The following is a 115,343-nucleotide window of genomic DNA, read 5'->3' as shown; positions in this document are numbered from 1 at the left end:
TTCCTCGGGATTGGCGGTTCGCAGGTCGAATTCGTGCACGGTGCCGCTGAATGATTCTTCGCTCCAGACGCAGAACTCGCCCTTCTGACAGTCGGGTGCGGGCGGCGCGGTGGTGGCGCTCGCGACTCCGGTACTGGTCAGCAGGCCGAGCATGGTCAGCAGGAGTACCTGCGGGAGGCGTGCGCGCAGGTTCGTCAAACGTCGTTGCATGGCTGGGTTCTCCCCCGTGGATCGGCGGCTCGATCGCCGTCGGTGAATGTGTGATTCCACGATGACCCGGCGGGAAGGCTTTGTCAGCCCGCATTTCTACTGTTGTGGATAAGTAGTTGTGCGCCGCTCGATCGGGGCTAGTTGTCCACAGATCACCGAGACCGCATTGCGCTTGCCGAAATCAGCTGCTAGGCGGGCGCGGTCGACTCGCGGACGACCAGTTCGGTGGGGATCTCGGCGGGCGCGGGCGTCTTTTCCCCGCGCAGCAGGGTCAGGACCAGGTCGCCTGCCGCCCGCCCCTTGGCGGCGAGGTCCTGCCGGACCGTCGTCAGCGGTGGTTCGGACCACCGGGCGGGCGGGACGTCGTCGAAACCCACAACGGAAAGATCGCCAGGAACGGACAGCCCGAGGTTTCTCGCCGCCGAGATCGCCGCCAGTGCCAGCAGATCCGACATGCACAACAGCGCGGTCGGACGTGGCTGCCGGTCGAGCAGTCCGAAAGCGCTTGGAAGGGCTTCCTCGACCGAGAGTCCGGACGCCTCCCAGATCGGCACGTCCGCCACCGGGACACCCGCCTCGGCCAGCGTCTCCAGGTAGCCCGCCACCCGCTCGCGGTTGTCGTGGAACCGGCCGTTCCCGGCCTCCGCCGCGCTCAGTTCGCCGCCGCGTGGCGCCGAGAGGCACTGCGCCGAGAAGATCCCGATCCGCCGGTGCCCGAGGTCGAGCAGGTGCCGGGCCGCCGCGGCCGCCCCCGCACGGTCCGCCACCCCGATCCTGGCCGAACCGCGGATATGCGGCTGGTCGATCACCACCAGCGGCATGCCACGGTCACGGACCGCGCTCAGCGCCGGCGCCCCGTCGGCCAGCGAATACGCCACCGCGATGTCGGCTTGCGCGGTCAGGATCCGCTCCGCGCGCGGGCCGCCGCTCTCGCCGTCGCCGGGAAGCAGCAAGAGGGCGTGGCCCTCGGGGTCGACGACGGTCGAGAGCGCGTCGAGGGTGAGCGACAGCGCTGGGTCCGAGAAGGCCGTCGAAAGGTTCGTGTCGAGCAGGACGGCGATCGCGCCGGTGCGGCTCGTCGCCAGGCTGCGCGCCGTCGGGTTCGGGCCCGCGTACCCGATTTTCTTCGCCGCGCGCAGCACCTCTTCGCGCAGTTGGGCGGACAGCTGATCGGGCCGGTTGTAGGCGTTGGAGACGGTCGCCCGCGATACCCCGACGGCGTCGGCGACATCGTCCAACGTCGGCCTACGCCGTCGCGTCGTGGTCACCGCCGCAGTCTAGTCCCGGGCGGAACCGGTAGACTTTCTGAAGCGCTTAAGTCATTCTGGGGAAACAAGGTTCGGAAGGAGACTGGGGTTTATGCGTGACCGTACGGCCGTTTTCGTCGTGTTCGCGCTCAACGGGGCCGCGCTCGGCTCCTGGGCGCCGCGGACTCCGGCGCTGTCGGAAAGAGTGAACGCCTCACCGGGTGTTTTCGGCCTGGCCCTGCTGGGTGCCGCCGTCGGTATGTTGATCGCGGCCTCGGTTTCGGGGCGGCTGATCGAGCGGCACGGTGCCCGCGCGGTGGTCGCGGGCAGCACGATCATCGCCTGCGCCGCGTTGCCGATGATCGGCTTCTCGACGTCGGTCATCCTGCTCGCCGGGGCGCTGTTCGTCCTCGGCGCGAGCGTCGGCGCGCTGGACGTCGCGATGAACGTCGCGGGCGTCGAGGTGGAGCGTCGGTCAGGGCGGGCCATCATGCCGATCCTGCATGCCGGGTTCAGCTTCGGAGCGCTGGCGGGCTCCGTCGCCGCCGGTTTCGCCGCTTCGCACCAGTGGTCGCCGGGTCGCCATCTCACCATTGCCGCGTTGGCGGCGCTGGTGGTGCTCGCCTTCGTCGTCGCGGCCGTGCCTGGCGCGCGGCCCGCACACGCCGGACCCGTCGAGAAGCCGCGGGTACCGCCGATCAAACGTCCCGTCCTCTGGCTGCTCGCCGCCATCGCGCTGTTCTCGGCGATCGCGGAAGGCGCGAGTTCGGACTGGTCCGCCCTGCTGATGACATCCGTGCACGGCGTCGGCGACGGCGCCGCGGCCTTCGCCTACTCCGGTTTCGCCCTGGCCATGGCGCTCGCCAGGCTCGCGGGCGCTTGGCTTCAGCGCCGCTTCGGCGCGACTCGCGCGCTGGCGGTGGGCGCCGGCGTCGCCGCGGCCGGACTCGTGCTCGCCGCGCTGGCTCGCCAGCCTGTGTTCGGATTCGTCGGCTTCGCGTTGGCGGGAGCCGGGCTGGCCGCGGCCTTCCCGATCGCGTTGAGCCTCGCGGGGGCGTCCGGCAAACGCGCCGACGGCACCGGCGGAGAGCGGGAGCTGGCCTTCGTCACCGCGATCGCCTACACCGGCTTCCTCGCCGGGCCGCCGCTGATCGGCGGAATCGCGCAGGTGACGTCGTTTTCGGTGTCGTTCTTGTTCGTCGGCTTGACCGCCGCGCTGATCGTGCCGTCCGCGCTGGCCGCGGCGCGGGCGGCGAAACGAGAGGAGATGTCCGAACCCGTCGCCCGTTGACATCCTCGCCAGGACGCGGGCAAGCTGATTGCTCGTAAACTGAAATGAATGCGACTCGCTCGCTGTTTCAGGATGGCTGATCCGGGGAGGGGCGGCGTGAGGGTGCTGATGCTCGGGGGCGGCGTAGGGGTCCTGACCGGTCGTCACCAGGTTCCCGGGATCCCGGCGCGGCTGGTGCAGACCGCGTTGCCCCGGCTCGTGCTGGTCCCGGTGGTGTTCCGGCTGGTGATGCTCGTGCAGGCGCTGTGGGCGGCGGGCTTCGGCGGTCCGTCGGTGCTGTGGACTTTCGCGGTGCTGTACCTGGTGCCGAACGTCGCCGAAGCCGCCTGGATCTTCCGCTTGTCCGCCCGCGATCCCGCTGGTACGCGCCTCGTACCGGTGGCCGACGCCGGGGTCGCCGTGCTCCTGACCCTGGGTGCCGCGCTGATCGCGCAGGACATCGCGATCACGTCGATCATCTGGACCCATCTGATGGGCACGGTGATGATCTGGACCCTGCTGCGCGGCGCGCTGGCGGGATCGCTGGTCGTCGGCGGCGGAGTGGTTCTGCACGCCGTGCTGGACCCGGCCTCCTCGCTCGGTCTCTTCCTCACTCTCGCGACCGCGCTGGTGGCGTCGCTCGCGATCGTCGGCCTGGTCGGCGCGTCGATGCGGTTCGCGCTCGGGTTCGGGGAGCAGCAGGGCCGGGCGGCGGAACGCGAACGGCACCGCCGCGACGTCCATGACACCGTCCTTCAGGTGATGGAGTCGTTCGCGATCCCCGCGCCTGCCGACGAACTCGACCCGGCGGCCAGCCTCGACCGGGTTCGCCGCACCGCCCGCGCCCAGGCGCTGCGCCTCCGGATCAGTCTCGAGCACGAACCGGCGGAGCCGGTCGGACTGCATCAGCGACTACGGCTGCTCGCCGCCGAAATGGCCCTTGAAGGCCTGCGAGCCGAGGTCGTCATCCAGGACGACTGTGGTCCGGCACTCGCGGAGGAATCCGCCATGGCCCTGCACGACGCGGCGAGGGAAGCCTTGCGCAACACACTGAAGCACTCCGGGACCAGACGGGCCGTCGTCAGCGTCGAAGAGATCGGCGGCGGGGTTTCCCTGACGGTGCGCGATCACGGCGCCGGTTTCGACGTCGGCGACCGGCGGCACGGGTTCGGGCTCGAGAACTCGATCATCGCGCGGATGGCGGAAATCGGTGGCTTCGCGCGGATCGAATCCAGCCCGGGTTTGGGGACGAGAGTGGTGCTCCTCGCTCCATCAATCCTGCGTGTCCCCGTCGGGTGAGTCCCGCCATTGGCGGAACGGCCGGTCCAGCGTCCATTCGTCATCCTTGCGTTCGACGACGCGATATTCGCAGGTCGACGGGTTGGACAGGGACTCGAACAGCTCGATGCTCCAGCCGAAGAGACGGCGGCACAGCAACCGGATCGTCAGGCCGTGCGAGACGACCAGCACGGTCTTGGGGTGATGTTCGCCGCAGGCCGCCAGCTCGCTGAGGAAGGCCGCGACCCGGTCGTCCACGTCCGCGCCGGACTCGCCGAACGGGAGCCGGTAGAAGAAGTGCCCGAACTCGTGACGGCGTTGCTTCTGGACCTCCTGCCCCAGCGGGTCCTGGAGGTTGCCCCAGTCCTGTTCCCGCAGCCTCGGCTCCGGCACGATCCGCTCGCAGACGTCACGGATGTCCAGTAGTCGCAACGTTTCCCGCGTCCGCAGATAGGGGCTGACGTAGACCGCCGGGCGCTCGCCGTCGAGGAGGTCCCTGAGCTCCGGGCCAGCCCGCCGAGCCTGCTCGCGGCCGGCGTCGGTCAGGGGGAGGGAGTGGTCGGGGATCCGGGTGTAAGCGAGTTCGTCGACGTTGCCGAGCGACTCGGCGTGCCTCAACAGGATGATCCGCACGCCGCCATCTTGCCCCTTGCGCGCCCGGCTTACCCTCGTGACGTGCCTTCAGACCCCGAGACGAAACCGGCCCCACCCGCGCGGAAGGCCGGTGTCCTGCCGCTGGTGTCGATCGGGGCGCTCCTGGCCGCGGTGGTGGCCGTCGGCCTGGTCGCGCTGACCGGCGGCGCCGGTTACGTCATCGCAGGCCTGCCGGATCCGGGGCTGGTGACGCGCTACGGCATCACCGTCGTCCGGGTGCTGGCCGAGGCGGCTTCGGTGCTGTGCGTGGGTTCACTGCTGCTCGCCGCGTTCCTCGTCCCGCCGCAGAAGTCCGGCACGCTCGCGGCGGACGGCTACTCGGCCATCCGCGTCGCGGGCGCCGCCGCCTGGGTCTGGTTCTTCGCCGCCGCCGCGTCGATCTTCTTCTCCGCGGCCGACGGCGCGGGTCGCCCGTTCTCCGAGGTGCTTTCGCCGCAGGTGCTGATCGACCTCGTGGACGCCATCGAGCAGCCCAAGGCGTGGCTGTTCACCGCGCTGATCGCGCTGCTGGTCGCACTCGGCTGCCGTCTCGCGCTGACCTGGGGCTGGACGACGGTGGTCTTCTTCCTGTCCGTCGGAGGCCTGATCCCCGTCGCGGTCACCGGGCATTCCGCGAGCGGCGGCTCGCACGACATGGCGACCAACAGCCTGCTGTACCACCTGGTCGCCGCCGCGCTGTGGGTCGGCGGCCTGGTGGCGCTGCTCGCGCTCGGCTGGCGCCGCGGCGAGAACCTCGAGCTCGCCGCGACCCGGTTCTCCAAGCTGGCACTAATCTGCTGGATCGTGATGGCGCTCTCCGGCCTCGTCAACGCGCTGGTGCGGATCAGGATCGCCGACCTGTTCACCACCGACTACGGCCTCCTCGTGGTCGCGAAGATCGTGGCTTTGCTGCTGCTCGGCGTCTTCGGGCATCAGCAACGGCAAAAGGGCGTGGCCGGGCTGGTGAACGGCGCGGGTGGCGGGCAGTTGCTGCGGCTCGCCGCGGTCGAGGTGCTGATCATGTTCATCACGATCGGCATCGCGACCGGGCTCGCGAAAACCCCTCCGCCGCAGGAATCGTTCACCCAGCCATCGACGACGGAACTGCTGATCGGCTACGACCTTTCCGGTCCGCCGACCGTCTTCCGGCTGCTCACGGACTGGCGGTTCGACCTCGTCTACGGCACTCTCGCGATCGTTCTCGCCGGGCTGTACCTCGCCGGCGTCCGGCGGCTGCGGCGCCGCGGCGACACCTGGGCCACCGGCCGGACCGTCGCGTGGCTCGCGGGCTGTTTCGTGCTGCTGATCGCGACGTCGTCCGGCGTCGGGCGGTACGCGCCCGCGATGTTCAGCGTGCACATGGGCAACCACATGCTGCTGTCCATGGTGGCGCCGGTGCTGTTCGTACTCGGCGGACCCGTGACGCTCGCGCTGCGCGCGCTACCCGCAGCCGGTAAGGAAGCCCCGCCCGGACCGCGTGAATGGCTGCTCGCCTTCGTGCACTCGCCGCTTTCGCGGTTCCTGACCCATCCGATCGTCGCGCTGCTGCTGTTTGTCGGTTCTTTCTACGGCCTGTACTTCTCGGGACTGTTCGACTCCGCGCTGAACTACCACTGGGCGCATCTGGCGATGAACGCGCATTTCCTGCTCGCCGGATACGTCTTCTACTGGCCGGTGATCGGTGTCGACCCCGCGCCACGACGGCTCCCGCCGCTGGGACGGCTGGGGATGATGTTCGCCGCCATGCCGTTCCACGCGTTCTTCGGGATCGCGCTGATGAGCATGCAGACCGTGCTCGGCCAGGACTTCTACCGGTCGCTGAAGCTGCCGTGGGTCACCGATCTGCTGACCGACCAGCGGCTCGGGGGCGGGATCGCGTGGGCGTCCGGTGAGGTGCCGGTCCTGCTGGTACTCGTCGCGCTGCTGGTGCAGTGGGCGCGGCAGGACGAGCGGGAGGCTCGACGCCGGGACCGCCGCGAGGACGCCTCGGGGGACGCGGATCTGAACGCCTACAACGCGATGCTGAAGAACCTCGCGGATCGGGGCCAGGGGCCGGGGCAGGGCTCTTGACCGGTGAAGTCCGTGAAGGACTCCTTAAGGGACCCAGAGTCCCTCGAAGTTCCCCTCACCCGTCCAGGAACGTCGCTTCAGGTCTCAGCCATCCCGCCAACCACCTCGGCTCAGCCGAGGAAACTCGCCCTTCACGTGCAGGGCGTCGGTACCAAGTCGGTCGGGACTGGTGACTTGGAGTCTGAGAAGTAGGCGACGGTGGCGTGTTCGTGGGCGGGCCGGTTGCGGGTGAAGGCTCCCTTCGCCGCGTCTGAGGCAGTGAAGGGAGCCTTCACCCAGGCGTCGGGACGGCGACCCCCGGGTATCGCACACTGCGGGCCGATGTCCCAATGCGGCAATGGGGACACTGAGCGTCTCCAATGTGGCATTGGGGGCAGCGGCCGCGAACAGCGCGGTAATGCTCCCCTCGGCCCCCAAGCGCGGCCTATCACAAGTCCCCGCCCAGTCGGCGACTTCCGCCCGAGTTGTCCACAGGAAGCCCGCCCTGCCCGGAGTTGTCCACAGATCCCGTTCACGCCCTTTGCCGGTCCTTGATTCGAGGCAGTCTGTGATCAAGGGAAACACCGAGGAGAAAGGCGAGTGTGATGGCGATGGGCGAAACGTGGGTGACCATGATCGGCAACCTGACCAGCGAACCGGTCCACCATCCGGAACGGATTCACGGGCACGATGTCGTGTCGTTCGGCTTGCGGAGTGTCGAACGCCGGTACGACAAGGAAAGGGGGGAGTGGGGTGAGGGACGGCAGCTCGCGGTCAAGGTCACCTGCTGGCGGAAGCTGGCGATGGCGGCCTTTTCCTGCCTGAGCAAAGGTGATCCGGTGATCGTGGCCGGACGGCTGCGTGGTGCCGAGACCGCGGAGGAGATCCCGGCACCTCTCGGTCTACCTGAGCTTGAGGCCTTCTCCATCGGCCCCAACCTCGCGCGCTGCTCGGCCGAGATCCGGCGGATCGGGCGTGACCGGCCCAGGGCGATCCCGCTACCGCCGCCGCCAGCCGGGAATCCCATGGTCACCGCGCTGGAGGACGCACCCGTGGCTTGAGAATTCCGATGCTCACTCAGTGATATCGGGCTGACTGTCGGTAGTTCGGTGGTGACCGCCGTCAAGGCCGCGATCGGCTCGCTCTACGATCGCTTATATGGCCGAGTTCATCTACACCATGAAGAAGGTGCGCAAGACCGTCGGGGACAAGGTCATCCTCGACGACGTCAGCACCGCGTTCTACCCCGGCGCCAAGATCGGCGTGGTGGGGCCGAACGGCGCGGGTAAGTCCACCGTTCTGAAGATCATGGCGGGGATCGAGCAGGCCAGCAACGGCGAAGCCTTCCTCCAGCCTGGCGCCAGCGTCGGCATCCTCATGCAGGAGCCGGAGCTCAACGAGGAAAAGACCGTCCGCGAGAACGTCGAAGAGGGCCTTGGTGACATCAAGGTCAAGCTCAACCGCTTCAACGAGGTCGCCGAGCTGATGGCGACCGACTACAGCGACGAGCTGATGGAGGAGATGGGCAAGCTCCAGGAGGACCTCGACCACGCCGACGCGTGGGAGATCGACTCCGCGGTGGAGCAGGCGATGGACGCTCTGCGCTGCCCGCCGCCGGAAGAGCCGGTCACGCACCTCTCCGGTGGTGAGCGCCGCCGGGTCGCGCTGTGCAAGCTGCTCCTGTCCGCGCCCGACCTGCTGCTCCTCGACGAGCCAACCAACCATCTGGACGCCGAAAGCGTGCTGTGGCTGGAACAGTTCCTCGCGAACTACGCCGGTGCCGTCCTCGCCGTCACCCACGACCGGTACTTCCTGGACAACGTCGCGCAGTGGATCATGGAGCTCGACCGTGGCCACGTCGTCGGCTACGAGGGCAACTACTCGACGTACCTGGAGAAGAAGGGCGAGCGTCTCGCCATCCAGGGCAAGAAGGACGCCAAGCTCGCCAAGCGACTGAAGTCCGAGCTCGAATGGGTCCGGTCGAACGCCAAGGCGCGCCAGACCAAGTCGCGGTCCCGGCTCGACCGCTACGAGGAGATGGCCGCGGAGGCGGACAAGTACCGCAAGCTTGACTTCGAGGAGATCCAGATCCCGCCGGGGCCCCGGTTGGGCAGCGTGGTCGTCGAGGTCGAGAAGCTGCGCAAGGGTTTCGACGACCGTGTGCTGATCGACGGCCTGTCGTTCGACCTGCCGCGTAACGGCATCGTCGGCGTGATCGGGCCGAACGGTGTCGGCAAGACGACCCTGTTCAAGACGATCGTCGGGCTCGAGGAGCCGGACGACGGCCAGGTCAAGATCGGCGAGACGGTCAAACTGTCCTATGTGGACCAGAACCGTGGCGGGATCGACCCGAAGAAGACGGTATGGGAGGTGGTTTCGGACAAGCTGGACTACATCCACGTCGGGCAGACCGAAATGCCCTCGCGTGCCTACGTCAGCGCGTTCGGCTTCAAGGGCCCGGACCAGCAGAAACCGGCGGGAGTGCTCTCCGGCGGTGAGCGCAACCGGCTGAACCTGGCGCTGACCCTCAAGCAGGGCGGGAACCTGATCCTGCTCGACGAGCCGACGAACGACCTGGACGTCGAGACCCTTGGCTCGCTGGAGAACGCCCTCGAACAGTTCCCCGGCTGCGCCGTGGTCATCTCGCACGACCGGTGGTTCCTCGACCGGGTCGCGACGCACATTCTCGCCTGGGAAGGCACCGACGAGAACCCCTCGCAATGGTTCTGGTTCGAAGGTAACTTCGAGGGCTACGAGAAGAACAAGATCGAACGTCTCGGTGCCGAGGCGGCTCGGCCGCACCGCGTCACCCATCGCAAGCTGACCCGCGACTGAGGGCCGGGGGTTCCCCGTGGAAGCCAGCAAGCGCCAACGGCCGGGCTCGCCCACCACCATGGTGGGTGGGCGGACGGCTGTCACCGGGGGAACCCTGTCCGCTGTCGGCAGGCTGATCGAACGAGCGGACGCCCTGCACCTGAGGGCGCCCGAACTCGCCCTGGTCCTCGGGGAGCGCGCGGCCGCGCTCGCCGAGGCGGCCGGTGCCGACGAGCAGTGGATCCGCGCGGAGAGCCTGGTCGTGACCGCTCGGGTGCGGCTCGGTGGCCGTCCTCGGACGGTCGGCCGGGCGGTGGCCGCCCTGCGCGCCGCCGAGCACGCGGGTTACGGCGACATCGCCGCTCGGCTGAGGATCGACCTCGCGGTCTGCGCGCGCAGCGTGGGCATCCCGCTGACCGGGCTGGCCGCGCTGCGTCCGCTGCTGGTGGATCCGTCGGTCTCACCGGCGCACCGGGCCGAAGCGATGTGTCACCTCGTCGGCTGCCTGGCGCAGTTCGGCCGCAAGGCGGAACTCGACCGGGTGCTTGCCGAGGCGGACAAACTCGTGCTCGGCGACGGCTCGATAACGGCGGATTCACAGCTGCTGACCCGCGCGTTGCTGCGGGTCGGGGTGTCGGCGCACCGTCGTCGTCACGGAGATCTGACGTCGGCGGCCGACGCCGCGCGGACCGGACTGGGCATGCTCGAAAAGCTCGGAAACCCCGACGACGACGGAGGTCTCGTCCGGATCCGGCTGATCCTGCAACTCGTCTGCACGTTGCTGGACCGGGGCGACACGGAGATGGCGATGGAGGCCGCGCAGCCGATCCTCGCCGCGCCCGTTCGCGCAGCCGGGGTCTCGCCTGCCGCATGGCTGCGGCTGGCGGTGGCCACCCGTGTCCTGCTGCCAGCGGGATCCGGGGAAGCCGCGGGCACGCTCGTGCGCGAAGCGGTCGCCGGGGCCGAGGACCACAACCTGCACGCCGTCACGGCACGGCTGTGGCTGGAACTCGCGCAGATCGAGGAACGGCTCGGCCGGGCCGAGGAGGCCATCGGCTGCCTGCACCGTTCGCGTGCCGCCGAGCATCTGCACGCCCGCGCGCGCAGGCAGGCGTGCAACGTCCTGCTCGGCGAGTTCGGCGCGGCCGAGAACGCCGCGGTCGACCTCGACGACGTCCTGCGGGCCGTCGCCGCGCGGCCGTCCGTCGCCGCGGCACCCGCGCCGGTTCCGGCGGAGGTGACCGCGGTGATGGCGCCGATCGACGTCGCGCCCTCGAAACGGGCCGCGGCCGAGCCTCCGGTTCGTCGTGAACCGCCGCGGCCGGTGCGGCAGCACAGGCAGCCGGAGCCCGCGCCGGTGCGGAACACGCCGGTCGAGCCTCCGCGTCCTGCCGTACCTCCGCGTCCGGCGGAACCTTCCGTGGCGCCTGCCGCCGAAAAGACGGAAGCGCCAGTGTTGAAGCCGCCGCCGCGCCCTGAGACGTCTCGTGAATCTGCGGCGTCAGCCAGCGACTGGCGTCGCCGGGTGCCGAAGAAGCCTCAGCAACCCAAGGCGGCGATCAGGTTCGAGCCCAAGATCGAACCCGTCGTACCGAAACTGATGCCGCCGCCCCCGGAACCGGCGCCACGCCCTGAGCCGGTATCGCGTCCCGAGCCGGAGCCCGGGCGCCGCAGCCGTCCGGAGGTGCCCGCCGCTCGTGAGACCGTCGCCCGCGAGACGGTCGCTGCCGATCCCACGGTCGCCTGGCCCGAGACACCGGTCCCGGCCGCGCGGCGGCGGCGATCCGAGGTACCCGTCCGGTACGAGGAACCGGAACCCGTGGTCCCGGAACTGCTTCTGGCTCCCGAACCCGCCGCCGAACCCCGGCCGCGGATCGCGGCGGAGGCCGAACCGCCGCGTCCGCCGGGGACCGCCGCCCCGTTGTGGGAGAGCGACGAATGGGCCGCCGAGGAGCGTGTCCGCCGGTCCGCCGCGCCCGTTTCGCGCACGACCAGGCACGACGCCGAACACGGTTCCGTGGCGGCGAGATCGGTGCTGGACCGACTCGGGATCTCCAGCACCGGCGGGCACGGTGGTGGCCGTCGCCGCGCGGACAGCGGCGCGGATCCCGTGCACCCCGAGCCCGTCGCCGAGGAACCCGCCGATACCGGACGCGGCCGCCGGGAGCAGCCTCCGGTGGAGTACGCCGAACCCGCCGTCCCGCTCGCGCCGCCGCCCCGGGAGGACCCGGCGCCGTCGTTCGGCGGTGCGCCTCCGGAAGACACCCGGGAAAGCACTCGGCAGGGTGCCAAGGACGAGGTCGCGGATCCGTGGCTGCCACGCCTGCGGATGCCGCCGGCGCTGGACCCCTTGACCGACACCGGTTCTTGGCGGCCCATCACGCCGTTCCCGGAAAGCTACGCCCGCGCGATCGCGGAGGACGAGCCTCCGCCGGACGCCGGTCTCGCCGACCTGCTAGCCCGCGCGCTCGCCGAGCATCAGGCGGGGACCGCGAGTGCCGCCGCGCTCGTGAAACAACTCGGGTCCCAGGACTCGGGAAAGCGTCCGGTCAACGGCCGCGACCGGCACCGCGCCAACGGGAGCGACTGACCGCGCGAGAGCAAAGGTCCCCTGCTGCGGGGCTGGAAGAAGCCCGAGCCCGGCTTAAACGATTCAGTCGACCGGATGAGGCCGCCTGTCGTTCGTCCGATCGGCAAGGGGTGCTGGTCACCCCCGGTGCGGCAGGACTTGGGCAGGGCCGGACAGACCGCTTATGTGACCCGTCAGTAGCTGAACCGATCACGGCGATTCCGGTATCTGAGCAGGGAAATCTTCGCCGGGCGGGAATGACCCGGCCTTGTGGAGCCGACTGTCCGGAGCTGTAGGTTGGGTCTGGTCCGGTACGCCAGGCGTGCCGGTCGCGGTGTCAATCTCGCTACAGTGGAGAGTTGCCTCAAATGAGCTCGACGGGAGTCTCGTCCCCGCCCGGAAAAGATGTCGGCACCGAAGAGGGCGCCCGGCGCCGGTCGGCGAACCCGGAGCAGATCCGGGACGACCTGATCGACGCCGCCGCGGCGTATGCCCCGGAGATCGGCGACCTGATCCGCCTGTACTACCGGCACATCCCCGCTGAAGAGATCCTCGGTGACGACCCGGTCGACCTCGTCGGCGCCGTTCGTTCGCACCTGCAGCTGGCCAAGGACCGGATGCCCGGCCGTCCAGCGGTGCGCCTGCTGAACCCGACGGGCCCGGAAGACGGCTGGACGCGTGAGGCCACCGTCGTGCAGGTCGTCACGGACGACATGCCTTACCTCGTGGATTCCGTCGCGGCCGAGTTCGCCCGTGACGGGGTGCAGGTGCAGCGCATCGTGCACCCGATCGTCGTGGTCAGCCGCGATCTGACCGGCGAGTTGCTGGCGGTCCACCCGGACGCCGATCCGGCGGAGCCGCCGCCGAATTCGGCGGCCGAGTCGTGGATGTACATCGAGATCGACCTGGTGACGGACCCGAACCGCGCCCGCGAGCTGGACAACCGGCTCTCGTCGGTGCTGGGCGACGTGCGCGAGGTGGTCGAGGACACCGACAAGATGGCGGAGACGGCACGTCGTCTCGCCGACCAGCTGGACGCGGACCCGCCGAAGCTGTCCACGCGTGAGGTCGCCGAGGGCGCGCGGCTGTTGCGCTGGCTCGCCGACGGTCACTTCACCTTCCTCGGCTACCGCCGCTACGAACTGATCGACAGCCCTCATCCGGACAGCGACGAGCCCGCCCTGCGCGCGGTGCTCGCGACCGGACTGGGCGTGCTGCGCCAGGACAGCCTGGCCGCGCGCAGCCTCACCGCCGGTCCCGACACGGCGGCGTCCGCGCTCGCGCCGACGCTGCTGGTGCTGACACAGGCGAGCGCGCCGTCCACCGTGCACCGCCCGGTGTACCCGTACTACGTCGGCGTGAAAACGTTCGACGACAAGGGAAACGTCACCGGCGAACACCGCTTCCTCGGCATGTTCACCACCACCGCCCTGCACGAGAACGTGCTGGACATCCCGGTGGTGTGCAACCGGGTCCGCGAGGTCATCCACCGCGCGGGCTTCCCGATGGAGTCCTTCTCCGGCCAGCGGATGCTCGAGGTGTTGCAGAACTGGCCGCGCGCGGACCTGTTCTCGGCCGACACCGACTCGCTGTACTCCACGACGACCGGCGCGATCACGCTGTCGGATCGCCGACGGCTGCGATTGTTCCTGCGCCGTGACCCGTACGGCCGTTTCTACTCCTGCCTCGTGTACCTCCCGCGCGACCGCTACACGACCCGTTCGCGGCTCGCGATGCAGGAGGTCCTGCTCGACGAACTCGAAGGCACGCAACTGGAATACAGCGCGCGCATCGGGGAGACCGTGCTCGCGCAGGTGCATTTCATCGTGCACACCGACCCCTCGCAGCGGTCCGAGCCGGACACCCTGCGCATCCAGGAACGGCTCAACGAAGCCGTCCGCGGCTGGGACGACAGGATGGTCGAGGCGATCCTCGCCGAGCGTCGAGAGCGCGCCGGAGACAGCGGCGTCGCGATCGGCCTGCTGGGCGAGGAGTCCGCGGGCGAACAAGGCCAGCGGTTCGCCGCGGTGTTCCCCGAGGGCTACAAGGAGGACTTCTCCGCACTCGAAGCGCTCGCGGACCTCCGTGCCCTGGAGTCGCTGACCGATGAGGGCGACCTCTCGATGTCGTTCTACCTGCCCGCCGACGCCGAGCCGGGGGAGCGGCGCTTCAAGCTGTACCTGCGCGGCGAGGGTGTCACGCTCTCGCAGGTGCTCCCGGTCCTGCAGCGGATGGGCGTCGAGGTCGTCGACGAACGGCCGTACGAACTGCGCCGCGAGGACGGCGGCCGGTCCTGGATCTACGACTTCGGCCTGCGCATCGACCCGCAGGTGCTCGACCACGCCGACCACGACCTCCGGACCCGCTTCCAGGACGCGTTCCACGCCGCCTGGCGTGGCGACTGCGAGGTCGACGGCTTCAACGGTCTCGTCCTGCGCGCCGGGCTCACCTGGCGCCAGGCGGTCATCCTGCGGGCCTACTCGCGGTATCTGCGCCAGACGAAGATCCCGTTCTCGCAGGAGTACATCGAGGACACCGTCCTCGCGCACACCGACATCGCCACCGCGCTGGTGCGGCTGTTCGAGTCCCGCTTCGACCTTTCGCTCGGCACCGAGGTCCGCGCGTCGCAAACCGACCAGCTCACCGCCGAGATCGGCAAGCTGGTCGACGAGGTGACCAGCCTCGACGAGGACCGGATCCTGCGGCGGCTGATGGCGGTCATCCTCGCCACGCTGCGCACGAACTACCACGTGACCGACGGGGAGGGGAACTCCCGGCAGTACCTGGCGCTCAAGCTCGACCCGAGCGCGGTGCCCGAACTGCCCGAACCGCGGCCGAAGTACGAGATCTTCGTGTACTCGCCCCGGATCGAGGGTGTGCACCTGCGCTTCGGTGACGTCGCGCGCGGTGGCCTGCGGTGGTCCGACCGCCGGGAGGACTTCCGTACGGAGATCCTCGGCCTGGTCAAGGCACAGGCGGTCAAGAACGCGGTCATCGTGCCTGTCGGCGCGAAGGGTGGCTTCGTCGTGAAGCGGCCGCCGACGGCCACCGGTGACCCGGGCCTGGACCGCGACGCCCAGCTGAACGAGGGCATCGCCTGCTACCGGATGTTCATCTCCGGCTTGCTGGACGTGACCGACAACCGCGTCGAGGGCAAGACCGTGCCGGCGCCGGGCGTGGTCCGCCACGATGGCGACGACAGCTACCTCGTCGTCGCGGCGGACAAGGGCACCGCGAAGTTCTCCGACATCGCGAACGAGGTCTCGGCGAACTACGGGTTCTGGCTCGGCGACGCCTTCGCCTCCGGTGGCTCGGTCGGCTACGACCACAAGGCCATGGGCATCACCGCGAAGGGTGCTTGGGAAAGCGTCAAGCGCAACTTCCGTGAGCTGGGCAAGGACACCCAGACCGAGGACTTCACCGTCGTCGGCATCGGCGACATGATGGGCGACGTCTTCGGCAACGGAATGCTGCTCTCGGAGCACATCCGGCTGGTGGCCGCCTTCAACCACCTGCACATCTTCCTCGACCCGAACCCGGATTCGGCGACCTCGTTCGCCGAGCGCCGCAGGTTGTTCGACCTGCCGCGTTCGTCGTGGGAGGACTACGACCGCTCGCTGATCAGTGAGGGCGGCGGAATCTACTCGCGGTCGGCGAAGACGATCCCGGTCAGCCCCCAGGTCCGCGAAGCGCTCGGGCTCGGTGAGGACGTCACGAAGCTGGCCCCGCACGACCTCATGCAGGCGATCCTGCTGTCGCCGGTCGAACTGCTGTGGAACGGCGGCATCGGCACCTACGTCAAGGCCGAGAACGAGACCCACGCGGACGCGGGCGACAAGGCCAACGACGCCTTGCGGGTCAACGGGAACCAGCTCCGCGTCAAGGTCGTCGGCGAGGGCGGGAACCTGGGACTGACGCAGCTAGGCCGGATCGAGTTCGCCCGCACCGGCGGGAAGATCAACACCGACGCGCTCGACAACTCGGCGGGCGTCGACTGCTCCGACCACGAGGTCAACATCAAGATCCTGCTGGACCACCTGGTCTCGACCGGATCGCTGGGGGCCGAGCAGCGCAACGAGCTGCTGGAGCAGATGACCGACGAGGTCGGCGAGCTGGTGCTGGCCGACAACTACCGGCAGAACGCCGTGCTCGGCGTCAGCAAGGCGCACGCCGGGCCGATGGTCTCGGTGCACCAAAGGCTTGTCGCGGCCCTGGTCGCGAAGGGCGCCTTCGACCGCAAGCTCGAAGCGTTCCCGAGTTCGGCGGAGTTCCGCGCGCTGGAGAAGGCGAACGAGGGCCTCACCTCGCCGGAGCTGGCGACGCTGCTCGCGCACGTCAAGCTCGATCTCAAAGAGGAGTTGCTGGCGAGCGAACTGCCGGACTCGGAGGTGTTCTCGCGCCGTCTGCCCGAGTACTTCCCGAAGCCGCTTCGGGAGCGTTTCGGCGACGCGATCTTCCAGCACCCGCTGAAGCGCGAGATCATCACGACGATGGTGGCCAACGAGGTGGTCGACGGCGCTGGGATCTCCTACGTCTTCCGCCTGATGGAGGAGATGAACGCGACGGCGACCGACGCCGTCCGCGCGTACGCCGTGGTCACCCACGTGTACGACCTGCCCTCGCTGTGGGCCCAGATCGACACGCTGGACAACATCGTGCCGACCGAGGTCGCGGACGAGATGATGCTGGAGACCCGCAGGCTGCTCGACCGCGCCGCCCGCTGGTTCCTCACCAACCGGCCACAGCCGCTGGCCCCGCTCGCCGAGATCAACCGGTTCGGCCGGGTCGTCGGTGAGCTGGCCCCGCGGGCGCACGAGTTGCTTCGCGGTGTCGAGTGCGAGTCGGTGGACGCGAACACCGAGCGACTGGTGGGGAAGGGTGTCCCGGCGGAACTGGCGGGGCGCGTGGCACTCCTGCTGCACACCTTCGGCCTGCTCGACATCACCGATGTCGCGGAGATGGCCGAGCAGCAGGCGGGGATCGACGCGGTGCACACCCCGTCGGAAACCGCGAGCCTGTACTACGCGCTCTCCGACCACCTCGGCGTCGACAAGATGCTGACGTCGATCAGCGGCTTGGAACGCGGCAACCGCTGGCACGCCCTCGCGCGGCTCGCGCTGCGGGACGACGTGTACGGCTCGCTGCGGGCGATCACCCTGGACGCGTTGAAGCACAGCGATTCGGGCACCGGCCCGGACGAGAAGATCGCGCACTGGGAAAAGGCGAACGCTTCGCGGTTGCAGCGGGCCCGCGTCGCCCTGGACGAAATCAGCCAGTTCGGCAAACTCGACCTGGCGACGCTGTCGGTGGCGGCGAGGCAGATCCGGAGCACGGTGAGGTAGTGAGCTACATTTCCCTGATCCGGCCGCGCTGGTCGGATATGGACGTCTACGGGCACGTCAACCACGCGAACATGGTGACCCTGCTCGAAGAGGCGCGGATCCCCCTGTTGTTCGGGGACGCCGTCCGGGCCGGGCTCACCGAACTGCCCAAGGGTATCGTGGTGGTGAAGCTGGCCGTCCATTACCGTTCGCCGATCGTGGTGTCCGATCAGGACATCCGGGTGGAGATCTCGTTGAAGGACTTGAAGCACGCCAGCTTCACCCTCGGCTACCAGGTGCACGCCGGGCCCGCCGAGGTCGACAAGGTCGCGGTCACCGCGGAGACGGTGCTCGCGCCGTTCGACACCGGGTCGGAGCGGCCCCGTCGCCTGACCGAGGACGAACGCGCCTTCCTGGAGAAGGGGTTCGCGGATGCCTGAGCTCGTCATCCCGGACGCGGGCGACCGCGAAACGCTCGGAGCGTTCGTGGCCAGGGCCGTCCGGCTCGACCAGAACACGCTGGTGCGGCTGCGGCAGCGTGGTGACGGCGTCGTCGAGGCGTGGAGCACGACCCCGTTCGAGGTGCTCGCCACCAGGGCCGTCGCCGGTGACGTCACGCCGTCGGACGTCACGGTGTCCGGGAACGAGTTGCTCGCCGCGCTGACCATCGCCGGCGGCGAACGGATGGATCCGGGCCCGGCCCGCGACCTGATGTGGCACTCCGAACTGCCCGCCGCCGGACGCTGGCAGCTGGTGGACGAACTGCCGGCGACGGTGCTCTCCGAACTGGCCGACCGCGGTGTCACGCTGGCCCGTGACAACGTCGGCCCGCACGGCAACCCGCCCGCTTCGCTGATGGACCAGGCGGTGCTCACCGTCACCGGTGGCGAGGTGGAGATCAAGGTCCAGATGCGGTGCCTGTTCGCGTTGTCCGGGATGGGCTTCCTGGACTCGTCGATCGCCGACGACGTCGTCCGGGTCACCGCGACGGATTCGTGGATGCGCATCGACGCCCGGTACGGCGCCGTCCTCAAGCGCCGCCACGCGCTCCTGCCGCTGCTGTTCTGACAGGGTTCTTACCGCTTCGCACCGCGGGTGGCTTCCGGCCGCCCGCGGTGTCAGGCTGTCCCCATGAGCGACAAGGACGCCGGTAAGGACGGGGAGGACCCGACCGCGGACTTCCTCGCCGAGGTCAGGCAGGAGGAGACCCCGTGGCGGACCGAGCGGCCGCCTGGTGAGGAGGCACCGGAACGCGCCGAACGCCCGGAGAAGTGGGGCCGCGCCAAAGCTGCCGGACGGACCGCGGCGAAGGCGGCGCCCTACGTCCAGGCCGCCGCGCTGGCGACCTGGATCGTCTCGGGCACCCTCGACGACTCCGGCGATCCCGGCTACGGAGACATGGGCGCCTCCGGCGACGCCTGACCCCCGCAATTAGTCCTCTAGTTGCGGTAGTTCGTGCTGCCAACTACCGCAACTAGAGGACTAATTGCGGAGGGGTCAGAGCTTTGCGCGCATCGTCTTCATGCGCTCGATCTCGGCGGACTGGCCGGTGATCACCTCCTGCGCCATTTCCTGCGCCTTGATCTCCACCCCCTTGCCGAGCTGGGTCTCGGCCATGGTCAGCGCGCCCGTGTGGTGCGCGATCATCAGGTCGAGGAACAGCTTCTCGAACGCCACACCGCTCGCCGCGCGCAGATCCGCCAGCTGGGCGTCGGTCGCCATTCCCGGCATCAGCGCGTGATCGTGATGGCCGCCGTGGCCCTCGCCGGGCACAGGCTTGCCGCGGTCGGCCAGCCACGTCTTCATCATCGCGACTTCGCCGTCCTGCGCGACCGAGATCCGGCCCGCGATCGCCCGGATCTGCTCGTTCGCCGTCTTGGCCGGCACCAGGTCGGTCATCACCTTCGCCTGCTGGTGGTGGGGGATCATCATCGTCATGTACTCGACGTCGGCCTCGCCCGCCTTATCGCGATTCACCGGGCCAGGGGTGCCGGTGCCCGCCTGCTCACCCGGCTTCCCGGGGACGATCACCGGTGCGCTCTGGGCCGGTGAGGCGGGAAGTTCGTCGGCGGAGCAGCCAGAGACGGCGAAAGCGGCAGCGAGCAGTGCCGATGTCAAACTTTTTCTCATCCCGGAATTCCTCCGTTGGTCGGTATCTGCTGAGCCTAAATAAGTAATAAGGTCCGCGTAAAGCTGGGTGGAAGGAGAGCCATATCGTGCTGCAGCCTGGGCTGAAACGCCGCTTGACCAGGGTCCTCGTATCGGCGGCAGCGGTCGCCGCCCTCGGGGCCTCCAGTGCGCTCGCCGCGCCGGCCGTCGTCGCGGAGCCGTCGGCGACCACGATTCCGGGGGTGGACGAGATCGTCCACAGCCCGAATCTCCGGTCGATCGCGAACATTCCGCAGCAGGGACCGTTCACCGAGGACTCGACCGGTACCGACATCGCGTTCACCAAGGGTCACGCGATCATCGGCACGTACGACGGCTTCAACGTCTTCGACGTCCGCAACCCCTACCGCCCGAAGATCGTCAGCCAGGTCCTCTGCCCCGGCGGGCAGAACGACGTGTCGATCTCCGGTGACCTGCTCTTCCTGTCGACCGACGCCTCGCGCAGCGACGACTCGTGCAACAGCGTCGCGAAGCCCGCGTCGGACAAGACGGCGTGGGAGGGCATCAAGATCTTCGACATCTCGAACCTCGCCGCGCCGAAGTACGTCGCGGCGGTCGAGACCGACTGTGGTTCGCACACCAACACCCTGGTGCCGGACAAGCGCGGCAAGGACGTGTACATCTACGTCTCGTCGTACGCGCCGGCGGCGAACCTGCCCGACTGCCAGCCGCCGCACGACAAGCTGTCGATCATCAAGGTCCCGGTGAAGGATCCGGCGACGGCTTCACTCGTCGCGACCCCGGTGCTGTTCCCGATCGACGGCGGCAACCCCGGCGGCCCCAACCCCGACGGCACCCGCCGGTCGGCGACCACCGGCTGCCACGACCTGACGGCGCTGCCGGAGAAGGACCTCATGGCCGGTGCCTGCATGGGTGACGGCGTCCTGATCGACATCTCCGACCGGCTCAAGCCGCGGGTCATCAACCGTGTCCAGGACAACGTGAACTTCGCGTTCTGGCACAGCGCCACCTTCAACAACGACGCCACCAAGGTCGTTTTCACCGACGAGCTCGGCGGCGGCGGCATGGCGACCTGCCTGGAGAAGTTCGGCCCCACCCGCGGCGCCAACGGCATCTACGAGATCACCGGCCGCGGCGACAACCGCAAGCTGGAGTTCCGCAGCTACTACAAGATCCCGCGTCTCCAGTCCGAGACCGAGAACTGCGTGGCGCACAACGGTTCGCTGGTTCCGGTGCCGGGCAAGGACATCATGGTCCAGTCCTGGTACCAGGGCGGTGTCTCGGTGTGGGACTTCACCGACTCGAAGAAGCCGAAGGAGATCGCGTACTGGGAGCGGGGCCCGCTCTCGAACGAGAAGCTCGTCGGCGGTGGAACCTGGTCGGCGTACTGGTACAACGGCTACATCTTCTCGTCCGACATCGTGAAGGGCCTGGACGTCCTGGACCTCAACGACTGGCGGACCTTCCCGGCGAAGCTCGTCCGGCAGAACCAGTTCAACGCCCAGACGCAGTACAAGCTGCACCCGGGCTCCAACTGATCCACTGATCCACCTGTGAAATGAACGGACCTTTCATCACACATCCTGTGATGAAAGGTCCGTTCATCACATCCGGGGCCGGGCGCTCAGACCAGCCAGACAGCCGCGTCCGGCGGCAGTTTCCCGTCCACCAGCGGCACGCTCGACAGCAGCACCTCACCCGGCGGCAGCGCGATCGGGCTCGCCGACGTGTTCAGTGCGCAGATCAGCCCGCCGCCTCGCCGCCGGAACGCGAAACACCCGGCCGGGGCGCCGTACCACTCGAGGTCTTCGCCGCTGAAAGCCCTGTGCGACTTACGGGTCTCGATCGCCCGCCGGTACAGCGACAGCGTCGACGCGGGATCCTCCAGCTGAGCTTCCACGGTCACCGACGCCCACGAAGCGGGCATGGGCAGCCACGTCCGCGGATTCCGCGAGAAGCCGAACGGCGGCCGGTCGCCTTCCCACGGTATCGGCACACGCGACGCGTCCCGGCCGAATTCGGCGCCGGAGATCTTGGCGCGCGGGTCCGCGAGCGCGTCGGGCGGGAGGTCGACGTTGCCGAGTCCCAGTTCCTCACCGTTGTACAGATAGATCGTCCCTGGCAGCGCGAGTTCGACGAGCGCCATCGCCCGCGCCCGCCGCACGCCTCGTTCACCGTCGCCGTACCGGCTGACCTGCCGCCAGACGTCGTGGTTGCTCAGCGTCCAGGTGGCAGGGGCCCCGGCCGACTTCGGCACCGCCAAGGAACGCTCGATGGCGGTCCGCAACGCGTCCGCGTCGAAATGCGTGAGCACGAGCCGGAAGTTGAACGCCAGGTGCAGTTCGTCCGGCCGCAGATAGCGCGCGAGCCGTTCCTCGTCGGTCAACCAGATCTCGCCGACGGCCATCGCGTCCGGGTACTCGTCGAGCACCTTGCGGATCATCTGGTGGATCTCGTGGACGCGGTCGTTGTCGAACCGCGGGTCGTAGAACTCGCTCGGCCCGATCGGGTTCACCCTCGGGTCCATGTCCGGCAGGCCCGGCGGTTTCGCCATGCCGTGCGCGACGTCGACGCGGAAACCGTCCACCCCGTGGTCCAGCCAGAACCGCAGGGTGCGCTCCAGATCGGCGGCGACCTCGTGGTTGGCCCAGTTCAGATCCGGTTGCCGCGGCGAGAACAGGTGCAGGTACCACTGGCCGTCCGGGATCCGGGTCCACGCCGGCCCGCCGAACGCGCTGACCCAGTTGTTCGGCGGCCGCTCGCCGCGCGGGCCGAGCCCGTCACGGAAGATGTAGCGGTCCCGTTCCGGGCTACCCGGCGGCGCCGCCATCGCCGATTTGAACCAGGCGTGGGTGTTGCTGGTGTGGTTGGGGACGACGTCGATGGTGACCTTGATGCCGCGTTTGTGCGCCTCGGTCAGCAGCACGTCGAAGTCGCCGAGGGTGCCGAACATCGGGTCGACGTCGCGCGGGTCGGCGATGTCGTACCCGTGGTCGGCCATGGGCGAGCGGTAGAACGGCGTCAGCCACAGCGCGTCGACCCCGAGCAGCTCCAGGTACCCGAGCTTGCCTCGGATGCCTTCGAGGTCACCGACGCCGTCCCCGTCGGAATCGGCGAACGAGCGCACGTAGACCTGGTAGAAGACCGCCTGGTCCCACCAAGTCACGCCGCGCTCCATCACACGAAACTGTTCATCATGCTGTTGGCGGCCATCTCCAGGTACGCCCACAGCTGCCCGCGGTAGGGCTCCTCGATGTTCTCCTCGTCGACCGCGATCTTGATGCAGCGCAGCCAGGCGTCGCGTTCGATCGGGCCGATCTTGAACGGACCGTGCCGCATCCGCAGCCGAGGGTGGCCGCGCTGATCCGAGTAGGTGTGCGGGCCGCCCCAGTACTGCATGAGGAACAGCCGGAAGCGCTCCTCGGCCGGGCCGAGGTCCTCCTCGGGGTACAGCGGCCGAAGCACTTCGTCGACCGCCACCTCGGCGTAGAACCGCGCGACGATCCGGGTGAACACCGGTTCACCGCCGATCGCCTCGTACAAGGTCGTGGGGTCTGGTTCGCTCACGGACACAGCTCCATTCTGCCCTTGTCCTACTGGGCCGCGGGGCCGGACGACATAAAGCGCCCCAGAGGTGGTTCGAATCCCGCTTCGTCGAGCGCGGCGAGCAGGTGCGCCCGCAGCGCGCGCTGTACCGCCCACTGCTTGCCAGGCCGGACCTTCACGGTCAGGCGGACCTTGATGCCCTCCGGTGTCACGGTCTCCACACCGAGCATCTCGGGCGGCTCCAGCACGTTGGGTGCCAGCACCTCGTTCTCCAGGAGTGACTTCGACTTCGCGGCCATCAGCGCGGTGGCCTTCTCGACGTCGGCGGAGTAGCTGAGCGGGACGTCGACGACGGCCACGGCGAAGCCCTGGCTCGAGTTGCCGACCCGCAGCACCTCACCGTTGCGGACGTACCAGACGGTACCGTTGATGTCACGCAGGGTGGTGATCCGCAGGCCGACGGCCTCGACGGTGCCGGAGGCCTCACCGACGTCGACGACGTCGCCGACGCCGTACTGGTCCTCGATCATCATGAAGATGCCGGAGAGGAAGTCCTTGACGAGATTCTGCGCGCCGAAACCGAGCGCGACACCGACGATGCTGAAGGAGGCGATGATCGGCGCCAGGTTGATGCCCAATTCACCCAGCACGAGGATGAACGCGATGCCGTAGATCAGTAACGTCGCCATCGACTTGAGCACCGAGCCGATCGTGGCGGCGCGCTGACGGCGTCGTTCCATCACCGCCGACCCGAGCACCTCGGGAGCTTTCTCCCGCAGCGGTCTCAACAGGGCGGGCAGTTTCTTGGAGCCGCTCGGCATCCGCGTCACGCGGTTGATCACGCGCCAGACCAGGTACCGCAGCAGGAACGCCACGGCCATGATCATCAGGATCCTGATCGGCTTCGTCAGCACCCAGCCCGCCGACGCGGAGAGCCATTCGTTTTTTGTGACCTGGAACACCTGGTAGCACAGGCTGCCGACTTCTCGTGTGCAAGCCGGGGGTTCGGTAGGCAGCAGGTTCACGAAGAAGAAATGTCCTTTCGTGCTCGGCGGGGTTCGGTCGCGCTGTTCGGCTCGGCGGGATTCGAAATACCCGATTTCGGATGGCCGCCGGGTCGCGCGCATGTGACACGTCCAGTAACACACGTGCACTTTGGGGCTGATCTGTGGTCGACTATGCCTGCACCGGTGGAGGTGGTCGAGTGCCAGACCGACAACCCATCCCCCTCGGCGTCCCGAGCCAAGCCTTGGCCGGACAGGCGCCGGAGGTCGTGCTGCGCGCCCATCCGGGAGGTGCCCCCTCGCACGGGGCCCCGCCGGCAGGGCCGGGAACGCGACCAGGGGGTGTTGCCCGCCCGCCCGGACAGCGTAGAGGGCGGGATCCGTCGACTTCGGCGGCACCCACTACGACTACGGCGTCGTCCTGGGGTCGCAGACGGGTATTGCTGTTGAACGCCACGTTCGAGCCGCTCACGGCGCTGCCGTTGCGGCGCGCGGTGGTCCTCGTGATGTGCGGCAAGGCAGAGGTGGTGCACGGCGACCCCGCGGGGCACGAACTGCACGCCGCTTCGGTCTCGCTGCCTGTGCCCTCGGTGATCCGGCTGAGCACCTACGTACGCGTGCCTTACCGCGCGCAGGTGCCGCTGACCCGGGCCGGGCTCATGCATCGCGACCGGTACCGCTGCGCCTACTGCGGAGGGCGGGCCGAGACGATCGACCACGTCATCCCGCGCAGCCGTGGCGGTCCCCACGGCTGGACGAACTGCGTGGCCTGCTGCGCCAAGTGCAACCATCGGAAGGCGGACAAGCTGCTCTCCGAGATCGGCTGGCGCCTGCGCGTCGTGCCGAGGGCCCCGCACGGGCCGCACTGGCGGCTGCTCGCCCATTCCAAGGAGGCCGACCCGTTGTGGCGGCCGTACCTGGGAACCGCGGCTTGACCCTGTCCTGAACACGTCGGCGCCCCGGCTGCCTTTCGGCGGCCGGGGCGAGCCGATGATGCCGTGGTGAAGCTCTGCACCGCTACAGGTACGCCGGTCTTGCTCCTGCTCAGGCGGCCAGGGAGAAGTCGCTCTGGCAGGTGACGCGCGTGCCACGGGTGACGCGGGTGCCACGAGTGACCCGGGTTCCGCTGGTGACACGAGTGCCGGCGGTGCCGCGAGTGACGCGCGTGCCACGGGTGACGCGAGTTCCGGCGGTGACCCGCGTGCCCCGTGTCACGCGGGTGCCACGGGTGACCCGGGTTCCGGCGGTGACCCGCGTACCGCGAGTGACACGAGTACCGCGCGTAACCCGTGTGCCCGCCGTCACACGCGTTCCGGGGATGAATCCAGTTTCGAAGAGTGACGAAATGGTGTCGATGATCGCCTGGCCGGGTGTCTGGGTGCTCTGCATGACATGTCCTCCTGCGACCGGTGCGTTACCTGCTGGGGTGAGAGAGCTGGGCGCAAGGCCCGTACAGGTGAAAAAGCTACGAGGATTTCAAGGTCGCTACAAGACGACAGCGCCGGGTGCGGCCGCCCGTACGTTGAGTTGCAACCTTTCGGCCTTGAGGGCTTCGGCCCAATGTGGGAGCGCTTTCGCGGCAAGCGGCGGACGGCCCCCTCCGGACGACGAGTGGTACGTGCCGGGCCGCACGCCCGTGCGACCGGGTGCGGCCCTTCGGTATCGGATACGCTCACGCGCGTGAACCTTGTCGAGACGATCCTGGTCTTCGCGGTGATCCCCTTGGCCATCTACGCGATTTGCGGGGTGGCCACGCTGCGGTCGAAGGGCGCGGGCGTCGCCCGGTACCGGCCGGGGCAGCCGTGGGAGTACCCGGCCATGTGGTGGAGCGCCAACCCCGACGGTGTCGGCGCCAGGCATTCGCACGCGAACGTGGGCGGCGCGACCGCCGTCGGCGCGTCGGACGGAACTACGGTGACGGGAGGCGCTCGTGGCAACTGGTGAACTGACCCATTCGTCCACCGCTGTTGACGAAGAGCCCGGTTACGGCGCCGCCGTTACCTCGAGCGGCCGGGTTTCCGCCGCCAAGATGTACGAACCGGCTGGGCCGATCAGTCCATTCACGATCCAGCAGCTTGCCCGGCTGGACGAGGCACTGACGCTGGCCAGCCGCGAAACCGGCCTCGACTTCAGTGTGTACCTCGGCGAGCTCGGCGAAGACACCCGCGCGACCGCCGAAGGCCTCCTGGCCTCGACCGACGCCCCGGCCGACTCCGTGGTCGTCGCCGTGTCACCCGGCCAGCGCGCCATCGAGATCGTGACGGGTTCGCAGGCCCGGCACCGCCTGCCCGACCGCGGCGCGAAGCTCGCCGTGGCCAGCATGGTGGCCTCCTTCAAGGAAGGCGACCTCGTCGGCGGCCTCGTGAACGCCCTGCGGATGCTGAGCGACCAGGCCGGCAGCCCCAGGGGCTGAAGGGGACTTTCCCCGCATAAGTCCAGGCGTGGGCGCGGAGCGCCTCCGTTGAGGGTGGTGGCGGGGGCATGGATGGAGTAAGGAAGGGGCCCTTCGCCGCATCACATGCGGTGAAGGGCCCCTTCAGCTCGTTCTAGACCCCGGCCTGCGAGTCGAACTCACGGGCGGCCAGCGCCCGCACGATCCCGGCCCGGCCTTCCGACACGAGACGGCGCAGCGCGGCGGGGTGGTCTTCCCCGGCCAGCCACACGTCCGACGCCTCGACGGTCGGCGCTTCGACCGCCCAAGACGGGTACAGCCCGACCACGGTCGGCTGGGCCCGCTCGCTGGAGCGCCGCTGCCACACCTCGTCGATGACGTCGAAGTAGCGCGTCACGTAGTCGCCGAGCAGGTGCTTCTGGCCCGGGTGGGAGAAGCCGGTGATGAGCGAGTCGCTGACCGCGTTGGGCAGCTCGTCGTCGTACACCGCCCGCTCCCACGCGTCGGCCTTCGCCTCGTCGGTCGGCCGCAGCGCCCGTGAGCGCTCCGCCTGACGCCGTCCGGCGGCGGTGTCGTCCTTGGCGAGTTCCGCGTCGATCTCGGGGTTCTCCGCCTTGCCATGCGCGACCAGTGCCTGCAGCAGCCGCCAGCGCAGGTCGGTGTCGACGGTCAGGCCCGCCAAAGGCGCCGTGCCGTCGAGCCAGCCCGCGATGATCTGCAGCGTCTTCTCGTCGAGCACGCAACCCGCGAGCGAATTCACGAAGGCGAGCTGGTGGTCCGAACCGGCCTCCGCGCCCTGCGCCAGCTCCAGCAGCCGCGAGCTGAACTCCGGCCAGCCCTTGTCCGCCGCCCACGCCTTGTTCGCGTACGAGTTCAGCGCCGTCTGCGCCTGCAGCAGCAGCCGCTGCACCACACCGACCTCGGTCTCGGTGTGCACGCCGCGCTGGACCAGCGTGACGAAGTCGCGGGCCTTGAGCTCGGCCTCGCGCGTCATCTCCCACGCCGCCGACCAGCACAGCGTGCGGGGGAGCGGGTCGGTGATGTCGGCGATGCGGTCGATCAGCGTGGTCAGCGACGCCGGGTCGAGCCGCATCGTGCAGTAGGTCAGGTCGTCGTCGTTGACCAGCACGAGCTTGCCCGCGGGGAGACCGACCAGCTCCGGCACCTCGGTGCGCTCGCCGTCGACGTCGAGTTCGACGCGGTGCTTGCGGACGATCTTGCCGTTCTCGTCCTCGTCGTAGACACCGACCGCGACGCGGTGCGTACGCAGCTCACCGGCGCCCGGCTTGGCACCGGTCTGGGTGACGGCGAAGGCGGTGTACGCGCCATCGGCGCCGATCTCGTAGCGCGGGCTCAGCGAGTTGAGACCGGTGGTCTCCAGCCACTGCGCGCTCCACCACGACAGGTCGCGGCCGGACGCCTCTTCCAGTGCGCCCAGCAGGTCCGCGAGGGTCGCGTTGCCCCAGGCGTGCTTGCCGAAGTAGACCTTCAGGCCTTCGAGGAAGTGGTCGAGCCCGACGTAGGCGACGAGCTGCTTCAGGACACTCGCGCCCTTGGCGTAGGTGATGCCGTCGAAGTTCACCTCGACCGCGTGCAGGTCGACGATGTCGGCGGCGATCGGGTGCGTCGAGGGCAGCTGGTCCTGCCGGTACGCCCACGACTTTTCGATGTTCGCGAAGCTGGTCCACGCGTTCTTGTACTCGGTGGCCTCGGCCTGGGCCAGCACGCTCGCGAAGGTCGCGAACGACTCGTTCAGCCACAGGTCGTCCCACCAGCGCATGGTGACCAGGTCGCCGAACCACATGTGCGCCATCTCGTGCAGCAGCGTCTCGGCGCGGCGCTCGTAGGCGTAGCGCGTGACGCGGCTCCGGAAGACGTAGTCCTCCAGGAAGGTGACGGCACCGGCGTTCTCCATCGCGCCCGCGTTGAACTCGGGCACGAACAGCTGGTCGTACTTGGAGAACGGGTACGGGGTCGCGAACTTCTCGTGGTAGAAGGCGAAACCCTGCTTGGTCTCGGTGAACAGCTTGTCCGCGTCCATGTGCTCGGCGAGCGAGGAGCGGCAGTAGATGCCGAGCGGGATCGTGCCAAGCTCGTCGGAGTGCTCGTCGCGCCACTCGCTGTACGGGCCCGCGATCAGCGCGACCAGGTAGGTCGAGATCCGCTCGGAGACGGCGAAGACGGTGCGAACGGCCCCTTCCGGGGTCTCGTCGGCCGACTCCACCAGCGCGTTCGAAATGACCTTCCAGTCCTTCGGCGCGATCACGGTGAGCCGGTAGACCGACTTGAGGTCAGGCTGGTCGAAGCAGGCGAACATGCGCTTGGCGTCGGCGGTCTCGAACTGGGTGTAGAGGTAGACGCCGTCGTCGACCGGGTCGACGAACCGGTGCAGGCCTTCGCCGGTGTTCATGTACCGGCAGACCGCGTCCACGACGAGTTCGTTCGACTCGGCGAGGCCAGGGAGCTCGACGCCCTTGTCCTCGACGTACCCGCTGACGTCGAGGTCCGCCCCGTTGAGGACGGCCGACTCGATCCCCTCGGCGACGATGTCGATCCACGACGCTTCGCCGCTTCTGGCGCTCGCGAACTTGATCTTCGTCTTCGACGTGAAGGTCTTCTCACCGGGACCGCCGCGGCCGTCGGTCAGGTCGAGCGCGATGTCGTAGGACTCGACGTCGAGCAGGTCCGCGCGCAGCTTGGCTTGGTCTCGGGTCAGGTTGGGGGCGGGCACTGGCACCTCTGGTCATCGGTATCGGTTTTGGTTTCCAACTACAGGCATCCAATCATGCGGAGGCCGGTGCTGACGACGGGAACAACGCCGATGGCCCCGATGTTGGCCGCTGTGTAGCACTCTGTGGCTACCGGCCCACCCCAAGACGATGGCACCGGGAGAACTTGATGACCGCCCCGTCCGAGACGACCAAGGTCGACTTCTACTTCGATCCGATCTGCCCCTTCGCCTGGATCAGCTCGCGCTGGATCCTCGAAGTGGCGAAGCACCGCGACCTCGACCTGAGGTTCCGGATCATGAGCCTGTCCGAGCTCAACAGCGGCCGTGAAGACCTTCCTGAGCAGTACAAGGAGCTTCTCGACCGTGGCTGGGGACCGGTCCGTGTCGCGACCGCGCTGGCACAGAAGAACGGCGAGGAGGCCCTGCGCGACTTCTACACGGAGTTCGGCACCCGCCATCACAACCAGGGTGACAAGGACATTCCGAAGGTCATCACGGAGACCCTCGAGGCCATCGGCGCCCCGGCCGAGCTGGCAGGCGCCGCGGAGTCGACCGAGTACGACGAGGCGCTGAAAAAGAGTCACTACGAAGGTATGAATCCGGTCGGAATGGACGTCGGCACCCCGACCATCCACATCGACGGCGTCGCCTTCTTCGGCCCGGTCCTCAGCTCGATCCCGCGCGGCGAGGACGCCGTCAAGGTCTTCGATGGCGCCCGCGCGCTGGCGAGCTACCCGGACTTCTTCGAGCTGAAGCGCACCCGGACCGGGGATCTCAACTTCGACTAAGGGGTCGCGAGTGCGGCCTTGGTGACATCGCCGGGGTAGGAGGACCTCGCGACGGCTTCGTCCGTCGTGAGGTCGCCCGAGGCGATCTGTGTCTTGAGCGCGACGAGTTCCCGCAACCCCTCACGGTGTTTCTCGATGAAGGCGATGTCGACCGGGTCTCCGTGTCCGGCCACGATGACCTTGGGTTCCAGCGCGAGGATCGCGTCCATCACGCCGACCCACTCCGTAAGGGAGCTGTCCTCGGTGAAGGAGAACGCGCTGAAGCCCGCTTCGGCGTTCTCGACGGCGTCGCCCGCGTAGATGATCCCGGCGTCAGGTACGTGCACGAACAAATCGTGATCGGTGTGAGCGCGGCCGAGGAAGCGCAGCACGACAACGCGGCCGCCGAGGTCGATCTCGGCGGTGTCGACGACCGGACGATCCGGCATGGTGAGTTCGGTGCGTTCCAGCGCCTCCGCCATTTCGGGGCGGTTTTGGGCTAGGTAGTACGCGATCCACTTGCGCCGCGCGCCCTCACCGTAGGTGGTCAGCTCGGCCAGGCACCCTTCGTGTGCCCAGACGTCACAGGGCAGGAACGCCGTCGTGCCGAAGGCGTGATCGAAATGCGCGTGGGTGTAGACGACCGACCACGGCAGCGGCGTGATCTCCCGCACCGCCGCGGCGAGTTCGGCGCCCTGCTCGACGTCGCCGCGGACGTCGACGACCAGGCAGCGGTCAGTGCCGACGACCAGGCCGACGGTCAGGTCCAGCTCCTCGTGACGGCGGGCGTACACGCCGTCCGCGAGTTCGAGCCAAGTCACGAATCCTCCAGTATTCCCTTGCGCAGCACCGGAACCGTGCTGCTCGTGTCGAGCCGTGCGGCGAGGGTCACGTCGTTCCCGTGTCCGGCCGCAGCGAGCTCACGCCCTGAGGAGCACTCTGCCAGTGCTTCGCCGACGTCGGTCACTTTCGCTGCGATGGCCGCGAGACGGGCTTCGGCGGACAGCCGGCCGTAGTCGCTCGGCGCGGCCACGATCGCGCCCGCGCCGAGGTGGTCTTCGACGCAGGGCCGCAGCGGTCCGAAGGTCTTGGTCTCGGTGTGCATGTCGATGCCCCAGCGTTCCCCGGCCGGGATGACGCCGATCGGCCTGCCGTCCGCGAGTCCGGCCGCGTGGGCGGCGACGGCGGAGGCGTTGCGCAGGCAGCCCGCCAGGACTTCGGCGCCGGTCGTGGCGGCGGCGTCGCAGAGCGTGGCGCCGTTGGGGGAGGGGAGCGCGAGGAGCGTGCCGGAAGGGATCTCGATCACAGACGAAGGTCGCAAGGTCCACTCGTTTTCACCCGTGAGGATGGCGCTTCGCTCTTTCGCGGCTTGTTCACCGCGATGGTCGCGCCAGCGGACGGGCAGCACCCGTCCGCCGTTGCCGAGGACTAGATCCGTTGTGGTGCAGAAGGAAAGTACGTCGACGATGATCAGAACGGCGCAGTCTCCGCCGAGGACGCAGACGCCTTCGGGTCCCCATTCGAGTCTGATGTCGGATCCGCGCTGGCCCCAGATGTCCACCCCCAGAGCATGCCCGAGAAGCCTTGTGATGGCAGACTTCGCGCTGTGCGTGTCTACCTTGGCTCTGACCATGCCGGTTTCGAACTGAAGAACCACCTCGTGGCCCACCTCAAGGAACAGGGCCACGACGTCGAGGACGTCGGTCCCTTCGTCTACGACGCGGCGGACGACTACCCCGCCTTCTGCATCGAGGCGGCCCGCCGGGTCGTCGCGGACGAGGGCAGCCTCGGCATCGTCGTCGGCGGTTCCGGCAACGGCGAGCAGATCGCGGCCAACAAGGTCAAGGGTGCTCGCGCCGGCCTCGCGTGGAGCGTCGAGACCGCGAAGCTCACCCGCGAGCACAACCACGCCCAGCTGATCGGCGTCGGCGCGCGGATGCACACCACCGAAGAGGCCACCGAGATCGTCGAGGCGTTCCTCGCGACCCCGCCGAGCCCGGACGAGCGCCACGGCCGCCGCGTCCAGCAGATCCTGGACTACGAGAACACCGGCTGGCCGCCGCCGCTGCCCGAGCACTGACATGCCCGAGGGGCACACGCTCCATCGACTGGCACGTCTGCACAAACGCCGTTTCGCCTGCCACCCTGTCGAAGTGAGCAGCCCGCAGGGACGCTTCGGCACCGAAGCGTCCCGTTTGGACGGCAGGGTACTGGTGAAGGCCGAGGCGTACGGGAAACACCTGTTCCACGACTACGGTCCACACGGGACAGTGCATATCCACCTCGGCCTGTACGGCACGTTCTCCGACGAGCCGCTGCCGGTGGCCGAACCGGTCGGTCAGGTGCGGATGCGCCTGGTCGGCCCGACGCATTCCGCCGACCTGCGCGGACCGAACCAATGCGAACTCCTGGACGCACCGCGCGTCGACGCGATCAAGGCCCGGCTGGGGCCGGACCCACTGCGCCGGGACGCGAAGCCGGACAAGGCGTGGGAGCGGATCACGCGGTCCAAGACGTCCATCGCGGCTTTGCTGATGGACCAGTCCGTACTGGCGGGCGTCGGCAACGTGTACCGCGCCGAGGTGCTGTTCCGGCACGGCGTCGCCCCGCTCCTCCCGGGCCGTGCGCTCGATCGCGGGCTGTGGGACGACATGTGGGCGGATCTCGTGACGCTCATGCGGCACGGTGTCCGGGTGGGACGGATCGACACGGTCGCGCCCGAGCACCTGCCCAAGGCGACCGGCCGCGCGCCGCGGCAGGACCGGCACGGGGGTGAGGTCTACGTGTACCGCCGGGCCGGGGAGCCGTGTCTGGTGTGCGGGACGCCGGTGCTGCGCAGCGACCTGGCCGCGCGGAACCTGTTTTGGTGCCCCACCTGTCAGCCAGCCTGAGGATGCTGGGAACGGGGCCGTTCATAGCATCGAGGCTGTGGGTGGGCCCCACGCCTGGTTCGCGGACTCTGCGCGACAAGGTGACCGGCTCTTTGCCCGCCTGAAGTACATGAAGCCCCCTTTGCTTGCGCCAGGCGCAAGCAAAGGGGCCTTCATTCACTTGGTGGGGGCGCTGGTGATGCTGGGACGCGCCCCGGGTCGGTGAGGGGAACTTCGAGGGACCCAGAGTCCCTTAGGGAGTCCTTCACGGACTTGACCCGGGGCTCCCGACTGGCGGGGGTTCGAAGGCCTCCATCCCTGCCTTGAGAGTGGGGAAGGGGTCTTTCTCGCACCGTTGTTGTGGCTGGTGGGGTGGCTGTGGCCAGGGGTGGCGTTCCGGGCCGGGTGAGGGGAACTTCGAGGGCCCCAGAGTCCCTTAAGGAGTCCTTCACGGACTTGACCCGACCGGCAGCCGAACCCGGCCGACACCGAACGACACAGGAAGAAGGCCTGCTATGAACGGGACTTTCATTGCAAAATTTGCAATGAAGTCCCGTTCTTCTCATCTCTCAGGGCTTAGAAGTCGAACCCGCCACCGTCGAAGCCGCCGCCATCGAACCCGCCACCGTCGAACCCACCGGCGTCCCCGCCCGTGTCTCCACCGGCGTCGCCACCCGCGTCACCGCCGCCGTCGGCCGCCCCGGCGTCTCCCTGGCCCGCGTCGTGGCCCGACTCCCAGGCCGACGCGCTCGCGATCCCTGCCATACCGGAGAACATCGCGCTGAACAGCAGCATCGAACCGAGACCCCAGGCACCGGCGACGAGCGCGGGCTTCCACCACGGCTCGCTGTACCAGCCCTGCGGCACCGGACGGCCGGCCACACGGCCACCGGGGTAGTAGTGCGGCGTCCGCTGGCTCGGGTCCGGCGAAGCCTCGTAGTGCTCGCCCTCGACGTCGACAGAGCGGTGTTCGGTGACCTTGCCGGCACGGTCGCGCTCCTCGCTGCCGGGCAGCTCCGGACCGGGGTCCATGCCCATCGCGAGCCGGGCCGCGCGGACGTAGTAGAGGCCTTCGATGGCCGTCTCGCGCACGAGCCGGGCCTGCTCGATGGTCTGCGCCTGCTCCATCTGGGAGCCTGCCGCGGTGAAGCGTTCGGACGCGTCCGCCATCGCCTGCTGGGAGGCGATGTCCGTGCCGGTGATGTTCATGACCTGACCGCCGAGTCGCTCGACGAGGCGCCGTGCGTCGGCTTTCGCGTCGTCCAGCTGGCGCTTCTTGGCCGCCGCCTGGGATTTCGCGAAGTAGATGCCGCCGCCGACCACCACGACGAGGAGCACGATCAGGAAGATCGCGGTGCCCATGGGTTCACTCCAGGAATCGTTCGGCCTTTTGCCTGGTCAACGCGGCCGGTGCGCCGGCGGTTCCCGCCAGTGCTCTCGGTCACCGCGCACACTGGCGGGCCAAACTAGAACACGTTATAGTTCGCCCTCATGAAGTTCACCCTGTCGATCGCGATGAATCCACTCGATCAGCTGGGCGAGCTCGCCCGTGCCGCCGAAGAGGCGGGGTTCTCCTCGATCGCGCTCCCGGATTCCCTGTTCTATTCCGAAACCGTCTCGGCCGACTATCCGTACACACCGGACGGCAGCCGGTTCTGGACCGAGGAGACGCCGTGGGCCGATCCGCTGGTCGCGGCCGCCTCGATGGGCGCGGTCACCGAACGGCTCACGTTCTACACCTCTGTGCTCAAACTCGGCTCCCGCAATCCGGTCCTGCTGGCACGCCAGGTCAACTCGGTCGCGGCGCTGACCGGCGGCCGCTTCGGCCTCGGGCTCGGCGTCGGCTGGTCGCCGGAGGAGTTCCGCTGGTGCGGCGCCCCGTACGAGAAGCGCGGCAAGCGCGTGGACGAGGCCATCGAGGTGCTGCGGCTGATCCTCGACGGCGGGATGGTCGAGTTTCACGGCGAGTTCTTTGACTTCGACAAGCTCCAGATGAGCCCGACGCCGCCGTCGCGCGTGCCGTTCTACATCGGCGGCCACACCGACGTCGCGCTGCGCCGGGCCGCCAGGGTCGCCGACGGCTGGTCGTCGGCGATGATGAGGTTCGACGACCTCCGCGAAACGATCGCGAAGCTGCGCGGGCTGCTGGCCGAACAGGGCCGCGCCGAAGACCCCTTCGAGTACCAGGCCGTCTGCATCGACAAGTTCGGTCTCGACGGCTACCGCGAGCAGGGCGACCTCGGCGTCACCGACGTCATCACCATGCCGTGGGTGTTCGACGGCCTCGGTTTCGACGCCGAAGTCGGCCCGAAACTCCATTCCATCAAGAAGTTCGGCGACGAGATCATCGCTAAGATCGGAGACTGAGCCATGGGTGTCGACGTCTGCTGGGATCCGGCCGCCACACAGCCGCCCGCGCGCCAGGCCGCGTTCCGCTCGATGACCGCCGTGACCGCCGGCGACAAGGCCGCCTGGCTCGAACTCTTCGCCGGGGACGCCGTCGTCGAGGACCCGATCGGCCCGTCCATGTTCGACGAGGAGGGCAAGGGGCACCACGGGCAAGACGGGATCAGTGCCTTCTGGGACAAGACGATCGCGAACGTCGAGCGCTTCCAGTTCACCATCCGCGATTCCCACGCGGCCGGTGACGAGGTCGCGAACGTCGGGACGATCACGACGTACCTGCCAGGGGGTTATCGCGTCGACACCGACGGCGTGTTCGTCTACCGGGTGCGCGAGGACGGGCTGATCGTGTCGATGCGGGCGTTCTGGGAGACCGAGCGCGCCATGGCCACCGCCAGGAAAGCCGATGAGTGACATACGGGCTTGACCGCTCTTCGTAAAGAACACTTCGGCCACGACGATCAGCACCACCGCGTCGGCGCTGGGCCACGGCGGGGCGCCGTCGTACGACTTGAAAGACGTGTGGTCGAAGGCGACCCGGATGACCGTCGGGAAGATCAGCGGCACGGCACCATCGTCTGCCGCGTCATTCGGTGAGCCGCTCCGCGCGCCGGGACAGGTACTGCTTTTCGGGTTCGCTTGCGGTCTTACCGGCGGCCCGGAGGTAGGCCTCGCGTGCGGCGCCGGTGTCTCCGGCCAGTTCCAGCAGATGCCCGCGGACGGAATCGAGGCGGTGTGTCTGGCTCATCCGGCCGTCGTCGTCGAGGGTGGCGAGCAGTTCGAGGCCCGCCGCCGGGCCGTTGACCTCGGCGACCGCGACGGCACGGTTGAGCGTGACGATCGGGCCGGGCGAGACCTTCTCGAGGACGTCGTAGAGTGCGAGGATCTGTGACCAGTCGGTGCCTGCCGCGGTGGCCGCCTCGTCGTGGACGGCGGCGATCGCGGCCTGCACCTGGTACGGCCCGACCGGGCCCGCTTCCAGCGCCGCGCTCACCAGCGAGACCCCTTCGGCGATGACTTCCGCGTTCCAGAGCGAGCGGTCCTGGTCGGCGAGGGGGATGAGCGAGCCGTCCTCACCGGCACGGGCGGCGCGGCGGGCGTCGGTCAGCAGCATGAGTGCGAGCAGCCCGGTGACCTCGTCCTCGTCGGGCATGAGCCGCCGGAGCAACCTGGTCAGCCGGATCGCCTCGGCGGTCAGATCGGCGCGGTGCAGGTCGGGGCCGCCGCTGGTCGTGTAGCCCTCGTTGAAGATCAGGTACAGCACGTGGAGGACGACGCGGAGCCGTTCGGCGAGTTCGGCGGACGGCGGCAGGACGAACTCCGCGCCCGCCTTCCTGATGGTCTGTTTCGCACGGCTGATCCGCTGGGCCAGCGTCGATTCCGGGACCAGGAAAGCGGTCGCGATCTCGCCGGTGGTCAGGCCGCCGACCGCGCGCAGCGTCAGCGCGAGTTGTGACGACGCGGACAGGGAAGGGTGGCAGCACAGGAAGAGCACGGTGAGCGTGTCGTCCGATGAGGACACTGTGGACGCTTCGCCCGGACCGGCCAGGTCCATCACCGCGGAGTTCTCTTCGCGACGGCGGCGGGCGCTCTCGCTGCGCCACTCGTCGACAAGGCGCCGTGACGCGACCGTCGCGAGCCAGGACTTCGGACTGTCCGGGATGCCTTGCTCCGGCCACTGTTGCGAGGCCGAGAGGAGCGCTTCCTGGACGGCGTCCTCGCAAGCGTCGAACTGCCCGTGCCTGCGCACCAGCAACCCGATGACCTGTGGGGCCAGCTCCCTCAAGAGTGCTTCCACCTGACGATCGTCTTTCACGCCGCCAGTCTTACCGCAATTCGTCCTCTAGTTGCGGTAGTTGCACGCGCAAGGACCGCAACTAGAGGACGAAACGCGGGGGCAGGCGGCGGGGCAGGTCGTCGTAGTTGTCGACGGCGTAATACTGGGTGGGCCTAGCGCTCCCCTCATGCGGGAGCTGGTCAGACGTTCAGCCGTCGCACGAACCGGGCGCTGTCTTCGCAGCGATCCTGGTATCCCCGCGCCCGGTAGAAGGCGTGCGCGCCGGTCCGGTGGCGGGAACTGGTGACCTCCATGGTGTTGCAGCCCAAGCGCAGCGCCTCCGCTTCGGCCGCGGCGACCAGCTCACGTCCGATCCCCGCGCCGCGCTGGGCCCCGTCCACCACCAAGGCCACGATCCGTCCTCCGGAGCCTTCCTTCTCGAGAAAAGGGATCGCGACCACCGCGACCACACCGACCACCGTGCCGTCCGATTCGGCGACGAACGCGGCACCTTCGGGATGACGGGACCAACGCTCGAGGCGGCGGCGCACGCCGGCCTCGCTGTTGTCCGGGTAGCCCAGCTCGGCGAGCAGCGCGGTCACGGCGGGAGCGTCGGTGGTGCGGGCGGGGCGGATCTCCATGATCTTCATCCTGCCCGGATGCGCGGTGGCCGACCAGCGTCGGGGCTCGTGCGGCTCAGGACTTCGCCGAAGCGCTGAGCGGCTCTGTCCTATTCGGTCGCGACGGCAAACTCCGAGCGGGCTGGAGGGTGCGAGGCGGCAGGCGAAAATCCGCAAAGCGGAGTGTCGCTGAGTGCCGCACTAGCTTCCGGGCCGAGTCTTCCGGCCCAAATAAGAGGTACAATCGCAGGTCAAAGACCTATGGTCGGGATGACAGGATTTGAACCTGCGACCCTCCGCTCCCAAAGCGGATGCGCTACCAAGCTGCGCCACATCCCGTGACTCCCCGATCTTCCCGGGGGGTGTACACACAGCCTAGCGGGTCACGCTAAGCTGCTTTCGCACCCGGTACTCCGGGGGCACGCGGGTGTAGCTCAATGGTAGAGCCCTAGTCTTCCAAACTAGCTACGCGGGTTCGATTCCCGTCACCCGCTCCACCGCTTCGAAGGAGACCCGCAGGCTTCTGGCCTGCGGGTTCTTTCGTTTCCGGAGCGAGCTGGAGTGGGCTTCAGGACGGTGCTGCCGACCCGCGCCGGTCAGAATACGGGGGTGTATGGAAATAGGGACACTCAACGTCCCTATTTCCACACACCCCTCCGGACACCGGCCACGCCCACCCGACCGATACCCGGGCGCCACGTACTTCGGACTTCAGTCACCGGCCTCCGAGGGCGACACGGCCTGCGAGAGGCCGCTGGAGGCGGCGTCGGCCTCGAGGTGCACAGCGATCAGGTCCAGCAGCTTGTCGGTGTCGACAGGCTTGGTCACGTAGTCGTCCGCCCCCGAAGCCAGCGTCCGCGCCTTGTCCTCCGCGGTCGCCTTCGCTGTGACAGCGATCACGGGCAGGTCTTCGTGTGCGGCCTCGGCCCGGATCGCGGTGATCGTGGCGTTGCCGTCCAGTTCGGGCATCATCACGTCCATCAGGACCAGTGCGGTGTCCTCGTGCCGTTCCAGGGCCCGGATGCCCGCGACACCGGTCTCGGCGTAGATGACTTCCAGGCCGTTGCGCTCCAGGACGGCGGCCAGCGCGAAGACGTTGCGCAGGTCGTCGTCGACGATCAGGATCTTCTCGCCGTGGAACCGCTGTGAGGGCGCGGGAGGGGCCACCCGCGGCACGGCCATGATCAGCGGGACACCGCCTGCCGCCGCGGTCGGGACGATCAAGTTCGACGCGCTGACCGGCAGGTACAGGGTGAACGTGCTGCCCTTGCCGGGTTCGCTGCGGACGCGCAGTTCGCCGCCGAGCAATTCCGTCAGCTGCTGGCTGATCGACAGGCCCAGCCCGGTGCCGCCGTACTTACGGCTGGTGGTGCCGTCGGCCTGGCGGAACGCGTCGAAGATGATCGCGAGTTTGTCCGGCGCGATGCCGATCCCCGTGTCCTCGACGGCGAACGCGAGGACGCCGGGGGCCTGCCGTAGTGATTCGGCTTCCACTTCACCCGCGTCGGCCATCCGGATGTGCAGGCGCACGCCGCCCTCGTCGGTGAACTTCGCCGCGTTCGACAGCAGGTTCCGCAGCACCTGCTGCAAGCGATGTTCGTCGGTGTGGATCGACGACGGCACCGGTGGGTCGATCAGGACGGCGAACTCCAGGCCCTTGTCCGAGGTGAGCGGACGGCAGATCGATTCGACGTACTCGACCACTTCGGGCAGCGTGACGTCGGACATCTGGAGATCGAGATGCCCGGCCTCGACCTTGGCCATGTCGAGGATGTCGTTGATCAGCTGTTGCAGGTCGCTGCCCGCCGAGTAGATCGTCCGCGCGAACTGGATCTGCTTCTCCGACAGGTTCCCGTCCGGGTTCTCCGAAAGCAGTTTCGCGAGGATCAGCGCACTGTTGAGCGGGGTCCGCAGCTCGTGCGACATATTCGCCATGAACTCGGATTTGTACTGCGACGCCATGGTCAGCTGCCCGGCGCGCTCTTCGAGTTCCTGCCGCGCCTGCTCGATCTCGCTGTTCTTGACCTCGATGTCGCGGTTCTGCTGCGCCAGCAGCGCCGCCTTCTCCGCGAGATCCGTGTTGGACCGGCGCAGTTCTCGTTGCTGCGCCTGCAACTGCTCGGACCGCGCGCGCAGTTCCTGTGCCAGGCGCTGGGATTCGGTCAGCAGCGCCTCGGTGCGCGAGTTCGACTGGATGGTGCTGACGTTGACCGCGATGGTCTCCTTCAGCTGCTCCAGCAGATCGATGTGGACGGTGCTGAACGCGTTGATCGTCGCCAGTTCCAGCACGCCGAGCACCTCGCCCTGGAACAGCACCGGCAGCACGATCACGTTCACCGGCGCGGCCGAGCCGAGGCCCGACGAGATGAGCGCGTACTCCGGCGGCGCTTCGTGGACCAGTATCGTGCGGCGGTCGACGGCTGCCTGGCCGATGAGCGACTCGCCGGGGGAGAAGCGAAGCCCCGCTTGGGATTTCGCCAGCCCGTAGGTGGCGATGCTTTCCAGGACCGTTTCCTCTTGCTCGTCCTCGCGGGCGAGGAAGAACGCGCCCTGCTGCGCGGACACCAGCGGCGTCAGCTCGGACAGAATCAGCGAAGCCACCGAAGCGAGATCGCGGTGCCCCTGCATGAGCGCGGACAGCCGGGCCAGGTTGGTCTTGAGCCAGTCCTGTTCGCGGTTGGCGCGGGTGGTCTCCTTCAGGTTCGCGATCATCTGGTTGATGTTGTCCTTGAGCTCGGCCACCTCCCCGGACGCGTCGACGGTGATGTGCCGGGTCAGGTCGCCCGCGGTCACCGCGGTGGCCACCTGCGCGATCGCCCGCACCTGGGTGGTCAGGTTCCCGGCCAGCTGGTTCACACCCTCGGTCAGCCGCGACCACGTGCCGGCGACGCCGGGCACCTCCGCCTGCCCGCCGAGCGTGCCGTCCGTGCCCACCTCGCGCGCGACACGCGTGACCTCGGAAGCGAACGACGACAGCTGGTCGACCATCGTGTTGATGGTCGTCTTGAGTTCCAGGATCTCGCCGCGGGCGTCGATGTCGATCTTCTTCGACAGATCGCCCTGCGCCACCGCGGTGGTCACGGTCGCGATGCTGCGGACCTGGCCGGTCAGGTTGTCGGCCATGACGTTCACGTTGTCCGTCAACGCCTTCCACGTGCCCGCCACGTTCGGGACGCGGGCCTGACCACCGAGGATGCCTTCGGTGCCCACCTCGCGGGCGACGCGCGTGACCTCGTCGGCGAACGCGCGCAGCGTCTCGACCATGCTGTTGATCGTCTCGGCGAGGACGGCGACCTCGCCCTGCGCGTCGATCGCGATCTTCTTCGACAGGTCCCCGTTCGCCACCGCTGTCGTCACCGTGGCGATGCTCCGCACCTGATCGGTGAGGTTGTCGGCCATGACGTTGACGTTGTCGGTGAGGTCCTTCCAGGTCCCGGCGACGCCGCGCACCTGCGCCTGGCCGCCGAGTTTGCCTTCGGTACCCACCTCACGGGAGACCCGGGTGACTTCGTCGGCGAAGGCCGAGAGCTGGTCGACCATGATGTTGACGGTGTTCTTGAGCTCCAGGATCTCGCCGCGCGCGTCGACGATGATCTTCTGCGTCAGGTCGCCCTTCGCGACGGCGGTGGTGACCTGGGCGATGTTGCGCACCTGGTCGGTCAGGTTGTTCGCCATGAAGTTGACGTTGTCGGTCAGGTCCTTCCACGTCCCGGCCACGCCGGGCACGGTGGCCTGGCCGCCGAGCCGTCCGTCGCTGCCGACCTCGCGGGCGACGCGGGTGACTTCGTCGGCGAAGGCCGACAGCTGGTCGACCATGGTGTTCAGCGTGTTCTTGAGTTCGAGGATCTCGCCCTTGGCGTCGACGGCGATCTTCTGTGACAGGTCGCCCTTGGCCACCGCCGTCGCCACCTGGGCGATGTTGCGGACCTGCGCGGTGAGGTTGTTCGCCATGAAGTTGACCGACCCGGTGAGGTCGCGCCAGGTCCCGGCGACACCGGGCACCTGCGCCTGGCCGCCGAGCTGACCTTCCGTGCCGACCTCGCGCGCCACCCGGGTGACTTCGTCGGCGAACGACGACAGCTGGTCGACCATCGTGTTGACGGTCGTCTTCAGTTCGAGGATCTCGCCGCGCGCGTCGACCGTGATCTTCTGCGTCAGGTCGCCCTTCGCCACTGCCGTGGTGACCTGGGCGATGTTGCGGACCTGGTCGGTCAGGTTGTCGGCCATCTGGTTCACCGAGTCGGTGAGCCCGCGCCAGGTCCCGGCGACGCCCGGCACCGTCGCCTGGCCGCCGAGACGCCCTTCGCTACCCACCTCGCGCGCGACCCGCGTGACTTCGTCGGCGAAGGCCGACAGCTGGTCGACCATGGTGTTCAGCGTGTTCTTGAGTTCGAGGATCTCGCCGCGCGCGTCGACGTTGATCTTCTGTGACAGGTCGCCCTCGGCCACCGCCGTCGCCACCTGGGCGATGTTGCGGACCTGGTCGGTGAGGTTGTCCGCCATCAGGTTCACCGAGTCGGTGAGGTCGCGCCACGTGCCCGCCGCGCCGGGGACCTGCGCCTGGCCGCCGAGACGGCCTTCGCTACCCACCTCACGGGAGACCCGGGTGACTTCGTCGGCGAAGGCCGAGAGCTGGTCGACCATGATGTTGACGGTGTTCTTGAGTTCCAGGATCTCGCCGCGCGCGTCGACGTTGATCTTCTGGGTCAGATCGCCCCGCGCCACCGCGGTGGTCACCTGGGCGATGTTGCGGACCTGGTCGGTCAGGTTGCTGGCCATGACGTTGACGTTGTCGGTCAGGTCACGCCAGGTGCCCGCCACGCCCGGGACCTCGGCCTGGCCGCCGAGACGGCCTTCGGTGGCGATCTCGCGGGCCACTCTGGTGACCTCGGTCGCGAACCGGGAAAGCTGTTTGATCAGGCCGTTCAACGTCTTCGCCACCTCGGCGAACTGACCCTGCAACGGCCGCCCGCCGACCTCCAGCGGCATCGACTCCGACAGGTCGCCCTCGGCGACCGCGCCGAGGACCCGGTTGAGCTCGGCCGTCGGCCTGCTCACGTCCTCGATCAGCCCGTTGACCACGTCGACCGCGGTGGCCCAGCCGCCGGGGCCGATCTCGGCCGCGACGCGCTCGGTCAGCCTGCCTTCCTTGCCGACCGCCTCGCGGACGCGCAGGAGCTCGCTCACCAGCCGCTGGTTGCGTTCGGCGATGTCGTTGAAGGCGACGGCGAGCTGGGCCGTGAGCCCGTCGCCGTGCGCTACGAACCGCCGCCGAAAGTTGCCGTCCCCGAGGTCGCGGGCCGCCGAGAGCAGGCGTTCCAGGGTCGCTTCGTCCACCTGGGCGCCACCACCTTTCACGGGGGTCCGGTCCCTTTGGGAGTGCTGTGTCATCTGTGTCGACCCTCTCCACCACGCATGCCAAGCCATGGTCGTCGCATCAGCGTGCCATGATCCGACCTACACTTCGAGCCAGTCCGCCCGCTCACACTGCGCTACCCGCCAGGCAGGAGGAGGTCCGGGAATGGTGTCACGGCCGGCCCCGGCCTCGACGTCGCTCCCCTCGGAGCCGTCGTCCACGACGAGCGAGGGAGCGCTGCCCGAATCCGGGAGGTTCTGGCGCGAGCTGCTCGAAGACGTGCGTGACGCGGTGCTCGTGCAGGACGTCGGCGGCACGCTGCGCTGGTCGAATCCGGCCGCCCGTGAGCTGTTCGGCGGCGGCCGCCCGGTGCTGACCGCCGAAGGACCCGACGTCGGCCATGTCGAGCACACCGGCCGCCGGTTTCCCGCGCGGATCCGGACGTTGCCCGGAGGCTGGCACGCGTGGACGGTGACCTCAGCGGTCGCGGCCGACGGCCCGCGTGTCGACGGCTTCCTCGCCGCTTCGGCGCCACGGCTGGCCTCCACACGGGGACGGCACGGGACGGCGAAGGTGATCGCCGAGGTCGCGGCGGCCGAACTCGCCGACTGCGTGTTCGTCCTGCTGCCGGCCACCCGCGGCCGGTGGGAGTGGTGGAGCTGCGATCACCGCACCAACCACGGTCACGGCCATATCCGCCGTGTCCCGGCCCAGCTGGCGCCGGTGCTCGCCGGAACCTTCGCCGCCACCGACGAACCCGAGGCCAAGACCGTTCCGGAGGAAGAGGTCGCGGCGCTGCCCGCGGTCGTCGCGGAACGGCTCGCCGTCCATCAGTCGGTCACCGTGGTCTCGCTGGGACTCGACGGTGGTGCCGGGGTCACCGGCGCGGTCGTGCTCGGCAGGCGCGGCACACCCGCGTTCGGCGACGACCACCCGCGCGCGGTGGCCGAGTTCGCCCGTGCGGCCGGGACCGCGCTGGCGAACGCGCACCGCTACGCCCGCCAGGAAGAGGCCACCCGCGGCCTGGAGACCACGTTGCGCCCGACGCCGCCGCCGGAAGTCCCCGGCGCCAAGTTCGATGTCTGGTACGAGCCGTCGGCCGGGCTGCTCGACGTCGGCGGTGACTTCTACGACGTCCTTCCACGCGAGGACGGCGGCGCGATGTTCGTCCTCGGCGACGTCTGCGGCAAGGGCGCCGAGGCGGCCGCGCTCACCGGCCGGGTCCGGCAGACCCTCGCCGCACTCAACCTCGTCGAGCGCGACAACACGACGTTGCTGAGCCTGCTTAACTCCCTGCTCATCACCGGCGGCAGCGGCCGGTTCGCCACGCTGGTGCTCGGTTCGGTGCTGGCGGGCGAAGACGGTCTCGGTGTCACCTTGGCTTCCGGCGGACATCCCGCGCCGCTGGTGGTGCGCCGCCGCGGTGGGGTCGACGAGATCACCTTGCCCGGCACCCTGGTCGGGATCTCTCCGCAGGCCCGTTTCGCCGAGACGGCCGTCAAGCTGGCCGAAGGCGACGTCTGCCTGCTTTACACCGACGGGATCACCGAAGCACGCCACCACGAGCGGCCGTCGGACCTGTTCGGCGACGAACGGCTGCGCGAACTGCTGACCCGCTGCCGGGGCCTGTCCGGCCGCGAGGTCGTCGGCCGGGTCCGGTCCGCGGTGCGGGATTGGCTCGGCAGCGGGACACACGACGACATCGCGGTCCTCGCCATCGAGGCCTCAAGACCCACCCAGTAGCCGCACCACCGCCCGCTCCACGATGTCACGGGCCTCAGTGGGATCGGCTGCCTTCTCCGCTCGTCGCGTCGCGCGCTCGATGGTCCGATCCTCGTGGTACGCCGTGATCACGCGAGGGTCCACATAGGACCGACGGGCGACGGCGGGCGTGTTGCCGAGGCCCTCGGCGACTTCGGTCATCACGGTCTTCTCGATCCGATTCAGGCCGCGCCGGCTGGACGGCTTTTCCTGTCCCGCGAAGGCGGCCGCGGCGAGCACGGTGGCGTTCCACGTGCGCAGATCCTTCGCGGTGAAGTCCTCGCCCACGAGTTCCTTGAGCCGTTCGTTGATGTCGTCGGCCCGGACCTCCTGCCACCCGCGGCCGTCGCGATAGGCGAGCAGGCGCACCTCCCCACCACGCGCCCGTCGCAGCGACCGGACCAGCCGCACGAGACCGTCGTCGCGCAGCCGGACCTTCCGCTGGATCCCGCCCTTCGCGGGGTAGTCGCAGAGCAGGCAGCCTTCGCTGACCGAGACGTGTTCGCACAGCAACGTCGCCACCCCGTGTGTGCCGTTCTCGTCGGCGTAGTCCTCCCCGCCGGTCCTGAACACGCCGAGGTCGAGCATGCGCAGCGCACCGGCGAGCACACGTTCGCGGGTGAGCCCACGGGAATCGAGGTCTTCCTGGACCGCCTCACGCAGCTTGGGCAGCTTCCGGGCCAGCCTGAGGACGCGCTCGTGTTTCTCTTCGTCCCGTGCCCGTCGCCAATCCGGGTGATAGAGGTATTGGCGCCGCCCGGCGTCGTCCACACCGACCGCCTGGACGTGCGCGTTGTCGTACGGCGAGATCCACACGCGCCGCCACGCGGGCGGGATCGCCAGCGCGGTGATCCGCTCGACCACTTCCTTGTCCGCCAGCGGCTCGCCGTCCGGGGCGAGGTAGCCGAAGCCACGCCCTCTGCGCCGCCTCCCGATACCGGGGGACCCCAGGTCCGCTCGCCGAAGTCGCATGAGGACTGATACCCGCCGCGACGCCGGTTCATGCCCATGGTTCGGCGACTCCGCTCCGGGGTAATCCCGGGGGCGGAAGACGAGCTCAGGAGGAACCCATGGCGACATCGCTGAAGGGACGCCGCGTGGCCATCCTCGCGGCCGACGGCGTGGAACAGGTCGAACTGGTCGAACCGCGCAAAGCGGTCACCGAAGCCGGGGCCACGGCCGAGGTCGTCTCGCTGGAATCCGGCGAGATCCAAGCCATGAACGGCGACATCGACAAGGCGGACAAGTTCACCGTGGACCGGGTCGTCAAGGACGTCACGGTCGACGACTTCGACGCGCTGGTGCTCCCCGGCGGCACGATGAATCCGGACAATCTGCGCGCTGACGAGAACGCTGTCCGCTTCGTCCGCGATTTCGTGAACAGCGGCAAACCGGTCGGGGTCATCTGCCACGGGCCGTGGACGCTGGTCGAGGCCGACGTCGTCCGTGGCCGCACGCTCACGTCGTATCCCAGCGTGCGCACCGACATCCGCAACGCCGGCGGCACCGTCGTGGACCAGGAGGTCGTCAACGACAACGGCCTGATCTCCAGCCGGAATCCCGACGACCTGCCCGCCTTCTGTGCCGCGATCGTGACGGAATTCGGCAAATGAGCCCGGGTGAACGAGTGGCGCGCGTCACATGATTGAGGGATCGTGGTCGGTAGAGAAGGAGGTGCCACGATGACCGTGCATTCGAGACGCTACGGCCGTCGGTGCCGTCAGCATTTCGACACCGAGCCGGAAACCGGGCAGCGGCGACCCGCCGCTCAGGCCGTGGAGGTCAGGGCGGATGCCACCGACGCCCCGGCCGAGCAGGCCGAAGGCGCCGGTGACGTCCCGCCGGGGAACCCGGGCTCGCTCAACTGAGTGTTCGCCGGTACCAGACCCTGCGCGGGCCCGGGAGGCCGATCCGCGAGACCAGGTCGGTCACCACACCGCCGATGATCAGCCACAGCAGCGCGGCGAGGCCGTCGTTCAGCAGGGTCCGCAGTTTGGGACTGTCCGGCGTGAACAGGTTGCGCAGGCCGAGAGAGACCCCGCGCGACCACTGGTCGATCAGCTGCGCGAACCCGTTGCCGGGATTGGCCTCGCCGAACACGAGCAGAATGTGCAGGATCAGCACCAGCGCGAAGATCCAGCACACCGCGTGGACGAGGGCGTTGACGATCCTTACAACGCGGATCCTGGTCGGTGTCCGCTCGACGATCTCTTCCTGCGGCTCGCGCGGGTCGTTGATATAGGTCATCGCCGTCTCCCATCATCGTCCACAGTGGACATCACAGCGGAGCGGACGCTCAGCCGGGGCCCCGGGTCTTCGTATTCGATTTGATCCGGGTCTTCGACTTGCCTGGCTTTTCCGAGGTGCTCGGATCGCCGCTGGACGCGGTCGCGCCACTCGGTGTCGACGTGACGCCGACATTTCCCAAGGTGCCGGGTGGATTCGCGGAGACCGGCACCGTCACCACGACCGTGTCATGGGGTGCCTTCGCGCCGCTGGCGGGTATCTCGACGGCCCCCGAGGGCGGTGTCCCCTCCGCCGCCGGGCCGGAGGTGCCGGTCGCCGCCGGAGGGGGCGACCCGCCCGGCTGAACCGGCGGGTTCGGCCCGGTCTGGTTGACCGCCAGCAGTACACCGATGGTGATCGCGGCGGCCGGTGCGCTGATCGCGGCGAGCACCGCCGCGCGCTTGCGGGTAACCGGTGCGAGGTAGGCGACCTTCGTCCCGGTCGAGTCCTCCAGCAGGATCCGCGAGATCGCCGCGGCGGTCGGGCGCTGCGACGGCTTCCGCGCGGTCATCCCGCGTAACAGCGTCGTCATGGTCACCGACAGGCCGGTGGGGATTCGCGGCTGCCGGTGCAGCCTGCCGACCGCGGCCTCGACCGGTGTGCCGATGTACTCCCGTTCCCCGGACAGGCATTCGAGCAGCACCAGCCCGAGCGCGTAGACGTCGGCGGGCGGGCCGATGTTCTCGCCGCGGACCTGTTCGGGCGCCATGTACGCGGCTGTGCCGACCACGCCGCCGGTCTCGGTCACCCTGGTCGCGTCGAAGGCGTGCGCGACCCCGAAATCGCCGATCAGCGGGCCGTCGTCGGCCATCAGGATGTTCGCCGGTTTCAGGTCGCGGTGGGTGATTCCGTGCGCGTGGACGTGCGCGAGCGCGTCGGCCAGCCGGGCCGCCAGGTCGACGACCGCGTCCGGGGAGAGCGTGCCGGAACGCAGGCGCTGGGCCAGGTTCGGCCCGTCGACCAGGCGCATCGTGAGATAGCTGTAGCCGTCATCGGAGCCCGCGTCGTACAACGGGACGAGCCCGGGATGACGGACCACGCTGAGGGTTTGGATCTCCTGGTCACGGCGGCGTTCGTCGCGGGTCATCGTGTCGGCGTGGAACAGTTTCAGCGCGACCTCGCGCTGTTCGAGCAGGTCGTGGGCGCGGAAGACACGCGCGGTCGCGCCGCGGCCGAGCAGATCCCCCACCTCGTACCGGCCGGCGAGTTTGCGCGGCAGGTGATCCGGGTCGTGGACGTTCAGGCTGAACCTTCGTTGAGTGGTTCCGGCATCAAGGTCTCCGTCGTCATCACCGCCAGCACGCGGACCCGCGTCGTCCATCGGTGCTACCTCCGTCTCACCGGCCGAACGCCGTATACCCGGTCCGGCTCCGGGCGAAACAAGGTTCGTGAGCTTACCGGACCTATCCGCGGTTCACCCCGAATGGCGGGCAACCCCCGAGGGGGCCGGACGTCTCGTGACCATGAAGCCGAACCGGTGGGCCGCGCTCACCGCCATCGCGGTGACCGCCCTGGCCGCCCTCACTCCGTCCGCCGCCGCCGATTCGTCGGTACCCCAGGGCTTCGCGCCCGCGTCGACGAGCTGGACCGGGCCGCTGCGCGGGTTCGTCCTCGGCTTCGCCCCGTGCGGGACGCCGGGATGGTGCGCGTCCCTGCTGTCGACGGCCGACGGCGGGAAGCGGTGGCGGCGGGTCGGTGCCCCGCCGATCTCGTTGCCGGACAACCACAACCAGGTCAAGCTCACCGTGATCGACGAGCGCGACGTCTTCCTCTCCGACGGCACCCGGTTGCTCGCCAGTCACGACGGCGGCGGTTCCTGGTCCCGCGTCCGGCTCGCCGGAGTTCGGGAGCCCTTCTATATTTCGAAAATCACCGAATCCGGGGCTCGGGTGTTCGCCATGGTCACTGGTTTCGGCACCCCGTCGACGACGACGCTGTACGCCGGGCTCTCCGGCACCCGGGTCCTCCTGCCGGTCCCGGGGTTCACCGTCACCGGCTCCTCGACCTACGGCGACATCGCCACCAGCGGCGGGGTCCAGGTGTCGATGGGGTCGGACTACCGGGTCCAGAAGTATTGGACGTCGTCCGACGGCCTGACGTTCGCGGCCGCGCCGCCGCCCTGCCCGGCGGACAGTTCGGCTTCGTTAAGCGGAGTCCGGCAAGGGCACGTGCTGGCGCTGTGCAGCGGGGGACCGGGGTCGCCACAGCCGGGGGCGACCGTCCGCCGGTTGTGGCGGGCGCCGAAGCTCGGCGGGCAGTTCACCGGAACGGCGCAAGGGCCCACTCTCGGAATCAACCAGAGTTTCAGCGCCGCGTCGCCCGCGGCGGCGACCGTCGCGGCGGAGGGTGGCGGAACCGGATTCCTGCACCGCACCGGCGACGGCGGGGTGACCTGGACGACGATGGTCCTCAGCGACCGCGGTGTTTGCCTCAACGACCTGGACTTCCCGGACGAGCGCGTCGGGGTCGTGGTCGACGGACAGCCCGACGCCGACGGTGGATCTGCCGTCTACCGCACCACTGACGGCGGTGTCACCTGGAGTGAACTCGCCTTCGGGTAAGGCGACGGTGCCCGCACGGATGATCACCGCAGGTAGGCAAGGCCCTTGGGGAGGTTCACTTTGCTACACGCCATGTCGTAACCTGAGTACTGTCCGTCGATGTCGAGGGAGCCGTGGATCGTGTTCGCCGCGATCCGCATGCGGCTGAAGGGTGGAGCGTGTCCATGACTTCGGACGAGGTCCGGGCTGTGTCGAGGCGCCCGCTACCACCCCTCGACTACAGCAAGCCCAATCTCGCCAGGATGAAGGACGCCCTTCTCGGGGGGCACGATCACTACGAGATCGACAGGCAAGCCGTCGAGGCCTTCCTCACGGTGGCCCCCGACGGCGCCGCGGTGGCCAAGGAGTTCCGGTCCTGGGCGAGCCGGGTGGTCCGGTTCCTCGCCGGCACCCGTGAGGTCGACCAGTTCCTCGATCTGGCCTCCGGCATGCCCTACGTCGAGAACACGCACCAGACGGCGCAGCGGTACAACCCCGACGCGCTGGTCATCTACATCGATGACGACCCGGTGGTCCAGGCACACGGACTGGCGTTGCTGGAAGACCACCTCGTGCACGTCAGCGGCGCGGATCCGCTCGATCCCGAGCGGACGCTGAAAGATCCGGTGGTCGCCGAGCATCTCGAACTCGACCGCCCGGTCGCGGTGCTCCTCAACGCGGTGCTGCACCACATCGAGGACCTCGGCGAGGCGCAGGCCGTCGTCCGCGGCTATGTCGACGCCCTCGCCCCTGGGTCGTATTTGCTGCTCACGCACTACTACACCGACGGCGACGGCCCGCGTGGCGCGTTCGCGCGGAAGCTCGACGGCCTGATGGGCGGTATCGGTTATCCCACGGTGCACCGCGGTCGCAAGGAGATCGAGTCGCTGTTCGACGGGCTGGAGATGCTCGAACCCGGTCTCGTCCACCTGCATGAATGGTGGCCGGAAGGCCCGCGTCTGGCGCCGTTGACCCAGCTCAACTACCTGAGCCTCGGCGGCGTGGGGGTCAAGCCTTCAGCGAGCTGAAGAACGCCTTCAGTTCGTCGTGGGCGGTCCCGAAGTCCTCGGTGTTGCCGGTGATCGCCAGTTCCAGCGCCTCGCCGTCGGAGAGTTCCAGTGTCAGGTAGGCGGTGAGCTTCCGGCGGGGGAAACCGCCCGCGACGATGTCCGTGAACGGGATCCGTCGCGCGCCCGGCTCGGCGCGAAGGTCGTCGAGGCCGCGCTCCCGCAGCTTCCGGATCCGCTTGCGGTCCGACACCCCACGCGCTCCGATGAGCCCGGCGACGCCGCGGCGGAGCAGCACCGAACGCGCCATCGGCAGCAGCACCACTTCGGTGTCGCAGACGATCAGGTCGTAGAGCTTCCGCTTGGCCTTCAGCGCGGTGAACATCCCGAGCATCCGGGCCTCGGCGGGATCAGGCTCCCGTTCGGGCTCCTGTTTGCAGAAGTACCCGGCCGGCACGTTCAGCAGTTGCAGGTTGCGGACCAGTTCGTCGACCGCGCGCGGGCTCGCCACGGCCGGGCCGACCAGGTCCGTGACGTCGAACGGCTCGCCGTCGCCGAGACAAAGTTCCCAGCCGCCGCCCCAGTTCAGGCGGTGCGCGGCGACGCCGTTGTCGATCATCGCGGCGGTGACGGTGTCGGCGAACAACTGGGTCAGCAGTTCGCGGCCCTCTTCGCGGGACGGGGCCCGCAGGGGTTTGGCGAGCGCGTCGGCGTCGCCGTCACGCAGGACCCGCACGACCTCGCCGATCGTGCCGCGCGGCGCCAGCCTGCTCTCGATCCCGGCCGAGGTCAGCAGCTTCGCGCCCTCCGCCACCGATGCCCGGCCGGCGCGTTTGACGACCTCGTCCCAGTCCGCCCGCGGCCCCACGTCGCGGACCAGCACGTCCAGTTCCGCCTCGGGGACGTCGACCTTCGGCGCCCCCAGCAGTGACCAGCCCGGCCGCGCGTCCGGCTTCACCGGGTTGTCCGGCACCCCGGACAGTGCGGCGATCCGCCGCTTCGTGGGGGGATGACTGTCGAACTTCGACAGCTCTTCGCCGTCGAGGATGTCTTCGGCGTACTCAATCACCCAGTCCCGCTGGACCGGGTGATTGAGGTACGAACGGAAGCCCAGGAGCACCGCAGGAGTGCGCCTCGCCGCCACGCCGAGCGAGACGTAGCGCTCGGAGTAGTCCTTCCAGAGCGGGGTCAGCGTCGCGACCTTCCGCAGCGCCGTTGCCGCCGTTCGGCTTCCCGCCGCGAGCACCGACGCCTCGTCCGCCTGCAGTTCCTGCCGCCGGTTCGCCGACCGCGCGACCAGGAGGTACAGCTTCGAATACGCGGAAAGCAAGGCCCTGGCTGGACCGCCGTCCAGCCTGTCGACGGTGAAGGCGAGCGTCTGGGTCCCGCGATAGGTCAGCGCGAGCAGGCGGGTGTGGCCGCCGCTGTAGTGGCCGAGTTCGTGCGCGAGCACCGAACGCAGTTCGCTGACGCTCATCGCGGCCAGCAACGGCAGCCCGATCAGCATCGTGCGGCGGCCCGGCCGCAGGCCGAGGAACCGGGCGTCCTCGGAGACCGCCGCGTTGATCTCGCCGATCAGCACGATCTCGTCCGGCGGCCGCGTCTTCACCTGGGCGGCGAGGTCGTCGATCATCTCCCACAACGCCGGATGGGCGTCGCGGTCCAGCCGCGGCCCCTCGATCGGGGGACGCCGCGCCCGCAGCGCGCTCACCAGCCCGAAACCGAGCGCGATCATCATCGCGAGGCCGGCGAGCAGCACGTAGATGCCGGTCTTGCCAGGGATCCGCAGGCCCGCCAGCACACTGGCGACACCCACCGCGACGACCACCACTGGGAACGCCACGAGCAGAAGTGTCGCGAGGACGGCGCGTCCTCGGGCCTGCATCGTCCGGTTACCTCTTTTCGCACAAGTGCCGTCTGTGCGGCCGAATAGTAACCGGCTACCCAGACGACTCGTGCGAGAAGGAAGAGCTACGCCCGCCAGCTGGGAACGGCCGCCGGTGCCGCGGTTCGGGTCGTGGGAAGTCCGTGAAGGACTCCTTGAAGGACTCTGGGTCCCTCAAGGAGTCCTTCACGGACTCGGGCCACTTGTCGCAGCTTCAGCAACCTCATTAGTCACGACAGCGGCACGTGACGGTCCCTTACGCGGCTCAGCCGGGGAAACTCGGACCTTCATATACTCGCGCCGTGTTCGTGATGGGAGCCTTCGTTGCGTCTGACGTGGTGAAGGACGCCTTCGGCCCTGGCCGCCCGCGGGTCGTGGGTGCCGAGTCGCGGTCTCTCGGCCCCGCGCGGACACTGCGTGGCTGATGTCCCCGATGTGGCGTTGGAGGCGCTCAGCGCCCCCAACGCCACATTGGGGACCTTGACAGCTGCGCGTCGGTTACGCGGCGTTGAAGGTGTCGGGATCCGGCCCGGTCCGCTGCCCCCGATCCAGCACGGACAGCGAGGCGACATCCTCCTCCGACAGACTGAACCCGAAGACGTCGAGGTTCTCCTTGATGCGAGACGGCGTCACGGACTTCGGGATCACGACGTTGCCCAGCTGCAGGTGCCACCGCAGGACGACCTGCGCCGGAGTACGGCCGTGCTTCGACGCCAGCGCCTTGACCGCCTCCTCGCCGAGCAGGTCGCCGCCCTTGGCCAGCGGGCTCCAGGCCTCGGTCGCGATGCCGTGCTTCGCGTCGAATTCGCGCACCTCGGCCTGCTGCAGGTACGGGTGCACCTCGACCTGGTTCACCGCCGGGACGACGGAACCGGCGCCGAGTACCCGTTCGAGGTGGGCGGGCTGGAAGTTGGACACGCCGATCGCGCGTACCCGGCCGTCGGCGTAGAGCTTCTCCAAGGCCTTCCACGTGTCGGTGTAGAGGTCGCGCTCCGGCGTCGGCCAGTGGATGAGGTAGAGGTCCAGCCGGTCGAGACCGAGTTTGACCAGGCTGGCGTCGAACGCCTTCAGTGTGGCGTCGTAACCCTGTTCGCTGTTCCACAGCTTGGTGGTGATGAACAGCTCGTCGCGGGCGATCCCGGATTCGGCGAGGGCCTTGCCGACGCCGGCTTCGTTGCCGTAGATGGCGGCGGTGTCGATGCTGCGGTACCCGGCGTCCAGCGCGGCCTTGACCGCGGCGGTGGTCTCCTCGTCCGGTACCTGGAAGACGCCGAATCCGAGCTGCGGCATCTCCACCCCGTTGTTGAGCTTGACGGTGGGAATGTCGGTCACTTGCTTTCCTTCCGTGGATATTCGCGGTCAGGCGACGGGGGCCGGTTCGGCGCGACGGACCTTCCGCCGCCCGTGGTCGAGCATGCCTGAGATGACCGCGACCAGCAGTCCGGCGAGCGCGAGCGCGGCCCCGATCCAGCTGGGCGCGGTGTAGCCGAGACCGGCGTCGATGGCCTGGCCGCCGAGCCACGCGCCCGCGGCGTTGCCGAGGTTGAACGCGGCGATGTTGGCGGCCGACGCCAGCGCGGGTGCGCCTTCGGCCTTGTCCATGACGCGGGCCTGCAACGGTGCGACGGTCGCGAAACCGGCGGCGCCGAAGACGGCGATGGTGATCGCGGCGGGCAGCTGGGCGTGCGCGGTGAAGACGAACACGACCAGCACGGCCGCGAGCGCGGCGAGGATGACGTACAGACTGGGCATCAGTGCCCGGTCGGCCGCTTTGCCACCGAGCAGGTTGCCGACGAACAGGCCACCGCCGAACAGCACGAGCAACCAGGTCACCGCTCCGGGCGAGAAACCGGCGACCTCGGTCATCATCGGGGCGATGTAGGTGAAGGACGCGAACACCCCGGCGAACCCGAGCGCGGTCATCGCCAGCGCGAGCCACACCTGCGGACGCTTGAAGACGGCGAGTTCGCTGCGCAGTCCCGCGCTTCGCGTCGTCGTCTGGACCGGCACCAGCGCGAGGATCCCGATCAGGCCGATCACGCCGAGGACGCTGACCGCCCAGAACGTCGAACGCCAGCCGAACGCCTGTCCGAGTGCCGTCCCGGCGGGGACACCGAGGACGTTGGCGACGGTCAGGCCGGTGAACATCATCGCGATGGCGCTGGCCTGTTTGGCAGGCGCGACCAGCGAGGCGGCGACCACCGCGCCGACACCGAAGAACGCGCCGTGCGAGAGTGCCGCGACCACGCGGCCGGTCATCAGCAGGCCGTAGGTGGGAGCCACCGCGGAAACCACGTTGCCGGCGATGAACAGGACCATCAGGCCGACCAGGACTGTCTTGCGTGGCACCCGCGACGCGAGCGCGGTCAGCACCGGGGCGCCGACGACGACGCCGAGCGCGTAACCGGAGATCAGCAGCCCCGCGGAGGGAATCGAGACGCCGAAGTCGCCCGCGATCTCGGGCAACAGGCCCATGATCACGAACTCGGTGGTGCCGATACCGAAGGCGCTGATCGCCAGTGCGAGCAGAGCGGCAGGCATGGGAGCTCACTTCTTCCCGTAGAGTGTTGATAACTGGCGTCGGCAACTACGAGCGTCTGAAATAGTTGCACACGCCGTATATTGCACACGCTTGATGATGCACCACGCAACGAAGCTCGGGCAACCGGGGAAGAGGTGAACCGTGTCACTGGCCGACGACGCCGTGGAGGCACGCGCGCAGGGTTGGCGGACCCTCGCCGCACTGCACGCGCGGATAGAGGACGCGCTGGAGCGCGCGCTGGCGCAGCAGCACGAACTGTCCGTCAGCGAGTACACCGTGCTGGACGTGCTCGCCCGGCAGGACGGCTTCCACCTGCGGATGAACCAGCTGTCGAACGCCGTCGTGCTCAGCCAATCGGCGACGACGCGGCTGGTGTCGCGGCTTGAGGACCGAGGGCTGCTGCAGCGGTACCTGTGCCCGGACGACCGGCGGGGGATTTACACGGAGGTCACGCCGTCGGGGCAGGAACTGCTCGCGGCCGCCCGGCCGACGCACGACACCGTCCTCACCGACGCACTCGCCGCCGCCGGAGAACTCCCCGAACTCGCGCCTTTGGTCGCAGCACTCGGAAAACTCACCTTCGCCCGCTCCTGACGCTCCCCGCGTTTCGTCCTCTAGTTGCGGTAGTTGCACAGGCAAGGACCGCAACTAGAGGACGAAACGCGGGCGGGCTGGCAAGGTGAGGACGTGGACGATCTTCTGTTGCGCCGGGTCCGGGTCGGCCTGGCGGGTTCCCTGTCGGACGTGCTGATCAAGGGCGGCCGGATCGCGGCCATCGCGGGCCCGGGTCAAGCGGGTGAAGCGTCGGAGATCCTGGACGGGCACGGCGGCACGCTGCTGCCGGGGCTCGTCGACGCGCACGCGCACACCGCGCAGTGGTCGGCGGCGCGGCGCCGGCTCCCGTTGGGGGAGGCGAGGTCCGCCGCGCACACGGTCGATCTCGTACTCGCCCACCTGCTGGCGAACCCCGTGCCGCCCGGCGATCTCGTGCTCGGCGCCGGGTTCCGCGACGGCCTCTGGCCCGACGTCCCGCACAAGGATCTGTTGCAGAAGGCGCTGCCCGGGCACCCCGTCGCCTTGTTCAGCGCCGACCTCCACACGCTGTGGCTCAGCCCCGCCGCGCTGAAGCTCATCGGCCGCGAGCATCCGACCGGCGTGCTGCTGGAAAACGACTGCATGAGCGCGACGGCCGAACTCCCGGTCGCCCCCGACGACGTCATCGACGGCTGGGTCGCCGACGCGCTCGACGCGGCGGCCGCCCGCGGCGTCACCAAGATCGTCGACTACGAGTACGCCGACACCGTCACCGACTGGCGACGGCGGCTGGCGCGGAAACCCTTGCCTGTCAGGGTTTCCTGCGTGATCGCGAAGTACCTGCTCGACACCACCGTCGAACGTGGCCACCGCACCGGCGACGTCCTCGAGGGCACTGGCGGGCTGCTCACGGTCGGCCCGTTCAAGCTGTTCGTCGACGGTTCGCTGAACACGCGCACCGCGTACTGCGTGGGGCAGTACGCCGGAACCGAGTCCCACGGGCTGCTCGAACTTCCGCCCGAGGAGCTGGAACCGTTGATGCGTAAAGCTTCCGAGTATGGGCTCTTGCCCGCGGTGCACGCGATCGGCGATCACGCCAACAAGATCGCGCTCGACGCTTTCGCCAACGTCGGCTGCGCCGGCCGCGTCGAGCACGCGCAGTTGCTGCGTGCCGAGGACGTCGCGCGGTTCGCCGAACTGGGTGTCGTGGCGAGTGTGCAGCCCGCCCACCAGCCGGACGACCGCGACGTCGCCGACCGGTACTGGCACGGCTGGACCGACCGGGCTTTCCCGTACGGCGCCCTGTATCACGCAGGGGTGACCCTGGAGTTCGGTTCGGACGCCCCGGTCGCGCCGCTGGACCCGTGGGACGCGATCGCGTCGGCGATCAGCCGCACCGACGACGACCGTCCGCCGTGGCATCCCGAGCAGGCGATGCCGCTGGAGGCCGCGCTCGCGGCGGCGTCCGGCGGCCGGTCCTCGGTGGCCGTCGGGGACGTCGCGGACCTGGTCGTCACCGCGGTGGATCCGGCGCGGCTGTCCCCGGCCGGGCTGCGCGACATCCCCATCACCGCCACCGTGCTCGACGGCAAGGTCGCTTTCGTGTCCTGAGTCCTTCCCTTGCCAGGACGCAACGCCCTAATGGGAGGGCATGGATCACCGCCTGCTCGACCGGCTCCGAGACCTCCACGGCTCGCTCGGCAGCGACATCACCTTCGTCACCCGGATGGTCGAGGAGGACACGCCGCGCGCGGACCTCCTCCGAGATCTCGGGGAACGGCTCACCGACCTCGGCGCGGCATTGCTCCGGCGCTCGGACGACGTCGACGCCGACGTGCTCGCGAAACTGCCTGACGACGGCTGGCTTCCCCAAGCCGGCGTGCGTCACCAGGCGCTGGTCGTGGCGCACAACGTCGGTGCGCGGCCGCTGCGGTGCGGGCGCATCTACCTCGGCGTGTGCGGCGCGCCGTGCTTTCCCTTCTACGGCAGGGACCCCTCCGGCCGGACCGGATGGCACGAACGGTGCCGGACCTGTCAAGACCGCCTGTTCCGGTGACGGTGGCTGCGTCCGGCGGCCGGGTGAGGCAGGGTGAGGTGATCGCGGAAGGAGCGCCCATGGGCACCGAGAAGCTGTTCCGGATCGCCATCGCCTTGAAGGGGCTTGACGGCGCCTTGCAGCTGGTGGGCGGGCTCGTCCTGATGATCGTCCCGGCGTCGGTCATCACCGGTTTCGCGCACGCCGTGGTCACTCGTGACCTGCTCGGAGACGCGGAGGGGACGCTGGCCCGGCATCTCGAACTCGCCGCCGGCCACTTCGTCGAAGGCCGGACGTTCGCCGTCGTGTACCTCGTCGCGCACGGGCTCATCAAGCTCGGCCTGGTCTGGGCGCTGGCACGCAAGGTGATGCGCGCTTACCCCGTGGCCGCGGTGGTGCTTTCGGCGTTCGTGGTCTACGAGATCTTCCGCGCGGTCCACACGCACTCGCTCGCGCTGCCGTTCTTCGCCGCCCTCGACGTCGTGATCGTCGTACTGGTGCTGCGCGAGTACCGGCAGCTGAAACGGGATCGCGTCGCGGCCTGACCGCCCGGTTCAGGCCGCGACGCGAAATTTCTCGGTGGTGGGATCCGCGCGGGGCGGATCCACCACGATCGCGGTGGCGTTGTCGGAGCCACCGAGCGAGATCGCCGTCCGCACCAGCTCCGTGGCCGCCCTGTCCGGCATCCCGAGGATGTCGAGCATGGTCGGCCCGCTGAGCGTCTTGTGCACACCGTCGCTGGTGAGCAGAAGCCCACCGGTCGTGCTGGTGGCCGTGCCGATCTCGTGGGTACCGGCCGTGCGGACGCTGGTGGTGACGACGTGTTCCATCCGCGGTGTCACGGGTTGATCGTGGTCGCGGAAGTACTGCGCGAGCGTATGGTCCTTCGTCACCTGCCGCACGGTGTGCCCGTCCCAAGCGTACGCCCGGGCATCCCCGAGCCATGCGATGCCATACCCCTCGCTGGTCCAGACCGCCACGACGAGGACGCAGTCACCGGTCCCGCCGAACCCGAGGACTGCGCGCTGAGCTGCGAGAACAGCCGCGACCGCGCCCTGGTCGACCGGTGTCCGGACCGCCGCCGAGGCGGCCGTCCGCGCCGCGTGTGCCGCGTTCGGGTGATCTCCGACTCCATCGGCCAGTGCGAACACGATCCCCGCCCCGCCCGCGGCCGCGTACGCCCCGATGGCGTCCGCGTTGTGCTTGCGCGGACCCCGCGCGCTCGCCGTGTGCCAGTGTGGAAGCTCCCTCATGGTCTTCTCCTCACCCCTGGGTGATTCTTTCCCCACTTCCAGAGTCCGCCTGTTCCCTGTGTTCCGCCTGAGGGTTTCGGTGTCAGACGGGCCTGAATGTCCGTGAAGGCCTCCTTCGCTGCTTTCAAGGTCAGGGTCTCGGCAAGTGAGCTTGATCTACAGGCGTTCAGGGACATGCCTCCCTCAAGAACCCCGGCACACGCAGGCACTAGCGATGCCCAAGTCGGCAGGAAAGGAGGCCTCCACGACCTTGGGTGCGCCGTGGTGGGCGCGCTGAACGTTTGGGCGGTCCGACACCCGCGGATCATCGCCGCAGCTGGAAGTCCCCTCGCGTGATCTCCATCGCCTGGCCCGCTGCCGGAGCGCAGCGCCGCGTCACCTGTTCCCGCGACCCGAAGGCGACGAGATCCTTCGTCCCGTTGTCCCGCACGGTGAGGCTGACCGGGTCCCCCGCGACCGCGCCTGTGAAGGCCTCCGCGTCGGTCACCACCCCGGTCACGGTCCCCACCGCGCCTTCGACGCGGACGCAGTCGACCCGCGCGACCAGCCAGCTGAGCCCGCCGTGGACGTGATGCGCCATCCACAGCACGCCTTCACCCGCACGTCCGTTCCCCTTCGCGTGGACGGTGAATTCGAACGTCGTCAGCGGGTTCTGGGTGTCGAGTTCGGCCCGGCCCGTCATCGAGACCGTCCGCGCCGGTTCGGCGCCGGCCGCCGCCCCGGTTCCGACCAGGGTGACCACGGCCACCGAAACACCGGCGAGGGCTTTCTTCATCTTGTTCATACGGCGAGCATCTCGGATCCCAGCCGCGGAGAACTCCCTCTGCGGCTGGGGTTCCGTCCTCCTCGAGAGGGAGCCAGGGCTCAGGGGATCAGGTTGTACACCGTCTGCTCGCCGACCGTGGTGGCCGCGAAGTTCGCCGCGACCCAGTCACCGATCTCGTTCGACCCGCCGCCAGGACCGCCGCCGCGGCCACCCTCGACGTAGTAGGTGATCTCGCCGTCGGCCACGTACTGCTGGAACTCCGCCAGTGTCGGCGCCGGGTCCTGGCCGCTCCAGCCGCCGATGCCGATCACCGCCTTGCCGCTCGCGAGTTCCAGGTTCGCCGCCGACTGCGAACTCGCCGTCGCCGCCGCCCACGTCGTCGTGGTCGCGGCGAGAAGGGTCCCCATCTCCGCCGACGAGCCCTCTTCCATGCCCGGACCGCCGCCCAAGCCGCGATCACCGCCGGTGACCGGTCCGGAGAGCGGGATCGACCCGGAATGCGCCTGCGCGGCCGTTTCCACGGCGAAGGCGGTGGTGCCGAGGCCGACGGTCAGCACGGCCGCCGACGCGATCACGGAGACGAGTCCGCGCATCGGCGGGACACCCACCAGCACGACGGTCGCGGTCACCAGGCCGAGACCGGCGACGGTCCAGCGCAGCGCGGGCAGCCAGTCGGCGTCGCGGTCGAGCAGGATGTACGCCCAGACAGCGCTGGCCGCGATCATCAGCGACAGGAACACCCGCGGCGCGAGATGCGCTCGGCCGCGCCACAGCGAGGTCCCGGAGATCGCCACCACGGCGGCGATCGAGGGCGCCAGCGCGACGGCGTAGTACGGGTGCACGATGCCGCTCATGTAGCTGAACACCAGTGAGGTGACGAGCATCCAGCCGCCCCAGACGATCAGCGCGGCCCTGGTCCGGTCGGTGCCGGCGGCCCGCCGGGTGAACCACAGCCCCGCGACCAGGCCGATCAGCGCGGCGGGCAGCAGCCACGACACCTCGCCGCCGAAGCTGGCGCCGAACATCCGGGTCAGGCCGCTCTCGCCGCCGAAGCCGACGTTCCCGCCGCCCATGCCCCCGCTCGTCCCGCCGACCATGGTGCCGCCGCCCCTGCCGAAGATCCGGCCGAGTCCGTTGTAGCCCAGTGCCAGTTCGAGCAGGCTGTTGTCGGTCGAGCCACCGATGTACGGGCGTGAGCCGGCAGGCCACAGGTCGACCAGCGCGATGAACCAGCCGGCGGACATGATGGTCGCGATCAGAGCTCCGAGAAGGTGAAGCAAACGTTTGCCCAGCGAGGTCGGCGCGGCGATCAGGTAGGCGAGCCCGAACGCGGGCAGCACCAGGGACGCCTGCAGCATCTTGGTCAGGAAGCCGAACCCGATGGCGACCCCGGCCAGTGCCAGCCAGCGCGGGCTCGCCTTTTCGATCGCGCGGACCGAGCAGTACGCGCCCGCGATCAGCAGCAGCGTCAGCAGCGCGTCGGGGTTGTTGAACTTGAACATCAGCGTGGCGACCGGGGTGACGGCGAGCGCCGCCCCGGCGAACAGGCCGGCGACCGGTCCGGAAGTCCGCTTCACCGTCAGGTACAGCAAACCGACGGAAGCGACGCCCATCAGCGCCTGCGGCGCCAGCACGGTGAAACTGGAGAAGCCGAAGAGCCGCGCGAACGCCGTCGTGACCCAGAGCGCGGCTGGGGGTTTGTCGACGGTCAGCACGTTCCCGGAGTCGAGGGAGCCGAACAGCCACGCCTTCCAGTCCTGCGTGCCGGACTGCACCGCCGCGGCGTAGAACGAGTTGCCGTAGCCGGAGGCGGTCAGATTCCAGAAGTACAGCAGTGCGGTGGCGGTGAGCAGCCCGAAGACGGCCGGACGAACCCAGCGCCCCGGCGGCTTCGCGACGCTTTCCTCGACCGGACCGGGTTCCACCCGGGAAGCGAGTGCGGTGGTCATGGGTTCAGCTCTCCATCTCGGTGGTGGGCTGACGGCGGGAGCGGAAGACCCAGCCGCGCAGCAACAGGAAACGCACTACGGTGGCCGCGAGGTTCGCGAGCACGAGCGCGGTGATCTCGAGTGGCAGCCCCGGCGTCGTCATCGTGTGCAGCAGTGCCAGCGTGCCGCTGGTGAGCCCGAGCCCGATGCCGAACACGATGAGACCTTGGAACTGGTGCAGTCCGGAGCCTTTCCGGCCGCGGATGCCGAAGGTCAGACGCCGGTTGAGCGCGGTGTTGCCGATCGCCGTCACCAGCAGCGCGACCAGGTTCGCCGCCTGTGCGCCGGTGAACGTCCGCAGCAGCAGGAAAAGCAGGAGATACGCGACGGTGCTGGCGACGCCGACGGCGGCGAACCGGACCAGTTGCCGCACGAGGCTCGGTGCCACCCCTGGCGCCCGCACCTGGATCGGCGCCCGGCCGAGTTGCTCGCGCAGGCCGCTGATCGGGACCCTGCCGGTCAGCGTCGCCTTCGTCAGCCGCACGATGCCTCTGAGGTCAGCGGTCGCGGTGGCGACGATGTCCACCGACGAGTCCGGGTCGTCGATCCAGTCGACCGGGACTTCGTGGATCCGCAGCCGAGCCTTTTGCGCCAGCACGAGCAGTTCGGTGTCGAAGAACCAGCCGGTGTCGTGGATATGCGGGAGCAGCCGCTCGGCGACGTCGGCGCGGATCGCCTTGAACCCGCATTGCGCGTCGCTGAACCTCGCCGCCAGCGTGCCGCGCAGGATCAGGTTGTAGCAGCGGGAAATGAGTTCCCGTTTCGGTCCGCGCACCACTCGCGCGCCACGGGCGAGCCTGCTGCCGATGGCGAGATCGGAATGTCCGGACAGCAACGGCGCGACGAGGGGGCCGAGTGCGGCCAGATCGGTCGAGAGGTCGACGTCCATGTAGGCGAGCACCGGAGCGTCCGAAGTGGACCAAACGGCGCGAAGCGCGCGGCCGCGGCCTTTCTCCTCGAGGTGGCGGACTTCGACGTCGTCGAACTCGCGGCTCAGTCGTTCGGCCACGCGCAGGGTGTCGTCCGTGCTGGCATTGTCCGCGACGGTGATCCGGAACGGATACGGGAACTGCTCCACCAGGTGTGCGTGCAGTCGTCGGATGCACGGTTCGAGGTCGGCTTCCTCGTTGTGGACCGGGATGACGACGTCGAGAACGGGGGAGCCGGTCGGGGCGATGGCTGGACGGCGGCCGGGGTCGGCGCCGGAGATGATCGCGGCTGTCATGTCGTCAATCTCGGCCATCGCGCTGAGGCCGGCTTGTGTCCCGCCTGTGCCGTCGCTGTGTTCCGTCACGGGTTTCACCGGCTCAGGTCGTAGACGGTGACACCGTCCACAGTGGTCGATGTGTAGGTCTTCGCGACCCAGGCGGCGATGCGTTCGGCGGCGTCGCTGCCGGTCTCGCCGCGCATCGTCATCCCGTCGCCGAGGAAGTAATGGATCTGTCCACTTCGGACGTGTTCCTGAAACTGTGCCAAGGTGGGAGCCGGATCCGTGCCGTTGAACCCGCCCACGGCCAGCACCGGCGCCCCGCCGCCCAGCTGGTAGCCCGCCGCGTTGTTGGAGCCGACCGTCGCGGCCGTCCACGTGTAGTTCGCACTGTCCTGCCGTAGGAGGGCGGCGAGGTTCTCGCCGGGCAGGCTCGTCCCGAGCAGACCGCCGGGGCCGCCCATGCGTATTCCCCGGCTCGTCTCGGGGCCCGCCGACGGGAGCGCGCCCGAGTGCGGCGTGGCCGCTGTCGCGACCGTGTACACGCCGGTGCCGGTGAGAACGGTGATCAGCGCGCCGACGGCGACCATGCGCCTCGCGACACCGGGTAACCGTGAAGCGAAGAAGACCAGGATCGCGCACAGGAACCCGGCCACGAGAATCGCGATCGCCAACCCCGGGAGCCAGGTGGATTGCCGTGACAGCAGGAGATACGCGGTCAGGGCGGTCAGGCCGATCCCCGCGCTCAAGGTGCCCGCCGCGGCCGGATTCCCGCGGGCGCGCCACAACTGCGTCCCGGCGATCCCGACGAGTGCGGCGATCGACGGGGCGAGCGCGATCGTGTAGTACGCGTGGATGATGCCGCTCATGTAGCTGAACACCCCGGCGGTCACCAGGAACCAGCCGCCCCACAGGATCAGCGCCGCGCGCCCGCGGTCGGTGTGCCGGGCGTGGCGGGTGAACCACAGCCCGGCGGCCAGCGCGCCGACGGCGGCCGGGAGCAGCCAGGCGATCCCGCCCGCCATCTCGGTGCCGAACAACCGGTCCCAGCCGGTGCCGCCCCAGCCGCCGTTGCCACCCCCGCCGACGCTGCCGACCTCGTCGCCGGTGATACGGCCGAAACCGTTGTAGCCGAAGGCGAGTTCCCACAGGCTGTTCTCCTGCGAGCCGCCGATGTACGGCCGGTCGGTGGCGGGCCACGACGCGACGACGGCGAGATACCAGCCGGCGGAGACGATGGTCGCGATCAAAGCTCCGAGCAGATGCAGCAGGCGTTTGCCCCATGACGTCGGCGCGGCGATCAGGTAGGCGAGCCCGAACGCGGGCAGCACCAGGAACGCCTGCAGCATCTTGGCGAGGAAGCCGAACCCGACGGCGGCCCCGGCCAGCGCCAGCCAGCGCGGACTCGCCTTCTCCAGCGCGCGGACGACGCAGTACGCGCCCGCGACCAAGAGCAGGACGAGCAGGGCATCGGGGTTGTTGAACCGGAACATCAGCGCGGCGGCGGGGGTGAGGGCGAGGACGGCGCCCGCCAGCAGACCCGCTGGCGGGCCGGACGTCCGTCGCACCGCGGCGTACAGCAGGGCCACCGAGCCGACACCCATCAGCGCCTGCGGAACGAGAATGCTCCCGGCGTTGACGCCGAACAGGCGGGTGGAAAGGCTCATCACCCACAACGCGGCCGGTGTCTTGTCGACCGTGATCGCGTTCGCGGCGTCGCTCGATCCGAAGAACAGCGCCTTCCAGCTCAGCGATCCGGCCTGCGCCGCCGCCGAGTAGAAGGCGTTGGCCCAGCCGGATTCGCCGAGGTTCCAGAGGTACAGGACAGCGGTCGCGAGCAGGAGCGCGGCGACGGAAGGCCGGACCCAGCGTGGATCTGCCGGTTGTTTCGCCGTCGCGGCGTCTTCGGCGTCTTCGGCGGCGTCGCGAGAGGCGAGAAGGATCATGGGCTTCAGGGTCGAGTGCCGACCTGGGGCGTGGTTGTGCCGAAGCTGTGCACCCGCTGTGAGGAACCGATCACCGGCAGGCGCACGGCGAATTCGGTACGCCCGGGACGGCTGTGCACCTCGATGGTCCCGTGGTGGGCCACCACGATCGCCGACGCGATGGCCATCCCGAGCCCGGTGCTGCCCGCGGTCCGGGAACGCGAAGAGTTCCCGCGGGCGAAGCGTTCGAAGACGCTCGGAAGCAGTTCCGGCGCGATGCCGGGGCCGTTGTCGGTCACCGTCAGCACCGCGGCCCCGGCGTGGGAGCGGCCCAGCGCGGTGATCACCGTGGTGCCCGGCGGGGTGTGCGTGCGCGCGTTGGACAGCAGGTTCGCCAGGACCTGGTGCAGGCGCTGGACGTCGCCGTGGACGGTCAGCGGCCCGTCCGGCAGCCGCAGTTCCCAGCGGTGGCCCGGGCCCGCGACGTGCGCGTCGCCGACGGCGTCCGCGGTCAGCCGGGTGAGGTCGGCGGCGCCCGCTTCGAGCGGGCGTCCGGCGTCGAGCCTCGCCAGCAGCAGGAGATCCTCGACCAGCGTCGTCATGCGGGCGGCCTCGGACTGGATGCGGGACATCGAACGCGCGACGTCCGGCGGCACCAGCGCGCTGCCGCGGCCGGCGAGTTCGGCGTACCCGCGGATCGCCGCGAGCGGGGTGCGGAGTTCGTGGCTCGCGTCGGCGACGAACCGGCGGACGCGGGTTTCACTGGCGTGCCGGGCTTCCAGCGCCCGCGCGATGTGGCCGAGCATCAGGTTCAGCGCCGAACCGACCTGGCCGACCTCGGTACGCGGATCGGTGTCGGCCGCGGGCACCCGCACGGAAAGCGCGACCTGGCCGCGGTCGAGCCGCATCGCCGACACCCGGCCCGCGGTCGCCGCGACCCGGTCGAGTGGCCGCAGGGTCCGCCGGACCGCGAACGCGCCGAGGAACCCCGCGCCCGCGACGCCCGCCGCCGCGACCCCGAACAGGATCCACCCGACCGTCGTCAGCGTGTCCTGCATCGGCTCGAGGGGAAGACCCGTGACGACGACCCCGCCGGGGACCGAGACGGCCTGCACCCGGTAGTCGCCGAGCCCGGCGAGCAGCACGGTCGTCGGCGTCCGGTCGACCGGAACCGAGAGCAGCCCGGACTCCTGCCCGGCCGAGAGGCCTTGCGGAAGTCCTTGCGCCGACAGCACTCCGGCGTAGAGCACGCGATCGCCGGTGAAGCGCACGCTCAGCGTCCCCGACGCCTGGCCCGGCGCGTTGAGCGGATTGGGACCGGGGCCGGGCGAGTCGTCCGGCGGCCGGTTCGCGTAGTCGTGGGCACGGGCCGACGCGGCCGAGAGCTGACCGTCGACCTGGTCGGCGAGGAACGACCGCAGCGCGATCTCACTGGCGACGCCGATCACCAGGCAGACGAAGGTGAGCAGCAGCACCATCGAGCCGGTCAGCTTGGTGCGCAGGGAAAGCCGCCCTGGCCGGGACCACCGGCGCGGGCCGGTGGTCGGGACCGATCCGGATGCCATGCCCTCGAGCGTGCGCCGCGGTCGTATGCGCGCGGTGTGTCCCGCCTGTGAGCCGGCTGTGCGCGTGGGTCACAGGAAGGTTTGACGCGCGGCACAGGCCGGGCACAGCCGCGACGCGGGCAGTGGGGTCGACGACGAAGCTACAGGAAAACCGATCATGAACGAGAACACACCGCCCGCTCCGTCCACATCGGACTGGGAAACCCTTGCGCCCGCACGCGGCGGCAAACGCAAGCCGTCGTCGCGGGCGCGGCCGCCGCGGTGCGCGCCGTCGGAGCCGACGGGGGAGGGCCAAGGGCCTCCGCAGGACGTTCCGGAGGGACGCCGCCGGCCAATGAGCCGTGGGTGCCGCCCGAAGGTCCGTGAAGGACTCCTTGAGGGACCCAGGGTCCCTCAAAGTTCCCCTCACTAGGCTTGCTGTGTCACTTTCGCCCCAGCGACACCACCCCCCACAGGAAGGGGGCCTTTCTGTACTGGGGAACGGCAAGTGCGCCCACGGATGACCATCCCGGGGCGGCGATTCACCAGCGACGCCCCGAACCGCGTCAGCACGCGAACGGCCGTCCGCCTCAGCGGTCGTAGTCCACCGACAGTTCGGCCGAAGCCGCCACCGCCCGGCAGGTCAGGATCTGCCCCGCCGCGACTGCTTCGTCCCCGAGCGCGTAGTTCACATCCATCCGCGCGCTGCCTCGCACCACTGTCGCCCGGCACGTCCCGCAAGCCCCGCCGACGCACGCGTACGGCGCGTCGACGCCGCGCCGCAGTGCAGCGCTGAGCACGGTTTCGCCCACCGTCGCGGGGAATTCGGCGGTCTTGCCGCCGGCGGTCACCGTCAGCACCGGGCCCGGTCGTCGCGAGGGGCGGACGGGAAGCGCGCCCTGGAACAGTTCGAAGTGGACGTTCTCCTCGGGGACGTCCTTGTCCGCGAGCGTCCGGCGGACCATGTCGACCAGTTCGCGCGGGCCGCACAGGAACCAGTCGTCCACCTTCGCCGGGTGCAGTCGTGCCTGCAGCAGCGCGCGGAGGCGGGTGCCGTCGAGACGGCCGCGCTGGTAGCGCTCGTACGAGATCGCCAGCGCCTCACCGACGGTGTCGAACGGCTTCTCGAACCGCTGTGTGCGCAGGTCCGGGTCGCGTTCGTCGGTGCGGTAATGCACGACGTGCAGCCGTCCGCCCAATTTCGCCGCGAGGGCGCCGAGTTCGGCGGCGAACATCGTGCTGGCGCCGGAGGTGTTGATGTACAGCAGGGTCGCCTTGCTGTTCGGTTCGTTCAGCAGCGTCGTGGTCAGTATCGACAGGATCGGCGTGATCCCGCTGCCCGCGGCGAGCGCGACGTACCGGCCGGTGCGGCCGTGCGCGGGGGTCAGCGTGAACGCGCCGTCGGGAGGCAGTACTTCCAGTAGGTCGCCCGCCGCCAGTTCGGTGGTGGCGAACGTCGAGAACGCGCCGCCGATCTGGTGCTTGATCGCGATCCGCAGCTCCCCGGAGTCCGGCGTCGAGCAGATCGAGTAGGCCCGCCGTACCTCTTCACCGTCGACTTCGGCGCGGACCACGATGTGCTGGCCCGGAGTGAACAGGAAGGTCTCCCGCAGCCGCTCCGGCACGTCGAACGTCACGGTGACGGCGCCTTCGCACAGCGGCCGGACTTCGGCGACCCGCAGCGGGTGGAACAGGCTCGGCGGCCGGGGCTGGGGAGCGGGCGGCTCTTCGTCGAACGAACCGGTGAGCTGGCGCCATTCGCGGTACTCCGACGACGTCAGTTCGCGGCCCCAAGCGGTCGCGATCGGGACGTCCCTGGCCAGGTAGGCGTCGCGGTTGTCCTTCCACGCGCGCAGGTACCGGTAGAACGGGATCGCCGGGTGGAGATGGTGCACCAGGTGGTAGTTCTGGCACAGCATGATCGGCGTCATCAGCCATTCGAGCCCGACGCGGACGCGGGTGGCGCCGAACCGGTTCTGCCGCTGCGCGCCGAGGTCGTGATGCGGGAGCCAGTCGAACCACCAGGCCAGCACGGCGAGGCCGAGGCGCTGCGGGAGCAAATAGACCACCAGCAGTTCCCAGCCGTGGCCGGACGCGATCAGCCAGGCGAACGCGGCGAGGCTCAGCGCGACCACGGCCGCGGTCTCGATCCGTTCCGACGGCGGCCGCGTGCGCTGCCGCGCCACGTAGAAGCGGGCGTACCAGAAGTCGATGGTCAGCCACCGCAGCGGCAACTGCCACCAGGGGCCGTGCGCGGTCCAGGCGTCGGGATCGGTGTAGGCGTCCTCGTTGGTGTTGCGGTGGTGCTCCAGATGGATGTAGCGCACCAGGGGAAAGGAGCCGTAGCCCGCCACGAACGGCATCGCGAGCCTGCCGAGCAGTTCGTTGACCCAGGTGAGCTGCCCCGCCGCGTGATGCGTCGACTCGTGCAGCACGGTGAACATCGTGAAAGTGACCAGCGCGTGCAGCGGGATGGTCACCCACGACGACCCCGCGTCGTTGACGACCAGCCAGGTGGCGCCCACCCAGACCATGGCCCCGCCGAGGAACAGGAGAACGGTCGGCACCGAGACCACCGGAAGCGGGATCCTCGGGTTGGGCAGACCACGTCTCGCCGGTCTTGCGGTCAGGTCCCCCGTGTCCTCGGACCGGGTGGCGGCGACGGTCATCGATCGGTCCCTCCGTCGATGGCTACCGGGACAAGCTGTCACACCGTAGACAACTGGTACTGGTTTGTAAACTTCGGCTACCTGCTGAAAGGCCTGGTCGCGGCGCCCGATGGTGGAGCGCGGCCCGCATCCGTGTCCAGGACTGGACGGCTTCGTAACAGAGAAGAACTGAAAGCTGGTCCAATCGGGTGGTCCACGCCCTGTTCGCCGGACGGGGCCCGAAAGCTGTGATCCGCCAGTGAGGGCGGGCACGACGCGGCCGTGTCGGACTAGACCCGGACCGGTGTGCCCGGTCCTGTGAGTCCGTACGCGGGCTTCGCACCCAGGCGGTCCCCGGCGGCACGGGCGCCACCTGGATCACGAACCCCACCGAAGAGACTCACAGGACACGGCCTAGACTCGGACGGCCCGGTCTGCAAGCTGGCCAGGGCACATCCGCTGTCGACCGCATGCGGATGCCCATCACATCGTTTACCGCTCGAGGAGAATACGTTGAAGAGCACCGTCGAGCAGCTCAGCCCGACGCGAGTCAAGATCAATGTCGAGGTGCCGTTCGACGAGCTCAAGCCGAACTTCGACCGCGCCTACCGCAAGATCGCCCAGCAGGTGCGCATCCCCGGCTTCCGCCCGGGCAAGGCGCCGGCTCGCGTGCTGGAAAGCCGGATCGGGCGCGCCCCGGTGCTCGACGAGGTCGTCAACGAGGTCATCCCGGCCAAGTACATGGAGGCCGTGCGCGCGGGCGAGGTCCGCACGCTGGGCCAGCCCGAGTTCGAGGTGACCAAGCTCGAGGACCGTGAGGTCCTGGAGTTCACCGCCGAAGTCGACATCCGCCCGGAGATCTCGCTGCCCGACCTCGAGGGCTTCGCGGTGAGCGTCGACGACGTCGAACTGACCGACGCCGAGATCGACGAGCAGCTCGACGAGCTGCGTGCCCGCTTCGGCACCCTGACCGGTGTCGAGCGCGCGGCTGAGAACGGCGACTTCGTCTCGATCGACCTCGCGGCCACCGTCGACGGCCAGGAGGTCGAGGAGGCCTCGACCACCGGCCTGTCCTACGAGATCGGCTCCGGCCAGCTCGTCGACGGTATCGACGAGGCGATCATCGGCGCGAACGCGGGCGAGACCAAGACCTTCACCACGAAGCTGGTCGCCGGCGAGCACGCGGGCAAGGACGCCGACGTCACCGTCACCGTGCAGACCATCAAGCAGCGCGAGTTGCCCGAGGCGGACGACGAGTTCGCCCAGCTGGCGAGCGAGTTCGACACGATCGACGAGCTGAAGAGCGACCTTCGCGAGCGCCTCGGCCGCGTCAAGAAGATGCAGCAGGGCGTCCAGGCACGGGACAAGGTCCTCGAGGAACTGCTCGAGCGCACCGAGGTCGCGATCCCGGAGAAGGTCCTCGAAGCCGAGATCGAGAACCGCAAGCACGACGCGATCCACCCCTTCGATCACGACCAGGCGCAGTTCGCCAAGGCGCTGGAGGCCGAAGGCCGCACGATCGAAGAGTTCGACACCGAGGTCCGCGAGGAGTCGGAGAAGGCGGTTCGTACCCAGCTGCTGCTGGACAGCATCGCCGACGCCGAGCAGACGTCGGTCAACGACGGCGAGCTCACCGAGCGGATCATCTACCAGGCGCAGCGCTTCGGCGTCAGCCCGGACGAGTACGTCCAGCGGGCGCAGCAGTCCGGTCAGCTGACCGCGATCTACGCAGACGTCCGCCGCGGCAAGGCACTGGCCACCGTGGTTCGCAAGACCACCGTGACCGACGCCTCCGGCACCGAGGTCGACCTCGAAGAGCTTTTCGGCCCCGCACCCGAGGAGACGCAGGTCACCGAGGAGACCGCGAAGACTGCGGCCGAGTAGGGAATAAGCGGCCCGCGCGAAGCGGACCGTAAAGCTGTAAGCGAACTTGGGCGGTGTCAGGCATTCTGCACCGCCCAAGTTCGTTAGGGTCGGTTGCAAGATCTTCAGCATCTGGACACACCAGCAACAGCATCTCCGACAGCAGCAGCTAGACACACAGCGGCGGCAGGCCCAAGGCCACGCCGCCGTCGGCGGAAAAGGCAGGCAGACGTGACGCAGCACACGCCCGAGGCGCGGACCGGTACCGCGGGGCTCAACCTCACCGACTCGGTCTTCGAGCGGTTGCTCCAGGAGCGCATCGTCGTCCTCGGCTCCGAGGTCAACGACGAGGTCGCGAACCGGATCACCGCCCAGTTGTTGCTGCTCGACGCAGACGACTCCGAGTCGGACATCCGCTTCTACATCAACTCGCCAGGTGGCTCGGTCACCGCGGGTTTCGCGATCTACGACACCATGCAGCTGATCCGCCCGGACGTCGCGACCTACGCGATGGGCCTGGCCGCGTCGATGGGGCAGTTCCTGCTGTCCTCCGGCACACCCGGCAAGCGGTACGCGCTGCAGCACGCGCGCATCCTCATGCACCAGCCCTCGGCCGGCGTCGGCGGCACGGCCTCCGACATCGCGATCCAGGCCGAAGTGTTCGGCAAGTGGAAGCAGGAGCTCGCCAAGATCACGGCCGAGCAGACCGGCCAGACCGTCGAGCAGATCGTCAAGGACGGCGACCGTGACCGCTGGTTCACCGCGCAGGAGGCGAAGGACTACGGCTTCGTGGACCAGGTCCTCACGCGCGAGAACCCGCTTCCCAACAGCTGATCCGCGCCGGCACACAGGAGAATTCCAATGAGCAACTTCCAGCTTCCGATCGGGTCGCAGGCGCCGGGGATGCAGTCGCGGCTCCAGCTGCCGCAATCGCGGTACGTCCTGCCCTCCTATGTCGAGCGCACGAGCTACGGCATCAAGGAATCGAACCCGTACAACAAGCTCTACGAAGAGCGTCAGATCATGCTCGGCGTGCAGATCGACGACGCGTCGGCGAACGACGTGATGGTCCAGCTGCTGCACCTCGAGCACGAGGACCCGGACCGCGACATCATGATCCTGATCAACTCGCCCGGTGGTTCGTTCACCGCGCTGATGGCGATCTACGACACGATGCAGTACGTCCGCCCCGACATCGTCACCATGTGCATCGGCCAGGCCGCTTCGGCCGCCGCGGTGCTGCTGGCGGCCGGTACCCCCGGCAAGCGGTTCACGCTGCCGAACTCGCGCGTGCTGATCCACCAGCCCGCCACCGAGGGCACCTACGGCCAGGTGTCGGACCTGGAGATCCAGGCCAACGAGATCCAGCGGGTGCGGCGCCAGATGGAGGTCATCCTGGCGAAGCACACGAACAAGGACGCCGACGACGTCAAGAAGGACATCGAGCGCGACAAGATCCTGACGGCCGATGAGGCCAAGGCGTACGGGATCGTCGACGAGGTCCTCGAGTACCGCAAGGCTTCGAGCAGCTGATCGCGACCGGACCGGTGCGTGTCGGGAGACGACACGCACCGGATCCCTGGTCTATGGTCAGCTTCTGGCGTGCTCAGATGTGACGTTGGTTCTCCCGTCGGCGGCATCGGGCGGGTACCGTCAGTGGCAGTGTGTGAGGCTCCGAGCGGTCATCCGTGACCGGGGCGGTAAGACAGTCAGGCGCGACATCGCGCCGGAGGGGACGAGGTCAACGGCCATGGCACGGATCGGTGACGGCGGCGACCTGCTGAAATGTTCTTTCTGCGGCAAGAGCCAAAAGCAGGTGAAGAAGCTCATTGCCGGCCCCGGGGTCTACATCTGCGATGAGTGCATCGATCTCTGCAACGAGATCATCGAGGAAGAACTGGCCGAGGCCGGTGAGGTCAAGCTCGACGAGCTGCCCAAACCCGCCGAGATCCACGAGTTCCTCGAGCAGTACATCATCGGCCAGGACGACGCGAAGCGTTCGCTGGCCGTGGCGGTGTACAACCACTACAAGCGTGTGCAGTCCGACGACAAGGCCGGGCCGAAGGATTCCAAGGACGAGACCGTCGAACTGGCGAAGTCCAACATCCTGATGCTGGGCCCGACCGGCTGCGGCAAGACCTACCTCGCGCAGACCCTGGCGAAGATGCTGAACGTCCCGTTCGCGATCGCGGACGCCACGGCGCTCACCGAGGCCGGGTACGTGGGCGAGGACGTCGAGAACATCCTGCTCAAGCTGATCCAGGCGGCGGATTACGACGTCAAGCGGGCCGAGACGGGCATCATCTACATCGACGAGGTCGACAAGATCGCCCGGAAGTCGGAGAACCCGTCGATCACCCGCGACGTGTCCGGTGAGGGTGTGCAGCAGGCGCTGCTGAAGATCCTCGAAGGCACCACCGCTTCGGTGCCGCCGCAGGGCGGACGCAAGCACCCGCACCAGGAGTTCATCCAGATCGACACGACGAACGTGCTGTTCATCGTGGCCGGCGCTTTCGCCGGGTTGGAGAAGATCATCAACGAGCGGGTCGGCAAGCGCGGCCTCGGTTTCGGCGCGGAGATCCGCACCAAGGCCGAGATCGACGAGAGCGACATCTTCTCCGACACCATGCCGGAGGACCTGATCAAGTTCGGGTTGATCCCGGAGTTCATCGGCCGCCTCCCGGTCGTGGCGACGGTGACCCACCTGGACAAGGAGTCGCTGGTCAGCATCCTGACCACGCCGCGCAACGCGCTGGTGAAGCAGTACAAGAAGCTCTTCGAGATGGACAACGTCGAGCTGGAGTTCACCAAGACCGCGCTCGAGGCCATCGCCGACCAGGCCGTGCTCCGCGGTACCGGCGCCCGCGGCCTGCGCGCGATCATGGAAGAGGTCCTGCAGCCGGTCATGTACGACATCCCCAGCCGCGACGACGTCGCGAAGGTCGTCATCACCGAGCAGACCGTTCGAGAGAACGTGAACCCGACGATCGTGGCGCGTCAGCCGTCACGCCGTCGCAGCAGCGAGCGCGGCGAGAAGTCCGCCTGAGCGACTGATTCGAAAAGCGACGCCCCGGCCGGATCCTTCCGGCCGGGGCGTCGCTTTCTCCGGGCCGAGATAGGATGCGATGGTGCCGCTGACTCCCACGAAGGACGAGAACGAGGCTCCCGAACTGGCGGCCGCGAGTCCACGCGAGGTCAGGGGACTCGTCGAACTCACCGAACGCATCGTCATCGGGGCCTACCGCCGTCATCTGTGGATCCCGCGTGCACTGACGATCGCGCTGGGCGTGCTGGTGGCGACCTGTCTGGTGGCGGGGGTCGTCCGGTTGTCACCGCTGCCGCTGATCCCGTTGCCGTTGTTCGCCGTTTCGGCGTACACGCTCATCCGGGTCAAGGCGGCGCGAAGCGCGGAGGCGAACCGCGCGCTCGTCGCCTGGACCGGGTTGTTCGCCGGTGCGACGCTCATCGGATTCTGGTTGATCTCGATGGTGGGACGCTGGCTCAGCTGATCGGCCCAGGACCGTTTTCGGGCTTTCCTCCGTTAGCAGGGTTTCAGAATCGTCCCGACGGGGTAAGACGGGTCCGTGACAGTCACCGCAGAAGCCTTCTCTCATGTGGGCCTGCTCTACTCCGGTGACTCCGAGTATCTAAACGGTACGGTTCCGTACATCCTGGAGGGCCTGAAGCTCGACGAACCCGTCGCGGTGGCCGTGCCGGGCCGGAACTTGACGCTCATCGAAGAAGCCCTGGGTGATTCGGCCGCCGAGGTCGAGCTCATCGACATGTCCGAAGTAGGCCGCAACCCGGGCCGCATCCTTCCCGGCGTGCTCCTCGCGTTCGCGGACAGTCGTCCGGGGCCGGTCCGGATCATCGGCGAGCCGATCTGGGCGGAGCGGTCGGCCATCGAGTACCCGGCGTGCGCGCAGCACGAGGCGCTGATCAACTTCGCTTTCGGCGACCGCGACCTCAGCATCCTGTGCCCGTACGACCTGATCCGGCTCGACGACGACGTCCTCGCCGACGCCGAGCGGACCCATCCGACCCTCTCTGGCGCCGACGGCGACCGCCGGAGCGAGGGTTACGCTCCCGACGCCGTCGTCGAGAAGTACAACCTGCCGCTACCCGAACCGCGGGCGGCCGACGCGTTCCGTTTCGATCTCTCCAGGCTCGCCGCGGTGCGTCACTTCGCGCGGGAACGGGCCGAGGAGAGCGGGCTCGTCCCGGACCGCGTCGAGGATCTCGTGCTCGCCGTGGCGGAACTGTCCGCCAACAGCGTGCTGCACGGTTCGGGCCACGGTGTCGTCCGCGTCTGGCGCGACGAGGACCACGTGCTTTGCGAGGTCATCGACGAAGGCACGCTGAACGATCCGCTCGCGGGCCGTCGTCCCGCGTCGCTTGGGCAGATCGGCGGACGTGGCCTGGTGCTGGTGAATCAGGTCGCCGATCTGGTCCGGCAGTACCGGAGACCGGGTTCGACCGTCACCAGGATCTACTTCCGCGTCTGAACCCGGTTCGATCCATTCTCGTGCGTGTCAAGGACGGTCGGACAAGGGGCGGCGCCGGGAACGCGAGCGCCAGCACCCGCTCACTCACGCCTGCCTGCCGGGCCGCAAGTAGAGGACTACTTGCTTTGGGGCGGCGGCGGGGAAGAGCGGGACGTGTCCCCAATGTGGCATTGGGGACACCCGCCACGTTTGTCTGGAGAGACCCGGGTCAGGCGTTCTTCGGGACATGTTTGCCGAGGAACGCGATCAGGCTCGGCACGACCGTGCGGTTGAACGTGTCGCCGTGCTTACCCCGCGCGGTGTGCGCGACCGTCGGCCGCGCTTCGGAGATGAACTTCCGCACCCCGCCGATGAACGGGTCTTCGGTACCGCACCAGACCCCGGTCGGCACCCTCTTCGTGACGTCGATGTGGCGCAACGGATCCAGCGAGCCCCAGTCGGTCGCGTCGCGGAACGCGCGCCGCTTGCTCATCTCCGCCCACGACGTGATCAGCGCGGGCGCGAGCGCCGCGACCGCGGCGGGCGGACGGCGGTGTTCCAGACGCCGCCGCGTGTAGAGCAGCGCGCCGAAGCCGCCCATCGAAAGCCCGGTGGCGGCGAACGGAAGCCCGTCCCGGCCGCCGAGGCCGCGGGCGGCCAGCCAGCGAGGGACCTCTTCGAGCAGCATCGCCATCGGGTTGTCGCCGGGCTGGTTCTCGTGCCAGTAGTGGTCGCCGCCGTCGACCGCGACGAATCCGAACGGGGGCACCGCCTTGCGGGCGACGTCGCTGCCGAGTTGCTTGAGCAGTCCGGTGGGGGCGGCGTGCCGCGCGGTGCCGTGGAGGCCGTGCAGCATCAGCGACATCGGCAGGCCTTTGGGCGGCGCCTTGGTCGGCAGCATCAGTACGAGGTCGACCTCGCGGCCACGGGCTTCGGAGTACACGCGTTCGACGCGGGGGCTGCCGAGCTGGGTGGCCGGAGTCGGCGACGCGACGCCGAGTGCCCGCTGGAGCGCTTCGCTGAACGGCAGGGCTCCGGAGGCCGTTCCGGCGGCGAGCCCCGCGACACCGAGACCGGAGGCGCCGGCGATCAGCACGGAACGACGGCTCAGCCAACGGCGGGCGCCACGCACCCCCGGCAGCGTCGCGTGCCCCTGGTCGTCGTCGTTCACCCGTCCCCGTTCCCCGTTCCCCGTTCCCCGTTTGATCTTCTACCAGGTCAGACGCGCGCTCCCGCCCAAAGGTTGCACGATTCACCGACCTGTGACCGGGGTATCGCCGGATCAGGTGCCGACGTTTCCCTCTTTCGCGCGCCATGCCTCGATCGAGACCCGCGCGGACCGCGTCGCGGCCTCGAGAGTGTCGCCCAGGCCGACCCCGAGGGCGGTGGCCAGGGGAACCAGGATGTGGTCCACACCATTCTCGCCGTCGCCGAAATGGCCGGCGACCTCCAGCGTGATGTAGCCGTGCACGGCGCTCCAGAGCTGGGCGGCGACGGCGAACTCCGGGGCAGGGCGGAACCGGCCCGCCTCGATCACCCGCTTCGCGCCGCGGACGAGGTAGCCGAAGGCCTCGATGCCCTCCTCGCTGACGTTCTGGCGGGTCTCTTCGTTGGTCATGTCACCCTGGGCGGCCTTCTGCCCACTGGGCTGGCTCTGACCGAAGGTCACCGCGTAGAGCTCCGGGTTCTCCACCACGGTCCGCCGGTATGCCAGGGCCAAGGTGAGGATGTCGGCCACCGGGTCACCGGTCTCGTCGACCTCGCCCAGATTCGCCGACAACCGCCGGAATCCCTCCCGTGCGACCTCGTCCACCAGTGCGCCCATCCCGCCGAAATGGGTGTAGACGGCCATGGTCGACGCGCCGATCTCGGCCGCCAGCTTGCGGGCTTGCAGCGACTCCGGGCCGCAGGTGGAGAGCAGCCGGATCGCCGCCTCGATCAGTTTGGCCTTGACTTCGGCGGCGGCGGGTTTCGGTGACATGCTTGCCAGTATTCCATAACCCTGTTATAAATGTATCCATAACCACGTTATGGTCGCTGCAGTCATCAGATCCAGGGGGCCTGTGATGGGCAACAAGTTCCTCGAGGGCAACTTCGCCCCGGTCAGCCGTGAGCACACGATCACCGAACTGGATGTCACGGGGCACATTCCGGAGTACCTGGACGGGCGCTATCTGCGGAACGGGCCGAACCCGTTGTCCGAAGTGGATCCGGCGACCTTCCACTGGTTCATGGGCGACGGCATGGTGCACGGCGTCCGGCTGCGCGACGGCCACGCCGAGTGGTACCGCAACCGCTGGGTGCGCAACCCCAGGCTGTCGCGGGAACTCGGTGAGCGCTGGGAAGGCGGATCGGTTGCCGGGACCGCGTCCATGGGGGCCAACACGAACGTCATCGGCCACGCGGGCAAGACGCTCGCCCTGATCGAGGGTGGCGCCTCCAGCTTCGAACTGACCGAGGAACTCGACACCGTCGGCGTCTGTGACTTCGACGGCACCCTGCCCGGCGGCTACACCGCCCACCCGAAGCGTGATCCGGAGACCGGTGAACTGCACGCCGTGTCGTACTTCTTCGGGTGGGGCAACAAGGTGCGGTATTCGGTGCTCGACGCGCAGGGTCACGCGCGGCGCAAGGTCGACATCGAGGTCACCGGTTCGCCGATGATGCACGACTTCTCCCTGACCGAGAAGCACGTGGTCTTCTACGACCTCCCGGTCACGTTCGAGACCGAACAGGCCGTCGCCGCGTCCGTGCCTTCGTTCCTGCGCGCGCCCGCCCGGTTGGTGGTGTCGGCGCTGGTGGGCAGGGTGAAGGTGCCGGATCCCCTCAGCGCGAAGCTGCGTGAACGGATCTCTGGCAACGCGGGCCTGCCGTACCGCTGGAACCCGAAGTACCCGGCGCGGATCGGCGTCATGCCGCGGGAGGGCGGCAATGGCGACGTCCGCTGGTTCGAGGTCGAGCCGTGCTACGTGTTCCACCCGATGAACGCCTATGACGACGGAGACGACGTCGTGCTGGACGTCGTCCGGCACCCGAAGATGTTCGACAGCGAACTGCTCGGGCCGGCCGAGGGGCCGCCGACCCTGGACCGCTGGACCGTCGATCTCGCCGCGGGCAAGGTCATCGAGGAACGCCTCGACGACCAGGGCCAGGAGTTCCCGCGCGTCGACGAGCGGCTGGTCGGGCGACGGCACCGCTTCGGCTACTCGATATCCACAAAGGACGGATCGGCGTCTTCGGGTGTTTTGTACAAACACGACCTCGGGAAGCAGTCGGTGCAGAGCAGGCGGTTCGGCGACGGCGCGCAGGTGGGGGAGTTCGTGTTCGTTCCGTCCTCTGTGGACGCGGCCGAGGACGAGGGCGTGCTGATGGGGTTCGTCTACGACCCCGCGACGCGGAAGAGTGACCTGACCATCCTGGACGCGGAGACGCTGGAGACCGTCGGTGCCGTGCACCTGCCGGACCGGGTGCCGAACGGCTTCCACGGCAACTGGGTGGCGAGCTGAAGGGGACTTTTCCCGCATGGCACGCGGTGAAGGGCGCTTTCCCCGCATGAGACGCGGGGAAGGTCCCCTTCAGCTCCCGAGCCCGAGCACCCGCTGCTCGCCGGTGTAGAGGTTCATGCTGTCGCCCCGCAGGAAGCCGATGAGGGTCATGCCGTTCTCCTCGGCCAGTTCCGCGGACAGCGACGACGGCGCGGAAACCGCCGCCAGCAGGCCGATCCCGGCCATGGCGGCCTTCTGCACCAGTTCGAACGAGGCGCGGCCGGACACCAGGAGACCGGCGTCCGCCGCGGGGATCCGGCCTTCCTGCAGCGCCCAGCCGAGGACCTTGTCGACGGCGTTGTGCCTGCCGATGTCCTCCCGCACGACGGCGAGGTCCCCCTCGGCGTCGAACAGGGCGGCCGCGTGCAGCCCGCCGGTGCTGGAGAAGACCTTCTGATGGGTGCGCAGCGTGTCCGGGAGCTTCGCCAGCACATCCTTGCTCACCGCGAACTCGGACTTCTCCGGTGAAAACCGGCTTCGGAGCTTGACCGCGTCGAGTGCGGCCTTGCCGCAGACGCCGCACGAGGACGTCGTGTAGAAGTTCCGTTCGACGCCCGTCTCCGGCGGCGCGACGCCTTCGGCCAGTGCGATGTCCAGGACGTTGTAGGTGTTGCGGCCCTGGTCGTCGACGCCGTCGCAGTACCGGGCGACCGCGACGTCCTCGCGAGTGGTGAGCACGCCTTCGGACAGCAGGAACCCGTGCGCCAGTTCGACGTCGTTGCCGGGCGTCCGCATGGTGACGGCGAGTGCCTTGCCGCCGACGCGGATCTCCAGCGGCTCTTCGGCCGCCAGCGTGTCGGGCCGTCGCACGTCCCGGGTCGCGGAGATCATCCGTACCGGACGGCGCACCGTCACCCTGCCCACTTGTCCACCCTTCTGGCCGGTCATTCGACAGTCGAATACTGCAACGCCGGGCATTAAGTAATACATTCCCAGTGCCCACCCCCAGAGTACGGAGGCGCCGGATGGCCATCGGCTTCCTGGACCGTTCACGCATTGTCGCCCCGCCGGGCTGGAGCCGCTGGCTGGTGCCGCCCGCCGCGCTGGCCGTCCACCTGTCGATCGGGCAGGCGTACGCGTGGAGTGTCTTCAAACTCCCGCTGGAGAAGACCCTCGGACTCAGCGGCACACAGAGCGCGCTCCCGTTCCAGCTCGGCATCGTGATGCTCGGGCTCTCGGCGGCGTTCGGCGGGACACTGGTCGAGCGCAACGGCCCGCGCTGGGCGATGTTCGTGTCGACGGTCTGCTTCAGTTCGGGCTTCCTGATCTCCGCGCTCGGCGTGGCGACGTCGCAGTACTGGCTCGTCGTCCTCGGCTGGGGCGGGGTCGGCGGCATCGGGCTCGGCATCGGCTACATCTCGCCGGTGTCGACGCTGATCAAATGGTTCCCCGACCGGCCGGGGATGGCCACCGGCATCGCGATCATGGGCTTCGGCGGCGGCGCGCTGATCGCCTCCCCGTGGTCGACGCAGATGCTGGGCGCGTCGCCGTGGACGATCGGGACGGTCGCGACGGCGTTCCTCGTGCACGGCCTGGTCTACGCGGTCTTCATGACTCTCGGCATCCTGCTGATCCGGGTCCCGGCCGACGACTGGAAGCCGAAGGGCTGGGAGCCGAAGACCGACCACGGCAACGCGATGATCACCACCGCGAACGTGTCGGCGCGCAACGCCATCAAGACACCGCAGTTCTGGCTTCTCTGGGTGGTCCTTTGCTTCAACGTGACCGCGGGCATCGGCATCCTGGAGAAGGCGTCGCCGATGATCGCGGACTTCTTCCGCGAGACCTCGACGCCGGTCGGCACCGCCGCCGCGGCCGGGTTCGTCGCACTGCTCTCGCTCACCAACATGCTCGGCCGGTTCGTCTGGTCGTCCACTTCGGACCTGGTGGGGCGCAAGAACATCTACCGGCTCTACCTCGGCGCCGGTGCCCTGCTGTACCTCGTGATCGCGCTGACCACGAACGCTTCGAAGCTCGTGTTCGTCCTGTGCGCCATGCTGATCCTGTCCTTCTACGGCGGCGGTTTCGCGACAATCCCGGCGTATCTGAAGGACCTCTTCGGCACCTACCAGGTGGGCGCGATCCACGGCAGGCTGCTGACCGCGTGGTCGATGGCGGGGGTGCTCGGGCCGCTGATCGTCAACGCCATCGCCGACAGTCAGAAGTCGGTGGGCAAGGTCGGCCCCGATCTCTACACGACGTCGCTGTTCATCATGATCGGCCTGCTGGTCGTCGGCTTCGTCGCCAACGAACTGGTGCGGCCGGTCAACCCGAAGTTCCACGAGCCGGCGTCGTCCGGCGAGCCCGCGAGGAGTGCGGCCCGATGACCGAACAGGCACCCGAGCGCCGCCGCACCGGGCTGATGGTCTTCGCGTGGCTGTGGGTCGCGCTCCCGTTCGCCTACGGCGTCTACGAACTGTTCCGGAAGGTGGTCCAGCTCTTCGGCGGCTGACCCGCGTAGGGTCGGGCCGTGGGTGTCTTGGTGACCGGGGCGTCGCGCGGTATCGGCCGTGCGATCGCCCGCGCCTTCGCGGAAAAGGGCGACCGTGTCGCCGTCCACTACGCCTCGAATCAGGAGGACGCCGAGCGGACGTTCGGCGGGCTTCCGGGGTCCGGTCACGGTCTTGTCCGGGGTGATCTCTCCGATCCCGACGTGGCGCGCCGGATCGCGGACGAGGCCGAGGCACTGGTCGGTGGGGTCGACGTACTGGTGAACAACGCCGCCCTCGCGCCGTCGTCCGCGTCGGCCCATCCCGTCGCCGAAGTGTCCTACGCGGACTGGCAGCGGATCTGGCGGCGGATGGTCGACGTCAACGTGCTCGGCACGGCGAACGTGACCTACTGCGTGTCGCGGCACATGATCGACCGTGGCGTGCCAGGCCGCGTGGTCAACATCGGCTCGCGGGGCGCCTTCAAGGGTGAGCCCGAGTTCCCGGCGTACGGCGCGAGCAAGGCCGCGCTGCACTCGCTCGGGCAGTCGCTCGCCGTCGCCCTCGCCCCGCACGGGATCGCGGTGACCTCGGTCGCGCCCGGGTTCACCGCCACGGACCGGGTCGCGATCAAGCTCGAAGGCGAGAGCGGCGAAGTCCTGCGCGGGCAGAGCCCGTTCGGCCGGGTCGGTACGCCGGAGGAGGTCGCGGCGGCGGTGCTCTACCTCGCCTCGGCCGAGGCCGCGTGGGCGTCCGGCGCGATCCTCGATCTGAACGGGGCCTCGCATCTGCGGATGTGAAGTAGGTCACCTATGCAGCAATGACCCCCTGCAGTGCGTCAGATGATCGTGCACAAGCTGGGGAAGGTCGTGGTCGCCGTGCTCGCGGTGGCGGTGTTCGGTGGGACCGCGTATGGCTACTCGACGGTGAGTTCGCTGGACGGCGTCACCCGTGAAGACGTGATCGAGTCCCCGGAGAAAGGGGAGCGGCCCGCCGACGGTTCGCTGGACATCCTGCTGGTCGGGCGCGATTCGCGGACCGACGAGCACGGCAACCCGCTGGCCCCGGAGATGCTGCGTGAGCTGCGGGTTGGCGCGAACGGCGACGACCTGACCGACACGCTCATCGTGCTCCGCATCCCCAACGGCCAGCAGGCGGTGAAAGCTTTCTCGATCCCGCGCGACTCCTGGGTCGCGGAGCCGGGGACCAAGGACAAGACCAAGATCAACGGGATCTTCGGTCACGCCAAGTTCGCTTCGGCGACCGAGCAGCGCGCGGCGGGCAAGACCGACAAGGCGGAGATCGACAAGGTGGCGATCACGGCCGCGCGGAAGGCGACCTTGAAGGCCGTCGAGGACCTCACCGGCGTCAAGATCGATCACTTCGCCGAGGTCAACCTGCAGAGTTTCTACGACATCAGCAAGGCCGTCGGCGGGGTCGAGGTGTGCTTGAAGAGGGCCACCAAGGACGTCAAGTCCGGGGCGAACTTCCCGGCGGGGAGGCAGACGATCCAGGGCGCAGACGCGCTGGCCTTCGTCCGCCAGCGGGAGGATCTGCCTCGCAGCGACCTCGACCGCGTACGCCGTCAGCAGGTGTTCCTCGCCGGGCTGGCGAAGCAGGTGCTCTCCGCCGGGACACTCGCCAACCCGGCCCGCGTCTCCGAACTGATCGACGCGGTGAAACGCTCGGTCGTGCTCGACGGCTCGTGGGACCTGCTCGACTTCGTCCGGCAGATGCGGGGCGTCACCGGCGGCGGCATCGCCTTCGACACGATCCCGGTGGTCAACGCCGACTATCGCTACAACCCCAGGCAGCCGGCCGCGACCGCCGTGCAGGTGGATCCCGCCCAGGTGCGCGCTTTCGCCGCGTTGCTGATCGGCGCCCAGCCAACGACACCGCAGACGCCCGCCGGCCCCACGGTCGACGTCGTCAACGCGAGCGGCAAGGACGGTCTCGCCGCTCGCGTCGCGGATGTCTTGGCGGAGAAAGGGTTCGGCAAGGGCGAGACCACGGCCGAGACCGGACGGCGGACCTCCGTCGTCCGGTTCAGCGACGCGTCCGGGCCCGCCGTGGAGATCGCGAAGCTGCTCGGCGGGCTGGAAACCCAGAAGGCCGATTCCGTCGCGGCGGGCCGTGTACAGGTCGTCCTCGGACAGGTCTACAAGGGACCGGGCGTCTCCTCGGGTGGCGGGGCGGCCGGAGTCCGGACCGACCAGCCCATCACCTCCGACGACACCGGGTGCATCAACTGAGCCGGGTCATTTCCCCCGGCGGGATCTTGCCGTTCTTGGCGACCGGAAGGCCGAGCTGGGTCGGCTCGGTGACGACGACCTCCTCGCTGGGAAGGTTGGCCAGCACGGGGTTCTCGCCGATTCGCGGGCGATGTCCCCAGGGTTCATGGGGTGGAATCTAGCGGCTCCAGCCTGACCACGATCGCCTTCGACACCGGGGTGTTCGACTTGTCGGCCACCGAATCCAACGGCACCAGGGTGTTCGCCTCGGGGAAGTACGCCGCGGCACAGCCCCGTGCCGTCGGATACGAGACCACGCGGAAGCTCGGCGCCCGGCGGTCACCGTCCCGCCATTCCGAGACCAGGTCGACCATCGCGCCGTCGGCCAGCCCGAGCGAGACCAGGTCGTCGGGGTTGACCAGCACCACGCGCCGGGCGTCCTCGATCCCGCGGTAGCGGTCGGAAAGGCCGTAGATCGTGGTGTTGTACTGGTCGTGGCTGCGTATCGTCTGCAGCAGCAGCCTGCCTTCGGGCACCTGGGGGTACTCGAGTTCGGAGACGGTGAAGTTCGCCTTGCCGTTGGCGGTCCCGTTGAACTGCCGGGAATCGCGCGGCGCGTTCGGGAGGACGAACCCGTCGGGCTCGCGGACACGGGCGTTGTAGTCGTGGCAGCCGGGGACGACACGCGCGATCCGGTCGCGGACGAGGTCGTAGTCGGTGTGGAAGTCCCGCCACGGTACGGCGTGCCCGGTACCGAACAGCGCTTCCGCGAGGTGGCAGATGATCGCGACCTCCGAAAGCAGGTGCTCACTGGCCGGGGTCAGCCTGCCGCGTGAGGGGTGCACCTGCGACATCGAATCCTCGACGGTGACGAACTGCTCGCCGCCCGCCTGGGTGTCGCGTTCGGTGCGGCCGAGGGTCGGCAGGATCAGCGCGGTCTTGCCGGGGACGACGTGCGAGCGGTTCAGCTTCGTCGACACGTGCGCGGTCAGCGAGCACGACTTGAGCGCCTTCTCGGTCAGCTCGGTGTCCGGGGTGGCGGAGGCGAAGTTGCCGCCGACGGCGAAGAAGACCTTGCCCTTTCCGTCCCGCATCGCGCGGATCGCGGCGACGGTGTCGTAGCCGTGCTCTCGCGGCACCTTGATGCCGAACTCGTCGTCGAGGCTGTCCATGAACGACTCCGGCATCTTCTCCCAGATGCCCATCGTCCGGTCGCCCTGCACGTTGGAGTGCCCGCGCACCGGGCACAGGCCCGCGCCCGGCTCGCCGATCATGCCGCGCACCAGCGCCAGGTTCGCCACCTCGGAGATGGTCTGCACCGCGTGCTTGTGCTGGGTCAGGCCCATCGCCCAGCAGTAGATGGTCCGCTGCGACGTCGCGATCATCCGCGCCAGCCGCTCGATCTGCTCACGCGGCAGCCCGGTCGCCGCGGCGACCTCGGTCCAGTCGATCTCCCGCAGATGGTTCGCGTAGGCGTCGAATCCCTCGGTGGACGACTCGACGAACGCGCGGTCGACGATCGTGCCCGGCGTCTCCCGCTCCCACCGCAGCAGGAGGTGCCCGATCGCCTGGAACAGCGCGAGGTCGCCGCCAAGCCGGATCTGCGCGAACTCGTCCGCCAGCGGGGTGCCCCTGCCGATCACGCCCCGGACGTTCTGCGGGTTCTTGAACCGCATCAGGCCGGCTTCGGGCAACGGGTTCACGGCGACGATCTGCGCGCCGTTGCCCTTGGCCTCTTCCAGCGCGGACAGCATGCGCGGGTGATTGGTGCCGGGGTTCTGGCCGACGACCACGATCAGGTCCGCCCGGTGGATGTCGGCGAGTGTCACCGAGCCCTTGCCGATCCCGGTCGTCGCCGCGAGCGCGGCGCCGGAGGACTCGTGGCACATGTTGGAGCAGTCGGGGAGGTTGTTCGTGCCGTAGGAGCGCACGAGCAACTGGTAGAGGAACGCGGCCTCGTTGCTGGTGCGGCCGGAGGTGTAGAAAATCGCCTCGTTCGGGTCCTGGAGCGCGCGAAGTTCCTCCGCGACCAGGGTGAAGGCGCCGTCCCAGGAGATCGGTTCGTAGTGCGAAGCCCCTTCGCGCAGCACGAACGGCTCGGTGATCCGGCCCTGCTGGCCGAGCCAGAAGTCGGTCTTCTCCGCCAGGTCCTGGATGGAGTGCTCGGCGAAGAACTCGCGGCCGACCCGGCGTTTGGTCGCCTCCTCGGCGACGGCCTTCGCGCCGTTCTCGCAGAACTCCGCGAGCTTGCGGTGCTCGCCGTCGACCTCGCGCGGCTCCGGCCAGGCACAGCCGGGACAGTCGAAGCCGTCGCGCTGGTTCAGCAGGCGCAGCGTCTTGACCGTGCGCGCGGCGCCCATCTGCTCCACGCCGCGTATCAAGGAGACCGCGACCCCGGGGATCCCGGCCGCCCAGCTCTTCGGTTTCCCTACCTCGAGCTGGGTCTCGTCAACGTCGTTCGCGGGTGCTTCGCGGGTCATGCCACCATCGTGCGCCTTGCCGGCCCCGTGCGCGACCGAGGGAGTGTCGTCCATCCAGTCACGCGTGACTGATATTCAGGCACGCCTGTTCGCCGCTAGGCGTCCGTGATGGTCCGCGTGATCTGCGATTCGTCCAGTGGGAACCAGGGCGTGTCGTTGACGCCGCGCTCCTGCACCGCGTTCACCGTCACCGCGGCCACGACCAGCACGACAAGGCCGACGATCGCGGCGATACCCGGCCACCGGTTCGAGCCCGGCTCGCGGTAGCCGCCGACGGACGCCCCGGCCACCTTGCGCTGCTTGCGGCGCTTCTTCTTGAGTTCCTTCTTCGCGCCGAGCCAGGCGTCCAGTTCGGCGTGCTTCTGCCAGTTCGGGTCGACCAGATCCGGATGAGTCTCGATGCGCCGGTCTTCTTTGTCCATCTCGGTCCTCTTCCCCAGGATTCGGCTACTCACAGTTGCCCGTCGACGGCAGGGGTTTCGTCGGGTCGTAGGTGTCGGCTTCGTCGACCGCGATCGCACCGTCGACGGGTTTGCTCTTGTCAGCGTACTGGGGCGCGAGGATGCCGGTCTTGATCGCGTCACACGCCATGTTCGAGTGATAGCCCGAGCCCTCGCCGAAACCGAGCCCGGCGTCGGCCTTCGCGAACGGTGGGGCCTTGCGGATCACGTAGTCCTGCTCCTCGCGGATGAACGGGACTATGTCCGCCGGCGTCCGGGCTTCGCTTGGAAAGGCGTCGAAGGCGTAGGCGGTCGTGTAGCTCGCGTGGACGATCAGCTCGCCCTCGTCGCCGGGCTTCGCCGTGAGGGAGCCGGTCATCCGCGGTCGCACCTGCAGCAGACGGTTCGGGCCGATGAGGGTCAGGTACCTGCCCTTCTCGACGGTGAGCGCGCTCGTGAGCGCCGGTTCGAGCCGGGCGCGTTCGTTCGGGGCAAGCAGGGCGAGCAGTTCCGAGCCGTCCTTGTTCTGCAGGGCCCGGGAGCTGAGCCGCGCGGCCGCGATGGCTTCCGTCACCGTCCGATACGCCGCGTCGACCTCTTTCGCGGTGAAGCCGCCGACGGCCTGCCCCGGCGGCACGGTGATTCCGGCGAGTCCTTCGGCCCAGTTCGCGGCCGGGGTTCGGTCGTAGGGCCGGTTGAGGTCGACCCCGCCGGACAGCGGGACCGCTCTCGGCGCCTGCCCGAAGCCAGGGACGTCGTTGACCCCCGAGCCCCGCACCTGGTGCCCGACGACCGCGGCGGCCACGAGCGCGATCAGCGCCAGTACCAGGACAGGACCGGGGGACACCCGGAAACCGCGGCGCGAAGCCCGCTGCCTGATGTCCTTCTTCGCGCCGAGCCAGTCATCGACGTCGGCGTGCTTGCGCCATTCCGGATCCATCAGATCCGGAGGTGTGGCCAGCCGCCGGTCTTCCACGAGCCCGTCCCTCCCCAGTGTGTGACGACATCACCTCATCGGCTGGGAACGGCCGGCGTTACGGCCGGTGAGGAACTCGCTAGTGAGGGTTCGTAGACTTGTCAACTGTGACCGAGAACGCCCAGCCGCAGCAGACCGACCTACCGGGTGCCTGGAACCCGGCCGACGAAGAAGCCTCGCTCTACCAGCGTTGGGTGGACGCCGGGTACTTCACGGCCGACCCCACGTCGGACAAGCCGCCGTTCACGGTAGTCATCCCGCCCCCGAACGTGACCGGTTCGCTGCACATCGGGCACGCGTTCGAGCACACGCTCATCGACGCCGCCACCCGCTACCACCGCATGCTCGGCGACGAGACGCTGTACCTGCCGGGCATGGACCACGCGAGCATCGCGGTCCACGCGCTGGTCGAGAAGCAGCTCCGCGCCGAAGGCACCAGCCGCCGCGAACTCGGCCGCGAGGCCTTCGTCGAGCGCGTCTGGCAGTGGAAGCAGGAGCACGGCGGCCGGATCCTCGCCCAGATGAGGCGCCTCGGCGAGGGCGTCGACTGGACCCGTGAGCGGTTCACCATGGACGAAGGCCTGTCCAAGGCCGTCAACACGATCTTCAAGAAGCTCTTCGACGACGGCCTGATCTATCGCGCCGAGCGGCTGGTCAACTGGTCGCCGGAGCTGCGGTCGGTGCTGTCCGACGCCGAAGTGAAGCACGAAGAGGTCGAGGGCGAACTCGTCTCCATGCGCTACGGCGACGGGGACGACGCGATCGTCGTGGCCACCACCCGGATGGAGACCATGCTCGGCGACACCGCCGTCGCGGTCCACCCGGACGACGAGCGCTACACGCACCTCGTCGGCACCGAGGTCGAGCTGCCGCTGACCGGGCGCAGGATCCCGATCGTCGCGGACAAGCACGTCGACCCGGAGTTCGGCACCGGCGCGGTCAAGGTGACTCCCGCGCACGATCCGAACGACTTCGAGATCGGCCAGCGCCACGACCTGCCGATGATCACGATCATGGACGAGCAGGGCCGCATCGACGGCACCGGCACCGAGTTCGACGGCATGGACCGCTTCGAGGCCCGTGTCGCGGTGCGGGAGAAGCTGCGCGAGCAGGGCCGCATCGTCGCCGAGAAGCGTCCGTACCTGCACAGTGTCGGGCACTCCGAGCGTTCGAAGGAGCCGATCGAGCCGCGGCTTTCGCTGCAGTGGTTCGTCAAGGTCGGCCCGCTCGCGCAGGCCGCCGGCGACGCGGTGCGCGACGGCCGGGTGAACGTCCATCCGCCGGAGATGGAGAAGCGCTACTTCGACTGGGTCGACAACCTGCACGACTGGTGCATCTCGCGCCAGCTGTGGTGGGGGCACCGCATCCCGGTCTGGTACGGCCCGAACGACGAGGTCGTCTGCGTCGAACCGGACGAGGAGCCGCCTTCGGGCGAGGGCTGGACCCAGGACCCGGACGTCCTCGACACCTGGTTCTCCTCGGGTCTGTGGCCGTTCTCCACCCTCGGCTGGCCGGAGAAGACGCCGGACCTGAACAAGTTCTATCCGACGTCGGTGCTGGTCACCGGCTACGACATCCTGTTCTTCTGGGTCGTGCGGATGATGATGTTCGGCCTTTACGCCACCGGCGAGGCGCCGTTCAAGACCATCGCGCTGCACGGCATGGTCCGTGACCAGTACGGCAAGAAGATGTCGAAGACCGCGGGCAACGGTGTCGACCCCATCGAGTGGATGGACCGCTACGGCACCGACGCGCTGCGCTTCACCCTCACCCGCGGCGCCAACCCGGGCACCGACGTGCCGATCGGCGAGGAATGGGTCGCCGGTTCCCGGAACTTCACCACGAAGCTCTGGAACGCCACCAAGTTCGCCATGATGAACGGCGCGGCCGCGGACGCCCCGCTGCCCGCGCCCGCCGAGCTCACCGAGGCCGACCGCTGGATCCTCGGCAGGCTCGACAGCGTGGTCGAGGACGTCACCGGATACCTGGCGGACTACCAGTTCGCCAAGGCCACCGACACGCTCTACCAGTTCACCTGGACCGAGCTGTGCGACTGGTACCTGGAGCTGTCGAAGGTCCAGGTCTTCCAGGGTGACGAGGCCCGCGTGACGGCGACGCGCGCGGTGCTGGGGCACGTGTTCGACACGGTGCTGAAGCTGCTGCACCCGTTCATCCCGTTCGTCACCGAGAAGCTGTGGACGGCGCTGACCGGCCGCGAGTCGCTCGTCATCGCCCCGTGGCCGGTGGCGGACGGCTCCTACGCCGACGCGGTGGCCGACAAGCGGATCGCCGATGTGCGGAAACTGGTCACCGAGGTCCGCCGGTTCCGTGCCGACCAGGGCCTCAAACCCAGCCAGAAGGTGGCCGCGCGGCTGTCCGGCGACGGCTTCGCCGAGATCACCGGCCACGACGAGCCGATCCGCTCGCTCGTCCGGCTCACCCAGCCCGGGGACGGCTTCGCGCCGAGCGCGTCGCTGGAGGTCGGGCTGTCGGCCGGCGTCGTCACCGTCGAACTGGACCTGTCCGGCACGATCGACGTCGCCGCGGAGCGCAAGCGCCTGCGGAAGGACCTCGGCGTGGCGGAGAAGGAACTGGCGCAGGCCGAGGCCAAGCTCGGCAACCAGGCCTTCATCGACAAGGCGCCGGAGCCGGTGATCGGCAAGATCCGGGCCCGCAAGGACACCGCGGTCGCCGACATCGAGCGCATCAACGCCCGGTTGGCGACGCTGCCTGCCTCCTGACGAGCGCTATGAACGGTCCGTTCCTTGCAAAATTTGCGAGGAACGGACCGTTCATAGCATTCAGCGGAGGTGGCGGAGGATCACGTTGGCGACGCCCGCCATCCCGGTCCGGTAGGGGTGATACGCCGCCGCGGCGAGCAGTTTCGTGTGCTGCCCGTTGATCCACGCGGCCCCCTTCGGCGCGCAGGCGTCATGTCCGGCCGAGGGGCCGAAAGTGTCCACGAAGGAAGCTTTGCCGTCGGCGGCGACGGCCTTCTCGATCGCCGAGTTCAACGCCTTCTCGACGTCGTTGAGCCAGGCGTAGTCGCCCTCGGCGAAGGGCAGGATCTTCGGACAGTAGCCGGATTGCGGCGCGATCCGCGGGTAGCCGATGACGAGCACGTCGGCGCGCGGCGAGCGGGCGTGGATCCCGGCCAGCACTTTCTCGACGTTCTTGCCGGTGTCGGCGAGCTTGGCCTTCATGGTGTCGACGCCGCCGACGGTGAACTTGTCCTGGCAGGGGTTCCCGGTGGGGTCGCTCGCCCGCAGCGACGGGCAGGTGCCGACCAGGGTGCCGAAGACGCCGTAGTCGTTGCCGCCGATGCCGACGGTGACCAGGTCGGTGTTCGCGCGCAGGGCGCTGAACTGGGGCGGATTGCTGCCGAGGAGCACGCTCTGCGGTCGCGTCATGTTGGTGGTGTCCGCACCGCCGCAGCTGATGTCGGTGTAGGAGCGGACCCGCAGCGCCGCGGCGAGGATCGACGGGTAGTTCTGCGTCGATTTGCCGCAGAAGAGTGGATCGAACCGGGGGAGCGGGATGAGCGGTCCGGACGTGTAGGAATCACCCAGCGCGACGTAATTCCGGTAGGACCGCTCGGCGGCGGTGGCCGCCGCGGTGGAGGCGATCAGCAGGACGACGGTCGAGACGGCCGCGAACAGGACGCGTCTGAAGCGCATGAGGACCCCGATCTCCGGACTGGATGGCCATTCCAAAATGAACCGGATCCAGCCGGGCGAACGCCGCCGATCGGGTAATCGCGTGCCGGGTTCACCCACTTGGGGTGTCACCTGGGGTGATCGTTTCTGGCTTTCGGTAGACGAGGAGATAGCGGTAGAAGAGCAGGTTCCGGACCTTGCTTCCCGGCAGCAGCCTGGCCGCGTCGCGCCGGATCCGGTGCATCGGCGGGAACGTCTCCACGATCGGCGCCGTCGGCAGCGGATCGATCCCGCCGTTCAGCCGCTCGCCCGCGGACACGATCGCCCTGGCCAGCGCGTTGATCGGCGAGGCGACGATGGAACGGGCGTAGTCGGCGGGCGAGCTGGGTCTGCCGACACCGAGGACGGCCAGCACCCCGCCGGGGACCAGCGCGTCCCGCAGCTTCGTGACCGTGTCGAACGGCACATGATGCAGGGAAGCGAGGCAGGAAACGAAGTCGTAGGCCTCCGTCGGCAGTTTCTCCGTGAGGAAGTCGGCCTGCCGGTAGGAGATCGTGCCTGGACCCGGTGAACCCGCGGCGTGGGCGATGTCGATCATCGGCCCGAACCGGTCGATGGCCTCGACGTGCATGCCCGTCGCCGCGAGCCGCCGGGCGAATCGCCCGCTGCCGCAGCCGACGTCCAGCGCCACGCCGGGGCCGGGAGGCAGCTGGTCGAGCAGCAGCGGGTGGTAGTGGTCGTTGTGGTTGAACCCCATGCGTCGAGAGTGCCAGCAAAGCCGCACGTAGACTCGGGACGACAAGAGCAAGGGTTAGAGGAGAGTTCGTGCCGCGAGGTGACGGCCGGGATTCCGAAGAATTCGCAGAATCCCCGGACCTGGCAGATCTGGACAGTTTCGCCGGTGTGGACGAATTGGGGGCGCGTGCCCACGATCCGGCCGACGACACCGACCCGGATCTGGACGCACCCGACGCCGCGTACCAGGCGGGCGGCGGTGCGGGCGGTGGCATCGGCGGGATCGGGCAGCTGGGGGACAACCTCGCGCTCGGCCCGGTGCCGGACCTCGTCGCCCCGGAGGACGTGGAGCTGCACGAACTGGACGACCAGGGCGACGACCTCGCCCCGGCCGACCCGAACGGGCAGCAGGCACGCCGCGAGCTGCTCGCGGTCGAGGCCGAGCTGAACCTGCGCTGGCCCGAGACCAAGATCGAGCCGTCCCTCGCCCGGATCGCGGCGCTGGTCAACCTCATGGGTGAGCCGCACCGCGGCTACCCGGTGGTGCACGTCGCCGGGACCAACGGCAAGGGCTCGACCACGCGGATGGTCGACGCGCTGCTGACCCGGATGGGCCTGCGCGTCGGCCGGTACACGAGCCCTCATCTGCAGCTGGTCACCGAGCGGATCGCGCTCGACGGCGTCCCGATCTCCGCCGCCGCGTACGTCGACCTGTACCGGGACGTCGCGCCGTACGTGACCATGGTGGACAACGCGGGCGGGCCCGACGCGGTACCGATGAGCAAGTTCGAGGTGCTCACCGGGATGGCGTTCGCGGCCTTCGCCGACGCGCCCGTCGAGGCCGCGGTCGTCGAAACCGGTCTCGGCGGCTCCTGGGACGCCACCAACGTCGTGGACGGCGACGTCGCCGTCATCACGCCGATCGGCGTCGACCATGTCGAGTACTTCGGCGGCGATCCGGCCAAGGCCGCGGTGGAGAAGGCCGGGATCATCAAACCCGGCAGTGTCGCGGTTATCGCCGAGCAGGACCCCGAAGTGCAGAAGATCCTGCTGGAACGCGCCGTCGAGGTCGACGCCAGCGTCGCCCGCGCGGGCAGCGAGTTCGGCGTGCTGGAGCGCGAGGTCGCCGTCGGCGGGCAGATGCTGAAGCTGCAGGGCCTCGGCGGGGTCTACGACGAGATTTTCCTGCCGTTGCACGGCGCGCACCAAGCGGCCAACGCCGCACTCGCGCTGGCCGCCGTCGAAGCGTTCTTCGGCGCGGGCAAGGACAGGAAACTGGTCGTCGAGGCCGTCCGAGAGGCCTTCGCCGAGGTCGAGACCCCCGGCAGGCTGGAGCGGGTCCGCGCCGCACCGACCGTGCTGCTGGACGCGGCCCACAACCCGCACGGTGCCAAGGCGCTCGCCACCACCGTCGCCGAGGAGTTCGCCTTCCGCCGCCTCGTCGCCGTGGTCGGCGTCATGGCCGAGAAGGACGCGCGAGGCATCCTGGACGCCCTCGAACCTGTCGTCTCCGAGATCGTCGTCACCAAGAACTCGTCGCCGCGCGCGATGCCGCTCGACGAACTCAACGAGATCGCCATCTCGATCTTCGGCGAGGACAGGGTGGTCGCCGAGGCTAGCCTGGACACCGCGCTGGAAACCGCCATCGGCCTCGTCGAGCAGAGCGACGACCCCGAGGAACCACTGGCGGGCGGAGGCGTGCTGGTCACCGGCTCGGTCGTCACCGCCGGCGAGGCCAGGACCCTGTTCGGTAAGGAGCCGGCGTGACCGACGAGACCCCGAAGCCGCCCGCGAAGGACCCGATGAAGTCCTTCCGCGGTGTGATGGCAGGCTCGCTGATCATGGAGGGCATCAGCGTCGCGCTCGCGCTGCCGGTGGTGGCGAGACTCGGCGGCGGTGTCGGTTCGTTCACCGGCTGGTCGGTGCTCGTGCTCGCGGTCGGGCTGATCGTGCTGTGCGGTTTCCTGAAGAAGCCTTGGGCGGTGCCCGCGGTGCTCGTCCTCCAGGTCGCGTTGATCGCGTTCTTCGTCGCGCTGCCCGCCGTGGCGATCCTCGGGGTGATCTTCCTCGGGTTCTGGCTGTGGCTGCTGTGGCTGCGGCGGGACGTGGCACGGCGGATGGCCGCCGGAACGCTCCCGAGCCAGCAGCAGGTACCTCAGCAGTAGCCCGCCCCACCGCAACTAGAGGACTACTTGCGCCAGGCACCGACCACCTTGACCCAGTCCGGGCCTACCGCAGCCTCACCACCCGCAGTTCCGGCGACTTCGCGATATCCGCGCCACAGAACCGGCCCCGCACCCAGCCGCCCCGCGAGTACAACCGCGTTTGGTCGGCGAAATGCGGTGAGGTGACATCGGTCGACTGCGAGTACGTCATGATCGTCGAGACGTCCGGGCAGGCCTTGCCGCCGAACCCGACGACCTGCACGAAGCTCGAGCCGTGCACGACCTCGTGGTTGCCCCTGGCCGGGTCCCACCGCGCCGTGATCACGTTGAGCACGCCGAGACCGCCCGGGCCACCGTGGATCGGGATCTGTCGCCCGGCGCGTGTCACCGACTGGTTGTCGCCGAGCCTGCCGTCGACGGGGATGCCGCCGTCACGGAACTCGGCGAGTGTGTCGCCGAAAGCGCTTTGCACCGCGGGGTTTCCGACGGCAAGGGTGTTGGGCGTCGTGACCGGCTGGTTCGGGTCGAACGGGACCTGCCAGCTGCCGCGCAGCCCGCCGATCCGTTCCGCGAACCGCTGGAAGAACAGCGCGCCACGGCTGTCGAGCCGGAACGTGTGGTCCCAGGACGCGAGTGTCGCGCAGGCGTCGCCGACCGGAACCGGTCCAGACGCGGACGGAGCCTGCCCTCCCGGGAAGGCCGCACACATCTTCGCCGTGTCGGCGGCCGCGAGCTCGGCGGTGCGGCTCCGGTCGCGATACAGGGCGTCCTTCATCGACGACGTCGTAAATCTCTTGCCCGCGAAGCCTTCCTCGGCGGTGATCAGCGCTTCCCTCGTCCGGTCGGACCGCTGTGTCCCGATCGTCCCGACGATCCGGGGGTACCCGGTGATCGGGGCGCGGGCGTTGGCCAGCCAGGCGCTGTCGTTGGCGTTGAGTTCGTAGTCACGTCGCTGCTGCAGCGGCAGCCGGGACGGCGCGAACAGACCCGGTTCCAAGGATCCCGGGTCGGAACCCCAGTCGCACGAGGACTTCGAACCGTCCAAAATAGACAGACCGGTGCCTGGGAACAGGGCGCGGCCCAGTGGGGTCCCGCAGTTCGTCGCCCGGTCGTCGGTGACGTGCGGGACGACCTGGATGTCGCTGTAGAGCGCGTTTCCCGCCCTGTCGGCGGCGACGGTGTTGACCCAGGGGACACCCTGTGTGCGTGCGAGCGCCTCGGCGACGTCCTTGGTGCCGCGTGATCCGCTGAGCTCGAACCAGGTGTTGAGACCGCGCAGGTTCCCCGCGTTCCCGTCCCGTAGCGCGTGCGCCGACTTCGCCGTCCACGGCGTGGGCACCCCGAAGGCCGACCCGATCACCTGGCCGTAGCGCGTCCCGTAGAACGTGCGGCCGACCAGCCGCCGCTCGCCGTTCGGCTCCCGGACTTCGACCTTCACCTCACGCGCGGTCATCTTCTCCGGTTCGCCGTCGACGAGGTACGTTGTCGGGTCGCCGGGCGTCAGCGCCACCTCGAAGAGGCCGAACGTGACCGCGGTCGACACCGTATGCGTCCACGCGACGTCGGCGTTGTGCCCGATCTGTGGCAGCGGCAGACCCAGCAGGCTCCCGCCCGCGACGTCGAACCGGCCGGGAATGGTCAGCTGTGACTGCCAGAACCGGCGCCCGCCCTGCCACGGATAATGCGGGTTCCCGAGCAGCAGGCCGCCGCCGGAGCGCGTCCCGTCGGCGCCGATCGCGATGCCGTTGCTGCCCAGTTCGCCCGAGCCCGTGGCCTTGCGGAACCCGTCGGCGATCCGCGGTGCCGCATCCGGTCCCACCGCCAGAACATCCTTTGTGGACGGCGGCTGTGTCCTGGCGAGGTCGGCGGCGAGCACGCCTTGTCCGCCCACCGAGGTGACGGCGTAGAAGTGCCGGTAGAAGTCCAGTTCGGTGATCGGCCGGACCCAGTCCGCGCCGCGGCACACCGGATCCGAGATCCCCTGGACGCCGGTTTCCTTCAGGTATGCGTTGTAACCCTCGACGTATCCGGCCGCCAACTCACGGACCTCCGTGCGCGGGCCGTGCGGCGCGGGCTGGGCGGCAAGGCGTTCGACGACGCCCGAGTCGTTGATCCGCTGGAAGTGCAGGTCACTGTCGAGGTTGTTCTTCGCCTCGCTCATCGCCGGATCGCCATGGCCGCCCGCCCCGAGGTACGCGGACCGCCGCGCGGACACCGTCAGATAGGTGTTCGCGAGTACGCAGATGTTGTCCTTCGCCGCGGCGAAGCCGTAGCCGTAACCGAGCCCGTCGAAATCCTTCGCCGCGATGTGCGGGATCCCGTACTCGGTGTAACTGATCACCGCCCTCACGCGACCCAGTTCGTCCGCGGACGAGACCCCCGTCACCAGGCCCGACGTCACCAAAGCCGCTGTGAGCAGCACGAAGCCACGCTGGAATCTTCGCATCGTTCCCCCCTCCGGATCGATCATCCCGAGATCGAAACTACCGGCGGGGACACCGGGCAAACAGCGGCCGATCGGTGGAGGCGGAAATACCGCCCACTCGTTCACCGCCGCGCAAACCGCAGTTGGCCCATCGGCCGTGGCCGCGGGATAGAACCGCGCCATGACCGCAACCCACCACAACCGCCGCACGCTGCTCAAAGCCGGTCTCACCGGCGCCGGGGCCGTCGCGGGCGGACTGCTCCTCCCCGGAACCGCGACCGCGACGCCGGGCGCCGTCCCGCTGATCCGCGGCGACCGCCCGGTGCTCACCCACGGCGTCCAGTCCGGCGACGTCACCACCGGCTCCGGCATCGTCTGGTCGCGCGCCGATCGGCCTTCGCGACTGATCGTGGAGGTCGCGAGAGACCCCTCGTTCCGCCACGCGCGCCGCGTGCGCGGGCCGGTGATGAGCCCGGAGACCGGTGGCACCGGAAAGGTCCGCGTCGCGGGTCTCCTGCCGGGGACCGAGGTTTACTACCGCGTGACCGCCGAAGCCCTCGACGGCCGCACCCGCAGCGAGCCGGTCACCGGCCGGTTCGCCACCGCCCCGTTCGGCCGCTCGGACGTCCGCCTGGTGTGGTCCGGTGACGTCGCCGGGCAGAACTGGGGCATCAACCCCGAACGCGGCGGGATGACGATCTACCGCGCGATGGCCGACCGTCGCCCGGACCTGTTCCTCCACTGTGGAGACACGGTCTACGCCGACGCGCCGCTCACCGAGACCGTCGCGCTGCCCGGCGGGCGCGTGTGGCGCAACATCGTCACCCCGGAGAAGTCGAAGGTCGCCGAGACGCTCGACGAGTACCGCGGCCAGTTCGCGTACAACCTCCTCGACGACAATCTCAAGCGCTTCACCGCGAACGTGCCGTCCTACGTCCAGTGGGACGACCACGAGGTCGTGAACAACTGGTACCCGGGCGAGATCCTCGACGACCGCCCCGAATACACCGAAAAACGCGTCGACGTGCTCGCCGCCCGCGCGTTCCAGGCGTTCCACGAATGGCACCCGATCGACCGGCGCCAGGCCGTCGACGGCCGTGTCCACCGCAACTTCCGGCACGGCTCGCGCGCCGAAATCTTCGTACTGGACATGCGGACGTACAAGGACGCCAACACCGCCGACCAGGCCGAGCCGGGCCGGATCCTCGGCGACCGGCAGGCGCGCTGGCTCGTCGACGCGCTCGACCGCAGCACCGCCACCTGGAAGATCGTCCAGGCCGACCTCCCGATCGGCCTCACCGTCCCGGACGGCAAGGGCATCGAGGGTGTCGCGAACGGCCTGCCCGGCGCGCCCGGCGGCCGCGAGACCGAACTCGCCTGGGTGCTGCGGGAGATCTCACGGCGCCGCGTGCGCAACGTCGTCTGGCTGACCGCGGACGTGCACTACACCGCGGCACACCACTACTCGCCGGATCGCGCGTCGTTCACCGACTTCGACCCGTTCTGGGAGTTCGTCTCCGGCCCGCTCAACGCCGGCGCGTTCGGCCCGAACACGCTCGACCCGACCTTCGGGCCGGAAGCGGTGTTCGTGCACGCCCCGCCCGCCGCGAACACCTCACCCGCGGACGGGTTCCAGCACTTCGGAGAAGTGAACATCGACGGACGGAGCGGTACGCTCACGGTCGATCTGCGCGACGCGACGGGTGCTTCGCTGTGGTCGAAGACCCTGCGGCCCCAACGCTGAGCAGTTCGGTCAGGACCGCGATGCTGCGGTCGCCGTGCCCGGCCTCGGCGGCCCGCCGCACGAGGTCGTGCATCGGAAGCTGCCAGCCGACGTCGACGCCCTCCTCGGCCAGTTCGAGGTCGGCGGCGGCGCCGGCGTGGAAGATGTCCACCGAGGAGGAGGGATTCGAGTAGTCGCCGCTGTCGATTTCCTTGGCGAGCATCGGCAGGACCGAGATGATCATCTCGAACCATTTGGTGGCGTAGGGCAGGAGCGTCTCCGCTTCGAGCCCGCGTGACCGCAGCAGGGCGGCACCCTGGAAGAACCCGACCAGCGCGGGCAACAGGGTGCCGCCGACGGCCATCTCGTAGAGCGCGGCGAGATCGGTCTCCTCGCCGAGGTGGACGGTGTCGCCGCCCAGCACCCGCAACGTGTCGACGTGCTCGTCGAAGACGGTCTTGTCGCCGCCGTAGTACAGCAGCGTGTCCGGCGCGCCGACGGCCGACGGCACGTTCTTGATCGCGCCGTCGAGGAACCGCGCGCCGTGGCCGGTCGCCCAGTCGGCCATCCGGCGCGCTCCCGCCGGTGAGCCACTGTTCAGGGTGACCAAGGCGCGTCCGGTCAGCGCGGCGGGTTCCAAAGCCGCGACAGTGTCCTCATAGGTGGTCAGGCAGGCGATGATCAGCGGGCTCGCCCGCAGCGCGTCTTCGACCGTCGCGGCACTGCGGGCTCCTTGCGCGACAAGGGGATCGGCCTTCGAAGCCGTCCTGTTCCACACCGTCGTCGGATGCCCGGCCGAAAGGAACGCGCTCGCCAGGGCCGAGCCCATCGAACCGAGACCGACGACGGTCACCGGTGTTTTCGTCATTTTTCACTCCAGTCAAGGGAAATCTGCGGGATGACCTCATGCTGGGGCGTCGCGTACATTTGTACAAGTACCTACTATTTTGCCGGGTACCGACAAAAAGGTAAGTGTGAAGATGACCAAGAACCGCACGTTCACCTGCGGGCTCGACGCCGCGATCGCCGTCATGGGCGGAAAATGGAAAGGGCTCATCCTGTTCGCGCTCCAGGACGGGCCGCTGCGCTTCGGGGAGTTGCGGCGCGAGGTTCCCGGCATCAGCGAACGGGTCCTGATCCTGCAACTGCGCGAGATGGAGGCCACCGGCCTGTTGCATCGCGAGGTATACCACCAGGTTCCGCCGAAGGTGGAGTACTCGCTGACCGCGTTCGGGGATTCGCTCAACACCGCGATGGCCCCACTCGGCGAGTGGGGCGAGGAGAACATCGAGCGCATCGAAGCCATTCCCTGGTCCGACGTGAAGTGAGTGGCGAAGCACCCAGTAGGCTCCGGGCGATTAGCACGAAACCCACCCAAGGAGAAATACCGCCGTGACTGAACGCACGCTGGTCCTCGTCAAACCCGATGGCGTCGCGCGCGGCCTCGTCGGCGAGGTCATCTCGCGCATCGAGCGCAAGGGCCTGAAGCTCGTCGCCCTCGAACTGCGCACCGTCGAGCGCTCGGTCGCCGAGGAGCACTACGCCGAGCACAAGGAGCGCCCGTTCTTCGGCGAACTCCTCGAGTTCATCACCTCGGGCCCGCTGGTCGCGCTCGCCGTCGAGGGCCCCCGCGCCATCGCCGCCTTCCGCCAGCTCGCCGGTGGCACCGACCCGGTCGAGAAGGCCACCCCCGGCACCCTGCGCGGCGACTTCGCCCTGGAGACCCAGTACAACCTGGTGCACGGTTCGGACTCCCCGGAGTCGGCCGAGCGCGAGCTCAAGCTCTGGTTCCCCGAGGCCTGACACACTCGTGGATGGCGCGGGATCACCGCGCCATCCACGGACCCGGGGGTTTGTCGATGACACCGGACGAGTACCTGGCACACCTGCGGAAACTCGTTAGCGGCTTCACACTGGTGGCGCGCACCGGGGACCACGCCGCGCCCGTGCCGTGCTGCGGCGACTGGCGCCTGCGTGATCTGGTCGTCCACCTCGGCAACGTGCATCGCTGGGCGGCCGGGATCGTCCGCACCGGTGACCCCGCCCCGCAGCTCTTCGGAGTCGAGCCGGACGAGGACATCGCCGCCTGGTACGGCGACTGCGCGGACGGCCTCATCGAGGCGTTGCGCGAAGCCTCGCCGGACGACGGTGCCTGGAACTTCACCGCCGCCGCCAAGACCAAGGCCTTCTGGTACCGCCGCCAGGTCCACGAGACCGCGGTGCACCTGCTCGACGCGCACCGCGCGGCCGGGACCGAACACACCCTCGACCCGTCCATCGCCGCCGATGGCGTGGACGAGGTCCTCCTCGGCATGCTGCCGAAGGTGAAGCGCTGGCACACCCCGCCGGTGGTCACCGTTCCGCTGTTGCTGAAGACATCCGACACCGGACACGCCTGGTTGATCACACCGCCGGGAACAGACGGCATCCCCGGCTCGCGGCGGGCCGATCCCGCCGAAACCGCGGAAGCCGTCGTAGAAGGGACCGCGGAAGGGCTGGACCTGCTGCTGTGGCAACGGGTCGGGCTCGCCGAATCGGGTCTCGGGATCACCGGTGACGGCACGGCGGCCGAGACCTTTCTCGCCGGGCCGTTCACGCCCTGATCTTCGGCGCCCTACGCCGTTCGGTTCACGTTCACCTCGAGGTCTTCTCCTGGCGGCTCGCGTCCGCTGTGCTGACCTGAGCCGCCTGTCACTCGATCGTGGGGTACTTCGTGAGAAGATCACGCCTGGTATTGCTCGCCGCCCTGCTGCCCGGATCGTTCGTCGCCGCACCGGCGTCCGCTGATCCGCTGGCCGCTCCGCTGGGGCCCGCGCCCGTCGAAGCCGCCCCCGCTGCCTCGTCGGCGAAGGAGGGCCCGTCCGCGTACGCCGTGGCCGCGCCCGACGACGGTCTCGTCACCACCAGCGCGACTTCGCGCGTGGCGCCCGGCCTGAGTCTCACCGAGTTCGACCGCTACGACCCGGCGGGCTGGATCCGCGGCGACACCCTCGCCGTCGATCTCACCAGCAAGACGCTCAAGCCGACGTATCTCAGCCCTGGCACGGTTTCCGCGCGGACGCCGCTTTCTCGGCAGGTCGCCAGGACCGGCGCGGTCGCCGGGGTCAACGGCGACTTCTTCGACATCAACGCCACCGGAGCACCGATCGGCGTCGGCGTCGACGCCGGGAAACTCCAGACGGCGCCCGCACGCGGCCACAACCTGACCGCGTCGATCACCGAGGAGGGCAAGGCGCGGCTCGCGGAGGTGTTCCTCGAAGCGTCGGTCACCTTGCCCGACGGCGAGGTCGTGCCCGCGTCGAACTTCAACAGCCCGGTGCTGAGCGGGAACGCGATCGGCGTCTACACGCCGCTGTGGGGCGCGGCGTCCCGGCGGACTTCGGTCGCGGGCGCCCAGCGCGTCGTCGAGATCGAACTCCGGGACGGTGTCGTCACACAGGTGCGGCCGCAGCCCGCGGACGGCCCGATCGCCGCCGGCGCGACGGTCCTGCTCGCCCGTGACGGTGGCGTGGACACCTTGTCCGGTCTGAAGACCGGTGACCGGGTGGGTGTCGCGTACGCGCCGAAGAGCGACGCGGGCAAGCTGTCGGTCTCGATCGGCGGGAACATCGTCCTGCTGCGCGACGGCGCGATCCAGCCGGTCGACAACGTGGCCATGCACCCCCGGACCGCGGTCGGGTTCTCCGCCGACGGCACGAAGATGTGGCTGGCCACGGTCGACGGCCGCCAGGCCGACAGCCGCGGCATGACGGAACTGGAACTCGCCCGCCACCTGAAGTCGCTCGGCGCGGACGACGCCATCAACCTCGACGGTGGTGGCTCCTCGACCTTGCTCGCCCGTGAGGAGGGCGAGAAGACGCCGCTGGTCCGCAACTCGCCATCGGACGGCGGGGAACGCCTGGTGCCCAACGGGATCGGCGTCACCACCGTGCCCGGCAGCGGACGCCTCACCGGATTCTCGCCGCGTCCCGCGCGGGACACCGCCGACGCGACGCGGGTGCTTTCCGGACTGACACGCAAACTCGCGGCCGGAGCGCACGACGAGACCGGCGCGGCGGTGGCCGCCAAGGCACAGTGGCTCAGCACGAATCCTTTCCGCGGCACGGTGACCGACGGTGTCTTCACCGCGCACGCCGACCGGCTCCGGCCGGACGCGCCCGCGAACGTCGACGTACTCGCGAAGCGCGGAGGTGTCCTGGGCAAGGCCACGCTGAACGTCCTCGGTTCGCTGGTCCGGCTGGGCACCAGCACCGAACAGGTCGCGCTGTCCGGCGAAGGCGCGAAGAGCACGTTCAAGGTGTTCGGCTACGACGCCGACGGCTACGGCACGTGGATCGAGCCCGACGACGTCAAACTCGATTACGACCCCACGGTGGTGCGGATCGAGCCGTCCGGCGACGGATTCGCGGTCACCGCGCTGAAGGCGTCGGGTGCTTCGGCGATCACCGCAACCGCCGGTGGGAAGTCGACGCACCTCGCGGCGTCCGTCGGCACGGAATCCCGGATGGTGGCGTCTTTGGACGGCCCGGCGGGCTGGACCGCCAGTGTCTTCCCCGCCGTCGTCGGCGCCGCGCTTTCCGAGGCTCCCGGCCGTGAAGGCGGCCGAGGGCTGGCGCTGGACTACCGGCTGAACGGGACCAACGCCACGCGCGCGGCCTACGTCAATTCGGCGGCGCCGATCGCGCTGCCGCCCGGCGCCCAGCGCGTCGGCCTGTGGGTCAACGGCGACGCGAAGGGTGCTTGGCTGCGGGCGGAACTCCGCGACGCCGCCAACGTCCCGTCCATTGTGGACTTGTCGCTGAGCGTCGACTGGACAGGCTGGCGTTACGTCCGCGCGGCGATCCCGGCCGGACTCCCAGACGGGCAGCGGCTGACGAAGTTCTACGCCGTCGAGAACGTCCCGGACCAGCAGTACGAAGGACGGCTGGTCTTCGACGACCTCACCTTCGAGGTCGCGCCCGCGGCCGCCGTCCCGGCCGATTCGGCGCCGCGTGATCCGGCGCTGATCACTGACGGCACGGCGACCGGCGGACTGCGGATCGCCGTGGTCAGCGACGCGCAGTTCACCGCCGACGACCCGAACGGCCCGCTGGTCGTCCAGGCACGGCGCGCGCTGCGCGAGACGGTGGCGGCGAAACCGGATCTCGTGCTGATCAACGGCGACTTCGTCGACCGCGGCACGGCCGCCGATTTCGTGCTGGCTCGCTCGATCATCGAGGAAGAACTCGTCGGCAAGGCACCCTGGTACTACGTCCCTGGCAACCACGAAGCCGATGGCGGGCACGGGATCACCGAGTTCCAGGCGGCGTTCGGGGAGACCCACCGCGTCGTCGACGTCGCCGGGATCCGCCTGGTACTGATGGACTCCTCGCGCGGATCGCTGCGCGCGGGCGGATTCGACCAGATCCGGATGCTGCGCGAGGCGCTCGACGGCGCGAAGACCGACAGGCGCGTCCGCAGCGTGGTCGTCGCGATGCACCACCCGGTCAAGGACCCGAGCCCCACCGGGAACTCGCAACTGGCCGACCGCAAGGAGGCCGCGATGCTGACCGGCTGGCTGACCGCCTTCGAGCGCGAATCGGGGAAGCAGGTGGCCGCGATCGCTTCACACGCGGGCGTCTTCAACCTGTCGCGCGTGGACGGTGTGCCGTACCTGGTGAACGGCAACTCGGGGAAGTCGCCCGCGGCCGCCCCCGGTGACGGCGGTTTCGTCGGCTGGACGATGGTCCGGTTCGAGCCGGGGGACAAGGCACAGCCGGTGCGGTTCGAGACGCGGCCGAACGTCGACGCGCTGACGCTGTCCGGGCCCTCGTCGCTGGCGCGCGGGGAGAAGGCGGACATCCGGGCCGTGGCGGCACAGGGAGCGCGTCAGGTGCCGGTGTCGTACCCGGTCAGTGCGGACTGGAAGGGCGGCTGGGGCACGCACGTCGCTGACGGGTTCCTGCCCGCGATGCCGTGGGACGTCGCGTCCTTCGACCAGGGGACCGGGGTGCTGACGGCGCTGCGGCCGGGGGTGGCGCGGCTCTCGGTCACCGTCAACGGGGTGACGCGGAGCTTGTCGGTCACCGTCCGTTAGCCCTCGCCGATGTGATGAACGGGACTTTCATGGCGAAATTTGCCATGAAAGTCCCGTTCATCACACGCTTCAGGCGGCTTCGTGCGCCTCTTCGACCGTACCCGGCAAAGCCGGACCACGCGGCGGGATCGCGTCGGCCTTCGCCGGGTCGACCTTCCGCACCGAACCGTCGGCCGCGGTCCGCGCGATCGCGAGCATCGAGGCCAGCGCGTCCTGGATCTGCGCCTGCTCCCGCTCCGGAATGGCGCCGAGTTCGATCAGCACGCTGCCGTTGCCCAGTAGCCCGTACCCGTTGCGCGCGATGCCCTGGTAATCGCCGCCGGGGTACTGCGAGACATAACCGCCGTTGCCGTCGATCGACCGCTGCACCACGACCGCGATCTGCTTCGCGAAGTCCACATCGGACTGTTTCACGCCCGCGTTCGTCGGCCACAGCGTCGAAGCGGTGATCTCTTTACCGTTCGCGTCCTGGTACCGGCCTTGCATGTGGTAGTCGACCATGATGTCCGGCTTGAACGAAGCGTTCCGCCGCTGGATCAGGCCCGCCTCGGTGGCCGGGTTGTCCTTCGGTGCCACTGCCGGGTCGTGGTACCGATTGATGTCGTAACCCTTGCCCTTCTCGCCGTACTCGGGGGTGGCGTCCGGGTCGTAGTTGTAGCGCCAGTCGCGCTCGTTCCCGTCGGGGTTGGCGCGCACGACGATGTCGACGGTCACCTTCGACAGCAGCTCCCGCTGCCATGAGCCGCGTTCGACACCGACCTTGCGCAGGAACTCCAGCGCGGCGGGCGTGCCGAGCGGCTCGTCGCCATGCTGCTGGGTGACGTACTGGATCCGCGTCTTGCCGTGGCCGACCCTCGCCGCCCACACCGGACGGCCCTCGTTGCTGCGGCCGATGCCGCTCACCCGGATCTTGCCGTGGCTCAGCAGGGCCAGCTTGTGCAGTTCGAAGGCGAGTTTGGCGGTGGACGGGCGCGGGTCGACGGTCCGGCCGCCCACAGTGGCCTCGGCCGCCTGTGAAGCGGGAGCCACCAGCAGCCCGGCGCTGACGAAAACGGACAACAAGGCGATTCGGGACTTGAGACTCATGGTCGGTGAGTATCGACGAGCCGGGACCGGCCAACAAGGGTGTGGTTAAACCGGTCGAATTTTGTCGGTGCCAGGTCCTAGGGTGCGAACCGTGGGTGACTCAGAGCACGGCCCGGCGATGGTGCAGGCGAAAGCGTTGGTCAAGCGCTTCGGCGACTTCGAGGCCGTACGCGGGATCGATGTCGAGGTCCGCCCCGGGGAGGCGTTCGGTTTCCTCGGGCCGAACGGCGCGGGCAAGTCCTCCACCATGCGGATGATCGCGAGCGTGTCCCCTCGCAGCGACGGTGACCTGCGGGTCCTCGGCATGGATCCGGACGCCGAGGGGCCGAAGATCCGTGCCCGGCTCGGCGTCGTGCCCCAGCAGGACAACCTGGACACCGAGCTCACCGTCCGCCAGAACCTGCAGATCTACGGCCGCTACTTCGGGCTCTCCCGCTCGCACGTGCGGAGCAAGGCCGACGAGCTGATGGAGTTCGCCCAGCTCACCGACCGGGCGGACGCGGAGGTCGATTCGCTCTCCGGCGGGATGAAGCGGCGGCTGACCATCGCGCGCTCCCTGGTCAACGACCCGGAACTGCTCCTGCTCGACGAGCCGACAACGGGGCTGGACCCGCAGGCCCGGCACCTGTTGTGGGACAGGCTGTTCCGGCTCAAGGCGGGCGGGACCACCCTGATCATCACCACGCACTACATGGATGAAGCAGAGCAGCTTTGCGACAGGCTGGTCGTGATGGACAACGGCCGCATCGCCGCCGAGGGCTCGCCCGCCGACCTGATCAGCCGGTACTCCACCCGCGAGGTAGTGGAACTGCGGTTCCCGAACGGCGAGCAGGAGGCCGCGGCGAAGCAGATCGAGGGCCTCGCCGAACGCGTCGAGGTCCTGCCGGACCGTGTCCTGCTCTACACGATGACCGGCGAGGCCACCCTCGAACAGGCGCACGCGCGCGGGCTGCGGCCCCTGTCGAGCCTGGTCCGCCGAAGTTCGCTGGAGGACGTCTTCCTCCGCCTCACCGGCCGGACGCTGGTGGACTGATGACCACAGCGGAGACGAAGGCCTCGACGGGCCGCGTGGTGTCGACCTGGCTCGGCGCCTGGCTGCGGGTCGAGGGGTATTGGATGTGGTACCGCCGGTACTGGCTGTCCACGCTCTACTCGACAGGCCTGCAACCGGTGCTGTTCCTGGCCGCGATGGGGCTCGGCTTCGGCTCGCAGGTGCAAGCGGGCGCCGCGACAGGTGGTTTCTCGTACCTCGAGTACGTCGCGCCCGCGTTGCTCGTCGCCGGCGCCGCGCAGCTGGCGGTGGGGGAGTCCAGTTACCCGGTGCTGTCCGGGTTCAAATGGCAGCAGACCTATGTGGCCGTCACCGCGTCCCCGATCACCCCGGGACAGGTGCTCGGCAGCCAGCTCATCTGGGTCGGGATCCGGCTGGCGCTGGCCGGATCGATCTACGCCGTCATCGCCGCGCTGTTCGGCTCGTGGACGAGCTTCGGCGTGCTCGTGGTCATCCTGATCGGGGTGCTCACCGGAATCGCCTGCGGCACCCCGGTGATGGCGCTGGCCGCGACCACCTTCGACGAGGGCGCGCGGTTCGGCCTCGTGTTCCGGTTCATCCTGATCCCGATGACGTTGTTCTCCGGCACGTTCTTCCCGATCGCCGAACTGCCCGCCCCGCTGAGGTGGATCGCCTGGCTTTCCCCGCTGTGGCACGGAAACGAGGCCGCCAGGGCGGTCAGCCTCGGCACCGTCGGCCCGCTCGCCACCCTGGGGCACCTCGCCTTCCTGGTCGTGCTGGCCGGGGTGGGCTGGGCATTGGCGCACAAGTACTTCTACCGACGGCTGGTGGTCTGACGTGGCTGTTCTCACCGAGGCGCAGCGACGTGGAAAGCCGAGGCGCGGGGTCCTCCTGCGCGTCCTGCCGCCCGCGATGTACAGCGGCCGCTCGAAGGCGGTGCTGGAACGCACCTTCCTGACCTACTCGCACGTCTGGATGCTGTTCGTGTCCGGCGCCTTCGAGCCGTTGTTCTACCTGATGGCCTTCCAACTGGGCTTCGGCAAACTCGTCGGCGAGGTCGTCGGTCCCGGCGGCCAGACGATGAGCTACGTCGCCTTCGTCGCACCCGGCCTGCTCGCGGCGTCGGCGATGAACGGCGCGATCATGGACTCGACGTACAACCTGTTCTTCAAGCTGAAGTACGCGAAGCTGTACGACGCCATGCTCGCCACCCCGATCGGGCCGTTGGACATCGCGCTCGGCGAGGTCGGCTGGTCGGTGCTGCGCGGCGGGATCTACTCGGTGACCTTCCTCGGCGTGATGACCGCGATGGGCCTGCCCGGGTCCTGGTGGGCGGTGCTGATGATCCCGGCGGCGCTGCTCGTCGCGATGGCCTTCTCCGCGATCGGGATCGTGCTGGTGACCTTCCTGCGGTCGGTGTCGCAGTTCGACTACATCAACCTCGTGCTGATGCCGCTGTTCCTGTTCTCCACGACGTTCTACCCGCTTTCGGTCTATCCCGAGGCGATCCAGTGGATCGTGCGGATCTTCCCGCTGTACCACGGGATCGAGCTGATGCGCGGGCTCTCGGTCGGTGTGCTGTCGTGGAGCATGGTCGGGAACGTGGCGTACTTGGTGGCGCTGGCGGCAGTCGGGATCTACGCGTCTTCGCGACGCTTCGGAAAGTTGCTGCTGCGCTGACCCGCCGAACCGCGTGGTATCGGCACCCTCGTCCGCTCGAAGTACGTGAGGCTTCCTTCCCTACTCTCGAGGTCAGGGTCCCGGCAAAGTCGCGGAGCTGGTCAAGCGGGTCGTGAGTGGCGATTCGGGTTCTCCCCGACCTGTCTTTGCCTACCCGCTGAAACGGTGTCATCCTCCCCGCTCGATGAAGTCGACCTTGATCGACGGAGGATCGGGGACGTTGAGTGTCCCCGATCCTCTGTTGATCATGGTCCGAGGCCTCGCGCCGTCGGGCTGATCACATGTGGGTAAGCAACTGCCGGTCCGCCCTGACCCGAATTGCCACTCACGACCGAAGGGTGGTTCAGACGTCAAGCGCGGCCGCCCCCGGTGTCGCGAAAGCCACTTTCGCGACACCAGAGGTCCCGAAAGTGGCTTTCGCGACACCGAACCGCAGAGCTGCTGGTGGTAATCCGGGCTTGACATCGCTAATGCCTGCAAAGGGCCGAGCGCATGTCCCTGAACCTCTGTTAATCAAGCTCCGCAACCGGCGTAACCCCGCGGCGAGGTAGGAATTGGGACACTCAACGCCCCCATTCCTACACCGTCAGCCTCACACACAGCGACGAAGAGCCGCCTGACCAGTATCTCTGCGACTTTGCCGGGACCCTGACTCGCAAGGTAGGAAAGGGACCCCTCACACCCTGCCCCGCGTTGCTGGCGGTGGTGCCGAGGCCTACGAACTTTCCCCAAGCGACCCCATGCGGCCCACCGCGAGAAGCCGACTGCTCACCGGGCCGCGTTCGAACCCGTCACCCTCGGCGCCACCGCGGCCAGCGCGTCGACCATCCCGTGCCCGTAGAAGCCGTTGAACCCCGCGTACCCGGTGCAGTACGCGTCCTGCGAGCCGTCGCCGGTCAGGTCGTAGTCGGCGGGACACGCGATCGGCGTCGCCTGCGCGTCCAGCGTCCGCTTCAGCTGGCGGGCGCTGTAGCCGGGACGCGCCGAAGCGAGCAGGGCCGCGACACCGGCGACGTGCGGCGCCGCCATCGACGTCCCGCACAGCGGCGCGTACCCGCCGGGAACGGTCGAAAGCACGCATTGCCCGGCCTCGCCGCCGGGGGCGGTCACGTCGATCACGCTCAGCCCGTACGAGCTGTAGCCGGCCTTGACCCGCTCCGCGCTCACAGACGACACCGCGACGACGTCACGCAGGCCGGCGGGCAGCGCCTGGCAGCCTGCGGCCTGGACTTCGACACCCGAGCGCGGCGACGGCACCAGCCCGACGGCTTCGTTGGTCGCCGCGGCGACGTTGAGCGTGCCCGCCGAGGTCGCGTACTCGACGGCGCGGGCCATCACCTCGTTCACCACCCCCCGTTCGTCGGCGTGGGCGCACGAGAGCGACCACGGGTCGACGAAGTAGCTGCTGTTCGTCACGGCCATGCCCTGTGAGGAGGCCCACATCAGCCCGCAGACGGCTGCCTCGGGGTCGGCGTACCCGCGATCGTCGATCACCTTCACCGAGGCGATCCGCACACCGGGCGCCACCCCGGTGACCCCCTTACCGTCGTCGGCCGCGGCGATGATCCCGGCGACATGGGTGCCGTGCGCCGACGTCGTCGCGGCCCAGTTCCGGTCGGGCGCGCCAGTCAGGCAGCCCGCGGACCTGCCGGGGTCGAGGGCGGTCGTCAGTTCGGGGTGGGTGTCGTCGACGCCGGAATCGAGGACGCCGACGACGACGTCCCGGCTGCCCCGCTCGATCACGCGGGCCTTGTCGGCGCCGATCGCGCGCATGTCCCACTGCTCGTCGGTGCGGTCGGCGGAGGACAGCTTCGCCGGATCCGTCGGTTCGAGTTCGGCGCGTGAGGGTGTGGACCTGGCCGACGGGGTGCCGGCCGCCCGCTGCACCGCCAGCCGCTCCGCCTGCGCGCTGAACGCGGCGGCGGGCCGGACCAGTTCGGTGAAGTCCCGGTCGGCCGAGGTCGCCACGGCCACCGCGATCTGCGGGTAGTAGATCGTCGTGCTGCCGCAGCCGCCGGTGATGGCCGCTCTGGCCTGGGCTTCGGAGATGCCCCGGTCGAAGGCGACGACGTAGCGCAGCGCCCGGCCCTCGGGATGGCACGATGGCACCGCCTCCGCCGTCGCGACGGCGGAGATCGAACCGCAGAGCACCATGAAGGCGCACACGGCCGCTCGCAGGGACCGCCCCAGCAGGGACACCGGACCTCCCACCGGAGAACAGAGGGACTACGGGGATCGCCGCGGCCTTGGCATCGGCACCCCCGAGCGGCACGCTAGCCACCCACGGCCGGGTCGACAAGTTCTCTCGCGAAGTTCGCTCGGCCGGTGGCCGCGGCGCGCCCGGGAGTCAGGTCTGTGGCACCGAGTACACCGGAGTGGGGCCGGGGTGTGGGATACTCGCGTTGGCCGCTGGCCGACGGGCACACGTGAGAGGTGGCGCTCGCGGTCTCGTGGCCCGGTGGTGTGCTGCACATCCTCCACACGCGTCGCCGCTTGCATGCGGCTCGACGATGTGGCGGGCGGCCCGATGTCGCGCACGTGGCCAGCACTCCGCCGAGCAGACCTTCAGCCGTACGCGGCGCCCGGACAATCCCGGCGTCGTCGCGGTGCCGGGCAAGGATTCCCGCTGCTGGTGACCACCACGGCGGAACGAACAGAAAGGGGCCCCTGCGCGGCCGCGTCGAGCCGGTGTGAGCCAGCCGACGCGCCCGGGGGCGGAGGAGATATATGTCGAACGCGGACACACCCGCCGTCACCGGCGGGAATACCGCCACACCCATCGCAGGCCAGCTGGCCGAACTGCCTCCCCGGATCCGGGTGCACGCACTGGCGAAGCTCCTGGGTTCCAACAGCCGTGAACTGATGGCCAAGCTCGGTGAGCTCGGCGAGACCGTTCGCAGCGCGCAGTCCAGCGTCACCCGCGATGTGGCCATCAAGCTCGCCGAAGCCCTCTCCGGCGGAGGCGAGCCCGAGACCACCGAAGCGGCTCCAGCCGCCGAGGCGCCCGTCGTCGAGACCCCGAAGGCTCCCGAGCCCGAGGTGAAGCCCGAGGTCGAGCCGGAGCCCACTCCGCAGGTGGAGACACCTTCGCGGCGTGTTCCGCCCGCGCTGGCCGCCCCGGTGACCCCGGAGCCGCCGCAGCAAACGACCCGTCCGTCGAGGGCGGCCGTGCACGTCCCGGTGTTCGCGGCGCCGTCGCCGCTGTTCCTGCCGCCGGAGCCGGTCGCGGCGAAGCCCGCCCGCAAGCCGGAGCCGGCCTTCACGCAGACCGAAGAGACCGCCTCCGACGAGGACGAGACGCAGGCCGAGCAGTCCGATCGCCACGACGATGCCGACGACGACAGTGACGACGCCAACGGCCGTCGCCGCCGCCGTCGCGGGCGTCGTGGCCGTGGCCGGGGCAAGGGCGGCGACGAGAACTCGGCCGACTCCGAGAACGACGACGAGCAGCCTGAGCCCCCTCGCGGCCGTCAGCCGCGCGGCAAGGACAAGAACAACAAGAACGAGAAGGACGCCGACGCCGAAGAGGCCGAGTCCGAGAACGCCGAAGAGGCGTCCGTCACGTCTGATTCGGCGGAGTCCGATCCGGACAATGACGGCGACTCCGACAACGGCAGCAAGCGCCGCCGTCGCCGCCGCCGTCGCAAGGGCGGGGACGACGACAACGCCGAGGCCATCACCGACGACCCGCCCAACACGGTCGTCCACGTCCGCCAGGCCAAGGCCGCCGAGACCGAGCGTCCGGCCAGGGACGAGGTCCGCAGCGTGCGCGGCTCGACCAGGCTCGAGGCCAAGCGCCAGCGCCGCCGGGACGGCCGCGAGGCGGGCCGCCGCCGCGCGCCGATCCTGTCCGAGGCCGAGTTCCTCGCCCGCCGCGAGTCGGTCGAGCGCACCATGGTCGTCGCCGAGAAGGGCGAGTCCACCCAGATCGGCGTGCTCGAGGACGGCGTTCTGTGCGAGCACTTCGTGACCTCGTCGGGCACCGGCTCGATCGTCGGCAACGTCTACCTCGGCCGCGTGCAGAACGTGCTGCCCTCGATGGAGGCCGCCTTCATCGACATCGGGCGTGGCCGCAACGCCGTGCTCTACGCCGGTGAGGTCGACTGGGACGCCGCCGGTCTCGAGGGCAAGGCCCGCAAGATCGAGCAGGCGCTCTCCACCGGCGACTCCGTGCTGGTCCAGGTCACCAAGGACCCGGTCGGGCACAAGGGCGCCCGGCTGACCACCCAGATCTCGCTGCCGGGCCGCTTCCTGGTCTACGTGCCCGCGGGCGGGGCCACCGGCATCTCCCGGAAGCTCCCGGAGAACGAGCGCCGCCGTCTGAAGGACATCCTCAAGCGCATCGTCCCCGAGGACGCCGGTGTGATCATCCGCACAGCGTCCGAAGGCATCGTCGAGGAGGAGCTGGACCGCGACGTCCGCCGTCTCAAGGCGCAGTGGGACGTCATCAAGGAGAAGGCCGAAGCCGGCAACGGTGGCAAGAAGAACAGCGCCCCGGTCATGCTCTACGAAGAGCCGGACCTGCTGGTCAAGGTCGTGCGCGACCTGTTCACCGAGGACTTCGCCAAGCTGGAGATCCAGGGCGACAAGGCCTGGGACACCATCTACGACTACGTGCAGCACGTGGCGCCGGACCTGGCTGACCGGGTCAAGCGGTACACGGGCACCGGTTCGGCTTTCGCCGATCACCGGATCGACGAGCAGATCACCAAGGCCCTGGACCGCAAGGTCTGGCTGCCCTCGGGTGGCTACCTGGTCATCGACCGCACCGAAGCGATGACCGTCATCGACGTCAACACCGGCAAGTTCACCGGATCGGGTGGAAACCTCGAGGAGACGGTGACCAGGAACAACCTGGAGTCGGCGGAGGAGATCGTCCGCCAGCTCCGGCTCCGGGACATCGGCGGCATCATCGTCATCGACTTCATCGACATGGTGCTCGAATCCAACCGTGAGCTGGTGCTGCGCCGCCTGACCGAATGCCTCGGCCGCGACCGCACCCGGCACCAGGTGGCCGAAGTCACCTCGCTCGGCCTGGTCCAGATGACCCGCAAGAAGATCGGCACCGGGCTGATCGAGGCGTTCTCCACGCCGTGTGAGCACTGCAAGGGCCGCGGCGTGGTCGTCTCGACCGAACCGCAGCGCACCGGTGGCGGCGGCAACGGCCACAGCCACGGCGGTGCCAGTGGCGGCAGCGGCAGCGGTGGTGGCAAGGAGCAGGGCTCCCGCCGGTCCCGTGGCCGCGGCAAGGGTGAAGACCAGAGCCAGAACGAGCCCGCGGCGGCCAAGACCGAGGCCCCGCAGGCTTCCGGTCCGCGTGAGTCGGTGGTCTCGGCGGTCCAAGCCGTGGCCAACGCCGCCAAGGCGGCCAAGGGTGAGCACCCGCACGAGGTCACGGAGAACGTCGAGGGCGTCGCGCTCAACGGCCACGCGCCGCAGGTGGCTGAACAGCCCGCAGAGCAGGCGAAGGAGGCTGAGGGGTCTTCGGAGCCCATTGCCGAAGCGACCGTCGAACAGGCGGCCGAGGCGGCGGCTGAGCCGGTTTCCGAGCCGATCACCGAGGCACCCGCGACCGAACTCGCCGGTGAACCGGTGACGACCTCGGACGACGAGGCCCCGGCCGCGCGCGAAGAAGAGATCTCGGTCGTCGGGGAATCGGGCCCGGAGCCCGAAGCTCCCGAGGTGCCGGTGACTCCTGAGGCTGTTGTGGCACAAGAGCACACCGAACCCGAGGTGGAGGTCCCGGCCCCGGCCGGTCGCTCCACCACCCGCCGCCGTCCGCGACGGGCGGCCTCGCGGCCGGCCGGTCCGCCGGTCAAGGCGTCGGAAAAGAGCTAGTGAACACCGAGGGGCACCCCGGTGTGATCGCACCGGGGAGCCCCCCGTAACCTGTAGAGCGGCCCGCCACTTAGCGGCGGGCACCTTGCGCAGACCTTGGACCGCCGAGAGAGATCCGGTGGGCCGGTCACGCAAGCCCCCACCCGTTGTCGAGTAAGCAGGAGACTTCCGTGTCGGCGTACGCGATCGTCAAGACTGGCGGCAAGCAGTACAAGGTGGCCGTCGGCGACGTCGTCGAGGTCGAGAAGCTCGAAGGCGAGCCGGGTACTGAGCACACCTTCCCCGCAGTCCTTTTTGTGGACGGTGGCGACGTCACCACGGACGCCGACGCACTGGCGAAGGTCTCGGTCATCGGCAAGGTCGTCGAGCAGACCAAGGGTCCGAAGATCCGGATCCACAAGTTCAAGAACAAGACCGGCTACCACAAGCGCCAGGGTCACCGGCAGAAGCTGACCCGCGTCGAGGTCACCGGCATCTCCAAGTAGAACTTTCTCCGGATCTTCGTCAGAAAGAGGATTGAGCCATGGCTCACAAGAAGGGTGCGTCCAGCTCCCGCAACGGTCGCGATTCGAACGCGCAGCGACTGGGCGTCAAGCGCTACGGCGGCCAGGAAGTCAACGCGGGCGAGATCTTGATCCGCCAGCGTGGCACCAAGTTCCACCCCGGCGTGAACGTCGGCCGTGGCGGCGACGACACGCTGTTCGCGCTGGCCGCCGGTGCGGTCCAGTTCGGCGAGAAGCGTGGCCGCAAGACGGTCAACATCGTGCCGTCCGAAGCCTGAATTTCGGCTTCGAGTTAGAACCTCTGACGAGGGGTGGGGCCGGAATATCCGGACCCACCCCTCGTTTGTTTTGTGTATCCCCTTCTCGCGAATGAATAGAGGCAAGTCATGGCGTCCCGTTTCGTGGACCGCGCGGTGATCCATCTGACCGCCGGTGACGGTGGGAACGGCTGCGCCTCGGTGCACCGCGAGAAGTTCAAACCCCTCGGCGGCCCGGACGGCGGCAACGGCGGCAACGGTGGCGACGTGCTGCTGATCGTGGATCCGAACGTCCACACGCTGCTCGACTTCCACTTCCGCCCGCACGCCCGCGCCGGCAACGGCAAGATGGGCCAGGGCGGCAACCGCGCCGGAGCGGCGGGCGACACGCTGGAGATGCGGGTCCCCTCCGGCACCGTCGTGATGACCGAGGGCGGCGAGATCCTGGCCGACCTGGTCGGCTCCGGAGCCACCTTCGTCGCCGCCCAGGGCGGTCGTGGGGGCCTCGGCAACGCGTCGCTGGCCTCCAACACGCGCAAGGCGCCCGGATTCGCGCTGCTGGGCGAGCCGGGAGAGAGCCGGAACCTCGTACTGGAACTGCGTTCGGTCGCCGACGTCGGCCTGCTCGGCTTCCCGTCGGCAGGCAAGTCGTCGCTGATCTCGGTGTTGTCCGCGGCCAAACCGAAGATCGCCGACTACCCGTTCACCACCCTGGTGCCGAACCTGGGCGTGATCACCGCGGGCTCGACCGTGTTCACCATGGCCGACGTCCCCGGCCTGATCCCAGGCGCGAGCGAGGGCAAGGGCCTCGGCCTCGACTTCCTGCGGCAC

93 protein-coding genes and 2 tRNA genes (2 of these 95 only partly in view) are annotated in these 115,343 nt (G+C 69.0%); 55 read left to right on the top strand and 40 right to left on the bottom strand.

The genetic code is table 11. The annotated features are described in order from the left end of the window. Positions 1–210: the 5' portion of a peptidase inhibitor family I36 protein gene (locus tag ACM6LU_RS27470; RefSeq protein ID WP_414940644.1), read on the bottom strand. Its footprint begins 180 nt before the window's first position; only the first 210 of its 390 coding nucleotides appear in the window; the start codon lies at positions 208–210; the stop codon falls past the left edge of the window. 188 nt (positions 211–398) lie between these two features. Further along, complete coding sequence (locus ACM6LU_RS27465) at positions 399–1,448, bottom strand: LacI family DNA-binding transcriptional regulator (protein ID WP_414940707.1); 1,050 nt, start codon at positions 1,446–1,448, stop codon at positions 399–401. A gap of 121 nt (positions 1,449–1,569) precedes the next feature. On the opposite strand from ACM6LU_RS27465, the gene ACM6LU_RS27460 reads away from it, so the two are divergent. Together ACM6LU_RS27460 and ACM6LU_RS27455 are read left to right on the top strand one after the other, a co-directional pair. Next, positions 1,570–2,748, top strand: coding sequence for an MFS transporter (locus tag ACM6LU_RS27460; protein WP_414940643.1), 1,179 nt, complete (start codon positions 1,570–1,572; stop codon positions 2,746–2,748). A gap of 102 nt (positions 2,749–2,850) precedes the next feature. After that, positions 2,851–4,026: a sensor histidine kinase gene (locus ACM6LU_RS27455; RefSeq protein ID WP_414940706.1), complete on the top strand. Its 1,176-nt coding sequence runs from the start codon at positions 2,851–2,853 to the stop codon at positions 4,024–4,026. Here the strand turns inward: ACM6LU_RS27455 and ACM6LU_RS27450 are convergent. Then, the gene (locus ACM6LU_RS27450) at positions 4,000–4,638 is read right to left on the bottom strand and encodes a histidine phosphatase family protein (protein WP_414940642.1); all 639 of its coding nucleotides are present in this window, start codon (positions 4,636–4,638) and stop codon (positions 4,000–4,002) included. The genes ACM6LU_RS27455 and ACM6LU_RS27450 overlap by 27 nt on opposite strands. A 42-nt stretch (positions 4,639–4,680) precedes the next feature. On the opposite strand from ACM6LU_RS27450, the gene ACM6LU_RS27445 reads away from it, so the two are divergent. From ACM6LU_RS27445 to ACM6LU_RS27410, 8 genes are all read left to right on the top strand, one after another. Next, positions 4,681–6,708 (top strand): cytochrome c oxidase assembly protein, encoded by a 2,028-nt coding sequence (locus ACM6LU_RS27445; protein ID WP_414940641.1) that lies wholly within the window; start codon positions 4,681–4,683, stop codon positions 6,706–6,708. Between the two features lie 590 nt (positions 6,709–7,298). After that, a complete protein-coding gene (locus ACM6LU_RS27440; RefSeq protein ID WP_414940640.1) occupies positions 7,299–7,748 on the top strand; it encodes a single-stranded DNA-binding protein in 450 nt (149 codons plus the stop codon). A gap of 97 nt (positions 7,749–7,845) precedes the next feature. Further along, a complete protein-coding gene (gene ettA / locus ACM6LU_RS27435) occupies positions 7,846–9,522 on the top strand; it encodes an energy-dependent translational throttle protein EttA (RefSeq protein ID WP_414940639.1) in 1,677 nt (558 codons plus the stop codon). A 16-nt stretch (positions 9,523–9,538) separates the two neighbouring features. Further along, positions 9,539–12,091, top strand: coding sequence for a hypothetical protein (locus ACM6LU_RS27430; protein WP_414940638.1), 2,553 nt, complete (start codon positions 9,539–9,541; stop codon positions 12,089–12,091). Positions 12,092–12,438: 347 nt separating this feature from the next. After that, entirely contained in the window at positions 12,439–17,412 is a 4,974-nt protein-coding gene (locus ACM6LU_RS27425) for an NAD-glutamate dehydrogenase (RefSeq protein ID WP_414940637.1), read from the top strand. Continuing rightward, positions 17,412–17,831, top strand: coding sequence for an acyl-CoA thioesterase (locus ACM6LU_RS27420; protein WP_414940636.1), 420 nt, complete (start codon positions 17,412–17,414; stop codon positions 17,829–17,831). The genes ACM6LU_RS27425 and ACM6LU_RS27420 overlap by 1 nt, the downstream gene beginning before the upstream one ends. Next, entirely contained in the window at positions 17,824–18,459 is a 636-nt protein-coding gene (locus ACM6LU_RS27415; RefSeq protein WP_414940635.1) for a hypothetical protein, read from the top strand. Before ACM6LU_RS27420 ends, ACM6LU_RS27415 begins: the two co-directional genes overlap by 8 nt. Before the next feature lie 63 nt (positions 18,460–18,522). Next, on the top strand, positions 18,523–18,813 hold the full coding sequence (locus tag ACM6LU_RS27410) for a hypothetical protein (protein ID WP_414940634.1): 291 nt from the start codon (positions 18,523–18,525) through the stop codon (positions 18,811–18,813). A gap of 75 nt (positions 18,814–18,888) precedes the next feature. Here the strand turns inward: ACM6LU_RS27410 and ACM6LU_RS27405 are convergent, their stop codons facing one another. After that, the gene (locus tag ACM6LU_RS27405) at positions 18,889–19,521 is read right to left on the bottom strand and encodes a DUF305 domain-containing protein (RefSeq protein WP_414940633.1); all 633 of its coding nucleotides are present in this window, start codon (positions 19,519–19,521) and stop codon (positions 18,889–18,891) included. A gap of 86 nt (positions 19,522–19,607) precedes the next feature. Here ACM6LU_RS27405 and ACM6LU_RS27400 point away from each other — a divergent pair, with 86 nt between their 5' ends. Next, positions 19,608–21,059, top strand: coding sequence for an LVIVD repeat-containing protein (locus ACM6LU_RS27400; RefSeq protein ID WP_414940632.1), 1,452 nt, complete (start codon positions 19,608–19,610; stop codon positions 21,057–21,059). 86 nt (positions 21,060–21,145) lie between these two features. Here ACM6LU_RS27400 and ACM6LU_RS27395 read toward each other — a convergent pair whose 3' ends face one another. From ACM6LU_RS27395 to ACM6LU_RS27385, 3 genes are read right to left on the bottom strand one after another with little or no spacing between them, the layout of a single operon-like run. Continuing rightward, positions 21,146–22,699: a glycoside hydrolase family 13 protein gene (locus tag ACM6LU_RS27395; RefSeq protein WP_414940631.1), complete on the bottom strand. Its 1,554-nt coding sequence runs from the start codon at positions 22,697–22,699 to the stop codon at positions 21,146–21,148. Next, positions 22,699–23,094, bottom strand: coding sequence for a globin (locus tag ACM6LU_RS27390; protein ID WP_101605936.1), 396 nt, complete (start codon positions 23,092–23,094; stop codon positions 22,699–22,701). The genes ACM6LU_RS27395 and ACM6LU_RS27390 overlap by 1 nt, the downstream gene beginning before the upstream one ends. A gap of 20 nt (positions 23,095–23,114) precedes the next feature. Beyond that, positions 23,115–24,092, bottom strand: coding sequence for a mechanosensitive ion channel family protein (locus ACM6LU_RS27385; RefSeq protein WP_414940630.1), 978 nt, complete (start codon positions 24,090–24,092; stop codon positions 23,115–23,117). A 419-nt stretch (positions 24,093–24,511) separates the two neighbouring features. Here ACM6LU_RS27385 and ACM6LU_RS27380 point away from each other — a divergent pair, with 419 nt between their 5' ends. From ACM6LU_RS27380 to ACM6LU_RS27370, 3 genes are all read left to right on the top strand, one after another. After that, positions 24,512–25,006, top strand: coding sequence for an HNH endonuclease (locus tag ACM6LU_RS27380; protein ID WP_414940629.1), 495 nt, complete (start codon positions 24,512–24,514; stop codon positions 25,004–25,006). A 745-nt stretch (positions 25,007–25,751) separates the two neighbouring features. Continuing rightward, positions 25,752–26,015, top strand: a complete 264-nt coding sequence (locus ACM6LU_RS27375; protein ID WP_414940628.1) for a hypothetical protein — start codon at positions 25,752–25,754, stop codon at positions 26,013–26,015. After that, entirely contained in the window at positions 26,002–26,484 is a 483-nt protein-coding gene (locus tag ACM6LU_RS27370) for a DUF5130 family protein (RefSeq protein WP_414940627.1), read from the top strand. The genes ACM6LU_RS27375 and ACM6LU_RS27370 overlap by 14 nt, the downstream gene beginning before the upstream one ends. 133 nt (positions 26,485–26,617) lie before the next feature. On the opposite strand, the gene pepN is transcribed toward ACM6LU_RS27370, so the two are convergent. Then, positions 26,618–29,194, bottom strand: a complete 2,577-nt coding sequence (gene pepN, locus ACM6LU_RS27365) for an aminopeptidase N (protein ID WP_414940626.1) — start codon at positions 29,192–29,194, stop codon at positions 26,618–26,620. Positions 29,195–29,361: 167 nt separating this feature from the next. Between pepN and ACM6LU_RS27360 the strand changes: the two genes are divergently transcribed. Then, positions 29,362–29,982: a disulfide bond formation protein DsbA gene (locus tag ACM6LU_RS27360; RefSeq protein ID WP_414940625.1), complete on the top strand. Its 621-nt coding sequence runs from the start codon at positions 29,362–29,364 to the stop codon at positions 29,980–29,982. Here ACM6LU_RS27360 and ACM6LU_RS27355 read toward each other — a convergent pair. Both ACM6LU_RS27355 and ACM6LU_RS27350 read right to left on the bottom strand, forming a co-directional pair. Beyond that, positions 29,979–30,782, bottom strand: a complete 804-nt coding sequence (locus tag ACM6LU_RS27355; protein WP_414940624.1) for an MBL fold metallo-hydrolase — start codon at positions 30,780–30,782, stop codon at positions 29,979–29,981. The two genes, ACM6LU_RS27360 and ACM6LU_RS27355, sit on opposite strands and share 4 nt — an antisense overlap. Beyond that, complete coding sequence (locus ACM6LU_RS27350; protein ID WP_414940623.1) at positions 30,779–31,522, bottom strand: 2-phosphosulfolactate phosphatase; 744 nt, start codon at positions 31,520–31,522, stop codon at positions 30,779–30,781. The genes ACM6LU_RS27355 and ACM6LU_RS27350 overlap by 4 nt, the downstream gene beginning before the upstream one ends. A gap of 45 nt (positions 31,523–31,567) precedes the next feature. Here ACM6LU_RS27350 and ACM6LU_RS27345 point away from each other — a divergent pair, with 45 nt between their 5' ends. Further along, positions 31,568–32,041: a ribose-5-phosphate isomerase gene (locus ACM6LU_RS27345; RefSeq protein ID WP_007034718.1), complete on the top strand. Its 474-nt coding sequence runs from the start codon at positions 31,568–31,570 to the stop codon at positions 32,039–32,041. Between the two features lies 1 nt (position 32,042). Further along, positions 32,043–32,852: an Fpg/Nei family DNA glycosylase gene (locus tag ACM6LU_RS27340; RefSeq protein ID WP_414940622.1), complete on the top strand. Its 810-nt coding sequence runs from the start codon at positions 32,043–32,045 to the stop codon at positions 32,850–32,852. Positions 32,853–33,407: 555 nt separating this feature from the next. On the opposite strand, the gene ACM6LU_RS27335 is transcribed toward ACM6LU_RS27340, so the two are convergent. After that, the gene (locus ACM6LU_RS27335; protein WP_414940621.1) at positions 33,408–34,193 is read right to left on the bottom strand and encodes a hypothetical protein; all 786 of its coding nucleotides are present in this window, start codon (positions 34,191–34,193) and stop codon (positions 33,408–33,410) included. 129 nt (positions 34,194–34,322) lie between these two features. On the opposite strand from ACM6LU_RS27335, the gene ACM6LU_RS27330 reads away from it, so the two are divergent. Together ACM6LU_RS27330 and ACM6LU_RS27325 are read left to right on the top strand one after the other, a co-directional pair. Then, on the top strand, positions 34,323–35,198 hold the full coding sequence (locus tag ACM6LU_RS27330) for a TIGR03619 family F420-dependent LLM class oxidoreductase (protein WP_414940620.1): 876 nt from the start codon (positions 34,323–34,325) through the stop codon (positions 35,196–35,198). Positions 35,199–35,201: 3 nt separating this feature from the next. After that, positions 35,202–35,648 (top strand): nuclear transport factor 2 family protein, encoded by a 447-nt coding sequence (locus ACM6LU_RS27325; protein ID WP_409495198.1) that lies wholly within the window; start codon positions 35,202–35,204, stop codon positions 35,646–35,648. 172 nt (positions 35,649–35,820) lie between these two features. Here ACM6LU_RS27325 and ACM6LU_RS27320 read toward each other — a convergent pair whose 3' ends face one another. The 3 genes from ACM6LU_RS27320 to ACM6LU_RS27310 all read right to left on the bottom strand — a co-directional run bounded on the left by ACM6LU_RS27320 (position 35,821) and on the right by ACM6LU_RS27310 (position 37,970). Beyond that, positions 35,821–37,050 (bottom strand): RNA polymerase sigma factor, encoded by a 1,230-nt coding sequence (locus tag ACM6LU_RS27320; RefSeq protein ID WP_414940619.1) that lies wholly within the window; start codon positions 37,048–37,050, stop codon positions 35,821–35,823. Between the two features lie 161 nt (positions 37,051–37,211). Then, a complete protein-coding gene (locus ACM6LU_RS27315; RefSeq protein WP_414940618.1) occupies positions 37,212–37,652 on the bottom strand; it encodes a GNAT family N-acetyltransferase in 441 nt (146 codons plus the stop codon). A gap of 241 nt (positions 37,653–37,893) precedes the next feature. Then, positions 37,894–37,970 (bottom strand) — tRNA-Pro (locus tag ACM6LU_RS27310). Between the two features lie 84 nt (positions 37,971–38,054). On the opposite strand from ACM6LU_RS27310, the gene ACM6LU_RS27305 reads away from it, so the two are divergent. Continuing rightward, positions 38,055–38,128: transfer RNA gene (locus tag ACM6LU_RS27305), tRNA-Gly, on the top strand. A gap of 214 nt (positions 38,129–38,342) precedes the next feature. On the opposite strand, the gene ACM6LU_RS27300 is transcribed toward ACM6LU_RS27305, so the two are convergent. Beyond that, positions 38,343–43,022: a HAMP domain-containing protein gene (locus ACM6LU_RS27300; protein WP_414940617.1), complete on the bottom strand. Its 4,680-nt coding sequence runs from the start codon at positions 43,020–43,022 to the stop codon at positions 38,343–38,345. A gap of 130 nt (positions 43,023–43,152) precedes the next feature. On the opposite strand from ACM6LU_RS27300, the gene ACM6LU_RS27295 reads away from it, so the two are divergent. After that, a complete protein-coding gene (locus ACM6LU_RS27295; RefSeq protein ID WP_414940616.1) occupies positions 43,153–44,730 on the top strand; it encodes a SpoIIE family protein phosphatase in 1,578 nt (525 codons plus the stop codon). On the opposite strand, the gene ACM6LU_RS27290 is transcribed toward ACM6LU_RS27295, so the two are convergent. Next, positions 44,713–45,720, bottom strand: coding sequence for a DNA topoisomerase IB (locus ACM6LU_RS27290; protein WP_414940615.1), 1,008 nt, complete (start codon positions 45,718–45,720; stop codon positions 44,713–44,715). The genes ACM6LU_RS27295 and ACM6LU_RS27290 overlap by 18 nt on opposite strands. Positions 45,721–45,818: 98 nt before the next feature. Here ACM6LU_RS27290 and ACM6LU_RS27285 point away from each other — a divergent pair, with 98 nt between their 5' ends. Together ACM6LU_RS27285 and ACM6LU_RS27280 are read left to right on the top strand one after the other, a co-directional pair. Further along, the gene (locus tag ACM6LU_RS27285) at positions 45,819–46,361 is read left to right on the top strand and encodes a type 1 glutamine amidotransferase domain-containing protein (protein WP_414940614.1); all 543 of its coding nucleotides are present in this window, start codon (positions 45,819–45,821) and stop codon (positions 46,359–46,361) included. Positions 46,362–46,430: 69 nt separating this feature from the next. Further along, the gene (locus ACM6LU_RS27280; RefSeq protein WP_414940613.1) at positions 46,431–46,616 is read left to right on the top strand and encodes a hypothetical protein; all 186 of its coding nucleotides are present in this window, start codon (positions 46,431–46,433) and stop codon (positions 46,614–46,616) included. Here ACM6LU_RS27280 and ACM6LU_RS27275 read toward each other — a convergent pair. Both ACM6LU_RS27275 and ACM6LU_RS27270 read right to left on the bottom strand, forming a co-directional pair. Next, positions 46,609–46,995 (bottom strand): hypothetical protein, encoded by a 387-nt coding sequence (locus ACM6LU_RS27275; RefSeq protein ID WP_414940612.1) that lies wholly within the window; start codon positions 46,993–46,995, stop codon positions 46,609–46,611. The two genes, ACM6LU_RS27280 and ACM6LU_RS27275, sit on opposite strands and share 8 nt — an antisense overlap. 49 nt (positions 46,996–47,044) lie before the next feature. Next, positions 47,045–48,355, bottom strand: a complete 1,311-nt coding sequence (locus ACM6LU_RS27270) for a protein kinase domain-containing protein (protein ID WP_414940611.1) — start codon at positions 48,353–48,355, stop codon at positions 47,045–47,047. A gap of 142 nt (positions 48,356–48,497) precedes the next feature. Between ACM6LU_RS27270 and ACM6LU_RS27265 the strand changes: the two genes are divergently transcribed. Together ACM6LU_RS27265 and ACM6LU_RS27260 are read left to right on the top strand one after the other, a co-directional pair. Then, positions 48,498–49,595, top strand: coding sequence for a hypothetical protein (locus ACM6LU_RS27265; RefSeq protein ID WP_414940705.1), 1,098 nt, complete (start codon positions 48,498–48,500; stop codon positions 49,593–49,595). Between the two features lie 164 nt (positions 49,596–49,759). Then, a complete protein-coding gene (locus ACM6LU_RS27260) occupies positions 49,760–50,602 on the top strand; it encodes an SAM-dependent methyltransferase (protein ID WP_414940610.1) in 843 nt (280 codons plus the stop codon). On the opposite strand, the gene ACM6LU_RS27255 is transcribed toward ACM6LU_RS27260, so the two are convergent. The 3 genes from ACM6LU_RS27255 to ACM6LU_RS27245 form a co-directional block, all read right to left on the bottom strand. Continuing rightward, the gene (locus ACM6LU_RS27255; protein ID WP_414940609.1) at positions 50,583–52,424 is read right to left on the bottom strand and encodes a M48 family metallopeptidase; all 1,842 of its coding nucleotides are present in this window, start codon (positions 52,422–52,424) and stop codon (positions 50,583–50,585) included. The genes ACM6LU_RS27260 and ACM6LU_RS27255 overlap by 20 nt on opposite strands. Positions 52,425–52,964: 540 nt before the next feature. Next, entirely contained in the window at positions 52,965–53,798 is an 834-nt protein-coding gene (locus ACM6LU_RS27250; RefSeq protein ID WP_414940608.1) for an aldo/keto reductase, read from the bottom strand. A 27-nt stretch (positions 53,799–53,825) separates the two neighbouring features. Next, entirely contained in the window at positions 53,826–55,007 is a 1,182-nt protein-coding gene (locus ACM6LU_RS27245) for an MFS transporter (protein ID WP_414940607.1), read from the bottom strand. Positions 55,008–55,149: 142 nt separating this feature from the next. Here ACM6LU_RS27245 and ACM6LU_RS27240 point away from each other — a divergent pair, with 142 nt between their 5' ends. The 4 genes from ACM6LU_RS27240 (at position 55,150) to ACM6LU_RS27225 (ending at position 58,122) form a co-directional block, all read left to right on the top strand. Beyond that, positions 55,150–55,602 carry a MarR family winged helix-turn-helix transcriptional regulator gene (locus ACM6LU_RS27240; RefSeq protein WP_414940606.1) on the top strand — a complete coding sequence of 151 codons (453 nt, stop codon included), beginning with the start codon at positions 55,150–55,152 and terminating at the stop codon, positions 55,600–55,602. A 93-nt stretch (positions 55,603–55,695) separates the two neighbouring features. Continuing rightward, positions 55,696–57,153 carry an amidohydrolase gene (locus tag ACM6LU_RS27235; RefSeq protein ID WP_414940605.1) on the top strand — a complete coding sequence of 486 codons (1,458 nt, stop codon included), beginning with the start codon at positions 55,696–55,698 and terminating at the stop codon, positions 57,151–57,153. Positions 57,154–57,193: 40 nt separating this feature from the next. Then, complete coding sequence (locus ACM6LU_RS27230; RefSeq protein ID WP_414940604.1) at positions 57,194–57,598, top strand: hypothetical protein; 405 nt, start codon at positions 57,194–57,196, stop codon at positions 57,596–57,598. Between the two features lie 59 nt (positions 57,599–57,657). Beyond that, on the top strand, positions 57,658–58,122 hold the full coding sequence (locus ACM6LU_RS27225; RefSeq protein WP_414940603.1) for a DUF2127 domain-containing protein: 465 nt from the start codon (positions 57,658–57,660) through the stop codon (positions 58,120–58,122). 9 nt (positions 58,123–58,131) lie between these two features. On the opposite strand, the gene ACM6LU_RS27220 is transcribed toward ACM6LU_RS27225, so the two are convergent. From ACM6LU_RS27220 to ACM6LU_RS27190, 7 genes are all read right to left on the bottom strand, one after another. Continuing rightward, positions 58,132–58,830, bottom strand: coding sequence for a PP2C family protein-serine/threonine phosphatase (locus tag ACM6LU_RS27220; RefSeq protein ID WP_414940602.1), 699 nt, complete (start codon positions 58,828–58,830; stop codon positions 58,132–58,134). A 304-nt stretch (positions 58,831–59,134) separates the two neighbouring features. Beyond that, positions 59,135–59,614 (bottom strand): hypothetical protein, encoded by a 480-nt coding sequence (locus tag ACM6LU_RS27215; protein WP_414940601.1) that lies wholly within the window; start codon positions 59,612–59,614, stop codon positions 59,135–59,137. 80 nt (positions 59,615–59,694) lie between these two features. Further along, positions 59,695–61,545 (bottom strand): ArnT family glycosyltransferase, encoded by a 1,851-nt coding sequence (locus ACM6LU_RS27210; protein WP_414940600.1) that lies wholly within the window; start codon positions 61,543–61,545, stop codon positions 59,695–59,697. Between the two features lie 4 nt (positions 61,546–61,549). Further along, the gene (locus tag ACM6LU_RS27205; protein ID WP_414940599.1) at positions 61,550–62,809 is read right to left on the bottom strand and encodes a glycosyltransferase; all 1,260 of its coding nucleotides are present in this window, start codon (positions 62,807–62,809) and stop codon (positions 61,550–61,552) included. A 74-nt stretch (positions 62,810–62,883) separates the two neighbouring features. Next, a complete protein-coding gene (locus ACM6LU_RS27200; protein WP_414940598.1) occupies positions 62,884–64,737 on the bottom strand; it encodes an ArnT family glycosyltransferase in 1,854 nt (617 codons plus the stop codon). A gap of 5 nt (positions 64,738–64,742) precedes the next feature. After that, entirely contained in the window at positions 64,743–66,281 is a 1,539-nt protein-coding gene (locus ACM6LU_RS27195; protein WP_414940597.1) for a sensor histidine kinase, read from the bottom strand. A 569-nt stretch (positions 66,282–66,850) separates the two neighbouring features. Next, entirely contained in the window at positions 66,851–68,863 is a 2,013-nt protein-coding gene (locus tag ACM6LU_RS27190) for a fatty acid desaturase (RefSeq protein WP_414940704.1), read from the bottom strand. A 558-nt stretch (positions 68,864–69,421) separates the two neighbouring features. Here ACM6LU_RS27190 and tig point away from each other — a divergent pair. From tig to ACM6LU_RS27160, 6 genes are all read left to right on the top strand, one after another. After that, on the top strand, positions 69,422–70,792 hold the full coding sequence (gene tig / locus ACM6LU_RS27185) for a trigger factor (protein WP_414940596.1): 1,371 nt from the start codon (positions 69,422–69,424) through the stop codon (positions 70,790–70,792). Between the two features lie 210 nt (positions 70,793–71,002). After that, the gene (locus ACM6LU_RS27180) at positions 71,003–71,605 is read left to right on the top strand and encodes a ClpP family protease (protein ID WP_076166113.1); all 603 of its coding nucleotides are present in this window, start codon (positions 71,003–71,005) and stop codon (positions 71,603–71,605) included. Between the two features lie 27 nt (positions 71,606–71,632). Further along, entirely contained in the window at positions 71,633–72,304 is a 672-nt protein-coding gene (locus ACM6LU_RS27175) for an ATP-dependent Clp protease proteolytic subunit (RefSeq protein WP_101605975.1), read from the top strand. 217 nt (positions 72,305–72,521) lie between these two features. Further along, complete coding sequence (gene clpX / locus ACM6LU_RS27170; protein WP_257488325.1) at positions 72,522–73,817, top strand: ATP-dependent Clp protease ATP-binding subunit ClpX; 1,296 nt, start codon at positions 72,522–72,524, stop codon at positions 73,815–73,817. 79 nt (positions 73,818–73,896) lie between these two features. Further along, positions 73,897–74,280: a hypothetical protein gene (locus tag ACM6LU_RS27165; protein ID WP_414940595.1), complete on the top strand. Its 384-nt coding sequence runs from the start codon at positions 73,897–73,899 to the stop codon at positions 74,278–74,280. 75 nt (positions 74,281–74,355) lie between these two features. Continuing rightward, positions 74,356–75,276 (top strand): anti-sigma factor RsbA family regulatory protein, encoded by a 921-nt coding sequence (locus ACM6LU_RS27160; protein ID WP_414940594.1) that lies wholly within the window; start codon positions 74,356–74,358, stop codon positions 75,274–75,276. Between the two features lie 208 nt (positions 75,277–75,484). Here the strand turns inward: ACM6LU_RS27160 and ACM6LU_RS27155 are convergent, their stop codons facing one another. Further along, a complete protein-coding gene (locus ACM6LU_RS27155; protein ID WP_414940593.1) occupies positions 75,485–76,426 on the bottom strand; it encodes an alpha/beta hydrolase in 942 nt (313 codons plus the stop codon). A 111-nt stretch (positions 76,427–76,537) separates the two neighbouring features. Continuing rightward, positions 76,538–77,236 (bottom strand): TetR/AcrR family transcriptional regulator, encoded by a 699-nt coding sequence (locus ACM6LU_RS27150; RefSeq protein ID WP_414940592.1) that lies wholly within the window; start codon positions 77,234–77,236, stop codon positions 76,538–76,540. 85 nt (positions 77,237–77,321) lie between these two features. Here ACM6LU_RS27150 and ACM6LU_RS27145 point away from each other — a divergent pair, with 85 nt between their 5' ends. Continuing rightward, entirely contained in the window at positions 77,322–78,761 is a 1,440-nt protein-coding gene (locus tag ACM6LU_RS27145) for a carotenoid oxygenase family protein (RefSeq protein ID WP_414940591.1), read from the top strand. A gap of 69 nt (positions 78,762–78,830) precedes the next feature. On the opposite strand, the gene fdhD is transcribed toward ACM6LU_RS27145, so the two are convergent. Next, positions 78,831–79,664, bottom strand: coding sequence for a formate dehydrogenase accessory sulfurtransferase FdhD (gene fdhD, locus ACM6LU_RS27140; RefSeq protein ID WP_414940590.1), 834 nt, complete (start codon positions 79,662–79,664; stop codon positions 78,831–78,833). A gap of 101 nt (positions 79,665–79,765) precedes the next feature. Between fdhD and ACM6LU_RS27135 the strand changes: the two genes are divergently transcribed. The 4 genes from ACM6LU_RS27135 to ACM6LU_RS27120 are packed head-to-tail and all read left to right on the top strand — an operon-like array spanning position 79,766 to position 83,481. After that, positions 79,766–81,127, top strand: a complete 1,362-nt coding sequence (locus ACM6LU_RS27135; protein ID WP_414940589.1) for an OFA family MFS transporter — start codon at positions 79,766–79,768, stop codon at positions 81,125–81,127. Beyond that, the gene (locus ACM6LU_RS27130; RefSeq protein ID WP_255355414.1) at positions 81,124–81,252 is read left to right on the top strand and encodes an MFS transporter small subunit; all 129 of its coding nucleotides are present in this window, start codon (positions 81,124–81,126) and stop codon (positions 81,250–81,252) included. Before ACM6LU_RS27135 ends, ACM6LU_RS27130 begins: the two co-directional genes overlap by 4 nt. 18 nt (positions 81,253–81,270) lie before the next feature. Continuing rightward, entirely contained in the window at positions 81,271–82,029 is a 759-nt protein-coding gene (locus tag ACM6LU_RS27125) for an SDR family NAD(P)-dependent oxidoreductase (protein ID WP_414940588.1), read from the top strand. Positions 82,030–82,077: 48 nt separating this feature from the next. Next, positions 82,078–83,481, top strand: a complete 1,404-nt coding sequence (locus ACM6LU_RS27120) for an LCP family protein (protein WP_414940703.1) — start codon at positions 82,078–82,080, stop codon at positions 83,479–83,481. 143 nt (positions 83,482–83,624) lie between these two features. Here the strand turns inward: ACM6LU_RS27120 and ACM6LU_RS27115 are convergent, their stop codons facing one another. The 3 genes from ACM6LU_RS27115 to ACM6LU_RS27105 form a co-directional block, all read right to left on the bottom strand. Further along, positions 83,625–85,940, bottom strand: a complete 2,316-nt coding sequence (locus ACM6LU_RS27115; RefSeq protein WP_414940587.1) for an FdhF/YdeP family oxidoreductase — start codon at positions 85,938–85,940, stop codon at positions 83,625–83,627. 95 nt (positions 85,941–86,035) lie between these two features. Beyond that, a complete protein-coding gene (locus ACM6LU_RS27110; RefSeq protein ID WP_414940586.1) occupies positions 86,036–86,362 on the bottom strand; it encodes a hypothetical protein in 327 nt (108 codons plus the stop codon). Between the two features lie 25 nt (positions 86,363–86,387). Next, positions 86,388–87,356, bottom strand: a complete 969-nt coding sequence (locus ACM6LU_RS27105; protein WP_414940585.1) for a hypothetical protein — start codon at positions 87,354–87,356, stop codon at positions 86,388–86,390. Between the two features lie 107 nt (positions 87,357–87,463). Here ACM6LU_RS27105 and ACM6LU_RS27100 point away from each other — a divergent pair, with 107 nt between their 5' ends. Then, complete coding sequence (locus ACM6LU_RS27100; RefSeq protein ID WP_414940584.1) at positions 87,464–90,097, top strand: valine--tRNA ligase; 2,634 nt, start codon at positions 87,464–87,466, stop codon at positions 90,095–90,097. A gap of 60 nt (positions 90,098–90,157) precedes the next feature. Here ACM6LU_RS27100 and ACM6LU_RS27095 read toward each other — a convergent pair whose 3' ends face one another. Together ACM6LU_RS27095 and ACM6LU_RS27090 are read right to left on the bottom strand one after the other, a co-directional pair. Further along, positions 90,158–91,033 (bottom strand): SGNH/GDSL hydrolase family protein, encoded by an 876-nt coding sequence (locus ACM6LU_RS27095; protein WP_414940583.1) that lies wholly within the window; start codon positions 91,031–91,033, stop codon positions 90,158–90,160. Positions 91,034–91,124: 91 nt separating this feature from the next. After that, positions 91,125–91,769, bottom strand: coding sequence for a class I SAM-dependent methyltransferase (locus ACM6LU_RS27090; protein ID WP_414940582.1), 645 nt, complete (start codon positions 91,767–91,769; stop codon positions 91,125–91,127). A gap of 68 nt (positions 91,770–91,837) precedes the next feature. Between ACM6LU_RS27090 and folC the strand changes: the two genes are divergently transcribed. Continuing rightward, on the top strand, positions 91,838–93,514 hold the full coding sequence (gene folC, locus ACM6LU_RS27085; RefSeq protein ID WP_414940581.1) for a bifunctional tetrahydrofolate synthase/dihydrofolate synthase: 1,677 nt from the start codon (positions 91,838–91,840) through the stop codon (positions 93,512–93,514). Next, positions 93,511–93,912 (top strand): DUF4233 domain-containing protein, encoded by a 402-nt coding sequence (locus ACM6LU_RS27080; protein WP_414940580.1) that lies wholly within the window; start codon positions 93,511–93,513, stop codon positions 93,910–93,912. The genes folC and ACM6LU_RS27080 overlap by 4 nt, the downstream gene beginning before the upstream one ends. A gap of 64 nt (positions 93,913–93,976) precedes the next feature. On the opposite strand, the gene ACM6LU_RS27075 is transcribed toward ACM6LU_RS27080, so the two are convergent. Further along, a complete protein-coding gene (locus tag ACM6LU_RS27075) occupies positions 93,977–96,358 on the bottom strand; it encodes a penicillin acylase family protein (RefSeq protein ID WP_414940579.1) in 2,382 nt (793 codons plus the stop codon). A 160-nt stretch (positions 96,359–96,518) separates the two neighbouring features. Between ACM6LU_RS27075 and ACM6LU_RS27070 the strand changes: the two genes are divergently transcribed. After that, positions 96,519–98,081: an alkaline phosphatase D family protein gene (locus tag ACM6LU_RS27070; RefSeq protein WP_414940578.1), complete on the top strand. Its 1,563-nt coding sequence runs from the start codon at positions 96,519–96,521 to the stop codon at positions 98,079–98,081. Here the strand turns inward: ACM6LU_RS27070 and ACM6LU_RS27065 are convergent. Further along, entirely contained in the window at positions 98,014–98,928 is a 915-nt protein-coding gene (locus ACM6LU_RS27065) for an NAD(P)-dependent oxidoreductase (RefSeq protein WP_414940577.1), read from the bottom strand. The genes ACM6LU_RS27070 and ACM6LU_RS27065 overlap by 68 nt on opposite strands. 112 nt (positions 98,929–99,040) lie before the next feature. Here ACM6LU_RS27065 and ACM6LU_RS27060 point away from each other — a divergent pair, with 112 nt between their 5' ends. The 4 genes from ACM6LU_RS27060 (at position 99,041) to ACM6LU_RS27045 (ending at position 104,136) form a co-directional block, all read left to right on the top strand. Continuing rightward, complete coding sequence (locus ACM6LU_RS27060) at positions 99,041–99,388, top strand: winged helix-turn-helix transcriptional regulator (RefSeq protein WP_414940576.1); 348 nt, start codon at positions 99,041–99,043, stop codon at positions 99,386–99,388. Positions 99,389–99,452: 64 nt separating this feature from the next. Then, a complete protein-coding gene (gene ndk / locus ACM6LU_RS27055) occupies positions 99,453–99,863 on the top strand; it encodes a nucleoside-diphosphate kinase (RefSeq protein WP_414940575.1) in 411 nt (136 codons plus the stop codon). A gap of 56 nt (positions 99,864–99,919) precedes the next feature. Continuing rightward, entirely contained in the window at positions 99,920–100,663 is a 744-nt protein-coding gene (locus tag ACM6LU_RS27050) for a maleylpyruvate isomerase family mycothiol-dependent enzyme (protein WP_414940574.1), read from the top strand. Positions 100,664–100,773: 110 nt separating this feature from the next. Further along, entirely contained in the window at positions 100,774–104,136 is a 3,363-nt protein-coding gene (locus ACM6LU_RS27045; protein ID WP_414940573.1) for a phosphodiester glycosidase family protein, read from the top strand. A 69-nt stretch (positions 104,137–104,205) separates the two neighbouring features. Here the strand turns inward: ACM6LU_RS27045 and ACM6LU_RS27040 are convergent, their stop codons facing one another. Beyond that, complete coding sequence (locus tag ACM6LU_RS27040; RefSeq protein ID WP_414940572.1) at positions 104,206–105,222, bottom strand: M14 family zinc carboxypeptidase; 1,017 nt, start codon at positions 105,220–105,222, stop codon at positions 104,206–104,208. Positions 105,223–105,340: 118 nt separating this feature from the next. On the opposite strand from ACM6LU_RS27040, the gene ACM6LU_RS27035 reads away from it, so the two are divergent. The 3 genes from ACM6LU_RS27035 (at position 105,341) to ACM6LU_RS27025 (ending at position 107,914) form a co-directional block, all read left to right on the top strand. After that, positions 105,341–106,255: an ABC transporter ATP-binding protein gene (locus ACM6LU_RS27035; protein WP_414940702.1), complete on the top strand. Its 915-nt coding sequence runs from the start codon at positions 105,341–105,343 to the stop codon at positions 106,253–106,255. Further along, positions 106,255–107,070 (top strand): ABC transporter permease, encoded by an 816-nt coding sequence (locus ACM6LU_RS27030; RefSeq protein WP_414940571.1) that lies wholly within the window; start codon positions 106,255–106,257, stop codon positions 107,068–107,070. Before ACM6LU_RS27035 ends, ACM6LU_RS27030 begins: the two co-directional genes overlap by 1 nt. A gap of 76 nt (positions 107,071–107,146) precedes the next feature. Continuing rightward, entirely contained in the window at positions 107,147–107,914 is a 768-nt protein-coding gene (locus tag ACM6LU_RS27025; RefSeq protein ID WP_414940701.1) for an ABC transporter permease, read from the top strand. A 768-nt stretch (positions 107,915–108,682) separates the two neighbouring features. Here ACM6LU_RS27025 and ACM6LU_RS27020 read toward each other — a convergent pair. Further along, complete coding sequence (locus tag ACM6LU_RS27020) at positions 108,683–110,113, bottom strand: S8 family peptidase (protein WP_414940570.1); 1,431 nt, start codon at positions 110,111–110,113, stop codon at positions 108,683–108,685. 528 nt (positions 110,114–110,641) lie between these two features. Here ACM6LU_RS27020 and ACM6LU_RS27015 point away from each other — a divergent pair. From ACM6LU_RS27015 to obgE, 4 genes are all read left to right on the top strand, one after another. Then, positions 110,642–113,752 carry a translation initiation factor IF-2 N-terminal domain-containing protein gene (locus ACM6LU_RS27015; protein ID WP_414940569.1) on the top strand — a complete coding sequence of 1,037 codons (3,111 nt, stop codon included), beginning with the start codon at positions 110,642–110,644 and terminating at the stop codon, positions 113,750–113,752. Between the two features lie 170 nt (positions 113,753–113,922). Then, positions 113,923–114,237, top strand: coding sequence for a 50S ribosomal protein L21 (gene rplU / locus ACM6LU_RS27010; RefSeq protein ID WP_414940568.1), 315 nt, complete (start codon positions 113,923–113,925; stop codon positions 114,235–114,237). A gap of 38 nt (positions 114,238–114,275) precedes the next feature. Further along, positions 114,276–114,533, top strand: a complete 258-nt coding sequence (gene rpmA / locus ACM6LU_RS27005) for a 50S ribosomal protein L27 (protein WP_003067129.1) — start codon at positions 114,276–114,278, stop codon at positions 114,531–114,533. Positions 114,534–114,641: 108 nt separating this feature from the next. Next, positions 114,642–115,343 carry the start of a GTPase ObgE gene (gene obgE, locus ACM6LU_RS27000; protein WP_414940567.1) on the top strand. It continues 756 nt past the right edge of the window, so 702 of the gene's 1,458 nt are visible here — the first part of the coding sequence; it begins with the start codon at positions 114,642–114,644; the stop codon falls past the right edge of the window.

The sequence above is a fragment of the Amycolatopsis sp. cmx-11-51 genome, from assembly GCF_047608665.1.
Taxonomy (GTDB): Bacteria; Actinomycetota; Actinomycetes; order Mycobacteriales; family Pseudonocardiaceae; genus Amycolatopsis.
Note: the sequence above shows the minus strand (reverse complement) of the source record. Positions and strands in the feature narration are given on the sequence as shown.

Bases quoted from the DNA above. Each gene is read 5' to 3' on its own strand.
- ACM6LU_RS27460 (WP_414940643.1), top strand. From the start codon at position 1,570: ATGCGTGACCGTACGGCCGTTTTCGTCGTGTTCGCGCTCAACGGGGCC.
- ACM6LU_RS27440 (WP_414940640.1), top strand. From the start codon at position 7,299: ATGGGCGAAACGTGGGTGACCATGATCGGCAACCTGACCAGCGAACCG.
- ettA (WP_414940639.1), top strand. From the start codon at position 7,846: ATGGCCGAGTTCATCTACACCATGAAGAAGGTGCGCAAGACCGTCGGG.
- ACM6LU_RS27425 (WP_414940637.1), top strand. From the start codon at position 12,439: ATGAGCTCGACGGGAGTCTCGTCCCCGCCCGGAAAAGATGTCGGCACC.
- ACM6LU_RS27415 (WP_414940635.1), top strand. From the start codon at position 17,824: ATGCCTGAGCTCGTCATCCCGGACGCGGGCGACCGCGAAACGCTCGGA.
- ACM6LU_RS27410 (WP_414940634.1), top strand. From the start codon at position 18,523: ATGAGCGACAAGGACGCCGGTAAGGACGGGGAGGACCCGACCGCGGAC.
- ACM6LU_RS27405 (WP_414940633.1), bottom strand. From the start codon at position 19,521: ATGAGAAAAAGTTTGACATCGGCACTGCTCGCTGCCGCTTTCGCCGTC.
- ACM6LU_RS27395 (WP_414940631.1), bottom strand. From the start codon at position 22,699: ATGGAGCGCGGCGTGACTTGGTGGGACCAGGCGGTCTTCTACCAGGTC.
- ACM6LU_RS27360 (WP_414940625.1), top strand. From the start codon at position 29,362: ATGACCGCCCCGTCCGAGACGACCAAGGTCGACTTCTACTTCGATCCG.
- ACM6LU_RS27340 (WP_414940622.1), top strand. From the start codon at position 32,043: ATGCCCGAGGGGCACACGCTCCATCGACTGGCACGTCTGCACAAACGC.
- ACM6LU_RS27335 (WP_414940621.1), bottom strand. From the start codon at position 34,193: ATGGGCACCGCGATCTTCCTGATCGTGCTCCTCGTCGTGGTGGTCGGC.
- ACM6LU_RS27330 (WP_414940620.1), top strand. From the start codon at position 34,323: ATGAAGTTCACCCTGTCGATCGCGATGAATCCACTCGATCAGCTGGGC.
- ACM6LU_RS27325 (WP_409495198.1), top strand. From the start codon at position 35,202: ATGGGTGTCGACGTCTGCTGGGATCCGGCCGCCACACAGCCGCCCGCG.
- ACM6LU_RS27315 (WP_414940618.1), bottom strand. From the start codon at position 37,652: ATGGAGATCCGCCCCGCCCGCACCACCGACGCTCCCGCCGTGACCGCG.
- ACM6LU_RS27300 (WP_414940617.1), bottom strand. From the start codon at position 43,022: ATGACACAGCACTCCCAAAGGGACCGGACCCCCGTGAAAGGTGGTGGC.
- ACM6LU_RS27295 (WP_414940616.1), top strand. From the start codon at position 43,153: ATGGTGTCACGGCCGGCCCCGGCCTCGACGTCGCTCCCCTCGGAGCCG.
- ACM6LU_RS27290 (WP_414940615.1), bottom strand. From the start codon at position 45,720: ATGCGACTTCGGCGAGCGGACCTGGGGTCCCCCGGTATCGGGAGGCGG.
- ACM6LU_RS27285 (WP_414940614.1), top strand. From the start codon at position 45,819: ATGGCGACATCGCTGAAGGGACGCCGCGTGGCCATCCTCGCGGCCGAC.
- ACM6LU_RS27280 (WP_414940613.1), top strand. From the start codon at position 46,431: ATGACCGTGCATTCGAGACGCTACGGCCGTCGGTGCCGTCAGCATTTC.
- ACM6LU_RS27275 (WP_414940612.1), bottom strand. From the start codon at position 46,995: ATGACCTATATCAACGACCCGCGCGAGCCGCAGGAAGAGATCGTCGAG.
- ACM6LU_RS27270 (WP_414940611.1), bottom strand. From the start codon at position 48,355: ATGGACGACGCGGGTCCGCGTGCTGGCGGTGATGACGACGGAGACCTT.
- ACM6LU_RS27265 (WP_414940705.1), top strand. From the start codon at position 48,498: ATGAAGCCGAACCGGTGGGCCGCGCTCACCGCCATCGCGGTGACCGCC.
- ACM6LU_RS27260 (WP_414940610.1), top strand. From the start codon at position 49,760: ATGACTTCGGACGAGGTCCGGGCTGTGTCGAGGCGCCCGCTACCACCC.
- ACM6LU_RS27245 (WP_414940607.1), bottom strand. From the start codon at position 55,007: ATGCCTGCCGCTCTGCTCGCACTGGCGATCAGCGCCTTCGGTATCGGC.
- ACM6LU_RS27230 (WP_414940604.1), top strand. From the start codon at position 57,194: ATGGATCACCGCCTGCTCGACCGGCTCCGAGACCTCCACGGCTCGCTC.
- ACM6LU_RS27225 (WP_414940603.1), top strand. From the start codon at position 57,658: ATGGGCACCGAGAAGCTGTTCCGGATCGCCATCGCCTTGAAGGGGCTT.
- ACM6LU_RS27220 (WP_414940602.1), bottom strand. From the start codon at position 58,830: ATGAGGGAGCTTCCACACTGGCACACGGCGAGCGCGCGGGGTCCGCGC.
- ACM6LU_RS27215 (WP_414940601.1), bottom strand. From the start codon at position 59,614: ATGAACAAGATGAAGAAAGCCCTCGCCGGTGTTTCGGTGGCCGTGGTC.
- ACM6LU_RS27210 (WP_414940600.1), bottom strand. From the start codon at position 61,545: ATGACCACCGCACTCGCTTCCCGGGTGGAACCCGGTCCGGTCGAGGAA.
- ACM6LU_RS27205 (WP_414940599.1), bottom strand. From the start codon at position 62,809: ATGACAGCCGCGATCATCTCCGGCGCCGACCCCGGCCGCCGTCCAGCC.
- ACM6LU_RS27200 (WP_414940598.1), bottom strand. From the start codon at position 64,737: ATGATCCTTCTCGCCTCTCGCGACGCCGCCGAAGACGCCGAAGACGCC.
- ACM6LU_RS27195 (WP_414940597.1), bottom strand. From the start codon at position 66,281: ATGGCATCCGGATCGGTCCCGACCACCGGCCCGCGCCGGTGGTCCCGG.
- ACM6LU_RS27175 (WP_101605975.1), top strand. From the start codon at position 71,633: ATGAGCAACTTCCAGCTTCCGATCGGGTCGCAGGCGCCGGGGATGCAG.
- clpX (WP_257488325.1), top strand. From the start codon at position 72,522: ATGGCACGGATCGGTGACGGCGGCGACCTGCTGAAATGTTCTTTCTGC.
- ACM6LU_RS27165 (WP_414940595.1), top strand. From the start codon at position 73,897: ATGGTGCCGCTGACTCCCACGAAGGACGAGAACGAGGCTCCCGAACTG.
- ACM6LU_RS27150 (WP_414940592.1), bottom strand. From the start codon at position 77,236: ATGTCACCGAAACCCGCCGCCGCCGAAGTCAAGGCCAAACTGATCGAG.
- ACM6LU_RS27145 (WP_414940591.1), top strand. From the start codon at position 77,322: ATGGGCAACAAGTTCCTCGAGGGCAACTTCGCCCCGGTCAGCCGTGAG.
- ACM6LU_RS27135 (WP_414940589.1), top strand. From the start codon at position 79,766: ATGGCCATCGGCTTCCTGGACCGTTCACGCATTGTCGCCCCGCCGGGC.
- ACM6LU_RS27130 (WP_255355414.1), top strand. From the start codon at position 81,124: ATGACCGAACAGGCACCCGAGCGCCGCCGCACCGGGCTGATGGTCTTC.
- ACM6LU_RS27115 (WP_414940587.1), bottom strand. From the start codon at position 85,940: ATGACCCGCGAAGCACCCGCGAACGACGTTGACGAGACCCAGCTCGAG.
- ACM6LU_RS27110 (WP_414940586.1), bottom strand. From the start codon at position 86,362: ATGGACAAAGAAGACCGGCGCATCGAGACTCATCCGGATCTGGTCGAC.
- ACM6LU_RS27095 (WP_414940583.1), bottom strand. From the start codon at position 91,033: ATGCGCTTCAGACGCGTCCTGTTCGCGGCCGTCTCGACCGTCGTCCTG.
- ACM6LU_RS27090 (WP_414940582.1), bottom strand. From the start codon at position 91,769: ATGGGGTTCAACCACAACGACCACTACCACCCGCTGCTGCTCGACCAG.
- ACM6LU_RS27075 (WP_414940579.1), bottom strand. From the start codon at position 96,358: ATGCGAAGATTCCAGCGTGGCTTCGTGCTGCTCACAGCGGCTTTGGTG.
- ACM6LU_RS27070 (WP_414940578.1), top strand. From the start codon at position 96,519: ATGACCGCAACCCACCACAACCGCCGCACGCTGCTCAAAGCCGGTCTC.
- ACM6LU_RS27065 (WP_414940577.1), bottom strand. From the start codon at position 98,928: ATGACGAAAACACCGGTGACCGTCGTCGGTCTCGGTTCGATGGGCTCG.
- ACM6LU_RS27060 (WP_414940576.1), top strand. From the start codon at position 99,041: ATGACCAAGAACCGCACGTTCACCTGCGGGCTCGACGCCGCGATCGCC.
- ACM6LU_RS27050 (WP_414940574.1), top strand. From the start codon at position 99,920: ATGACACCGGACGAGTACCTGGCACACCTGCGGAAACTCGTTAGCGGC.
- ACM6LU_RS27040 (WP_414940572.1), bottom strand. From the start codon at position 105,222: ATGAGTCTCAAGTCCCGAATCGCCTTGTTGTCCGTTTTCGTCAGCGCC.
- ACM6LU_RS27035 (WP_414940702.1), top strand. From the start codon at position 105,341: ATGGTGCAGGCGAAAGCGTTGGTCAAGCGCTTCGGCGACTTCGAGGCC.
- ACM6LU_RS27030 (WP_414940571.1), top strand. From the start codon at position 106,255: ATGACCACAGCGGAGACGAAGGCCTCGACGGGCCGCGTGGTGTCGACC.
- ACM6LU_RS27025 (WP_414940701.1), top strand. From the start codon at position 107,147: ATGTACAGCGGCCGCTCGAAGGCGGTGCTGGAACGCACCTTCCTGACC.
- ACM6LU_RS27015 (WP_414940569.1), top strand. From the start codon at position 110,642: ATGTCGAACGCGGACACACCCGCCGTCACCGGCGGGAATACCGCCACA.
- rpmA (WP_003067129.1), top strand. From the start codon at position 114,276: ATGGCTCACAAGAAGGGTGCGTCCAGCTCCCGCAACGGTCGCGATTCG.